The organism is Streptomyces sp. NPDC127177, assembly GCF_042672475.1.
Classification (GTDB): domain Bacteria; phylum Actinomycetota; class Actinomycetes; order Streptomycetales; family Streptomycetaceae; genus Streptomyces.
Map to the genome: position 1 here is coordinate 1 of NZ_JBHXUW010000026.1, position 103,716 is coordinate 103,716.

Sequence of the window (103,716 nt, forward strand, 5' to 3'; positions counted from 1 at the left end):
GCGCACAACACCGTGCGGGCCCCACGCCGTCGGCTCGCGGAGTGGCCCCTCAGGCCTGGGTCAGGGCCCAGATCCCCACGGCGAAGCAGACGAGCGCCAGCAGCAGCACCGGGACCGCCACCTTCGGGGACGGTCCCGGCCGCCTGCCCGGAGCGTGTGCCGCGGCGTGCGGGGGCGGCGTGACCCGGGCCGCGGGCGGCTGGTCGAAGTGCGGCGCGACCCCGGTGCCGGAGGCTCCCGGTCCCGCCCCCGGAACCTGCGGCTGCTGAGCCGTGTAAGCACGCGTAAGAGCCTGTTCGTGCTGCACCGCGGCCGTCGGGGCCTGTGAGAGGTCCGGGGCGGCGGCAGGCGGGGGTGACGCCGTATACGTGGGAGTTTGAGGAGCGGGAGTGCCCGGCTGCGCCGCCTGGGGCGTGGCTGCGGGCTGCTGCGGGGGCGGCTGGAGATGGAAGCTGCCCGTCTCCGACATCGAGGCCGGGGGCTGCGCGTGGGGCTGCTGTACGTCCTGCCGGCCCGTCTGCTGGGAGGCAGGCAGCGGCCCTGCCGGTCCGAAGCCCGCGGGCAGGGGGCCGATCTGGTCGAACACCTCCACCGGCTCGTCCTCGGTGCCGGGCTCGGGCAGCATCTCGGCCGCTGCCGTCAGCGCCTTGCGCGCGCCCGTGGCGGAACGGAAACGGGCCTCGGGATCCGGCTGAAGCAGCCCTGCGAGTACCTGCCAGAGCGGCTCGGGAACGCCCTGCGGGGCACTGGGCGTGCCGTACGAGGTGAAGTGCTCGACGAGCGCCTTCGAGTCGGGCTTCTGCCCCTGGAGCAGATACAGGGCGACGAGACCGACCGCGAAGAGGTCCGCGGGGAAGTCCGGTTCCGCACCCATCATCTGCTCGGGCGCGAAGTAACCCGGCGTTCCCACCACGTAGTTCGTCTCGGTGAGGCGCGGCTCGCCCTTGCGCATGGAGATGCCGAAGTCGGAGAGCCGCAGATGCGGCCGGCCCGTTCCGGTGGCCTCCATAAGGATGTTGGCGGGCTTGATGTCCCGGTGCACCACGCCCTCGGCATGCACCGTCGACAGCCCCGACAGCAGCTGGTCGAGCAGGGTGCAGACGAAGCGAGGGGGCAACGGGCCGTAGTCACCGATGACATGGGCCAGCGAACCGCCACTGATGAGGTCCATCGTGAACAGGACCTTGTCGTCGTCCGCGGCCCAGCTGGCCGGGGCGAGGACGTGCGGATGCTCGATCCGCAGCGCCTGCTCGCGGACGAAGCGCAGCAACGTGTGTGCGTCGCTCTGCTGGAGAACCTTGGCTGCCACATAGCGGCGGCGCCGGTGGTCCCAGGCACGCCAGACAGCACCGACCCCACCACGTCCGATCGGATCGATCAGTTCGTACCGACCGGCGAAGACCTCACCCATTGCGCTGCGCTCGCTCCCCGCTCCTGCTCTCGGCCCGTGCGTCTGCCCGGGCCCGGATACCTGCGGCTGCCGCCCGGGACGTGCCCGGTCTAGCTCTGGTGTCCCTCGTAGTGCGCCACCGCGTCCGCGGTGCGTCCTGCCCCGTACACCTTGAGGAACTCTGCCAGTTCCGGGTGCGTCGGGGCGAGGGAGTCCGCGGCATCGATGATGTCACCGGCGGCGGCGACGGACCGCAGCAGCGACTGGATCTCGCGGACCACACGGCGCACGGTGGGCGCCCCGCCGGTCGTCGAGGTCTGGCCGGTTCCGGTGAGCACGGAGCCGCCCTGGGACTTCTTGATCTCTTCCATGCGGTCGGTGGCCTCTCCCGCGCTGACGCTTCCGTCCGCCACCTGGCTGGCGAGTTCCTGGAGGGCCTGGACGCGCTGCACGACCGCCGGGTTGCCGATCTTCGCCCGCTGACCGCTCATGAGCTGGGAGAGCATGGGGGCGGACAGCCCGAGCACTGCGGCGAGCCGGGCCTGGTTCAGGCCGAGATCATCGATCAGCCGACGGAACAGCGCCCCCAAAGGCTCGCCGTACCAACTGCGCTGAAGATCCCTGGCTCTGGCCGTTGCCTCTTGCTGCGCTGCATCCATTGCGTCTCCCCTTCGCTGCGGCTTCGCTGCTGCGAACCTCGACGAGCATCTTACGGAGCGTGGTCGTCGACCGGGAGCCCCCATCTTTTGGAGGATTCGGGGGATCACCCGGTACTCTGGTCTGCGGCGGTGGACAGGAAGCCGGTACGTCCGGTGCTGCCCGCTTTCGGGGCCTTAGCTCAGTTGGTAGAGCGCTGCCTTTGCAAGGCAGATGTCAGGAGTTCGAATCTCCTAGGCTCCACATCACCAGGGGTCCCTTGGTCCGCGGAAACGCGGGGCAGGGGACTTTTCTGCGTCTATGAGGCGCGCTCTCGGAGTTCGGAGAGGTAGTCGGCGATCGCGTCCCGGTTGCGGGTCAGGACGTCGATGTGGCCGGTCAGCCTGTCACGCTCGTGTTCGAGCGCTGCCACCGTCTCGGCCGTGACGCCCTCGAAGACGATCGGATCGCGGGGCGATTCCAGGCAGGGCAGGATTCCGCGGATCGCCCGCGTCGACAGGCCGGCCTCCAGCAGTTCGCGGATCTGCTGGACGCGGCCCAGGGCCGTTTCGCCGTAGTCGCGGTAGTTGTTGGGCCCACGGGTCGAGGTGATCAGACCCTTCGCCTCGTAGAACCGCACCTGCCGCGCGGACGCACCCGCCCGCGCGGCCAGCTCACCAATACGCACATTCGGTACGCTACCGCTTGACCCTGACGCATGTGTCAAGGTTCGACGATGTCCACATGACCGAACTGAACGGAACTGTCGGATCGACGTTCGAGCCCGTCCACGACGTCGTGGCGGCACAGCTGCGCAGTGGCGCCGAGGTGGGTCTGTCGCTGGTCGTCGATGTCGACGGCCAACGGGTGGTGGACCTGTGGGGCGGCCATCGCGACGCGGCACGTACACAGCCCTGGCGGCGCGACACGGTCACCAACGTGTGGTCGATCACGAAGACCGTGACCAGCCTGGCCGCCCTGCTGCTCGTCGACGCCGGCGAACTGGACGTCTACTCACCGGTCGCCCGCTACTGGCCGGAGTTCGCCGCGAACGGCAAGGAGCACCTGGAGGTACGGCATCTGCTGTCACACACCTCGGGTGTGTCCGGTCTGGATCGACCCGCGCGGCTCGAGGACCTCTACGACGTACGCGCGGCGGCCGCCCGAATGGCCGCGCAGAGGCCCTGGTGGGAGCCCGGCACCGCTTCCGGCTATCACGTCCTCAACTACGGCCATCTGGTCGGCGAGCTGGTGCACCGCCTGACCGGCCTGTCGCTGCGCGACTTCGTGGACCAGAACATCGCCCAGCCGCTGGGCGCCGACTTCCGGATCGGGCTGCGTGACGCCGACGTCGGGCGGGTGGCCGACATCATCCCGCCGGCGCCGGACTTCGATCCCACCGCGCTCGGTCACGACTCAGCCGCGTACAAGACCTTCACGGGCCCCTCGTTCAGCGCCGACGCGGCCAACACGGCGGCCTGGCGCGCAGCCGATCTGGGCGCGGCCAACGGGCACGGGAACGCCCTCTCGGTTGCGAAGATCCTCGCCCCGCTAGCCCGCGCGGGGGCCTCGGACCGCGGGCAGCTCCTCAGCCCCGGCACCATCGGACTCGTCTTCGCCGAGCAGTCCAACGGCACGGACCTCGTCAACGGACTGCACCTGCGATGGGGCATCGGATACGCACTGCCCGACCCGCGCACCCTGCCCTGGATCCCTGACGGCCGCATCGCGTTCTGGGGCGGCTGGGGCGGCTCGATGGCGATCATGGATCTCGACCGTCGGATGACGATCAGCTACGTCATGAACCGGATGGGGGCGGACATCCTCGGCTCACAGCGGGCGGCGGCCTACACCACCGCGGTCTACCGGGCCCTCGGCACCGGCAACCTCTCCTGACCGGCGCACCCTTTTCGCAGGCCGCAGGCCGGTCGGCAGCCCGGTGAACGGCCCGGTGGACGGCGAACGGGCGCCGGAAGTACCCGAAGGTCTTCCGGCGCCCGTGCGCCGCACTGGTGCCGCCGGTCAGGGGCGGTTGTCCGGGTCGGTGCCGTCCACGGCGTCCGGTCCGTCCGTCTCCGCCTCCGCCTCGGCCTGCTTGGCCTGGACGTCCGGGTCGAGGACCGCGGAGCCGGTGCCGTCGACCGAGGTCAGCGGTGCGCGGTCGTCGACCTCGGTGGGGGCGGGCGGCTCGACCAGCCAGTCGGGGTTGGCCTGCTTGTCCCACCAGCGCCAGACGGCGTAGGCGCCGCCCGCGAGGATGCCGGCGACGGCCAGCCCCTTGAACGCCCGGCCGGCCTTGGCCCGCCGCTCGTGCTTGCGGGTCAGCTTCCTGATCTCCTTGGCCGTCACCTGCCCGCGCAGAGCGGCCAGGGCCGCGGTGCTGCGTGCGGTGGCCTGCTCGGCGACCGGCTGGGCGGCGGCCAGCGCCTGCTCGACGCGGGGGACGGTGTAGTCCGCCGCGCTTCGGGCGGCCTGACGGGTGCGCTGCGCGGCGCGCTGCGCGGTCTCGTCGACCTTCGGGGGCACATGGGTACGGGCAACTTCGATACGTGGCGCGAGATGCGTGCCGTACTGGACGCGAGCCTGCTTGGCTGCCTTCGACACCTTCGGTGCGAGCAGCGTACGGGCCTCCTGCGCGTAGTGAGCGGCCTGTTCCTTGGCCGTGTCGGCGTAGGGCGCCACCACTACCGCGGCGTGCTGCACGCTGTCCCTCGCCGAGTCGGTTGCGGCACGCACGCTGTCGATGCGGGTCACGGGATCCTCCTCCTTGGTGGCGGGTTGGTACTCCGCCTTTCCACCCAATTCGAGATCATGCCTACACGGGGCGTGTGTGGCACGTGGGGCGGGCATCCGGGTCATTCAGGTCATGAAGGACACCCTTGGGCAATGAGGTGCAAGGGGAGCCTGTCGTCGACAATGCCACGGTTCGGTCCGGCACGCGCCGGTTCGTCACGCACTTGGCCGCATTTTGGTCCGCCGGAAGCGGCGGCGGCCCCGCGGGCGGGGCGGGGGAGGCGGACCGCGAGTCATAAGCGGTCCGTGCGGCGCGGGCGGGCCGGACGACTCGGGGGGTGGACCGTGGGAGGATCGGTGAACGTCAGAGAAGACTTTCAGGAAGGCAGACCGTGGCCGAGCAGCTTTACGCCACCTTGAAGACCAACCAGGGCGACATCGAGATCCGGCTTCTGCCGAACCACGCGCCCAAGACGGTCAAGAACTTCGTCGAGCTCGCCACCGGCGAGCGCGAGTGGACCCACCCCGCGACGGGGGACAAGTCCAAGGACCGGCTGTACGACGGCACCGTCTTCCACCGCGTCATCAGCGGCTTCATGATCCAGGGCGGCGACCCGCTGGGCAACGGCACGGGCGGCCCGGGGTACGAGTTCGGTGACGAGTTCCACCCCGACCTCGCCTTCACCAAGCCGTACCTGCTGGCCATGGCCAACGCCGGGCCGGGCACCAACGGTTCGCAGTTCTTCGTCACGGTGTCGCCGACGGCCTGGCTGACCGGGAAGCACACCATCTTCGGCGAGGTGGTGGGCCCGGCGAGCCAGAAGGTCGTGGACACCATCGCGGCCGCCCAGACCAACGCGCGCACCGACCGTCCGCTGCAGGACGTGGTCATCGAATCGGTCGTCGTCGAGACGCGCTGATCGCCGAACGTCGCCGGCCGCTCACTCTCTGACCGTCCCGTCCGGGAACCAACTGCCCTGCCCGTCCGTACTTGATGAAAGAACGGGCGTGCGGGGCGGCGTCGTGTGCCCCGCCGCGACGACGAGGACCGAGGGGACCGGGAAGTGATGGGACCGATGGACCAGCAGCCGCCGGGCGGGCAGAACCCGTCCGCACCCGTGGACGGTCCGGTCACCTGCTACCGCCACCCGGACCGCGAGGCGTCGATCCGCTGCACCCGCTGCGACCGCCCGATCTGCCCCGACTGCATGGTCAGCGCCTCGGTCGGCTTCCAGTGCCCGGAGTGCGTCCGCCGGGGATCCGGTACGGGGCACAGCCCGGCGGCCGCCCGGCCGCGCACGCTCGCGGGCGGCACCATCGCTTCGGACCCCCGGCTGATCACCAAGATCCTGCTCGGGATCAACCTCGCGGTGTTCGTCGCGGTGCTGGCCGACAGCGCGCTGGTGGACGATCTGGTGCTGCTGGGACGGGCCAATTTCTACTACGGCGGTCCGCCGGAGGGCATCGCGGAAGGCCAGTGGTACCGGCTGGTGACGTCGATGTTCCTGCACCAGGAGGTGTGGCACATCGCCTTCAACATGCTGGGGCTGTGGTGGCTGGGCGGCCCGCTGGAAGCGGCGCTCGGCCGCGCCCGCTACATCGCGCTCTACATGCTCTCCGGGCTGGCGGGCAGCGCCCTGACCTACTGGCTCGCCGCCCCGAACCAGCCGTCGCTGGGCGCCTCGGGCGCCATCTTCGGACTGCTGGGTGCCACCGCGGTCCTGATGCGCCGGCTCAACTACGACATGCGCCCGGTCTTCGCGCTCCTCGCGATCAACCTGGTCATCACGTTCAACCCCTGGGGCGGGATCGCCTGGCAGGCACACGTCGGCGGACTGGTCGCCGGCACGCTGATCGCGATCGGCATGGTGCACGCCCCGCGTGAGCGGCGGAACCTGGTGCAGTACGGCACCTGCGCCGTGACCCTGGTCGTGGTGGTCCTGATCGTGGCCCTCAGAACAGCCTCGCTGACCTGAGAGCTGTCCCCGTCAGGCAGATGTGGACCGTTTGTGATCGAAGTTGTCCACAGCATGCAGCCGATCTTGTGTATTCAATGGGTACAACTGTGCCCCTTGTCGCTGAGCTGGGTTTTTCCAGCGGGGACAAGGGGCGTGCCGCCCCGGCGAGGGGCGGCTGCAGTCACACCGGCGTCAACGGCCAAGGAGTTATCCACAGATCGTCTGACCTTTTCCCCCGCCTGTGGATAACGCTGTGGGTAACTCAGGGCAAGGGTTGCGGGACGGGGGCCCGCTGTGGTCCTACTGGCTCCGCGGAGCTACTTCCACTGGGTGGAGACGCCGAAGCCGCCGGCGATGAAGCCGAAGCCGACGACGATGTTCCAGTTCCCCAGTGCCTTGACCGGCAGATCGCCGTCGGTCACATAGAAAACGACGATCCAGGCCAGACCGATCAGGAAGAGCGCCAGCATGACCGGCGCCACCCAGCTGCGGTTGGTCAGCTTTATGGCCGTTGCCTGCTTCGCCGGAGGGGGCGTGAAATCGGCCTTCTTGCGGATACGTGACTTCGGCACGAGGAACTCTCCTGTCGATGCGCTGCGTTACCGCGCAGGGAACTGTTGGCTGACGCCGGGGCGTGGCGCGAGGGGGAAACGCTGCCTCCCCCGGGCGTCCGTTAGCGTAGTGCTTCCGTGGCGCCGAAGGAGATAAGGGTACGTTGAGCAATTCTGCCGACTCTCCCCCAGGCCCGGTCCGGCGCACCCTCCGGTACCCGGTCAGAGTGCTCACGGCTGCCGTTTTCGCCCTGGCCGGCCTGATTTTCGTCACCAGCGCGAACACGGCCAAGGGCACCAACATCCGTTCCGACTCCTCCCTGCTGAAGCTTTCCGACCTCATCCAGCAGCGCAGCGAGAAGAACGCCGGCCTGGAGGAGTCCGCCGCATCCGTACGCCGGCAGATCGACGCCCTCGCCCAGCGTGACGACGGCAGCACCACGGCGGAGGATGCCCGGCTCAAGGCGCTGGAGCGGGCCGCCGGCACCGCGAAGCTCTCCGGCCGGGCCGTGTCCGTCACCCTCGACGACGCCCCGCAGGACGCCACGGCGAACCCCGGCTACCCCGATCCGCAACCCAATGACCTGGTCATTCACCAGCAGGACCTGCAGGCAGTCGTCAACGCCCTGTGGCAGGGCGGAGCCGGTGGCATCAAGGTCATGGACCAGCGGCTGATCTCCACCAGCGCGGTGCGCTGCGTGGGCAACACCCTGATCCTGCAGGGCCGGGTCTACTCACCGCCCTACCGGATCACCGCGGTCGGCGACCCCGACAAGCTCAAGCGGGCGCTCAACGCCTCCCCGGCGATCCAGAACTACCTGCTGTACGTGAAGGCGTACGGGCTCGGCTGGAAAGTCGACGAGCACCGGGCGGTGACTCTTCCCGGGTACTCGGGCACAGTGGATCTCCACTATGCGGAGCCGGTGAAGTAGCGAGCAGCTGCGGGGAGGCCGACCGGTGTCGGTGCGACTGATCGTCAGGACGTTCAGCGAACTGTGCATCACGATCGGTGCCCTGATCATTCTGTTTGTGGTGTACGTGCTGTTCTGGACCGGAATAAAGGCCGCCGGTGCGACCGACGGACAGATAGACGCACTGCAGCGACAGTGGGCGCGCGGGACGGTGTCGGCACCGGCACCCGAGCCGTCGGCTTCCGCCTCGTCCGGGTCGCCCGGATCCGGCGCGAAGGCCCCGGCCACGCCGGCGTACCGCGACGGCAAGCCGTTCGCGATGCTCTACATCCCCCGCTTCGGGAAGAGCTGGGAGTGGCCCGTCCTGGAGGACACCGAGGTCAAGACCTTGCAGAAGGGCCTGGGGCACTACCGCGGCACCGCCCGCGCCGGAGCCACCGGAAACTTCGCGGTGGCCGGCCACCGCCGCACGTACGGCGATCCCTTCAAGGACTTCCCCGAGCTGCGCCCCGGTGACGCGGTGCTGCTGACCGATGGGACGACGTGGTTCACGTACCGCATCGACAAGAAGCCCTACCGCACCGTGCCGAGCGATATCGGCGTCATCGACCCCGTCCCGCGCAAGTCGGGTTTCGACGGGCCCGGCCGCTATCTGACGCTGACCACCTGCGACCCGGAGTGGGGCAGCAGCCACCGGCTGATCGCCTGGGCGCACCTGGACGCGACCCAGCCCGTGACCGACGGAAGGCCGGCGGCTTTCCACAGCTGACCCACGGCCCCGTCCCGGCCCCCGGAGCCCGTGCGGCGCCTCGCGATGCACCGCACCCGGCACCGCGCCCTTTCCGGCCCTGATCCGCCGGACAGGCTCTAGTCTGGTCCCGTACCGAATGAAGGGGTCAGCATGTACGGCTGGATCTGGCGGCATCTGCCGGGCAACGCGTGGGTGCGCGGGTTCATCTCGCTCGTGCTCGCCCTGGCGATTGTCTATGTGCTGTTCCAGTACGTCTTCCCGTGGGCGGAGCCGCTGCTTCCGTTCGGCGATGTGACGGTCGACGGCGCCGCCGCGACGGGGGCCGGCCGATGAGCGCCCGCATCCTGGTCGTCGACAACTACGACAGCTTCGTCTTCAACCTCGTGCAGTACCTCTACCAACTGGGCGCCGAGTGCGAGGTGCTGCGCAACGACGAGGTGACCACGGCCCACGCCCAGGACGGCTTCGACGGGGTGCTGCTCTCGCCAGGTCCCGGTACCCCCGAGCACGCGGGTGTCTGCGTCGACATGGTGCGGCACTGCGCCGCGACCGGCGTCCCGGTCTTCGGGGTCTGCCTCGGCATGCAGTCGATGGCGGTGGCGTACGGCGGGGTCGTGGACCGCGCACCCGAGTTGCTGCACGGCAAGACGTCTCCGGTGACCCACGGGGGCAAGGGCGTGTTCGCGGGTCTGCCCTCCCCCTTCACCGCGACCCGCTACCACTCGCTCGCCGCCGAACCGGACACGGTCCCCGAGGAGCTCGAGGTCACCGCGCGCACGGCCGACGGCATCATCATGGGGCTGCGGCACCGGGAGCTGGCGGTCGAAGGGGTCCAGTTCCATCCGGAGTCGGTGCTCACCGAGCACGGGCACCTGATGCTGGCCAACTGGCTTGCGCAGTGCGGTGACACCGGCGCCGTCGAGAGGTCGGCGGGACTCGCGCCGGTGGTGGGCAAGGCCGTCGCGTGACCGCACCCCGCCACGAACCCGACGCCGGGCAGGACGGCCCGTACGACCGGGGAACGTACGAGGCCGCGGGCGCGTTCGAGGCGGCGGTCGGCCAGTTGGTGGACCCGCTCAACGATCCGTTGCCGGGGGAGCACGCCGCGTCCTGGTCCCGCGCGGAGAACGCCCCTCAGGGGCCGGTGGACTCCGACAGCGGCGCGGCCGGTCCGGCCGGAGCCGGTACGGTCCCGACGCAGGCGCCACACGGGCCTCAGGCGGCTCAGGGCACTCCGCGCGAGTGGTACGACCCCGAGGGGTACGAACGGGACTGGTACGGCCACCAGGAGCCGGTAAGGGCGGCCCCGGCCGAAGTGCCCCCGCCCCAGGACGAGACGGTCGCACTGCGGACGCCGGACACCACGCGAATAGTCCCCCACGCGCGGACGGCGCACGAGCCGCAACCGGACCCCGCCCGAGCGGCCGCCGCGGACGCGGTGGAAGCCGAAGGGGCCGGTGCGGGCCCGGAGACGGCCGCCGCCGACGCCCCGCCGAGCACCGGAGGCCGGGCCGAGCGCCGTCGTGCCGCCAAGGGCCGCGGCCGCAGGCGTACGGACCCGCAGACGGGCACGGCGGCGGATTCGGCCACCGGCGCGGGCGCTCCCGCGAAGCCGATGTCGCGCGTCGAGGCGAGACGGGCGGCGCGGGCGGCCAAGGACAGCCCGGCCGTGGTGGTCAGCCGGGTGGTCGGTGAGCTGTTCATCTCGCTCGGCGTCCTGATGCTGCTGTTCGTCACGTACCAGCTCTGGTGGACCAACGTGCGCGCCGAGCAGATCGCCGGCAACGAGACACACAAGATCCAGGACGGCTGGGCCAGCGGCAAACACGCCCCGGGCGCCTTCGAGGCCGGTGAGGGTTTCGCCATCATCCACATCCCGAAACTGGACGTGGTCACGCCCATCGCCGAGGGCACCAGCAAGGACAAGGTCCTCGACCAGGGCATGGTCGGCCACTACGGCAAGGAGCCGCTGCGCACGGCGATGCCGGCGGACAAGCAGGGCAACTTCGCGCTGGCCGGCCACCGCAACACCCATGGCGAGCCGTTCCGCTACATCAACCGGCTGGAACCCGGCGACCAGATCGTGGTCGAGACACAGGACGCGTACTACACGTACGAGATGACGAGCGCGCTCGCGCAGACCTCTCCGTCCAACGTGTCGGTGATCAGTCCGGTGCCGCCGCAGTCGGGCTTCACCAAGCCCGGTCGTTACATCACACTGACGACGTGTACGCCCGAATTCACGAGTACGTACCGATTGATCGTCTGGGGCAAGATGGTCGACGAACGGCCGCGCAGCAAGGGGAAGCCGGACGCGCTCGTGGGCTGAACGGGCTGGACATCATCACGAGAGGGACGGTGCGGTGGCAGCGAGGACCGAGGACCAAGAGCAGACCGACGAGTCCGCGCCCCCGGTGCGGACCCGGACCCGTCATCCCGTCGCGACCGCCGTCAGCGTCTTCGGCGAACTCCTGATCACCGCGGGCCTGGTGCTCGGGCTGTTCGTCGTCTACTCCCTGTGGTGGACGAACGTGCTCGCCGACCGCGAGGCCAGCAAGCAGGGCCACACCGTCCGCGACCGCTGGGCCGGCGGCCCCGGTGCGCTGGACACCAAGGACGGCATCGGCTTCCTGCACGTCCCGTCGATGAAGAACGGCGAGGTGCTCGTCAAGAAGGGCACCGACACGGAGAACCTCAACGACGGCATCGCCGGCTACTACACCGACCCGGTGAAGTCGGCGCTCCCCTCGGCCGATGAAGGCAACTTCACCCTGGCCGCGCACCGGGACGGGCACGGGGCGAAGTTCCACAACATCGACAAGGTGCGGACCGGGGACGCGGTCGTCTTCGAGACCAAGGACACCTGGTACGTCTACAAGGTCTTCAAGGAGCTGCCCGAGACGTCGAAGTACAACGTCGACGTGCTCCAGGCGATCCCGAAGGGCTCGGGCAAGAAGAAGGCCGGCCGCTACATCACGCTGACGACGTGCACACCCGTCTTCACCTCGAAGTACCGCTACGTCGTGTGGGGCGAGCTGGTCCGGACGGAGAAGGTCGACCGCGACCGTACGAAGCCGGCGGAGCTTCGCTGACGAACGGTTTCTGACGGACGGCGGAGGGCCCCGGTCACCTTGCGGTGCCGGGGCCCTCTGCTGCCGTGTGCCGTCTCCGGCGGGCGGGTCCGTCAGTGGTCGCCGAAGATCCCGCCGCCACCGTTCTCGATGGTGTTCAGGGTGACCGTGCTGCCCTTGTCCACCTCGGTGTTGGGCGTCGGGTTGCTCATGATCACCTTGGCGTCCGGCTTGTCGGCCGAACCCGGGCCGAGCGTGACCGCCAGCCCCATGCCCTCCAGCTGCGCCTTCGCGTCCTGGTAGGACTTGTTGAGGAGATCACCCGGGATGGTGACCTTCTCCGGCTCCGGCGGGCCCTTGGACACCTTCAGGATGATCGCGGTGTCCTTGCCGACCTTCTTGTTGGCCTCCGGTGCCTGGCTGACCACCTCGTTGGCCGGTTTGTCCGAGTTGTCGACATCGGTCCTGGCGATGTTGCTGAACCCGAGTGCTGTCAGCTGGGCCATCGCATCGTCGTACGAGCGGCCCTCCAACGGAGGCAGCGTGATCAGCTTCTCCGTCGCGACCGAGAGCTTGACCTCGGAGTTCTCCTCGGCCTTGGAGTTGCCCTTCGGGGACTGCTCCAGGACGGTGCCCGGTGTCGCGTCGGCGGACTCGACCGAGTTGACCGAGACCGTGAAGCCCTTGTCCTCAAGGATCTTGCGCGCGTTGTCCTCGGACTTCTCCGTGACGTCCGGGACATCGATCTTCGGCGCACCGGTGGAGACGAAGACCGTGACGGTCTCGCCCGCCTTCATCTCCTCCTTCGGCGTCGGGGTCTGGCGGCAGATCTTGTTCTTGGGCTGCTCCTTGCACTCTTCCTTGGGACCGGCCTTGAGGAGGATGTCGGTGTTGTCGGCGAGTCTCTGTGCGTCCTCGAAGGTGGAGCCGACCATGTTGGGCACCTGGAACGCGCTGTTGTCGTCGTTGCCGCCGCCGAAGACCGACTTGCCGATCAGTACGGCCCCGATCAGCACCAGGATGCCTGCCACGACCAGCAGGATCGTCGAGGTGTTGCTCTTCTTCTGACGGCGCCGGTCGGGCCGGTCGTCGTAGCCGTAGCCGCCGTCGTCCGGGTTGACCGGGGGCAGCATCGACGTCTGGGCGCCGTTCTGGTCGGCTGCCCGCAGGGCGGCGGTGGGCTGGTCGTTTCCGTAGCCGTCGTATCCGCCGTAGCCGGCCGCGCCCATCGCCGCGGTGGCGGCGACCGGCTGGCCGTCGAGGCAGGCCTCGATGTCGGCGCGCATCTCGTCGGCCGACTGGTAGCGGTAGTCGGGGTCCTTGGTGAGGGCCTTCAGCACGATCGCGTCCATCTCGGGCGTGATCTCGGGGTCGAAGTTGCTGGGCGGCTGGGGCTCTTCCCGTACGTGCTGGTAGGCCACCGCGACGGGTGAGTCACCGATGAACGGGGGCCGGACCGTCAGCAGCTCGTAGAGCAGGCAACCGGTCGAATACAGGTCCGATCTCGCGTCGACCTGCTCGCCCTTGGCCTGCTCCGGGGAGAGGTACTGGGCGGTGCCGATGACGGCCGCGGTCTGGGTCATCGTCATGCCGGAGTCGCCCATGGCGCGGGCGATGCCGAAGTCCATGACCTTGACCTGGCCGGTGCGCGTCAGCATGACGTTCGCCGGCTTGATGTCGCGGTGGACGATCTGGGCGCGGTGCGAGTACTCCAGCGCCTGGAGGATCCCGACGGTCATTTCGAGGGTGCGCTCGGGCAGCAGTCTGCGACCGGAGTGGAGCAGTTCCCTGAGCGTCGACCCGTCGACGTACTCCATGACGATGTACGGGATGGAGACCCCGTCGACGTAGTCCTCGCCGGTGTCGTACACCGCGACGATCGCCGGATGGTTGAGCGAGGCGGCGGACTGGGCCTCACGGCGGAACCGGGCCTGGAAGGACGGGTCGCGGGCGAGGTCCGCCCGGAGCGTCTTCACAGCTACGGTGCGGCCGAGCCGGGTGTCGTGGGCGAGGTATACCTCGGCCATGCCACCACGGCCGAGCACCGAGCCCAGCTCGTACCGGCCGCCGAGGCGACGCGGCTCTTCCATAACTGTTCCAGCCCTCTCCGTCAGTCCTGACCGCACCGGTGTGCGGTCCGGCGGTGTGCTGTTCGCGCATACGCTACCGGCCGCGCACTACCTGATCAGCCTGCAGGCAATACCTGATATCCGACCGGTATCCCAACGTGCGGATATGGTGCCCGGCGTGATGGGCGTCACTTCTTGCCGTCGATGACGGCCTGCATGACCTTCTTCGCGATGGGGGCCGCCAGGCCGCCACCGGAGATGTCGTCGCGGTTGGCGTTGCTGTCCTCGACGACCACGGCGACGGCGACCGGGGAGCCGCCGTCGGTCTTCGCGTACGAGATGAACCAGGCGTACGGATTCTCGCTGTTGCCGAGACCGTGCTGGGCCGTACCCGTCTTGCCGCCGACGGTGACGTTGGGGATCTTGGCCGACTTACCCGTGCCGCTCTCGACGACGGTTTCCATCATCTTCTGCAGCTTCTGGGCGTTCTCACCCGAGAGGGGCTGACTGAGCTGCTCCTTCTCATGGGTGTAGATGTCGTCCAGGCCGGGCGACTGGCGCTTGGCGACCATGTACGGCTGCATCAGCTTGCCGTCGTTGGCGACGGCCGAAGCCACCATGGCCATCTGGAGCGGCGTGGCGCGGTTGGACGCCTGGCCGATGCCCGCCATGACGTTCTGCGGCCGGTTGTCCTTGGGGTAGACGCTCGCGCTGGCGCGCACCGGGGTGAAGACTTCCTTGTTGAAGCCGAACTTATCGGCCTCGTCGATCATCTTCTGGTTGCCCAGGTCGTCGCTGATCTTGCCGAAGACCGTGTTGCAGGACATCCGCAGGGCTTCCCTGAGCGAGACGTTCTCACACGGGATGTTGTTCTCGTTGGGGAGAGGCTGGGTGCTCTGGGGAAGCTGGTACGGCAGCGGTGAATCCGTCTTCCCGTCGATATCGTCGTAGAGGCCGTTCTCGAGGGCGGCCGCCGCGGTGACGACCTTGAAGGTCGAGCCGGGCGGGTAGGTCTCGCGCAGCGCCCGGTTGAGCATCGGCTTGTCCTTGTCCTTACCGAGCTTCTGCCAGGCCTTGGTGTCGGCGTTGGAGTTGCCCGCGAAGGTCGAGGGATCGTACGAGGGGGTGCTGGCGAGCGCCAGGATGGCGCCGGTCTCCGGGTCGAGCGCGGCGACGGCGCCCTTCTTGTCGCCGAGCCCCTCGAAGGCGGCCTTCTGCGCGTCCGAGTTGAGCGTGGTGACGATGTTGCCGCCCTGCTTCTTCTCACCGGTGAACATCGACATCGTCCGGTCGAAGAAGAGCTGGTCGTCGTTGCCGGTGAGGATGCCGTCCTCGATGCTCTCCAGCTGGGTGGCGCCGAAGGCCTGCGAGGAGTAGCCGGTGACGGGCGCCCACAGGGGCCCGTCCTCCCAGACCCGCTTGTACTTGAAGTCGCTGTCCTTGGTCTCCTTGGACCCGGTGACGGCCTTGCCGCCGTCGACGATGATGTTGCCGCGTTCGTGCGCGTACCGCTCGATACGGACGCGGCGGTTCTCGTCGCGGGTGTTGAGCTCGTCTGCCCTTACGTACTGCAGGTAGTTGGTGCGGACGAGCAGGGCCAGGATGAGGATTCCGCAGAAGATCGCGATCCGGCGCAGGGGCTTGTTCACGGGCGGACCACCTGGGTCATCTCGGCGTCGGAAGTGGGCGCGGGGGCCGGCGCCGGACGCCGGGCGGTGTCGCTGATCCGGATCAGAATGGCGATCAGTGCCCAGTTGGCCAGAACGGACGAGCCACCGTAGGCGAGGAACGGCATGGTCATACCGCTCAGCGGGATGAGCCCCATGACGCCGCCGGCTACGACGAAGACCTGGATCGCGAAGGCGCCGGAGAGGCCGATCGCCAGGAGCTTGCCGAACGGGTCGCGGGCGGCGAGGGCGGTGCGGACACCCCGCTCGATGATCAGACCGTAGATCAGCAGGACGGCCATCATCCCGGCCAGTCCGAGTTCCTCACCGACAGTCGAGAGGATGAAGTCGGCGTTGGCGGCGAAGCCGATCAGGTCGGAGTGGCCCTGCCCCCAGCCCGTGCCCAGGGTGCCGCCGGAACCGAAGGACATGATGGCGTTGGAGATCTGCTCGCAGGCGCCGCTCGGGTCGGTCGTGTAGCAGGCGAACGGGTCCTGCCAGGCGGTCACACGCGACTGCACGTGGCGTTCGAAGGACGCCACGCCCACCGCACCGGCTGCCGACATCGCGAGACCGAAGACGATCCAGCTGGTCCGCTCCGTGGCGACGTACAGCATGATCACGAAGAGGCCGAAGAACAGCAGGGACGTACCGAGGTCGGTCTCGAAGACGAGGATCAGGATCGACAGCGCCCAGATGGTGATGATCGGGCCCAGGTCGCGTCCGCGCGGCAGGTACAGACCCATGAAGCGGCGACTGGCCAGCGCCAGCGCATCCCGTTTCACCATGAGGTAGCCGGAGAAGAACACCGCGATGAGGATCTTGGCGAACTCACCCGGCTGGATGGAGAAGGGGCCGAGACTGATCCAGATCTTGGCGCCGTTCACCGAAGGGAAGAAAATCGGCAGGATCAGCAGGACGAGCGCGGCGGCCATGGAGATGTAGGTGTAGCGCTGCAGGATGCGGTGGTCCTTGAGGCACACCAGCACGGCGACGAAGAGAGCGACACCGATTGCCGAATACAGGAGCTGCTTCGGTGCATCCGGGCTGAACGAGCCGTACAGGTATTCGGCACGGTCGATCAGTCGTTGCGACTGGTCCAGCCGCCAGATCAGTACCAGCCCCAGCCCGTTGAGCAGGGTGGCCAGCGGCAGCAGCAGCGGGTCGGCGTAGGGCGCGAACTTTCGCACCACCAGGTGGGCGACGCCGCCGAGCAGGATGAGTCCCGCCCCGTATCCGAACATGCCGGAAGGGATCTTGCCGTCCATGGCAAGCCCCACGTTGGCGTAGGCGAACACCGAGATGCCGATGGCGAAGGCCATCATCATCAGTTCGGTGTTGCGCCGGCTCGGTGCGTCGATCGCGCCGATCGTGGTCGTGTTGGTGACAACGCTCATGGTGCTGAAGGCCCCCTACGGCTTTACTGCTTACCGCACTGCGGGACCAGCTTCTTCTCTTCCTCCGAGAGGCTGGGACCAGGAGTGGGAGTCGCGGAAGTCTGCTCGGTATTGGTGACGCCGGACTTTGCGGACGTCTTGGTGGTGCCCTTGTCCGTACCGCCGGCCTGGCCCTCGTCGCTGGGGGCGTTCTTCTCGGCCGCGCGGCGTTGTGCGTCCTTCTTGCAGGCGCTGGCCTGGTCGGAGAGTTCGGTGATCTTCTCGCGGGCGTCGGCCAGGTTGCCCTCGGCGATGGTCGCCTCGACCTGCTTGCGCTGGTAGGGCGGGAGGTACTTGAGTTCGATCTCGGGGTGATCGCTCTCCACCTTCGAGAGCGAGACCCACGCGAGGTCCTGGCTGATGCCGCGGTACAGCGCGACGTTGTCGTTCTTCGCGCCGACGTAGAACTGGGTCTGGGTCCAGCGGTACCCGCCGTACAGACCTCCGCCGATGACCGCCAGCGCGAGCACGACGTACAGCGACCTCTTGAGCCACTTGCGGCCGCCGGGCTTGACGAAGTCCTCGTCGGAGTAGGAACCGAAGGAGCCGTCCGGCATCCCGCCGTAGTCGGCGTCGTCACCGCTGCCGGGGGGGCCGAAGCCGCCCGCGGGCGGCGGGACGGGGCGGCCGAGCCCGGCCGCACGTCCGGCGGGGGTCTCCATCGCGCCGCCGTCGTTCAGCTGGGCGGCCTGGTTCTCCGCGACGGCGCCGACGATGACCGGGGTGTCGTTGAGCTGACCGGCCAGGGTGTCGTTGCTGTCGGCGTCCAGGACGTCGGCGACGATGCAGGTGATGTTGTCCGGGCCGCCGCCGCGCAGAGCGAGCTGGATGAGGTCCTGGATGGTCTCCTGCGGGCCCTGGTAGCTGGCGAGCGTCTCCTCCATCGTCTGGTGGGAGACGACGCCGGAGAGGCCGTCGGAGCAGATCAGATAGCGGTCGCCGGCCCGGACCTCACGGATGGAGAGGTCGGGTTCGACACGGTCGCCACTGCCCAGCGCGCGCATCAGCAGGGAGCGCTGCGGGTGGGTGGTGGCCTCCTCCTCGGTGATCCGGCCCTCGTCGACCAGACGCTGGACCCAGGTGTGGTCCTGCGTGATCTGGGTCAGGACGCCGTCACGCAGCAGGTACGCGCGTGAGTCACCGACGTGCACGAGGCCGAGCCGCTGGCCCGTCCACAGGAGGGCGGTGAGCGTGGTGCCCATGCCCTCCAGTTGCGGGTCCTCCTCGACCATCATGCGCAGCTGGTCGTTGGCCCGCTGGACCGCCGTACCGAGCGAGGTGAGGATGTCGGAGCCCGGGACGTCGTCGTCCAGCTGGACGAGGGTGGAGATCACCTCGGAGCTGGCGACCTCTCCGGCCGCCTGGCCGCCCATTCCGTCGGCGATGGCGAGAAGGCGGGGACCGGCGTAGCCGGAGTCCTCGTTTCCTTCCCGGATCATGCCCTTGTGCGATCCGGCGGCGAAGCGCAGGGAAAGACTCATGCGCACCTCGCCCGTCGGTTCGGGGTACAGCCGGTCTCGAGCCACACTGCCCACCCTCCGGTCGGGAGCCCGGCCGGGTCCGATGCCCGGGCCGCCGCGGCTCGCTCGCTCCGCTCGCTCATTGTCGTACTACTTCCGCAGCTCGATGACGGTCTTGCCGATCCGGATCGGCGCGCCCAGCGGAACAGGCGTCGGGGTGGTGAGACGGGTCCGGTCCAGATACGTGCCGTTGGTGGACCCGAGATCCTCGACGATCCACTGGCCGTCACGGTCGGGGTAGATCCTGGCATGCCTGCTGGACGCGTAGTCGTCGTCCAGCACGATCGTTGAGTCGTGGGCCCGGCCCAGCGTGATGGTCTGCCCCTGGAGCGCCACCGTTGTGCCGGTGAGAGTGCCCTCGGATACGACCAGCTTTGACGGTGCCCCCCGGCGCTGGCGGCCTGGTTGCTGGCGTTGCTGCGGCGGTGCCGCGGCGGTTTGGCGTGCCTGCGGCGGGCGCGCGTCGGTCGCAGTGCGGCGTGAGCCGCGCTGCGTCACGCGCGTTCCGAACAGGTCGCTGCGAATGACCTGGACGGCCACGATCACGAACAGCCACAGAACAGCCAGAAAACCTAGCCGCATGACCGTAAGGGTCAGCTCTGACATTGCCCCCGCTTCACCCTTCGGCTTGCCGGTAAACGATGGTGGTGTTGCCCACGACGATCCGCGAGCCGTCGCGGAGCGTAGCGCGGGTTGTGTGCTGCCCGTCCACCACGATGCCGTTGGTGGACCCAAGATCCTGGATCGTCGAGGGCGTTCCGGTCCGGATCTCACAGTGCCGGCGGGAAACGCCGGGGTCGTCGATCCGCACGTCGGCGTCGGTGCTGCGTCCCATCACCAACGTCGGGCGGGAGATCTGATGGCGGGTGCCGTTGATCTCGATCCAGCGTCGCACCTGCGTGTTCGGCAGGGGGCTGGGAGTGGCCGGCGGGCGCCGGTCGGGTGCGGGTGTCGCGGGCCGCCCGGCGCCCGGCGGCGGGGCCGCGGGCATGGGCGGGGCGGAGCTGGGCGGGTAGCCGTAGCCACCGGGGGCCTGAGGGGCTGCGGGGCGCCCCTGGCCGGGACGGGCGGGCTGGGCCTGCTGTCCGGGCTGGTTCTGGAACCCCTGCGGGTCGGGCTGTCCGTGCTGTGACGAACTCGACGCCAGCGTGCGGCTGCGGACCCGGTAGAGCCCCGTGTCGAGGTCGTCGGCCTTCTCCAGGTGGACCTTGATGGGGCCCATGAACGTGTACCGCTGCTGCTTGGCGTAGTCCCGCACCAGGCCGGAGAGCTCGTCGCCGAGCTGACCGGAGTACGGGCTGAGCCGCTCGTAGTCGGGGGCGCTGAGTTCGACGATGAAGTCGTTGGGGACGACGGTCCGCTCGCGGTTCCAGATGGTGGCGTTGTTGTCGCACTCCCGCTGGAGGGCTCCCGCGATCTCGACCGGCTGCACCTCGGACTTGAAGACCTTGGCGAAAGTGCCATTGACGAGACCTTCGAGACGTTGCTCGAAACGCTTCATGACTCCCATGCGGCACCTCCTCCGGTGTCGTCGTCCCTGTACTGCTTACTGATCGTATCCACGCGTCGGGAAATCGGCTGGTTCCCCTTGTCTGCACTGCGGATGAGTGTCCCGCCTCACACGGATCGTAGAGGCGCTCTCCTGACAGTGTCCCGCACCTTGGGTGCACTCAGGAGGAGTGGGGGGCAGCCGGTCCGGGTTCCCGGTTCCCGTCAGGCGTTCGTCGAAACAAACGGATGTGAATCCACCCTGTCCAGCGTGCTAATCTTCCGGATGTCGCCAGGGGCTCGCACCGAAAAGTGAGAACTTCTGGAAACACCACTCATGCGCGAGTGGCGGAACGGCAGACGCGCTGGCTTCAGGTGCCAGTGTCCTTAGGGACGTGGGGGTTCAAATCCCCCCTCGCGCACAAGAGAGAAGCCCCGCAGACCTTGGTCTGCGGGGCTTCTTCGGTTTGGTCTCCAGGGTTCCCAGGGTCTCCGGGCCCTCAGGGGCGTCTGGCCTGTTTGGTCCGTGTCGCCTGCCTGTATCGCCTGTCTGTGCTGTCGGGTTGCTGTCGGGTTGCTGTGGATTGGTGCTGGGTTTGGTTTCACGTGAAACGCCCCAGTTGTGATCCGTGCGACTGACGCCTGACTTGTGACCTGTGACCCATGGCCTGCGATGCGGATGCGGGACGCGAGAAGGCCGGGGCCCGCGGGGGCCCCGGCCTTCCTTCTGCCCTTCTGCACGGCTCAGGCGACGAGCCGGGATGCGAGGGCCTTGGCCTTCTCTGCGGCGTCGGTGAACGCCTTGGCGCGGGAGGTATCGGCGAGCGGGATGAGCTCGGCCATCTGCGGCGTGGTGTGGGCCAGGGTGAGCTCCGGGACGATGAAGTCGACTTCGGCGGCGAACATCGATGTCAGTAGCGTCGCCAGGTAGTTCTGGACGAACTCGGCGTTCTCGCGCGGCGTGCCGGCGGCGTAGGAGCCGCCCCGGCTGGCGACGACCGTGATCGGAGTGCCGGCCACCGGGCCGTCGGGGCCGACGTTGTGGCCGACGATGATCACGTGATCGAGCCACGCCTTCAAGGTCGACGGAATCGTGAAGTTGTACATCGGTGCGCCGATCAGGACCGCGTCCGCCGCAGCCAGCTCGGCCGCGAGCTCTCCGCGCAGCGGGTGCTCGGCGCCGGCGGCGATCGCCTCGGCGTTCAGGTGCGGAAGCGGCTCGGCTGCCAGGTCGCGGTAGACGACCTGACCGTCGGGGTGCTGTTCGCGCCAGGCCTGCACGAATGCGGCCGTGACCTCGCGGGAGACGGACCCCTCGGGGGATACGGCGGAGTCGATGTGCAGGAGTGTGGCCATGGGGGTCTCCCCGGTTTCGGTAGGGCGGCGGGCCATGAGGCGGGCCGAGTTTTCGTATGCACCTAGTAATAACATAGTGGCTTACTAATCGTAAGCCCAGTATTCCAGCGCAGTACCCTGTGCGTATGGCGGATGACAGCGAGCAGGGGTGCCGGCAGGTCGACGTGAGCATCAGTCGCGTCTTCGAGCTGTTCGGCAAGCGCTGGACCGGGCCGATCGTCTCCGTGCTGCTTCAGCAGCCCGTGCACTTCGCCGTCCTGCGGCGGGCGATTCCGGGCATCAGTGAGCGCATGCTCTCGGATCGGTTGTCCGAACTCGGAACGGCCGGCCTGGTGGTCCGCGAGGTCGACGAGGGGCCACCGCTGCGGGTTTCGTACCGCCTGACGCAGGCCGGCGCCGCGATGGAGCCCGCGCTCAAGGAGTTGGGGCACTGGGCGGAGACGTACCTGAAGGGCGGTGGCGGCGGCGCCTGCTGAGCCGGGAGGCCGGGTCAGGAGCCGGGGGGCTGCGGGCCGGCCGGGTCGCTCGTCGAGTTGTAGCGCAGCAGGTACGTGGCGAACCGGTCCAGGTCTTCCGCGGACCAGTCGGCCAGGCGTTCCTGATAGGCGGCGCGACGGCTTGCCTGTGTCGAGGCGAGTGCCCGCGTTCCGGCCTCGGTGGGGTGCAGTACCTGGATGCGGTGATCGGCCGGATCCGGATGGCGCTCGACCAGGCCGAGCTTCTCCAGTGTGCTGACCTGCCGGCTGACCGTGGACTTGTCCAGCATGTAGTGCGAGGCGAGATCCGTGGCGCGGCAGCCCTGCCGGTCGTCGATGTGGGCCAGCAGTGTGTACGAGACCAGCGGCAGCTCCGGGTGGAGGCGGGCCGCGGCGGCGCGCGCACGGCGCGCGAAGGCGGTCAGTTCGCGCTGGATGACGTCCAGCGACTCTTCGCGTTCTCCGGGGGTGCCTGGCACGGGTTCGCCTTCCTCGAAAGTTCAGTTGTATAGTACAACGAAATGGGAGTTGTAAAAGCCAACTACCTCTCGAAGTGTCTGGAGTTCCCCGATGTCCACAGGCCCGAGTGCCGCTGCCGGCTCCACTGCCGCCGCACTGCGTCATGTGCTGAGCCACCTCGTCACGCCACTGCTGATGTGCGTCGGTATGGGGCTCGCCTACCTCGGGGCATTCCACGCCCCGGAGCCGCACGATCTGCGGGTGGACGTGGTCGGCTCGGGGCCGAGCGCGCAGGTGCTCGCCCAGACGCTGCAGGACAAGGGGGACGGGGCGCTGAGCGTCAGTACCGTCCCCGACCGCGCGACGGCGGCCGGCCATCTGAGGACGCAGACGAGCTACGGCGCCTATCTGCCGGGGAAGAGCCCCGAACTGCTGGTGGCCACCGCGTCCTCCGACACCAGCGCCACGGTGGTGCAGAAGGTCTTCACCGAGGTGGCGGCCGGGCAGGGCGCTCCGCTGAAGGTGACGGACACGGCCCCGACCGCGGACGGCGACCCGACCGGGCAGGGGATCTTCTTCCTGCTGGTCGCGGTGAGCATCGGTTCGTACGCGTCCGTCGCGGTGATCGGCGGGGCCGGTGCGGTCCTTGCGCTCCGGATCAGGGCGGGGCTGGCGGTTGCCGCGTCGTTCGTGGTGAGTGTGATCGGGGCGGTGTTCGCGGGGCCGTTGTTCGGGCTCGTGGACCACGGGCTCGGCGGTCTCTGGGCAATGGCGTGGCTCTACTCGGCGGGCATCCTGCTGATCGGTGTGGGGCTGCACACCTTCCTCAAGCGGTGGACCACGCTCGGCGTCATGGTGCTGTTCGTGATGCTCAACTTCACCAGCTCCGGCGGCATCTTCCGCCCCGAACTGCAGCCCGGCTTCTTCGGTGCGCTGCACTCCTTCTGGAACGGAGCCGGCTTCGTCGAGGGAGTCCGCAGCCATGTGTACTTCGGCGGCCACGCGCTCGGCGGGAACGTGCTGGTCCTGGCGCTCTGGTTCGTGGCGGGCCTGGTTGTGACAGCTGTGGCCGGCCTGGCCGAGCGGAGGCGTCGGGAAGCCGTGAACGATGCCGTGGACGAGGCCGTGAACGGGACCGCGCGCGAGGCCATGAGCGCGGCCCCGGGGGCAGCGACTGTGGCAGCCCCGGTGGAGGCTGTGGTGGCGGCTCCGGTGGCGGAGGGGATGGAGGAGGAGATGGAAGAGGCGGTCGGGGTCTGAGAGGGGTCTGAACGGGTTCTGAGCGGGGCTGGGAGTAGGCCGGTGAGAGGGCCTGAGCGGGAGTCCGGCCAGCATGCGGCCGCAGGCACGGGAGTTATCCACAGGTGGTCGGACCGGTCATCCACAGGGGCAGACGGCCGCCGGTGAACGGCGGTACCGTCATCGGTAGTTGATGTTGGACCGGGGCGGCGCCGGACGGCGGGTTCCGGCCGGGTCGGGGGAGGCTGTGCGTCATGAGCGAGACCGAAGCGGCTGTGCCGGTGCAGAGGGCTGCGGAGGAGGCTACGGAGGGCGGCCCGCGCATTCCGGTTGTGCCGGGGTTCGCCCGCCGGGCTCACCCGGGCAAGCGGGGCGGTCGGCAGTCGCCGAGAGAGGCGGGCAAGGCGCTGCGTGAGCGTGTGCCCCGCTCCTCGCACGAGTCGCTGGCCCTGCCGGCGGGCAGGCCCGGTGCGGTGCGGGCGGTCGAGGAGTCGAACCGGGGCCGGGTGCCCGCGCTCACGCCGATACGGGTGGGGCGGATGGCCGCCACCCCGTTCGCCTTTCTCCGGGGCTCGGCCGGGCTGATGGCCCATGACCTCGTGGGCACCCCCGTCACCGGGGTGGGCGCCCAGCTCTGCGGTGACGCGCATGCGGCCAACTTCGGGCTGTACGGCGATGCGCGCGGCAACCTGGTCATCGATCTGAACGACTTCGACGAGACCGTGTCCGGGCCGTGGGAGTGGGACCTCAAGCGCCTCGCCACCTCGCTGGTGCTCGCAGGCCGCGAGGCGGGCGCGGACGAGGAGACGTGCCGCAGAGGCGCGTACGACACGGTGGGTGCCTACCGGCGGACGATGAGGCTGCTCGCGAAGCTGCCCACACTCGACGCGTGGAATGCCATCGCCGACGAGGAACTCGTCTCGCACACGGACGCGCGGGATCTGCTCGGCACCCTGGAGCGGGTCTCGGAGAAGGCCCGTAACAACACCAGTGCGCGCTTCGCCGCGAAGTCCACGGAGGACTCCGGGGACGGCGGGCGCCGCTTCGTCGACTCGCCTCCGGTGCTGCGCCGTGTGCCGGACGCGGAGGCCGCCGCCGTGGCGGCGGGGCTCGGCGACTATCTGGGCACCGTCTCGCAGGACCGGGTCCCCCTGCTCGCGCGCTACGCGATCCACGACGTGGCGTTCCGGGTGGTCGGCACGGGGAGCGTGGGCACCCGGTCGTACGTGGTGCTGCTGCTGGACCACCGGGGGGAGCCGCTGGTGCTCCAGGTGAAGGAGGCCAGGCCTTCGGTGCTGGCGCCCTATCTGCCGGCCGTGGGATTCGATGTTCCGGAGGTGGAGCACGAAGGGCGCCGGGTGGTGCTCGGGCAGAAGACGATGCAGGTCGTCAGCGACATCCTGCTGGGCTGGGCGACCGTGGACGGGCGCCCGTTCCAGGTGAGGCAGTTCAGGAACCGCAAGGGCAGCGTCGACCCGGCGGCCCTGGCGGCCGACCAGGTCGACGACTACGGCCGGATGACAGGCGCGCTGCTGGCCCGCGCTCATGCGCACAGCGCCGATCCGAGGCTGATCGCGGGCTACTGCGGCAAGAACGACGAGTTGGACGAGGCGGTGGCGGCGTTCGCGGTGACCTACGCGGACCGCACGGAGGCGGACCATGCCGAGCTCGTGCAGGCGATCGGCTCGGGCCGGATAGCCGCCGAGCCCGGGGTGTGACGCCCGTTGCGGCGACCGCGCGTCTTCGGGGCGTCGGCTGTGGCCATACGCTGGACGGGTGACCCACGAAGCCGCCGGGGTGCCGACCACCCGGAACGACGATGACCGGCCGGACCACGACCAGCAGCACGGGCAGTCCGGCCGCCCGGCCGACGCGCCTGCGGAGACCGCCGCCGCCGAGGCCCCGGTGGCGGGCGAAGGTGCCGCTGACGCCGGTTCCGCGAGCGCCGGTTCCGGGAGTTCCGGCTCCGGCGACGCGGGTTCCGCTGACGGCGGTGCCGGTGGAGATATCGCCGGAGATACAGCCGGAGCTGCCGACGGGAGCGCTGAGCAGGCGCGGCCCGAGGCGCGGCTCGCGCATGCTGTGCGGGTGGCCGAGCAGGCCCTGATCGAGTTCGAGATCGCGGTGGAGACCTTCCGGGTCGAGGTGGAGAACTTCTCCCGGCTCCACCACCAGCGGCTGGGCCCGATGTACGCCCGCCTGGACGAGCTCGACGCGCAGATCGCGGAGGCCCGGGCCGCCAGGACCGGCGACCCCGAGGATCTGCGCAAGGCGCAGGAGGCGCGGTCCATGGTGATGCCCATGCCGGGCGTCGACGAGCTGTTCCACGACTGGATGGACTCCGACGGCCTCTCCCCCGAGGCGAGCGCGATGCTGACCGAGCAGCCCGTCCGGCCGCCGAAGCGGGTCAGGCCGACCGAGGAGGCCCGCAAGCTCTACCGCGAGCTGGCCCGCAAGGCCCATCCGGATCTGGCCCAGGACGAGACGGAGCGGGCCCGCCGGGACGAGTTCATCACCCGGGTCAACGCCGCCTACGGCCGTGGGGACGAGACACTGCTCAAGGAGCTGGCCCAGGAGTGGGCGGCCGGGCCCGCAGCTCCGGAACCTGAGCTCGGTGAGGCCGATGAGCTCTATGCCCGGCTGAACTGGCTGACCCAGCGCAAGGAACTGCTGACGGTGCTCGCCCAGGAGCTCGAGCAGAGCGCGATCGGCGCCATGCTGCGGATGGCCCCGGACGATCCGGACCACCTGCTCGAAGAGATCGCCGATCAGCTGCTGGGTGAGGTTTCCCAGCGTGAGGCGGAGCTGGCGGGACTGGTGCAGTAGCGTTTCCGGTGACTCCGGAGCGTCTTGACGAGAGAAGGCATGACCCATGAATTTCGGCCCGCTTCCCACGGTCGATGTCGCGGCGGTTCCGGCGGACGGCTTCGTGCTGGACGTCCGGGAGAACGACGAATGGGCGGCCGGGCACGTCGATGGTGCCCTGCACATCCCGATGAGTGACTTCGTGGGCCGCTTCGGTGAGCTGACCGAAGCGGCGGAGGACGGCCGGCGCGTGCACGTGATGTGCCGGGTCGGTGGCCGGTCCGCCCAGGTCACCCAGTACCTGGTGCAGCAGGGCATCGACGCCGTGAACATCGACGGCGGAATGCTCGCCTGGGACGGTGCGGGGCGCCCGATGGTCAGCGACAGCGGCAACGAGGCCTTCGTCGTCTGAGCCTGGGCGAGCCGGGCCGAGGCGAGGCGAGCTGAGCCCGGGAGAGCTGAGCCGGGCTGAGCCGGGAGAGCGGAGCTGAGCCGGGAGGGCCGGGTTCCGGTTGTCCGGTTCCCTGGTGTGTCTCGGTCTGGCTCGGTGTGGCGCGGTGCGGTGTGTTCAGTCGAGGGAGTGCGCGGCCAGCAGGTCGCCCAGTGCCTCCTCATGGGCCGCGGCCGGGCCGAGGGAGAGTTCGATCTGCTTCGCCCAGGCGTGGAAGCGGTGCAGCGGGTAGTCCGTGTCCGCGCCGAAGCCGCCGTGCAGGTGCTGTGCCGTCTGTACGACCCGGCGGACGCCGTCCGACGCCCAGATCTTCGCCACGGCCACGTCGCCCGCCGGGGGCAGCGTGCCGCTCCCGCCGGTGGCGATCCGCCAGGCCGCCTGCCAGAGGGTCACCTCCATGGCCCGCAGATCGATGTAGCGGTCCGCGGCCTGCACGGCGACGGACTGGAAGGTCGCCACGGGGAAGCCGAACTGTTCGCGCTTTCCGGTGTACTGGCTCGTCATCGCCAGTACCGCCTCACCCAATCCCAGCGCGAGCGCGCACGTTCCGGTGGTGAGGAGCGCGTGCAGCCACTCCCAGGCACCGGCGGCGTCGATCAGCTCGCGTCGCTCGATCCGTACCGCGTCCAGCCGTACCTCGCCGAACAGTTCGCCGCTGGTGGAGACCTGTTCGGCGATCGTGACGCCCTCGTGGCCACGACGGACCAGGGCCAGGACCGCCCGGCCCGCACCGGTGTGGGCGGGCACCGCGATCCAGTCCGCGGTCTGCGCCCACGGCACGGCCGTCTGCACACCGTCGAGCACCCAGCGGGTGTCCGAGCCGTCCGGGCTTGCGGTGACGGCGAGTTCGGCCGGGTCGTGGCCCGAGCGCCCGTTGGCCCCGACAGTGAGGACCAGCTCACCCCGGCCGACGGCCGGCAGCAGCTCGGTGGCCAACTCCCGGTCGCCGAAGCGCTGGAGCACCATCGCGACCGCGCACGTTTCCAGCAGCGGGACCCGCGCAAGGACCTTCGCGGACTCGCGCAGCACCAGGCAGAGCGCGATCAGGTCGAGGCCCGCCCCGCCGTGCTCGGACGACAGCGTCAGGCTCAGCAGGTCGCCTGCGGCGAGACCGGCCCACAGCGGGCGGTCGATGTCCTCGGCCACCGCGCCCGGTACGAGCGCGGGGCTGGGGACCGCGTCGGGCGCGACGCCCGAGAAGACCGCCCGTGCCGCCTCGACGGCTGCCTGCTGTTCCTCGGTGAAGGTGAAGTCCACTGTCCTGGCCTCCCACGAACCGCTGTGCCCCTACCCGGACCTGACGGAGCGTCAAGATAGAACAGGTTCTACAAGAAGGGAACAGTCGCGGTGTGGGGTGCGGTGTGCGGTGTGCGCGGGCGGTGGCAGGGGCGGCTGCGGATGGGCGGAACGGGCGGACGGGCCGACCGACGGGCGGACGGGCCGCGGAAGGCTTCGGTCAGCGGTCGAAGTCGAGCTCCACCTCCCCGGTCACCGGATGGGACTGGCAGGCGAGCACGTAGCCCGCGCCCGTCTCCTCCGGCTCCAGCGCGAAGTTGCGGTCCATCCGCACCTCGCCCGAGACCAGGAAGGCCCGGCAGGTGCCGCACACGCCCCCCTTGCAGGCGTACGGCGCGTCGGAACGGCTGCGCAACACCGTCTCCAGCAGCGATTCGCCCTCCTGCACCGGCCACTTGCCCGAGCGGCCGTCCAAGGTCGCCGTCAGCATGCTGTCGGAGGGGGCCTCGATCCGGGGCAGGGCTGATGCGCCAGGCCCGTCGTCGACGTGGAAGATCTCCTGGTGGACACGGGTCCGGTCGACGCCCAGATCCTGCAGTGCGCTCTCGGCGGACCGGACAAGGCCGAGGGGGCCGCACAGATACCAGCCGTCCACCTCGGCCACCGGAAGCAGCGCGGGCAGCAGACCGGTGAGCCGCTCGCGGTCCAGCCGGCCCGAGGGGAGCCCGGCCTGCTGTTCCTCCCGGGAGAGCGCGGTGACCAGCTGGAAACGGTCCGGGTAGCGGTCCTTGAGGTCGGCGACCTCGTCCAGGAACATCGTCGACGCAGCGGTCCGGTCGCTGCGGATCAGGCAGAACGAGGCTTCCGGCTCGCGTGCCAGCAGCGTCGCCGCGATGGACAGCACCGGGGTGATCCCGCTGCCGCCGACGACCGCCGCGAACTGCCCGGCGCGCGGGGTGAGCACGAAACGCCCCATCGGGGGCATCGCCTCGACCTGATCGCCGACGGCCAGTTCCTTGAGCGCGTACGTGGAGAACACACCGCCGTCGACCAGCCTGATGCCCACCCGTAGTGCCGGGTCGGCCGGCTGCTCGGTGGCCGGTGCGCAGATCGAGTACGAGCGGCGGACCTCCTCGCCGTCGACGGTGTAGCGGACATTGAGGTGCTGGCCGGGCTTGTGGCGGAAGGTCTCGCGCAGTTCCGGCGGTACGGCGAAGTCGACGGCGACCGAATCGTCCGTGAGCCGTTCGATCGCGCTGACCCGGAGCGGATGGAACATCTACAACTCCTTGAAGTGGTCGAACGGTTCGCGGCATGCCACACACCGGCGCAGCGCCTTGCACGCCGTGGAGGAGAACCGGCTCAGCAGTTCCGTGTCGGTGGAGCCGCAGTGCGGGCAGCGCACCGACAGGGTGAGCGGCACAGGTCCGGCGGAGGGGGAGGCGGCGTCGTGCGGCCGAGGGGGCGCTATGCCGAACTCTGTTAGCTTGCGGCGGCCCTCCGCGCTGATGTCGTCCGTTGACCAGGCGGGCGCGAGGACGGTGACCACGGAGACCTCGGTCATGCCGTGGTCGTGCAGTACGCGCTCGATGTCGCTGGACATGGTCTCTATCGCCGGGCAGCCGGTGTAGGTGGGGGTGAGCCGGACCGTGACGCGGCCCGGCGCGAGCACCTCCACGCCCCGGAGCACACCCAGCTCCTCCAGGGTCAGCACCGGCAGCTCCGGGTCGGGGACGGAGCCCGCCAGGCCGCGGAGCTCCTCCTCGAGCGATGTCCACGTCACCATGACGCCCCCGGGTGGCTGCGGTGCAGATGCTGCATCTCGGCGATCATCCGGCCGAAGGACTCCGTGTGGATGCCCTGCCTGCCCGCTCCGGCCGTCCAGGCACCGGACTGGGGCCCGGCCGGTACCGTCAGCGTGGCCTGCTCCAGGAGGACGGTGACGGAAGCCAGCCAGTCGCCCTGCAGGGCCGCCCAGTCCACATCGAGGCCTTCGACGGGCTGGAACAGCTCACCGGTGAACCGCCACAGCCCGTCCACCGCCCGCTGCATCCGGTCGTGGCTCTCCGCCGTCCCGTCGCCGAGGCGCAGCGTCCACTGCTCGGCGTGGTCACGGTGGTAGGCGACCTCCTTGACGGCCTTGGCCGCGATCCCGGCGAACTCGCCGTCACCGGCGGCCAGCTGTTCGTAGAGCCCGTGCTGGTGGACGGAGAAGTAGAGCTGGCGGGCGATGGTGTGGGCGAAATCGCCATTGGGCTGCTCGACCAGCTGGACGTTGCGGAAGGCGCGCTCCTCGCGCAGATACGCCAACTCGTCCTCGTCACCGACGAGCGAGAGCAGCAGGCGGGCCTGGCCCAGCAGGTCCAGCGCGATGTTGGTGAGGGCGACTTCCTCCTCCAGTACGGGGGCGTGGCCCGCCCACTCCCCCAGCCGGTGGGAGAGCACCAGTGCGTCGTCGCCGAGGGCGAGGGCCGCGCTCACAGGTGCTTCACCCCGTCCGGGATCTTGTAGAAGGTGGGGTGGCGGTAGGGCTTGTCGCCCGCCGGCTCGAAGAACGTGTCCTTCTCGTCCGGCGAGGATGCCGTGATCTGGGTGGACGGCACCACCCAGACGGAGACACCTTCGGACCGGCGGGTGTACAGATCGCGTGCGTTGCGCAGGGCCATCTCGGCATCCGGGGCGTGCAGGCTGCCGGCGTGGGTGTGGGACAGCCCGCGCCGCGAGCGCACGAACACCTCCCACAGCGGCCAGTCGGTCGAGCTGCTCATGCTGTCGCCTCCCCGTTCGGTACAACGTTCGGTACAACGTCTGCTACAACGTCTGCTGCCACTGTCTGCTGGGCGCGGTTCTGCTTCTCTGCGTAGGCGGCCGCCGCGTCACGGACCCAGGCGCCTTCCTCGTGCGCACGGCGGCGCTGGGTGAGGCGTTGCTCGTTGCACGGCCCGTTGCCCTTGAGGACCTCCTGGAACTCCGTCCAGTCGATCGCTCCGAAGTCGTGCTGGCCGCGCTCCTCGTTCCACCGGAGGTCCGGGTCGGGGAGGGTGAGGCCCAGTACCTCCGCCTGCGGGACGCAGATGTCGACGAAGCGCTGCCGCAGCTCGTCGTTGGAATGCCGCTTGATCTTCCAGGTCATCGACTGGGCGGAGTGCGACGAGGCGTCGTCCGGCGGGCCGAACATCATCAGCGACGGCCACCACCAGCGGTTCACCGCGTCCTGTGCCATCTCGTGCTGCGCGGCCGTCCCGTTGCTGAGGGCCAGCAGGAGCTCGTAGCCCTGGCGCTGGTGGAAGGACTCCTCCTTGCAGATGCGGACCATCGCGCGGGCGTACGGACCGTAGGAGCATCGGCACAGCGGCACCTGGTTGGTGATCGCGGCGCCGTCCACGAGCCAGCCGATCGCGCCGACGTCCGCCCAGGTCAGAGTCGGATAATTGAAGATCGACGAATACCTCTGACGGCCCGCGTGCAGCTTGTCGAGCAGCTCCTCGCGGCCGGTGCCGAGCGTTTCGGCCGCGCTGTACAGGTACAGGCCGTGCCCCGCCTCGTCCTGCACCTTGGCGATCAGGATGGCCTTGCGGCGCAGCGAGGGGGCGCGGGTGATCCAGTTGGCCTCGGGCTGCATGCCGATGATTTCGGAGTGCGCGTGCTGGGCCATCTGCCTGACCAGCGAGGCGCGGTAGGCGTCGGGCATCCAGTCCCGTGGCTCGATGCGCTCGTCGGCCGCCACGGCCGCGTCGAAGACCGCCGTCAGGGCCTCGTGCGCCCCATCGGTACTGCCCGCTGTCGCCTGCGCTGTCTGGCCCGCAGTCACTGCCGCCATCCCGGACTCCCTACCGACCGATCGTTCGGTTCAATGTCTTCAATGGTGAGTCTGCGGCCCGTAGGGTGTCAACCCTGTGGATAACTGACCGGGATCGACGGGGATCGGGGCGGGATGGATTCGTACGACGACAGGGGCGTCGGCGACGGCGACGGACGTGTTGCCGGTCTTGAACCAGGGGTGGTTCCCGAGCCGCGCACGGAGCCTGTTCCGGGGCAGGCCAGGGGGCCGGTTCCCGGACCGCTCCCAGACCCCGTTCCGGAGCCGGTTCCCGGGTCGGACGCGGAGTCGATTCCCGGGTCGGATGCGGAGCCGATTCCCGGGTCGGATGCGGAGCCGATTCCCGGGTCGGATGCGGACCCTACTGCCGAGCGGCGAACCGGTCCGACCGCCGAGCGGCGACCCGATCCGGCCGCCGAACAGACCGCCGAGCCGGCCCCCGAACGGGAGCCTCGCGCCGGGATGGCGGGGCTGTCGTTTCCGTACCAGGTCGTCGCCGCCGTGGCGCTCTCGGTGATCGGGCTGCTCACCTGCGTTCAGCTGGCGATGGTGTTTCTGCACGTCGCGCCGTCCAACACGCTGACCAAGCAGCACGGCAAGGCGGTCGACCAATGGATCTATCCCGAGTTCGAGCAGAACTGGAAGCTCTTCGCCCCCAATCCGCTGCAGCAGAACATCGCCGTGCACGTACGGGCTGAGATAGCCGGTACCGACGGCCGCCGCACCACCCCCTGGATGAACCTCTCGACCGAGGACGGCAACGCGATACGTGGCAACCTGCTGCCCAGCCACGTCCAGCAGAACGAACTCCGCCGGGGCTGGGACTTCTACCTCGGCTCCCACGACGACCGGAACCGTGCCAACGGGCTGCGCGGCACCCTCTCCGAGCAGTACATCCGCCGGATCGTGATGCTGCGCCTCGGCGGACACGACTACGGCGGTACCGTCGAACGCATCCAGATCCGCTCCGAGGTGCGGTCCGTCGCGGCGCCGGCGTGGAGCGACGAGAAGACCAGTACGAAACCGTCCTACCGGGTACTGCCCTGGTGGACCGTCACCGCGGCCGACCTCCCCGAGGGCTCGGCGGACCAGAAGGAGACGGACCAGTGAGCACGCCCGGCCCCGACCGCAGGCTCGCCCGCGGTGTCCAGCGCATCACCGCCTCGTCCCTCGGCCCGTACCAGAGCGCCGTCATCCGGATCGGCTTCTCCGCCACCTACCTGCTGTTCCTGCTGCGCGAGCTGCCGCACCGGCGCGAGATGTACGGGCCCGACGCGCCCTGGCGCTGGGACATGGCGGATCAGCTGATCTCGAACAACCAGGCCTTCACCACCCTCATGTGGTCGAGCAGCGCGGTCTGGTTCGAGATCGTTTACGCGCTGGCGCTGATCTCCGCCGCGCTGCTGTTGGTGGGCTGGCACACCCGCGCCATGTCCGTCCTGTTCATGGTCGGTGTGCTCTCGCTGCAGAACCGCAGCATCTTCATGGGCGACGGCGGTGACAACGTCATCCACCTGATGGCGATCTACATGGTGCTGACCCGGTGCGGGCAGGTCTGGTCGCTGGATGCCCGCCGGGCGGCGCGCGGAGCCCGTGCGACGGAGGTCGCGGGGGCCGACGGGGGGCCTTCCGCGCGATCGCTGCGCGGCGATGTGGTCGGTCCCTTGTTGTGGGTGGCGTTCGGTGCCGTCCTCCTCGGCGCCACGGTGACGGACAGCCTGGGTGGAACGGCCTGGCTGCCGGTGCTGTTCTGGGTCCTGTGGACCGGCCACGGCGCCTGGTGGGCCGTTAACCGGTACGCACCGCACAGCGAGCCACGCACGCTGCTCGACGTCATCGCCAACCTCGCCCACAACGCCACCCTCGTGGTGATCATGGCCGAGGTCTGCCTGATCTACTCCACCGCTGGCTGGTACAAGATCCAGGGTTCGAGGTGGCAGGACGGCACGGCGCTGTACTACCCGCTCAAGCTCCACTACTTCACACCGTGGCCCGCCCTCTCGGACATCCTCGCGGCAAGCGGTGTGATGGTGATGGTGCTGACGTACGCCACGGTCATCGTGCAGGTCGCGTTCCCCTTCACCCTGTTCAACCGGCGGGTCAAGAACGTCCTGCTCGTCGTGATGATCTGCGAGCACGCCGGTATCGCCCTGCTGCTGGGGCTGCCCTTCTTCTCGATGGCCATGATCGCCGCGGATGCCGTCTTCCTGCCGACCGTCTTCCTGGTGTGGCTGGGAGGGCGGGCCGCGCTCGGCCGGGATCTGCTGTTCCGGGCGCGTGGCTCGGTGCCGGAGCCCAGGGGCGGTGCCGACGACAGGGAGGCACCGCAGCACGGAGGCGGCGGTGGCCATACGCTCGTCGGGTGAGCAGCGAGAACGGCAGCACAGCCGGCAGCGGTAGCACCGGCAGCGATAGCGGCAGCGCCGGCAGTAGCAGTGGTAATCCGTCGGCGGACGAGCCGGCCCAGTACGACGACGGGTTCGGAGCGGAGATCGGCGTCGGGCCGCACCCGCTTCCCTGGCCCGAGGGCGAGCGATACGACCCCGAGCTGCTCGCGCACGGCGACCGGCGCAATGTCGGCGACGCGTACCGGTACTGGACCCGGGAGGCGATCGTCGCCGATCTTGATCTGCGGCGGCACGACTTCCATGTGGCGGTGGAGAACTGGGGCCACGACTTCAATATCGGCTCAGTGGTACGGACCGCGAACGCCTTCCTCGCCAAGGAGATCCACATCGTGGGGCGGCGGCGCTGGAACCGGCGCGGGGCGATGGTCACCGACCGCTACCAGCATGTGCGCCACCACCCCGACACTGCGGACCTGACCGCCTGGGCCGCGGCGGAGGGGCTGCCGATCATCGGGATCGACAATCTGCCGGGGGCGGTGCCGCTGGAGCGGACCGCGTTGCCGCGGCGGTGTGTGCTGCTGTTCGGGCAGGAGGGGCCGGGGCTGACGGAGGAGGCCCGGAAGCACGCGTCGATGGTGTGTTCCATCGCGCAGTTCGGGTCCACCCGGTCGATCAACGCGGGGGCGGCGGCGGCGATCGCGATGCACGCGTGGGTGCAGCGGTATGCGGAGATTCCTGGGGAGACGGCCGGGGCCGGGGCGTAGGGGGCGCCGGGCGCGGGCGGGTGCCTGCGGCGCTGTCCCCCCTACCGGCCCCTTCCCGTAACCGGGGGGCTCGGGCCCCGGCCCCCCGGTCTCCAAACGCCGGGCGGGCGGGGGCGTGCCAAGCCGGAGTCAGCGTTGGCGGCGGACTTCCAGGGTGCGGAAACGGTTGGAGACGAAAGCTCCGTCGCACAGGGCCGCGTTGGCCGCCGGGTTTCCGCCCGAACCGTGGAAGTCGGAGAACGCCGCCGTCTGGTTCACGTACACCCCGCCCGTCAGGTTCAGCGAGAGCTGGGCCGACTCGTCCAGGCAGACGTCCACCACCGTGCTCTCCACCTCCGGTGACGTGGTGTACGCGCCCACCGTCATCGCACCCTTTTCACGGATCGTGCGGCGCAAGAGATCCACCGCGTCCGCCGTCGAATCGACCGCGACCGCGAACGCGACCGGGCCGAAGCACTCCGACAGGTAGGGGGAGTCGTCATCCGGCTTGGCGCCGTCAAGCTTGACGATCAGCGGCGTACGCACGACCGCCGCCGGGAACTCGGGGTTGGCCACTTCCCTTGAGGGCAGGGCGACTTCGCCGAGCTGCGCGGCCGCCTCCAGACGGGCCCGCACCTCCGGATTGACGAGGGCGCCGAGCAGCCCGTTGGCCCGTGCGTCGTCACCGAGGAGTCCGGTGACCGCCGCTGCGATGTCGTCGACCACGTCCTCGTACGTCTTGTCGCCCACGTCCGTCGTGATCCCGGCCCGGGGGATCAGCAGGTTCTGCGGGGTGGTGCACATCTGGCCGCTGTAGAGGGAGAGCGAGAACGCCAGGTTGGCCAGCATGCCGCGGTAGTCGTCGGTGGAGTCGACGACGATCGTGTTGACCCCGGCCTTCTCCGTGTAGACCTGCGCCTGGCGGGCGTTGGCCTCCAGCCAGTCGCCGAACGCCGTGGAGCCCGTGTAGTCGATGATCTTGATCTCGGGGCGTACCGCCAGGGACTTGGCGATGGCCTCGCCCGGGCGCTCGACGGCCAGCGCGACGAGGTTCGGGTCGAAGCCCGCCTCCGTCAGCACCTCGCGTGCCAGCTGGACGGTGAGGGCCAGCGGGAGCACCGCGCGGGGATGCGGTTTGACCAGGACGGGGTTGCCGGTGGCGAGGGAGGCGAAGAGGCCCGGATAGCCGTTCCACGTGGGGAAGGTGTTGCAGCCGATCAACAGGGAGATTCCGCGGCCCGCCGCGGTGAACGTCTTGTGCAGCTCGATCGGGTCACGCTTGCCCTGCGGCTTGGACCAGTCCGCCGTGCGAGGGACGCGGATCTGCTCCTCGTACGCGTACGCCACCGCCTCCAGACCGCGGTCCTGCGCGTGCGGGCCACCGGCCTGGAACGCCATCATGAAGGCCTGGCCGCTGGTGTGCATGACCGCGTGGCCGAACTCGTGGGTACGGGAGCTGATCCGGGAAAGGATCTCCAGACAGACCAGAGCCCGCGTCTCGGGGCCCGCGTCGCGCCAGGCCGGCATCCCCGCGCGCATGGCCGGGATCAGGACGTCCATGTCGGCGTGCGGATACTCGACGCCGAGCTCCGGCCCGTACGGGGACGTCTCCCCGCCCGTCCATCCGTCGGTGCCCGGCTGGCCGAGGTCGATACGGGTGTTCAGCACGGCGTCGAACGCGGCCTTGCCCTCGGCGGCGCCCAGGCTGCCGGGGGAGCCGCCCTCGCCGTACGCCTTGGGGTGCTCGGGGTGCGGGGACCAGTAGGCACGCGAGCGGATCGCGTCGAGGGCCCGGTCGAGCGTGGGGCGGTGCTTCTCGGTCAGCAGGTGCGGGGAGAGCTCGGCGGCCATGACGGACCAACTCCTCATCGAGCTGGGCAGGGACGGGCGGACAGAGTTAGAGTAACCGAACGATCGGTCGGGACAAGGGGGCCCACGAAACCTGTGGACAACTCGTAGGGGAGGATCGCGGGCATGACCACGGCCAAGCGGGACACGTACACCCCGGAGACTCTGCTCACCGTCGCTGTCCGTGTCTTCAACGAGCGCGGTTACGACGGCACGTCCATGGAGCACCTGTCGAAGGCGGCGGGGATTTCCAAGTCGTCCATCTACCACCATGTGGCCGGCAAGGAAGAGCTGCTGAAACGAGCGGTCAGCCGTGCGCTGGACGGGCTCTTCGGGATTCTCGGTGAAGCGGGTGCGACGCGGGGCCGCGCGGTCGCGCGGGTCGAGTACGTCACCCGTCGTACCGTCGAGGTCCTGATAGCCGAACTGCCCTATGTCACGCTGCTGCTGCGGGTGCGGGGAAACACGAAGACCGAGCGCTGGGCGCTGGAGCGGCGGCGTGAGTTCGACCAGCGGGTGGGGGATCTGCTCAAGGCCGCGGTCGCGGACGGCGATCTCCGCTCCGACGTGGACATACGCCTTGCGACGCGGCTGCTCTTCGGGATGGTCAACTCCCTGGTGGAGTGGTACCGGCCGTTGCCGGACGGTGGTGCGGAGCACGACCAGCTCGCGGACACCGTCGTGCGGCTCGCCTTCGACGGTATGAAGTCCAGCCGGTGAGCCGGTGAGCCGGTGAGCCCGGTGAGCCCGGTGAGCGGGTCAGTCGCTGTGCCGGTGAGCCGTTGGGCCGGGGCCCGGGGTGGGTCAGGTGAGTTCCGTGGGGCGGTCGGGGCCCGGGGCCAGGTCCGTCTCCTCGAACACCAGCAGAGTGCGGGTGGAGAGCACCTCGGGTATGGACTGGATCCTGGTCAGGACCAGCTCGCGCAGTGACCGGTTGTCCTGCGTGTGCACCAGCAGCAGCACGTCGAAATCACCGCTGACCAGTGCGATGTGTGTGGCTCCCGGCAGCGCCTGGAGCTGCTCCCGGACGGTGCGCCAGGAGTTCTGGACGATCTTGAGCGTGATGTAGGCGGACGCCCCCTGCCCCGCCCGTTCGTGGTTCACCCGCGCGCTGAAACCGCGGATCACCCCGTCGTCGATGAGCCGGTTGATGCGGGCGTAGGCGTTGGCGCGCGACACATGGACGCGATCGGCGACCGATCGTATCGAGGCGCGGCCGTCCGTCTGGAGCAACCGGACGATGGCGCGGTCGACGGCGTCGAGCGGGCGTGCCGGAGGAATCCGGTCGGGGTCCTCCACGCCGTCGGCCATTTGTTCAGCTGCCATGTTCCCGCGCCTCCCTGTCCTGGACGAGCTGTCTCCATCCCAGGCTGTGGAGAACCGTTTGTCCACAGGCTGACGGTGCCTGTAGCCAAAATGCGCTCGCGACCGAACAATCGGTAGGTGAGGCGCACCACACTCGCACCTCGCGCAGTCCTTGATATTTGGACATATTTCGTCACCCCTCGACATCGGGGCACTACTCGATGCCGACAGCTGTCGCTCGATACCCCTCGATGCCAGGAGGTGCTTGTCATGACGGTCCAAGAGCTGCCCGGCGCGGCCGCCCACCGGCCCACGCCGCCCCCGGCCTGGAAGCCGCTCACCGACCCCGCGCCGCTGCTCCCGGACCCCGAGCCGTACCGCGTGCTCGGTACGGACGGCGCGGCCGACGCAGACCCCGAGCTGTTGCTGCGGCTCTACGCCGAGCTGGTGCGCGGCCGGCGGTACAACACCCAGGCGACCGCCCTCACCAAGCAGGGCAGGCTCGCCGTGTACCCGTCGAGCACGGGACAGGAGGCCTGCGAGATCGCGGCCGCCCTGGTGCTCGAGGAGCGGGACTGGCTCTTCCCCAGCTACCGCGACACGCTCGCGGCCGTGGCGCGGGGGCTGGATCCGGTCGAGGCGCTGACGCTGCTGCGTGGCGACCGGCACACCGGCTACGACCCGCGCGAGCACCGCATCGCCCCGCTCTGCACCCCGCTCGCCACCCAGCTGCCGCACGCGGTGGGCCTGGCGCACGCCGCGCGGCTCAAGGGGGACGACGTCGTCGCGCTCGCCATGGTCGGCGACGGCGGCACCAGTGAGGGCGATTTCCACGAGGCACTGAATTTCGCGGCGGTCTGGCGGGCCCCGGTCGTCTTCCTCGTACAGAACAACGGCTTCGCCATCTCCGTGCCGCTGGCCAAGCAGACCGCCGCGCCCTCCCTGGCGCACAAGGCCGTGGGCTACGGGATGCCGGGCAGGCTGGTCGACGGTAACGACGCGGCGGCCATGCACCAGGTGCTCTCCGAAGCGGTCGAGCGGGCCAGGAGCGGCGCAGGCCCGACCCTGGTGGAGGCCATCACCTACCGCATGGACGCGCATACGAACGCCGACGACGCGACCCGCTACCGGGGCGACAGCGAGGTCGAGGCCTGGCGGGCGCACGATCCGGTCCAGCTCATGGAGCGGGAGCTGACGGGACGTGGTCTGCTCGGTGACGACGGCATCGAGGAGGCGCGGGCGGCCGCCGAGCGGATGGCGGCCGGGCTGCGCGAGCGGATGAACGCCGACCCGGTGCTCGACCCGATGGACCTCTTCGCCCACGTGTACGCGGAGCAGACCACCCAGCTGCGCGAGCAGGCGGCCCGCCTGCGCGTCGAGCTGGACGCGCAGGACGAGCAGCACGGCACGGACGACGGGGGAGCAGGGCGATGACCACGGCAGCTGCCACGGCCACGGAGCGGACGGCGAAGGCCAAACCCGCCACCATGGCGCAGGCCCTCGGGCGCGCGCTGCGCGACTCGATGGCGGAGGACCCCTCGGTGCACGTCCTCGGGGAGGACGTCGGCACGCTCGGTGGCGTCTTCCGGATCACGGACGGTCTGGCCAAGGAGTTCGGCGACGAACGGTGTACGGACACGCCGCTGGCCGAGGCGGGCATCCTGGGCGCGGCCGTCGGCATGGCGATGTACGGGCTGCGGCCCGTCGTGGAGATGCAGTTCGACGCCTTCGCCTATCCGGCCTTCGAGCAGCTCATCAGCCACGTCGCCAAGATGCGGAACCGGACCGGGGGCGCCATGCCGCTGCCGATCACGGTCCGGGTGCCGTACGGCGGCGGAATCGGCGGCGTCGAGCACCACAGCGACTCCTCGGAGGCGTACTACATGGCGACCCCGGGTCTCCATGTCGTCACGCCCGCCACCGTCGATGACGCGTACGGGCTGCTGAGGGCCTCGATCGCCTCCGACGACCCCGTGGTCTTCCTGGAGCCCAAGCGGCTCTACTGGTCGAAGGCGGACTGGTCGCCGCAGGCGCCCGCCGCCGTGGAGCCGATCGGGCGGGCCGTCGTGCGCCGTGCGGGACGCAGCGCGACGCTGATCACGTACGGGCCGTCCCTGCCCGTCTGCATGGAGGCGGCCCAGGCCGCGGTCGATGAGGGCTGGGACCTCGAGGTCGTCGATCTTCGCTCGCTCGTGCCGTTCGACGACGAGACGGTGGCGGCCTCCGTGCGGCGCACCGGCCGCGCCGTCGTCGTCCACGAGTCCACCGGCTTCGGCGGGCCGGGCGGCGAGATCGCGGCCCGGATCACCGAGCGCTGCTTCCACCATCTGGAGGCGCCGGTCCTGCGCGTCGCCGGCTTCGACACCCCGTACCCGCCGCCGATGCAGGAGCGGCACCACCTGCCGGGTGTGGACCGGGTGCTCGACGCGGTCGCACGGCTGCAGTGGGAGGCGGAGCACTGATGGCCCAGGTACTCGAATTCAGGCTTCCGGATCTCGGTGAGGGGCTGACCGAGGCCGAGATCGTGCGCTGGCTGGTGGCGGTCGGCGATGTCGTCGCCATCGATCAGCCGGTCGTCGAGGTGGAAACGGCCAAGGCGATGGTCGAGGTGCCGTGCCCGTACGGGGGCGTGGTGACCGCTCGGTTCGGCGAGGAGGGTGCGGAACTCCCCGTCGGGGCACCGCTGCTGACCGTCGCGGTCGGTTCCGTGGAGCCGTCCGGGGAAACGGTGGAGTCCGGGTCGGGTCCGGGTACCGACGAGGCGGAGTCCTCGGGGTCCGGCAATGTGCTGGTGGGGTACGGGACGGGCGCACCGCCGGTCCGTCGCAGGCGGGTCCGCCCGGAGGGGTTCGGGGCGCCCGCCGCTGCTCCCGCTACCGGTGCTGCATCCGCGCCAGCCGCTACTCGTGCTGCACCCGCGCCCGCAGCTGTCCGTGCTGCGTCCGCGCCGACTGTCGCATCCGCGTCCGCGTTCGGTGCAGGTGCCGGTGCCGGTGCCGACGGGGTACGGGGGCCGGTCGCCGTCATCTCTCCGCTGGTGCGCAAGCTCGCGCGGCAGCACGACCTCGATCTGCGGCAGCTCGCGGGCTCGGGCCCCGACGGGCTGATCCTGCGGGCCGACGTGGATGCCGCCATCCGGTCCGGAACCACGGTCCCGCAGGAGGCCGAGCTGAGCGGTCGGACGCCGTCGGCCCAGACGCCGGTGCGTGCCGCCGACGCGCAGGCGGGTGCCGCCGGTGAACGGGTTCCGCTGCGTGGTGTGCGGGGTGCGGTCGCCGACAAGCTGTCACGCAGCCGGCGCGAGATCCCCGACGCCACCTGCTGGGTGGACGCGGACGCCACCGAGCTGATGGCGGCCAGAGCCGCGATGAACAGCGCCGGGCCCAAGGTCTCGGTCCTCGCGCTGCTCGCCCGTATCTGCACCGCCGCGCTGGCCCGGTATCCCGAACTCAACTCCACGGTGGACCAGGAAGCACGGGAGATCGTGCGGCTGCCCGGCGTCCACCTGGGCTTCGCGGCCCAGACCGACCGGGGGCTCGTCGTACCGGTCGTCCGGGACGCGCACACACGCAACGCGGAGTCGATCGGCGCGGAGATCACCCGTCTCACCGAGGCCGCCAGGACGGGGACGCTGAAGCCGGCGGAGCTGACCGGCGGCACGTTCACCCTGAACAACTACGGGGTGTTCGGGGTGGACGGGTCCACACCGATCATCAACCACCCCGAGGCGGCGATGCTCGGCGTCGGACGGATCGTCCCCAAGCCGTGGGTGCACGAGGGCGAGCTGGCCGTGCGCCGGGTCGTCCAGCTGTCGCTGACCTTCGACCACCGGGTCTGCGACGGCGGCACAGCGGGAGGCTTCCTGCGTTACGTGGCCGACTGCGTGGAACAGCCTGCGGTGCTCCTGCGGACGCTGTAGGCGCCACCCGCCGGTGCGGCGGGAGCGGGACCGGCTGACCCGCCGGTCCTGGCGGCACGCATACTCGGGGCATGACCGCGTATGACGCCATCGTTCTCGCAGGCGGTGCCGCGAAGCGACTCGGCGGTGCCGACAAGCCCGGGGTGCGGGTCGGTGGCCGTGCGCTGCTCGACCGGGTGCTCGCCGCCTGCTCCGGCGCGGGGACCACTGTGGTCGTCGGGAGCAGGCGGCCCACCGTCCGCGCGGTGACCTGGGCGCGCGAAGAGCCCCAGGGCGGCGGCCCGTTGGCCGCGCTCGGCGCAGGGGTGCGGCAGACGTCGGCGGAGCACCTCCTCGTGCTCTCCGCCGATCTGCCCTTCCTGGGCGCGGACACGATCGGATCGCTGCTGGCGGCTGTCGACCGCAGTGACCTGGAGGGTGCCGTCTGCACCGATCAGGACGGGCGGGACCAGCCACTGGTGGCCGTCTACCGGGCGGAGCCGCTGCGCCGCGAACTGGCACTGCTCGCTGCGGAGCACGGCGGTCTCGCCGGGCTCCCCCTGCGGTTGCTGACGCACGAGCTGCGGCTCTTCCGGGTGGCGGCGGACCCGCTCGCCTCGTTCGACTGCGACACCTGGGAGGACATCGCTTCGGCGCGGGCCCGGATCAGAGAACATGGGACCGTGCTGGACGAATGGATCACCTCAGTCAAGAACGAACTGGGCATCGAACTCGACGTCGACACCGCCGTCCTGCTCGACCTCGCCCGTGACGCCGCCCACGGTGTCGCCAGGCCCGCCGCCCCGCTGACGACCTTCCTGGTCGGCTACGCGGCGGCGCAGGCGGGCAGTGGCGGGGGCGGACCCGAGGCAGTGGCCGAGGCGGCCCGCAAGGCCGCCGCGCTCGCGCTCCGGTGGGCGGACGAGACCGGGACGCCATGACAGGCCGCGGCGGCAGTGCTGGGCGGCCCCCGGCCCCCGGCCGGGGGCATCGCGCCGGTCGGACGGGTCAGGCGGGTCAGGTCGGTCAGGTCGGTCAGGTGGGTCGGTCGGCTGACCGGTCCGCTGGGCAGAACCCGGCCGATGCCGAGAGCCCGGCTGAGCGAAGGACCGCTGCCGCGGACACGAACCGCGCTGCTCCGGCGGCCCGTGCCGCGGACGTGAACCGGGCCGCGGACGCGAACCGGTCCGCGGAGGCGGTCCGGACCGCCGAGGTGAACCGCGCCACGGAAGCGGCCCGTGCCGCTGAGGCCGAGGCCGATGAGGAGCGGGCCGTGGCGCAGGCCCTCGCGCTGGTCGGCCGACAGCCGTACCGCGATCCGGGCCCTGGGCGAGGCCCCGGGGCCCCCGGCCCGTCACCCGACCCGACATCGTGGCCGTCCCCACCCCACCCGGCACCGCAGTCGTCGTCACCGGGCTCGGGCCCGACACCGAGGCAGTCGCCACCGGACCCGGACCCGGACCCGACCGCCTCCGCGGACCCCCCGTCGGGCAGGCCCGACCCGTCCGGCAGGCCCGGCCCGTCCGGCCGCCCCTCCCCCGCCGAACGTGACGCAGCCCCCGGAGCCACCCCCACCCCCGGAGCCACCCCCACCCCCGGAGCCACCCCCACCCCCGGGGCTCCCCGCGTCTCCGACCTCGACCTCGACCCCGACCCCGGCGGCCTCACCGGCCCCGGCCACCCCGCGCCGCCGCCGCCCGGCCACCCCGCACCGCCGCCGCCCGGCCGGCGGCGGCCTCGGGCGATTCCGTGGGGTGAGGCCCGTGCCGTCGCGGCCCGTGCCGGGCGCAGCGTCTCTCCGCGGACCGTGCGTCTCCCGCTCGACCGCGCGCTGGGACTCGTGCTCGCCGAGCCGCTCGCCGCGCTCACCGATCTTCCGTCCTTCGACACCTCCGCCATGGACGGCTGGGCCGTCGCGGGACCGGGCCCGTGGCAGATCCGGGAGAACGAGGGCGTGCTCGCCGGCCGCGCCGCCCCCGCACCGCTGCCCGACGGCGACGCCGTACGCATCGCCACCGGTGCCCGTATCCCGGCCGACGCCACCGCCGTCATCCGCAGCGAGCACGCCCACGCCGATGAGGCCAAGGGGGTGCTGCACCCGCAGCGGCAGGTGAGCCCCGGGCAGGACATCAGGCCGCGCGGACAGGAGTGCCGCTCGGGCGAACAACTCCTCCCCGCCGGAACGCTGGTGACGCCCGCTGTTCTGGGACTGGCTGCTGCCGCCGGATACGACGAGCTGCTCGCCCGGCCACGCCCGCGCGTCGAGGTCCTGGTCCTGGGCGACGAACTGCTCTCGGCCGGGCTGCCGCGCGACGGGCTGATCCGGGACGCGCTCGGCCCGATGATCGGCCCCTGGTTGCGGGCACTCGGTGCCGAGGTCGCCGCGCCCCGCCGTATCGGTGACGATGCCGAGACGCTCCGGCAGGCGCTCAGTGCCTCCGATGCGGATCTGGTCATCACCACCGGCGGCACCGCCGCGGGACCGGTCGACCATGTCCACCCCGTCCTCGCAGGGATCGGGGCCGAGCTGCTCGTCGACGGTGTCGCGGTTCGCCCCGGTCACCCCATGCTGCTGGCCCGGCTCGGCGCTCGGGGGCCGTATCTCGTGGGGCTGCCCGGTAATCCCCTGGCCGCCGTGTCCGGGCTGCTCACGCTCGCCGAGCCACTGCTCAGCGGACTGGCGGGACGGACTTCGCAGGAGCTCTACCGGGTCGCGGTCCGTGACGATGTGCACGGCCACCCGCACGACACCCGGCTGGTCCCCGTGGTCCACCGCGCCGCCGCCGGTCCTCGCGAGTTCAATGGCCGTGGTGGCTTCGCAACCGATGGTGACACCGATCACGTCGTAACGCTGCACTACAACGGCCCCGCCATGCTGCGTGGGATCGCCGCCGCGGACGGGTTGGCCGTCGTGGAGCCGGGCGGGGTACGGTCCGGCACCGAGGTGGAGATCCTCGATCTACCGTGGGCCCCGGCGACGCCGTGGGCTGAAGGGTGTTTCACGTGAAACTTCCCGGCCAGGACGCGATGGCCAGGCGCGCCGATGAGCAGGTCGTACCCACCCGGGTGATGCTTCCGCGCCGGGTCGTCGCCGGACCGGCACGACAGGTCGCCAAGCGGCTGATGATGGCTCTGGTGGTGCTTGCCGTCACCGTGCTGATCGTCTGGGTCGACCGCGGCGGCTACCACGACGCGGCCGACGGCAGGGTCGACCTCCTGGACGCCGTCTACTACGCGACGGTCACCCTCTCGACCACCGGGTACGGCGACATCACCCCGTACGGCGACGGTGCCCGGCTCACCAATGTGGTGCTCGTGACACCGCTGCGCGTGCTCTTCCTCATCATCCTGGTCGGCACCACCCTGGAGGTCCTCACGGAGCGGACCCGGGAGGACTTCCGGCTGAAGCGTTGGAGAACCAACTTGCGTGACCACACCGTTGTCGTCGGCTTCGGGACGAAGGGCCGTTCGGCCATTCAGACCCTGTGTGCCACCGGCCTGAAGAAGGACCAGATCGTCATCGTCGACCCGGCGTCCAAGGTGATAGAGATCGCCAACGCCGAAGGGTTCACCGGGGTGCTCGGTGACGCGACGCGCAGCGATGTGCTGCTGCGCGCCGAGCTGCAGAGGGCACGGCAGGTCATCATCGCCACCCAGCGCGACGACACGGCGGTCCTGGTCGCGCTGACCGCGCGCCAGCTCAACCGCGGTGCCAAGATCGTCGCCGCGGTGCGCGAGGAGGAGAACGCCCCGCTGCTGCGACAGTCCGGTGCCGACGCCGTGATCACCAGTGCCAGTGCGGCCGGCCGGCTGCTCGGGCTCTCCGTGCTCAGCCCCAGCGCCGGCACGGTGATGGAGGATCTGATCCAGCAGGGCAGCGGGCTCGATCTGGTCGAACGACCGGTGATAAAGGCCGAGGTGGGCAAGAACGTCCGGGAGACCGACGACCTCGTGGTCAGCGTTCTTCGCGGTCACCGGCTGCTCGGTTACGACGATCCGGTGGCCAGCCCTCTTCAGCTGACGGACCGCCTGATCACCATCGTGCGGGCCACGAACGAACCGCCCACGAGCCACACCCCGCCGACAGCCGTGCGCCCCTGACCCGAGCGGCCCCCGGACTCCCCGCCCGGCCCCCGCCGAGCCGCACGCCGCACCGCCGCGCGACCGGGTACGGAGTAGCCTCGCGGCCATGCATGCGATCACGATCTCCGAACCCGGTGGCCCCGAGGCGCTCGTGTGGGCCGAGGTGCCCGATCCCGTACCCGGCGAGGGCGAGGTCCTCGTCGATGTCGTCTCCAGCGCGGTCAACCGTGCGGATGTGCTCCAGCGGCAGGGTTTCTACAACCCGCCACCGGGCGCCTCCCCGTACCCGGGCCTGGAGTGCGCGGGCCGGATCTCCGCTCTCGGCCCCGGTGTCACGGGCTGGTCGGTCGGCGACGAGGTGTGCGCGCTCCTGTCGGGCGGCGGTTACGCGGAGAAGGTCGCCGTTCCCGCCGGGCAGCTGCTTCACGTACCCGCCGGGCTGGACCTCGTCCTCGCGGCGGCGCTGCCCGAAGTGACGGCCACGGTCTGGTCCAACGTGTTCATGGTGGCCCATCTGCGCCCCACCGAGACACTGCTGGTGCACGGCGGATCCAGTGGCATCGGCACCATGGCCATCCAGCTCGCGAAGGCGGTCGGTGCCCAGGTGGCGGTGACCGCGGGCGGGCCGGGGAAGCTGGAGCGGTGTGCGGAGCTCGGTGCCGACATCCTGATCGACTACCGGGAGCAGGACTTCGTCGAGGAGATCGGCAAGGCGACGGACGGGGCGGGTGCCGACGTCATCCTCGACATCGTCGGCGCGAAGTACCTGGAGCGGAACGTGCAGGCGCTCGCGGTCAACGGCCGGCTCGCGATCATCGGTCTCCAGGGCGGCGCCAAGGGCGAACTCAACCTCGGCGCCCTGCTGAACAAGCGGGCCGCCGTCACCGCGACCTCGCTGCGCGGGCGCCCGCTCGCCGAGAAGGCGGCGATCGTCGCGGCCGTACGCGAACACGTCTGGCCGCTCATCGCCGACGGCATCGTGCGACCGGTGGTGGACCGTACGCTGCCGATGCAGGAGGCGGCCGAGGCGCACCGGGTGATGGAGTCCAGCACGCACATCGGCAAGGTGCTCCTGCGGTCGCCCGCAGCGGCCTGAGCCACGCGAGGGGCCCGGCACACGGAGATCGTGTGCCGGGCCCTTCGCGTTCGCGTCGTCGGTGGGATCCGGGTGGGGTTACAGGTACGGGCCGGAGCGGATGGCCCCGTTCGGGTCCGCGCCGCCTTCCTCCTCCTCATGACCGCTGCCGGGCGGAAGGGCGCGGCGCATCTGCTCCAGCTGCGCACGGGCCGCCATCTGCTGGGCGAACAGCGCGGTCTGGATGCCGTGGAAGAGGCCTTCCAGCCAGCCCACCAACTGTGCCTGCGCGATCCGGAGTTCCGCCTCGGAGGGGACGGACTCCTCGGTGAACGGCAGCGAGAGCCGTTCCAGCTCCTCCACCAGCTCCGGTGCGAGGCCGTCCTCCAGCTCCTTGACCGAGCTGGCGTGGATCTCCTTGAGCCGCACCCGGCTCGCCTCGTCGAGAGGAGCCGCCCTGACCTCCTCCAGGAGCTGCTTGATCATGCTGCCGATGCGCATGACCTTCGCGGGCTGTTCGACCATCTCCGTCACCGGGACCTCGCGCGACTCGTCGTCAGTGCCACCGCCGCCGATCGCCATGCCGTCCTGCCCCACTACGAGGACCTGGGGGTGCTCCTGCGACCGTTCATTCCTCGGCATCTCCATGCCGTCCATTGTCTCGCACACCTGCCGTTCAACACGTTGGTGCCCCCGGAAACGAGTGATCCACCGTTTCCGAGGGCACCGAATCCGTGCCGAAACAGCCGGTCAGCCCGTTGCCGGGGCCTTCCGCCCGGTCATCCGGCGCGCCGCGAGAGCGTCAGCCGGGAGCGGGTGAACACCGCTGCCAGCACCCCGGCCAGCAACGGGACGACCACGGCCAGCAGCGCGATCGTCGTCCAGGGCATCACGATCGGGGTGTACGCCGATTCCATCGGGTCCAGCCGCATCTGCCGCAGGGCCTTGCGCAGATCGATCAGGCGCAGCGCCACCGCCGGTACCAGCCCGGCCCCCGTGCCCAGCAGCACACCGGTGAGTGCCACGACAACACACTGGAACCCGGACAGGCTCCTGCGCACCCGCGGGGGCGCGCCCACCGCGCTGAGCGTGGTCAGGTCGGCCTCCGCGTCGGCCTTGGCCAGCCCGGTCGTGATCGCGGCCGCTCCCAGCGTCACCACCCCGGCGAACAGCGTCAGCACCAGCAGCATGATGTCCTCGCGTTCGGCGGATCCCGTGCCGGACTGCGTGTAGACGCCCCCGCCCGCCTGGGCGATCGCGGCCTCGGTCCGCTGTTCCTCGGCGTCCGTCGGACGGTGGGAGACGGCGTAGAGACTGCCGTAGACCGCGGTGTGCAGGCCGAGCCGCTGCGCGGTCCGCTCCGGCATGATCATGCGGATTCCGGGGGTCGCGGCGTACTTCGCGTCCGCGACGTACACCTTCGTCCGGTCCTTCGTCGTCTTCGCGGGTCCCGGGTGCTCGGCGAGGTTCTTCTTGTCCTCGGGGCTGTAGCGGTGGACCGCCTTGAGCGTGACCTGTCCGTCCTTGGCGTACGCCTCGTTGAGCAGTACGGGGACGCCCGCGTCCAGGGCCTTCGCCGCGGCCGGGTCGTCGAGCTTCACGTACGTCTTCAGCAGCGCCGCGTCACCCACCACGATGTTGCTTGCGCCGCCACTGAACGTGTCTATCGTGTAGCGCTCGTCCAGGCAGGCGGGGGAGTGCATCATGCTGCGGTGTTCCTCGGCGCTCAGCCGCTCGGCGAGCTCCTTGGCTCCCTTGGAGTTGAGGGGGCAGTCGTGGCCCTTGCCGGTGGGCTTGACCAGTTCGAGCGATCCGCAGCTGTTCTCGTCCTCGTAGTAGGTGTTGCAGTCGCTGCCCGCCCACACCCGGGAGATCCCGGCGGGCCGGCCGCTGGTCGCCATGTTCCGTTCCACCGCCGACCGTGCCAGCGGGAGCCGCTCCACACTCTTGGCGTCCATGGCGTAGAGCACGACCGACTTGTCGCTGAGCATCGGCGTGTAGTCGTAGTCCCCCTCGGCCGCGGTGCTGGACATGTACGTGGCGATGGCCACCGATCCCGCGACCGCGGCCATGACCGCCGCGACCGCCGGGGCGGTCCTGCCGCGGTTGCGGGCCGCGTCGCGCAGCGCCATCCGGGGCGAGAGCGGGAGCCTGCGGCCGAGCCGGCCGAGCATGCCGACGATGACCGGGATACAGCCCAGGAGCCCGAGTTCCGCGATCACCGACCCGGCGGCGACCTTGCCCGAGCTGTCGGTGGTGCCGCCGAGGATGGCGATCCCGATGCCGAGCGCCAGGGCGCTGACGCCCACGATCGGCAGGACCCGGGAGCTGCGGCGGACTCCGCGGTGGCCGGTGAGCGACTCCAGTACGGACTGCCGGCTCGCCACGATCGCCGGGACGAAGGCTGCGAGCAGCCCGGTGACCAGGCCGATCACGGCGACGATCAGCAGATCCTTGGGATTGACGGAGAGCGAACCGAACCGGTGTCCGGCCTGCTCCTCGATCAGTGGGCGGAACACCATGGTCAGCGTCAGGCCGGCCACCACCCCCACCACGGCTCCGGCGCCACCGAGCACCACACCGCCGGAGAGGACCACGGCCCGGACATGGCGCCGGTCCCCGCCGCAGGTGCCGAGGAGTCCGAGCTGGCGGCGGGAGCGGCGCGCGCCGACAGCGAACGCCGGTCCGGCGAGCAGCACGATCTCCAGGACCGCCATGGCGACGATCGTGACGAGGGCCGCGCTCAGTTCACCGGAGTCGGTGTACTCGGGGCTGCTGCCCTGCTTCCGGATGAGCGGGACCTCGGAGTCCTGCGGCGGGTCGGAGACGACCTGACGGGAGACGACGAGGGCGCCCTTCTTGTTGGCCGCCATCACATCGGTCCAGCTGACGCCCTTTCCGCCGGCGGCGTTCACCAGCCAGGTCAGCTCGCCGGCGTTCGGCGGCAGCACCTTCTTGTCGTGGGCGGCGGTGGCCTTCCACGGGGCGATGACCGCGCCCGGGTCGGCGTAGAGCGCCTTGGCCTTCAGGTCGTCGGGGTGTTCGACCGTGCCGGTGATGGTGTACTTCTGCTCCGGTCCGCGCACGGTGATCCGCGAACCGATGTGCAGACCGGCCGACTTCAGGAACGTCTCGGTGGCGACCATGTCGCCGGTGCCCTTCGGGAACGAGCCGTCGACGAGGTCGAGCTTGCCGCGCGCCATCTCGTCCGAGGTCCGGAACTCGAAGATGTCGGTGTCCGTGATTCCGTACCCGGTGGTGACGCTGGCGGGCACGGACTGGATGCTGATGCCCCGCGCACCCTGCGGGAACGTGGTCCGCAGATCGAGCGGGGGCGCGTCCTCGGGCAGCGGGGTGTCGCTGAGGGGGGCGTAGTTGTCCCCGCTGACCGACTGGTCCATCGGACCCGACTCGGGGTCCCGGAACAGCGCGTCGGCCGAGCCGATCTGGACCGTCAGTTTCTCGGCAGCGGTGGGTTCCACGCTGCGGTACGTCACGTCGAGTGCGGTCACGCCGAGCACGGGCACGGCGATCATCGCGACCACCAGGGCGCTGCGGCCCTTGGACCGAAGGGCGTCGCGCCGGGCTATCCGCAGGGCTGCGCGCCAGCCCGTGAAGACGCTCACTCGGCGCCGCCGGCGGCCAGCAGCGAGTCGGCGCCCGCGGACAGTGTCTGGTCGACGATCGAGCCGTCCCGCAGGAAGACCACCCGGTCCGCCCAGGCCGCGTAACGCGGTTCGTGCGTCACCATCACCCCGGCCGCGCCCTGGTCGCAGCGGTTGCGCAGCAGGGCGAGGACGGTCTCGCCGGTCTCGGAGTCGAGCGCTCCGGTCGGCTCGTCGGCGAGCACCAGGCGCCGGTCCCCCACCAGCGCGCGGGCGATCGCGACGCGCTGCTGCTGGCCGCCGGACATCTCGTCCGGGAAGCGGTCGGCGATCTCCTGGAGGTTCATCTCCTCCAGCGCGGCACGCGCTTCCTTGCGCGCCTTGCGCACCGAGACACCGTCGAGTTCGCGCGGCAGGGCGACGTTCTCGGCGGCGGTCAGGGCGGGGATCAGGTTGTAGTCCTGGAAGACGTATCCGACGCTGCGGCGGCGCAGCGCGGCCACGCCCTTGCGGCCGAGCGTCGAGATGTCCTGGCCCTCGATGACGACCTGGCCCGAAGTCGCGGTGTCGAGACCGCCGGCGATCGTCAGCAGGGTGGACTTGCCTGAGCCGGAGGGGCCCATCACGGCGACGAGTTCACCGGCGTGCACCGACAGGTTGATACCGCGCAGGGCGTGCACCTCGGCTATGCCGGTGCCGTGGGTGCGGGTGAGTGCGCGGAGTTCGAGCACCGGCGCATCCACCGGCAGGGGTGGAGCGGCTGGGGACGGGACGTGCAGGGACATGGCGGTTGTTCCCCCTCGGAACGTTCTGTGGTCGGTGCGCGGTGCCGGGTGTGCGGCGTCAGGTGCGTGGGCCCGGCGGGGCGGGCCGGCCGGGCTGTGGCTGAGCGGCGCGGGGCGCCGGTTCAGCGACGGGCGCCGGGCCGCGCCGTGCGGGCGGGGCCGCGTGCGGGTGTGCTCGTCTCCGGTTCCGTAGCGGCGGCCTCGGCGAGACGGACCAGCCGGGCCTCGCAGTGGTCCAGCCAGCGGGCCTCGGCCTCGGCCTGGAAGATCAGCTGCTCCAGCACGAGCAGCCAGGCGACCTCGTCGCGGTTGGCGGGCACATCGGTGAGGGCCTGCGCCTTGAGGCGCGTGTAGTCCTGCATCGCCTTGACCGTGTGGTGGCGCTGGGACTGGATGACGGCCCGGATGTCGACGCCCGGGGCGCCGACGGCCATGGCGAGCTTGATGGCCAGCTCGTCGCGGGGCGGACTGCTGCGGTCGACGGGGGTCTCGAACCAGTTGCGCAGCTCGTCGCGTCCCTCGTCGCTGATCGAGTAGAGGGCGTGGCCCTGGTCGTCCTCGCCGTCCTGGGCGACCAGGCCGTCACGCTCCAGCCTGCTCAGCGTCGTGTACACCTGCCCGACGTTGAGCGGCCAGGTGGAGCCCGTTCGGGACTCGAATTCGGTGCGGAGCTGGGAGCCGTAGCGCGGCCCCCGTTCCAGTAGGGCCAGCAGCCCGTGGCGGATCGACATACTGAGTATGTATACCCAGTATGCCGTTGGGCGCAACTCCCGTGACCTGCTGTGTAAGGGTCGGAGCGGCCGGTGGGCGGCGGTCAGTCGGTGCGGCGCATGCGCAGTCCGAGGAAGCCGAGACCCAGCCCCACCAGGGCGATTCCCACCCCGAGCGACATCTGCCGGACCTGCTCCACGGTGCGTCCGTCGAGGGCCTGCGAGGTCGGCCGGCCGCTTTCGGGCGAGGTGCTCGCGTCAGGGGTGGCGGCCGGTGCGACGTCGGGGTCCGTGGCGGCGGCCTCGTCCTCCTCCTCGTCCGCGTCGGCGGCCTCGTCCTCCTGGGCGATCTCCTGGGGTGTCAGCTGTCGCCCGGGACGCTGCCGTCCCTCTCCGGCGGACAGCCCCGCGAGCGGCGACTGCTTGTCCTGCGGCCGGGGCGATCCGGCGCTCGGCGACGGTGACCCGGCGGCATCCGGATCGTCCGAGGCGTCAGAGGCGTCCGAGGCGCCCGGAGGAACGGCCGATGGGGCGGCCGGGGGTGTGAGTGGCGGGGGTGCGGGGGGTGCGGGCGCGGCCGAGGGTCCGGCGGAAGCGTCCGTTCCGTCCGCGGGGGGAGGGGCGGGCGACGGCGGGGTGGCGGACGGCGTCACGGCGGGCGGGCCGGGCACGGTGGCGGAGGGCTGCGCGGCGGCCGTCGTGCGCGCCGCCACGGAGGCGCTGACCTGCACCGGGCCTCCGGCTGCAACGCGGCGGGCCGCGTGCGCCTCGCCACCCGTCACGACCCCCAGTGCCGCGGCTGCCGTGATCGCCAGGCAGACCGCGCACCGTGAGGGCCGTGAGGGCAGATGTCCTGAAGCCATGCCGTCAGCGTCACATGTGACGAAATGTCCGGCATCTCAGGTGGTGCGGACGGATGGCCCACCGGCGGGAGCACACGGAACGGGAGCACACGGAGGAGGGGCCCCGCCGGCCGCTGACCGGACGGCCGGACTAGGCCGGGTCGCCCGTCGCGATACGGAGCTCGAAGTGGGCACCCGTCTCCGGCACCGCGGTACCGGGGGTGGGGAACTGGTCGACGACCTGGTCCTCCGCGTACGCGTTCCCCGGCACCTTTATCTTCTTGATCGTCCAGCCGGCCGCGTCCGCGCAGGCCCGCGCGGAGAGGATGTCCTTGTAGAGGAAGCTCGGGGCGTCGACCTTGTTCGGGTCGTCGTTGTCCTCCGTCGCGTCCGTGCAGTCCTCGGTCTTCATCGTCCGGTTCCGCTCCGGATCCTTGTGGTCCACCGCCGGGGACTCGCTCGACGTGGCGTTGCTGCCGCCGTTGTCGTCGTCGCCCTGCATCGAGAGCACCGTGACCAGTCCGCCGATCGCGATCAGCGCCACCACGATCGAGCCCACGATCACCGGAACGTTTCGCTTGGAGCCGCCGCCACCGGAAGAGGTGGACATCGTCTGCGGCGACATCGTGTACGGCGGCGGGGTCTGCTGCTGCATCGGCGACATCGCCGCCGGGGTCTGGTACGCCGGTGCCGACTGGGGATAGCCGTACGACGGGGCCGGCGTCGGCGGGCCGTACGGGCCGGGCTGCTGCTGCGACTGGTACGGGCCGGGCTGGTACGGCGTCTGGACGCTCTGCGGCGCCGGGGTGGACTGGTCGACCGGCGGGAAGACCGCCGAACCGACGCCCGAGCCGCTGTTCGCGGGTGCGCCCGCGCCACCGACGATCACCGGGGCGCCGGCCTGGCCTGCCGCGCTCAGCACGCGGGAGATCTCGTCCTGCATGGCGGCGGCGCTCGGGAACCGCTCGTTCGGGTTCTTCTTCAGCGCGCGGGCGACGAGCGCGTCCATCGCCGGGGTGAGCGAGCGGTTGATGGTGGAGGGCGCGACCGGCTCCTCCTGTACATGCGCGTACGCGATGGCCAGCGGCGAGTCCGCGTCGAACGGGATGCGGCCGGTGAGCAGCTGGAACAGCATGATGCCGACCGAGTACAGGTCGGAGCGCGCGTCCACCCCGCGGCCCAGGGCCTGTTCGGGGGAGAGGTACTGCGGGGTGCCGACGACCATGCCGGTCTGCGTCATCGACGTGACGCCCGACTGCATGGCGCGGGCGATGCCGAAGTCCATGACCTTCACGACGCCGCGCTTGGTCACCATCACGTTGCCGGGCTTGATGTCGCGGTGGACCAGGCCCATTTCGTGGCTGGTGTCCAGGGCGGCCAGCACATCGGCCGTCACCTTGAGCGCCTTGTCGGCGGGCATCGCACCGTGGTTGGTGATGTCGGCCTGGAGCACGGAGCCGAGCGGCTGCCCCTCGACGTACTCCATGACGATGTACGGCATCAGCGCGCCGCCGAGCTCGTCCTCGCCGGTGTCGAAGACGGAGACGATGTTGGTGTGCTGGAGCTTGGCGACGGCCTGCGCCTCGCGCCGGAACCGCTCGCGGAAGGACTGCTCGCGTCCGAGTTCCGTGTGGAGCGTCTTGATGGCGACCTGCCGGTCGAGCGCGGAGTCGTACGCCAGATATACGGACGCCATCCCGCCTTCGCCGAGCAGGTCGCGCAGCTGGTAGCGGCCGCCGGCGACCGAACCGCCCGCGTAGCGACCCTGGGCCCCTTGTGCGCCGTCCTGGCTCATGACTTGACTTCCCCCTCGGGCGCGCGACTCACGCGAAGATCCGTATTACGCGCCAAGTCTGCCCGAGGGGTACGACACGTCAAGCCGGGTGCCCGTTCCGTGACCCTACGCACAAGAAGCGTCTCGGAAGCGTTACAGGAACCGCATGTAATTTGCGCGGGCGGCGCGCGAGCCGGTTGGATGGCCGGTCCCTCTCGAAATCGGTGTGTCCGACGAAGGCTGTAGCGTGACGTGGCAATGCAGCAAGGCACCGTGAGAACCCGCGGACGCGCGGACAGATACGACGGCGAGGACTGATGGCACCCGAACCCGAAGCAAACGGCGGCGGAGTTCCGGATGGCACCGATTCCTGGGGCATCGGCGGTGTTGTCGGCGACGGACGGTACCGGCTGACCCACAGGCTCGGCCGGGGCGGAATGGCCGAGGTCTTCGCGGCCGAGGACGTACGGCTCGGGCGGACGGTCGCGGTGAAGCTGCTGCGCTCCGATCTCGCCGAGGACCCGGTGTCCAAGGCCCGGTTCACGCGTGAGGCCCAGTCGGTCGCGGGGCTCAACCACCACGCGGTCGTGGCGGTGTACGACTCCGGCGAGGACACCGTCGCCGGTCAGACCGTCCCTTACATCGTGATGGAGCTGGTCGAGGGCCGCACCATTCGCGACCTGCTGCTCAACGCCGAGGCGCCGCCTCCGGAGCAGGCGCTGATCATCGTCTCCGGGGTGCTGGAGGCGCTCGCCTACTCGCACCAGCACGGGATCGTGCACCGGGACATCAAGCCGGCCAACGTGATCATCACGCACTCCGGCGCGGTCAAGGTGATGGACTTCGGCATCGCCCGCGCGCTGCACGGTGCGCAGTCGACGATGACCCAGACCGGCATGGTCATGGGGACGCCGCAGTACCTCTCCCCCGAGCAGGCGCTGGGCAAGGCCGTCGACCACCGCTCCGACCTGTACGCCACCGGCTGCCTGCTGTACGAACTCCTCGCACTGCGGCCCCCGTTCACGGGCGAGACGCCACTTTCCGTTGTATATCAGCACGTTCAGGACATTCCGGTCCCGCCGTCCGAGGTCTCGGACGTGGTGCCCGCCGAGCTCGACGGCCTTGTCATGCGCTCGCTCGCGAAGGACCCGGACGACCGGTTCCAGAGCGCCGAGGAGATGCGCGGGCTCGTCCAGTACAGCCTGCAGATGCTTCAGGTGCAGGGCGGTCACACCGGTACGTGGAACACCGGCCCGGTCGTGCTGAACGAGGGCGGTGTCACCCCGCCCCGGGGCGTGACCGGCGCCACCCGCGCGATGGGGTACCCCCAGCACGGGGACACCTCGCAGGACCCGATCCTGCCGCCGATGAACCCGGACGACGGCGGTTACGACGGCGGCAGCACCCGGCAGGGCGGCGGCGGTCGCGGCAAGCTGTGGCTGTTCGTCCTGCTGGCCCTCATCGCGATCGGTGCGGGCGTCGCCATCGCGCTCAACGCGGCCAAGGGCAGCGGCGACAACCACGAGAAGTCGCCGGCGTCGACGTCCAGCTCCCCCTCGCCGACGGAGAGTTCGCCCTCGCCGACCGAGACGCAGAGCGAGGACACCGAGCAGCCGGGCAGTACGACGGGCGATCAGCAGGAGACCCCGCCGGAGCCCTCGTACAGCCCGTCGGTGACACCGAGCGAAACGGACGAGACCCCCTCGACCACCCCGTCCGCGACCTCGACCGGCACCACGGCGGACGGTGGTACGGGCAGCGACGCGGGCGGAGCGGCGGCGGACGGCGGCGCGGGCGGTGACGACGACGGCGGCGCGACGGACGACGGCGGCACCGGGAACGACGCGGGCGGTACGACCCCGGCGGGCGGCGCGGGCGGCGGCCAGCCGGGCGGCGCCGCCGAGGGTGCCAGCACCGGAACGACAGCGGGCACGGCGGCGGGCACCACCCCGTAACCACCCGCGTCCTCGCCCCTCCTCACCCCGTGAAGGCCTCGCACACCGCGTCGTACTCACGGGTCCACCAGACCGCCAGGGCCGACACCGCGGGGAACTGCGGGTCGGCCCGCCGGTCGTTCAGGCAGTAGCGCCAGCGCAGTATCCAGAAGTCGTTGAGCCGCTCCCACCACACCCGGTGCACCGCCGCGGCCAGTTCGGCGGCCCCGGCCCCCGCGGCCCGCCGGTAGGCGCGCGCGTAGGCCCGTACCTTCGCCAGGTCCAGCTCACCGGCCGGCCGGACGAAGAAGATCGCCGCCGCCCGTACCGCCTCCTCCGCCCTGGGCTGCACGTCCAGCCGGTCCCAGTCGAGGATCGCCACCGGGTCGGCGCCCCGGTAGAGCACGTTCAGCGGATGGAAGTCGCCGTGCACCCAGCCGGTCGCGGGGACCCCGGGCGGCGGGGGCCGGTCGTCCGCGTGGCGGTCCAGCAGGGCGCGGCGTTCCAGGAGCCGGTGCTCGGCCAGTTCGTCGAAGGAGTCCCGGGGCCGCCGGCCGCGCGCCGCGGCCAGCAGCTCGTCGATCAGCGCGAAGGTGTCGGCGGGGTCCCGGCTGGCGTGGCCCGGTCCGTCCGCGGCCCCCTCTCCCGTCTCCATCACCTGTTCCAGGCCCGTGTGCACGGCCCCGAGCAGCGCGCCGAGCCGCACCGACTGGGCGACGGTCAGCTCGGCACCGCCCCGGTGCAGCCCGTCGACCCAGGGGTGCAGGGCGTAGCAGCGGCCGCCGATCTCGGTGACGGTGCCGCCCTCGTTGTCCTGGACGGGCGGGGCGACGGGCACGCCGAGTGACTGGAGCCGCTGGGTGGCCCGGTGCTGGCGCACGATGGTGGCGCGGTCGCCCGTGGAGTCGTCCAGATGGTGCTTGAGGAAGTAGGAGCCGCGGGTGGTGGAGACCCGGTAACCATGGTTGAGCAGGCCCTGGGCCAGCGGCTTGCAGGCGAGCGGCTCACCCGTGTCCGGGTAGCGGCGAAGCACCTCGCCGACCGGGGGAACAGGCGGGAGGGTTACAGATGAGCGCGGCACCCGCCAGATGTTAGATCACGCTGTGTTGCGGGCCGTACGAGTTTGCGTGGAAGCCCAGAGTGTGCACGCTGACGAAATGCGGGTCCAGCCGGAGGTAGGCCGGGGTGAAGGGCTCCCCGTTCACCTCGACGGGGAGGGGGCCGAAGAGCTCGCGCTGGGCGCAGGTCGGCTCCACGGTCTCCGCGGGGCCGGTGAACTGCACGGACCACAGATCACGGCTGCCCGCCGAGGTGGCCTCGTTGAAGTTGTCCGCCCCGTACGCCACGACCGTGCCGTTGCAGACGTCGTGGTAGCCGAGACCGCTGTGCATCCGCAGCACGACCCGGCCGTCGATCACGACGTGCCGGGCCACGGTCAGGAACGGAAGGGCTCGCATGCTCGTCGCCAGCCGGCCGTACGGGACCCGGCCGAGCAGGTCGATTGCGTGGAGTTCTTCCTCGGTGGACATGACCTCCACTGTCCGTCACCGGGGACGGTGGAAGAAGAGGCCCCCGCCCCGGGCCGTACGGGACCAAAGTCCCGAAAAATCCCGGGACCGTGCCGTTCGGTACCGTTCGGCGCGGGACGGTCAGCGCTTTTCGGCCTGCAGTCGCGCCACATAGGCGGCGGCCTGCGAGCGGCGTTCCATTCCGAGTTTCGAGAGCAGGCTGGAGACGTAATTCTTGATCGTCTTCTCGGCGAGATGAAGCCGCTCCCCGATCACCCGGTTCGTCAGCCCCTCCCCGATCAGATCCAGGATCTTGCGTTCCTGCTCCGTGAGGCCCGCGAGTCTGTCGTCGCCGCCCTTCTTTCCGTCGCGCAGCCGTTCCAGGACCCGCGCGGTGGCCACCGGGTCGAGCAGCGACTTGCCGGCCGCCACGTCCCGTACGGCGTTCAGCAGCTCGTTCCCCCGGATCGCCTTGAGCACGTATCCGGAGGCGCCCGCCATGATCGCGTCGAACAGTGCCTCGTCATCGGCGTACGAGGTCAGCATCAGGCAGTTGACCGACTCGTCGCGGGAGCGGATCTCCCGGCAGACCTCCACCCCGCTGCCGTCCGGCAGCCGTACGTCCAGGACGGCGACATCGGGCCGGGTCGCGGGGATGCGGACCAGCGCGTCCTCGGCCGTACCGGCCTCTCCGACCACCTCGATGTCCTCCTCGACGGAGAGCAGCTCATGGACTCCGCGGCGGACGACTTCATGGTCATCCAGCAGAAAAACGGTGATTTTTCCTTCTTTGCGCACAAACGCAGTCTCACACACTCACCCCTTCCCTGCCGCTGTCGGGCGGGATAACGTGCCGTTGTTCCGGCGGCCTGCAAGGCTGTTACCAGTGCTGTGACCAGCGAGAGTTCCCGAATTCTTCGATTTACTTGGATATCCAAGCAAAATCGCAGGTCAGATAGGGTTTCGCAGTTACGCGAGGCACTGGGTAACGTGCCTTATACAGGGCGCTCGCCGGGGCACCTGTCACGCCTGTTCCCGGACCGAGCGGCACACACCCCGTGCACGGGTACGGACACAGGCGAGCCGCACTGGTCTCCCGGCAGACCCCGGGGGCCGGACCGACGGAGGAGCACGCACGTGACCGTGGAGAGCACTGCTGCCGCGCGTAAACCGCGACGCAGCAGCAAGCGGACCAGCGCCGCGAAGACGCCCGCGAAGACACCAGAGGGTTCCGGCCCCGAACTCGTACAGCTGCTGACGCCCGAGGGCGAGCGCGTCGAGCACCCGGACTACTCGATCGACCTGACCGCGGACGAGCTGCGCGGTCTGTACCGGGACATGGTCCTCACCCGCCGTTTCGACGCCGAGGCGACCGCGCTCCAGCGCCAGGGCGAGCTGGGCCTGTGGGCCTCGCTGCTCGGCCAGGAGGCGGCCCAGATCGGCTCCGGCCGGGCCCTGCACGACGACGACTACGTCTTCCCGACCTACCGCGAGCACGGCGTCGCCTGGTGCCGCGGGGTCGACCCGACCAATCTGCTCGGGATGTTCCGCGGTGTGAACCACGGCGGCTGGGACCCGAACACCAACAACTTCCACCTGTACACGATCGTCATCGGCTCGCAGACCCTGCACGCCACCGGTTACGCCATGGGCGTGGCCAAGGACGGCGCGGACTCCGCGGTGATCGCCTACTTCGGTGACGGCGCGTCCAGCCAGGGCGATGTGGCCGAGGCCTTCACCTTCTCCGCGGTCTACAACGCCCCGGTCGTCTTCTTCTGCCAGAACAACCAGTGGGCGATCTCCGAGCCGACCGAGAAGCAGACCCGGGTGCCGCTCTACCAGCGCGCCCAGGGCTTCGGTTTCCCCGGCGTCCGGGTCGACGGGAACGACGTCCTGGCCTGCCTCGCCGTCACCCGGTCCGCCCTGGAGCGGGCCCGTCGCGGCGAGGGCCCCACCCTCGTGGAGGCCTTCACCTACCGGATGGGCGCGCACACCACATCCGACGACCCGACGAAGTACCGGGCCGACGAGGAGCGCGCGTCCTGGGAGGCCAAGGACCCGATCATGCGCCTGCGGACGTACCTGGAGAAGCAGGGCGCGGCCGACGAGGCGTTCTTCACCGGCCTCGACGAGGAGAGCGAAGTCCTCGGCAAGCGGGTACGCGAAGCGGTACGGGCGATGCCCGACCCGGACCGGCTGGCGATCTTCGACCACGCCTACGCCGACGGGAGCGCCCTCGTCGACGAGGAGCGCGCCCAGTTCGCCGCCTACCAGGCATCGTTCGCCGAGGAGGGCAAGTAGCCATGGCCGTGGAAAAGATGTCCATCGCGAAGGCGCTCAACGAGTCGTTGCGCAAGGCCCTCGACACCGACCCCAAGGTCCTCATCATGGGCGAGGACGTCGGCAAGCTCGGCGGGGTCTTCCGGATCACCGACGGCCTCCAGAAGGACTTCGGTGACGGCCGGGTGATCGACACCCCGCTCGCCGAGTCCGGCATCGTCGGTACGGCGATCGGCCTGGCGCTGCGCGGCTACCGGCCGATCGTGGAGATCCAGTTCGACGGCTTCGTCTTCCCGGCGTACGACCAGATCGTCACGCAGCTCGCGAAGATGCACGCCCGCTCGCTCGGCAAGATCAAGCTGCCGGTCGTCGTGCGGATTCCGTACGGCGGCGGCATCGGTGCGGTCGAGCACCACAGCGAGTCGCCCGAGGCGCTGTTCGCGCACGTCGCGGGCCTGAAGGTGGTCTCTCCGTCCAACGCGTCGGACGCCTACTGGATGATGCAGCAGGCCGTGCAGAGCGATGACCCGGTCGTCTTCTTCGAGCCGAAGCGCCGCTACTGGGACAAGGGCGAGGTCGACACCGAGTCCATCCCCGGCGGGCTGCACCGGGCCTCCGTCGCCCGTACCGGCACCGACCTCACGCTGGCCGCGTACGGCCCGATGGTGAAGGTGTGCCTGGAGGCCGCGGCGGCCGCCCAGGAGGAGGGCAAGTCGATCGAGGTCGTGGACCTGCGGTCGATGTCCCCGATCGACTTCGACGCGGTCCAGGCCTCGGTCGAGAAGACCCGCCGGCTGGTCGTGGTGCACGAGGCGCCGGTGTTCTACGGCTCGGGCGCGGAGATCGCCGCTCGCATCACGGAGCGCTGCTTCTACCACCTGGAGGCACCGGTGCTCAGGGTGGGCGGCTACCACGTCCCGTACCCGCCGGCCCGGCTCGAGGACGAGTACCTGCCGGGTCTCGACCGTGTGCTCGACGCCGTCGACCGCTCGCTGGCGTACTGAGGACTGGGGCGTGACAACGATGACCGACACTTCCAACGCTGTTCGCTTCCGTGAGTTCAAGATGCCCGACGTGGGCGAGGGGCTGACCGAGGCCGAGATCCTCAAGTGGTTCGTCCAGCCGGGCGACACCGTCACCGACGGCCAGGTCGTCTGTGAGGTCGAGACGGCGAAGGCGGCCGTCGAGCTGCCGATCCCGTTCGACGGAGTGGTGCACGAGCTGCGCTTCCCCGAGGGCACGACCGTCGACGTCGGCGAGGTGATCATCGCGGTGGACGTCGCGCCGGGCTCCGGTGATGTGGAGCCGGCCGCGGAGCCCGAGGCCGCGCCCGCCGCCGAGCCGGAGGCCGAGGCGCCCAAGGGGCGTCAGCCCGTCCTGGTCGGCTACGGCGTAGCCGAGTCCTCCACCAAGCGGCGCGCCCGCAAGGGAACCGAGACCGCTCCTCCCGCCGCCGCGCCCGCCGCGGTCCAGGGAGAGCTGAACGGCCACGGTCCGGCGGCCGTTCCCGAGGCCCGCCCGCTGGCGAAGCCGCCGGTGCGCAAGCTGGCCAAGGACCTGGGTATCGACCTGGCGACGGTCACCCCGACCGGCGACGGCGGCGTCATCACCCGCGACGACGTGCACGCGGCTGCGACCCCGGCGCCCGCGCCGGAGCAGGCCGAAGCCCCGGCTGCGGCCCCGGCCGTCGCGCCCTCCGGGGCCGCGCGCGAGACCCGTATCCCCGTCAAGGGAGTACGGAAGGCGATCGCGCAGGCGATGGTGGGCAGCGCGTTCACCGCGCCGCACGTCACCGAGTTCGTGACCGTCGACGTCACGCGCACGATGAAGCTCGTGGCGGAGCTCAAGGAGGACAAGGAGATGGCGGGGGTGCGGGTCAACCCGCTCCTGATCATCGCGAAGGCCCTCCTCGTCGCGATCAAGCGGCACCCCGAGGTCAACGCCGCCTGGGACGAGGCGAACCAGGAGATCGTGCAGAAGCACTACGTCAACCTGGGCATCGCCGCCGCCACCCCGCGCGGACTGATCGTGCCGAACATCAAGGACGCGCACGAGCAGACGCTGCCGCAGCTGGCCGCGTCGCTGGGCGAGCTGGTCTCGACGGCCCGAGACGGCCGGACGTCCCCCGCCGCGATGGCGGGCGGCACGGTGACCATCACCAACGTCGGCGTCTTCGGCGTCGACACGGGCACCCCGATCCTGAACCCGGGCGAGTCCGCGATCCTCGCGGTCGGCGCGATCAAGCTCCAGCCCTGGGTGCACAAGGGGAAGGTGAAGGCGCGTCAGGTCACCACGCTGGCGCTCTCGTTCGACCACCGCCTGGTCGACGGCGAGCTCGGCTCCAAGGTCCTCGCGGACGTCGCCGCGATCCTGGAGCAGCCGAAGCGCCTGATCACCTGGGCGTAGCCGTGTGCGATGGGCCCGCGTGAAACCCGCGCGGGCCCATCGCCATGTCCGGGGAGGTGAAAAAGAGTTGATGAGCCACGAGCCGTCCCGCCGGCCGTCTACTCTGCGGGACACCCGCGCTGCCCGTCGCGGTCACCCGAGGAGGCACCGTGTCATCCAGCTGCGACCCCCAGCACGCACCCGCCGGTGATGTCGGCGCGGCGCTCATGATGATCGACTCCCGGCTCAAGAGCGTGTACGACGGTGGCACCGAGCCCGACCCCGAACAGCAGGCGCTGCTCCAGCAGTTCATCGCCTCGCTGGGCCCCGGGGGAGCCGATGACGTGGTGGACGGCACATGCACGCTCATCTACATGTTCATGACGTGGCTGCGGCAGGCGCACGAGGCCCACGACAAGGACGTCATCGAGTACGTGGTCCCGACCCTCGTCGCGTCGATGCGCATGATGCCGAAGAGCATCCCCGTCGAGGTCATCCCCACGATGTCCGGCCTGGTCATCGCGGCGGGTACGGGCCTCAGCCCCAATCTCTGGCGCATGCAGTACGGAGACTGGACCGAGGCGGAGCTGACGCCGCTCGAAGCCACCGCGTTCCTGCTCGCGGAGCAGATCAACCGCATCGCCGACGACCGCGGCTTCGCCATGCGCATGATTGCCGAAGCGCTGACCAGTGCGGACGGGAACTGACGGAGCGGGTCAGCCGGTGCTGCGCCTCGGCCGAAGGATGAGTTCGGCGAAGACGGTCTTGCCGACGGTGCGCGGCTCGATGCCCCAGCGGTCGGCGAGTTGGGCGACGATGAGAAGCCCCCGCCCGTAGCAGTCGTCGGAGTCGGCCTCGCGCGGTGCGGGTAGCCGCTCGCCGCGCGGATCGCTGACCTCGATACGGAGGATGGCCGCGGTGAGGATGAGGTGGACCCGGAAGAGCCGGCCCCGCATGCAGCCGTGCAGTAACGCGTTGGTCGCCAACTCGCTGACCAGGAGCGCGACCTCGCCCACGTGGTTGGGATACCCCCACTCGGACACCAGCCGCACGGTCCGGCGACGGCAGAGGCTGACGCTGCGGGCGGTGGGGGTGTAGTCGAGGCGGTCCTCCTGGAGTGGGGGGTCGGGCTCGGGGACCTCTTGGGCTGCGGTCATGGTCGCGTGCCTCCGTGGATTTCGTGTGGGCGGTGGCGATGCCGCGCCTGCTGGGCAGGGCGGTGCACTTCCGCCGGCCGATTCCTTTGGGTGATCGGCTCGGTACCGAAAGTAGCGGAAGCCGTAAGCGGGCAGCAAGTGGTTCTTGCAGAGAATTCTCTGCCCTAGTTGGTGTTCGATGGGCCGGAGCTCCAGACTGAGGCGACCGCGTGGGAGGGAGTTGACCGTGGCGGGTAACAGCCCGGATCGGGGGCGGACGGTTTCCACTGTGCTCGGACGCCGTCTCGGCGGAGAACTGCTTCGTCTGCGGGAGGCGCGTTCGCTGCGCCAGGCGCATGCCGCGGAGGCGTTGACGGCCTCGGTTGCCAAGGTGGCCAAGATCGAGCGAGGCCTCGTGCCGATACGTGACCCGGACGTCCGGGCCCTGTGCCACCTGTACGGCGAGACGGACGACGCGGTGGTCGGCAGGCTGTTGGTCCTGGCCAAGGCCGACCGTGAACGCCGCAAGGCGAGCGGGTGGTGGAACCAGTACCCGGGACTTCAAGCCATGGCCGAGTACGTGGCATTGGAGGACATCGCCACAGGGGTCCGCACCTGGCAACTCGCCATTGTGCCCGGCCTGCTCCAGACACCCGACTACGCTCGGGCGCTAGCCGTGGGAAACGGCTCCTGGGAGGACCCTGACGAGATCGAGCCCTTCGTGGAGTCACGGATGGCCCGGCAGGCCCGGCTGGCCGGGGACCGGCCGCTGGAGCTCTGGGCTCTTGTGCACGAGAGCGCCCTCCGCCAACTGGTGGGAGGGCGTGAGGTGATGAGGGAGCAGCTCGGGCACCTGTTGGACATCGCCCGGCGCCCGAACGTGAAGCTCCAGGTGATGCCGTACCTGGTGGGCGCGCACCCTGGCATGACCAGTGCCTTCACCATCGTCTCGTTTGCCGAACCAGGTGCGCTCGACGTGGTCCACATGGATACGACCTCGACCACACTCTGGCTGGAGAGCGATACTGATGCCGGGCGTCACGACAGGATTTTCGATCGTATGACGCGCCTTGCGCTCGCACAGCGCAACTCGGCCGCACTTATCGATGGAATCCTCAAGGAGATGTAGTCCGCGTGCCCGCGTACAGGTTCGTCAAGTCCAGCTACAGCGGAGGCAATGCCGGGCAGGAGTGCGTCGAGGTCGCCCGCAACATCCCCGGCACCGTCGCCGTCCGCGACTCGAAGAACCCCGACGGCCCCCTGATCCTCCTCGGCCCCGCAGCGTGGAACGCCTTCCGGGCCGGGCTGCGCCGGGCATAAGGGCAGGTCAGACGGTGTGGTCCTGACTGCCCGTCGGGTCGTCCCGGCTCGGCGCTTGTGTAACAGCCGTGTCTTAGCCCGGGGTCGAGCGGAACGTCCATGTGCTCCGGACCGCTCCTGTTGATCAGAAGCGCTCGCTGGTACCGACACGTACCGAGTGGGCCGGTACTGACCAACCGATCCTGAGGACGAATCCATGCGCGCTCGTAAGCTCACCTTCGCAGCCCTGGCCCTTGCCGCGGGTCTCTCGCTCACGGCCTGCCAGAACGACGACGAGGCGGTGGGGCAGACCGACCCGGCGGCCAATTCCTCCGCGCCCGCCGCATCCTCCTCCGACGGGGGCTCGAACTCCAGCGGTTCGGACCAGGTCGGTGCCAAGGACTCCGCCCGTTCGAAGACCGGTGGGTCGAGCTCGGTCGGGTCGGCCTCGGGCGGCAGCGGTCCGGCTGCGAAGACCGGCAAGTGCACCACCGACGGACTGAAGATCACGGCGAAGAACACCTTCATCGACGGCGACCCCGACGGCAACATCGCGGTGGAGCTGACGAACACCAGCGGCAGCGACTGTGTGATCTCCGGGTTCGCGGGTGTCGACCTGAAGACCAGCGCGGGGACCATCTCCGCCACGCGCAAGGGCAAGGCCGACGCCCCGTACACCCTCAAGAACGGTAAGGAGATCGACTTCTACGTCAGCTACCCGCTCAACAAGACGGGCGGTTCCGGCGTCAGCATCACGGGTCTTGTGGTGACTCCGCCGAACGAGACGAAGTCGGTCACCCTCGCCTGGCCGGGCGAGAGCTCGCTCCCTGCGGGCGACAGCGACAACGGTGGCCAGGTGCTGGTCGGCCCGGTCGGCAGCGCGGGTCAGGGCGGCTGACACCTGGAGCGATCCGGGCTCGGCCCAGGGTCTGTGCGAACGAAGGAGGGCCCCGCATCGTGCGGGGCCCTCCTTCGTCACGTCGGACCCGGTTACTTCTTGAAGCCGTAGTCCATGAGCTTCTTCGCGTCAGCGGTGCGGTTCGCCTCCGAGGTGGAGGTCAGGACCGTGCCGATGACCGTCTTGCCGCTGCGGGTCGCCGCGAAGACCAGGCAGTACTTGGCCGCCGGGCCGGAGCCCGTCTTCACGCCGATCGCGCCGCTGTAGGAGCTCAGCAGCTTGTTGGTGTTCGTCCACGACATGTAGCGGTAGCCACCGCTCTTCGTGGTGGTCTTCTGCTTCGTCGACTTCGTCTTCACGACCGTGCGGAACGTGGAGTACTTCATCGCGCTGCTCGCGAGCTTCGTCAGGTCGCGCGGGGTCGAGTAGTTGGACCCGTTCCCTATGCCGTCGAACGAGTCGAAGTGGGTGTTCTTCAGCCCGAGCGTCTTCGCGGTGGAGTTCATCTTGCCGATGAAGGACTTCACCCGGGCGGCGCGCGTGGAGCCGGAGCCGAACTTGTCGGCCAGCGCGTACGCGGCGTCGCAACCGGACGGCAGCATCAGGCCGTACAGCAGCTGGCGGACCGTGACCTTGTCGCCCACGATGAGGCGGGCCGAGGACGCGCCCTTGGCGACGATGTAGTCGCTGTACGCCTTCTGGACCGTGACCTTGGAATCGAGGTTGAGGCCCTTCTGCGCCAGGACCACCCGGGCCGTCATGATCTTCGTGGTGGAGCCGGTGGAGCGACGGGTGTCCGCGGCCTTGGTGAAGAGGGACTTCCCGGTGCCGTTGTTCATCACGAAGCCGCCCTTGGCGACGATCGTGGGCGTCTTCGGTGCGGCGGCGGCCTGTGCCGTGGACGCGAAAGCGCCGCCCGCGACGACGGCACCTGCGGTGAGGGCTACCGTGGCGGATACGGATACGCGCCTTATGCCCTTAATGCCGAGTTTCAAGTTCAACGCTCCAAATGCCCCTGGATTGCGGCCTCATGAGGGTGCCGCGCACTCGTGAGACGTCTGGGGGCGATGGATGGTTGTGGCGCAGGAGCGGGTGATTTTTCACGACATCCGGGAGAGGTCAGCGGTCGGCCGCGGCCCGGAAGGTGTGGCGGTAGGCGCGCGGCGACACACCGATCGCGGCGTGCAGATGCTGGCGCAGGGACGCGGGCGTCGCGAATCCGACCCGGGTGGCGATCTGCTCGACGGGCACGTCACTCGACTCCAGCAACTCCCGGGCCCGGGTGATCCGCTGCTGGATCAGCCACCGCCCCGGGCTCATCCCCACCTCGTCCCGGAACCTGCGGGCGAACGTGCGCAGACTCATCCGGGCGTGCCCGGCGAGGTCGGTCAGTGTCAGCGGCTCGTCCAGCCTTCCGAGCGCCCACTCGCGGGTCGCCGCCGTCCCGGCCGTCGACGGCGCGGGCACCGGCTGTTCGATGTACTGCGCCTGCCCGCCGTCCCGCCACGCGGGCGCCACGCACCGGCGTGCGACGTGATTCGCCACCTCGCTGCCGTGGTCCTTGCGTACCAGGTGCAGGCAGACGTCCACGCCGGACGCGGCTCCGGCCGAGGTGAGGATGGAGCCGTCGTCGACGAACAGCACGTCCGCGTTCAGGGCCACCTCCGGGAAGAGCTCCCGGAACCGGTCCGCCAGCGTCCAGTGCGTGGTGGCCGGACGGCCGTCGAGCAGTCCGGCCGCGGCGAGCGTGAAGGCGCCGGTGCAGATCGACACGATGCGCGCGCCGGCCGGGATCCGGGCGAGTGCGTCCGCCACCGGAGGCGGGAGCCGGGTCGACTCCGGGGCCGACTCGTAGGGCGGGATGACGACCGTGTCCGCCTCGGCCAGCGCCTCCGGGCCCAGGTCGGGGGCGATCGTGAAGTCCGCGGAGGTGCGCACCGGGCGACCGTCGGCGGTGCAGGTGACCACTGTGTAGAGGGTGTCCGCGGTGCCGAAGACGCGCTGCGGGATGCCGAGCTCGAACGGATAGACGCCGTCGAGCGCCAGGACTACGACACGATGCATGACAGGATCTTATCGATGAATGGCATTCGTGCCACTCCCGTCGGCTGCCAGGGAGCCGCAGGCTGGGGGGCATGAACGACATCAGCACGACGATGCGCGCGATCAGCCAGGACGGCCTCGGCGGCCCGGAGGTACTCAAGGAGGTACGGATCGAGCGGCCGGTGCCCGGACCCGGCGAGGTCCTCGTCCGGGTGCGTGCCGCCGGGGTCAACCCCACGGACTGGAAGCACCGCGCCGTCCCCGGGCTCTTCCTCGGTGAGCCGCCGTTCGTCCTGGGCTGGGACGTCTCCGGTGTGATCGAGACGACCGGCCTCGGCGTCACCCTCTTCAAGCCGGGCGACGAGGTCTTCGGCATGCTGCCCTACCCGTACGGCGTGGGCTCGCACGCCGAATACGTCAAGGGGCCCGCCCGCGCCTTCGCGATCAAGCCGGCCGCCATCGACCATGTGCAGGCCGGCGCCCTGCCGCTCGCCGCCCTCACGGCCTGGCAGGCCCTCGTCGACACCGCCCGCCTCGAAGCCGGACAGCGAGTGCTGATCCACGCGGCGGCCGGTGGCGTCGGCCACCTCGCCGTTCAGATCGCCAAGTTCCGCGGAGCGCACGTGACCGGCACGGCGAGTGCGCCCAAGCACGACTTCGTACGCGCACTGGGCGCCGACGAGGTCCTCGACTACCGCACCACGGACGTCGCCGAGGCCGTCCGCGATGCCGACGTGGTCCTCGACTCCCAGGGCAGCGACCACGCGATCCGCTCCCTGCGCAGTCTGCGGCGGGGCGGAATCCTGGTCTCCCTCCTGCCCGACGGCGGCACCACGGCGCTTGCCGATGAGGCGGCCCGGCTCGGTGTGCGGGCGGAGGTCATGCTGGTGGAGGACGACCATGCCGGGATCTCGGCGATCGCCCGGCTCGCGGCCGAGGGCCGGCTGCGCGCGGAGATCGCCGGCACGTTCGAGCTGGCGGACGCGGCGAAGGCGCACGCGCTCGGTGACACGGGGCGCACCGCGGGAAAGCTGGTGCTGACCGTGCGATGAGCCGGCCGGACGCCGCTCGCCGAGGAGGCCCCGGCCCGTCCCTCCTCGGCCGGCGGCGTCCGAATCGTGGAACGGGTCATCCTTGCGTGCGTGTTGTATCTATGCTGTGTGCATGCCTGCCCCAGCCTCGTCCCCCGTCCGCCCGCCCGTGAAGCAGCCTCCGGCCGCCGAGCGTGTCTACACACACATCAAGGACGCGGTCCTGGACCGCCGCTACGAGGGCGGGACGCTCCTGACCGAGGGCGATCTCGCGGACGCCGTCGGGGTCTCCCGCACGCCCGTGCGGGAGGCGCTGCTGAGGCTGGAGGTCGAGGGGCTGATCAAGCTCTACCCGAAGAAGGGCGCCCTGGTGCTCGCCGTCTCCGCGCAGGAGATCTCGGACGTGGTGGAGACCCGGCTGCTCGTCGAGGAGTTCGCCGTGCGCCGGGCCGTGCCCGCGTCGGCCAAGCTGATCGCCCGGCTGGAGGAGCTGCTGGAGGAACAGCGGCAGATGTCGGAGGCCGGGGATCTGGCCGCCGTCTCGGTGAAGGACCGGTGTTTCCACGCCGAGATCGTCCGCCACGCGGGCAACGAGATCCTGTCCCGGCTCTACGACCAGCTGCGCGACCGTCAGTTGCGGATGGGCGTCGCCGTCATGGAGGCCCACCCCGGCAGGATCGCAGCCAACATCGCGGAGCACAGCGAGCTGTTGGAGGCCATCAGAGCCGGTGACGCGGACGGTGCCGCGCAGGTCGTGCGCCGTCATGTGAGCCGGGTCAAGGTGCTGGTCAGGGGTGAGGACCGGTGAGTTCCGCCGCCGCGCCCACCCTGTCCCTGCCCGGTGATCCGCCCGGCGGCCGGCGTGCCGCCTGGGTCTGGGGAATCGGCGTCGCTGTCTACTTCGTCGCCATCATCTTCCGGACCAGCCTGGGTGTCGCCGGGCTCGACGCCGCCGACCGCTTCCACGTCAACGCCTCGGCGCTCTCCACCTTCTCCATCCTTCAGCTGCTCGTCTACGCGGGCATGCAGATACCCGTCGGCCTGATGGTGGACCGGCTGGGCACCAAGAGGGTCCTCACCATCGGCGCCGTCCTGTTCACCCTCGGGCAGCTCGGCTTCGCGCTCTCCCCCTCGTACGGTGCCGCGCTGGCCTCGCGCGCCCTGCTGGGCTGCGGTGACGCCATGACGTTCATCAGCGTGCTGCGCCTGGGCGCGCGCTGGTTCCCGGCCCGGCGCGGCCCGATGATCGGGCAGGTCGCCGCGCTCTTCGGGATGGCGGGCAACCTCGTCTCGACGCTCGTGATCGCCCGCGCGCTGCACGGCTTCGGCTGGACCGCCACCTTCGTCGGCAGCTCACTGGCCGGGGTCGTGGTCCTCGTCCTGCTGCTGCTCTTCCTGAAGGACCACCCCGAGGGCCACGCGCCGCCGCCCGCCGAACATGCCGGCGGTGCCTACGTGCGCAAGCAGATCGCCGCCGCCTGGCGGGAGCCGGGCACCCGGCTCGGGATGTGGGTGCACTTCACCACGCAGTTCCCGGCCATGGTGTTCCTGCTGCTGTGGGGCATGCCCTTCCTGGTGGAGGCGCAGGGGCTGAGCCGGGGAACCGCGGGGGAGCTGCTCACCCTGGTGGTGCTCTCCAACATGGCTGTCGGGCTCGTCTACGGGCAGGTCATCGCCCGCCACCACGCGGCGCGTATCCCGCTCGCGCTGGGTACCGTCGCGATGACGGCCCTGCTGTGGGCTTCGGTCATCCTGCACCCCGGGGACCACGCGCCGATGTGGCTGCTGATCACGCTGTGCACGGTGCTCGGGGCCTGCGGGCCCGCCTCGATGATCGGCTTCGACTTCGCCCGCCCGGCCAATCCGCCGGAGCGCCAGGGCACCGCATCGGGCATCGTCAACATGGGCGGCTTCGTGGCGTCGATGACCACGCTGTTCGCCGTCGGTGTGCTGCTGGACGCGACCGGCGACAACTACCGCATCGCCTTCGCCTCCGTCTTCGTCCTGGAGGCCCTCGGGCTCGTTCAGATCCTCCGGCTGCGGGTCAGGGCCGCGCACCGGGAGCGCGAGCACCATGTGATCAGCCGTGTGGAGGCCGTGCACGTACCGGCCTGACCGCGAAAACGGCGGCGGCGCGCCCGTCCCCCTGCGGGGTGGGCGCGCCGGTGCCGTGACTACGGGGTGACGGCGAACTTCTGCAGGATCGAGGTGGCCAGGTCCTGGTCGCCCTCGACCTTGATGCTGTCGGCGACCGCGCTCGCCCGGACCCGGCCGCAGGCCAGCCGGACGTAGGTCTCCCAGTCCATCGCGAGCGTCGCCGCGGGGCCGAGCGACGGTGCGCCGTCGACCGAACCACGGCCCTCCGCGTCGACCCGCACGGTGCGCAGGAACTCCACCGGCCCGTGCACATCCAGCACGATCGCCGAGTTGGGCGGCGCGCCCGCGTCCTTGGCCACCACCTTCGGCAGCGCGGCCAGCAAGGTGTCCCGGACGATCGCGGAGCCGGGGGAGTCCAGGTTGCCGGGCTTCCCGAGCGTGGTCCGCAGATCCTGCTCGTGCACCCAGACGTCGAAGGCGCGCATCCGAAGCGCCAGTTCGAGGGTCTGCTCGGCGCCGAGGGGCGCCCGTGTCATGGTCTCCGGGTCACGCGTCTCGTTGCGCAGCTGCCGGGACCGCCGGATGATCGTGTACTCCAGCTCGGAGGTCATCTCCGGTGCGGTGTGGTGGCGCCGCACGTCGACCTGCATCTCCATGTAGCGGGCGAAGTCGCTCTGCACATGGTAGAGATCGCGCGGCAGTGTGTGGATGGGGCGGGGGTCGCCGAGCTGTTCGCACTCCATGCCGATGATGTGCGACACGATGTCGCGCACCGACCAGTTGGGACATGGAGTACGGCCGTTCCACTCCCCCTCGGTGAGCGGGCTCACCAGCTCGGCTATCGACTCGATGGATTGGGTCCAGGCGTCGGCGTAGGTCTGGAGGCTGGGATGGACGGTCACGGGACCCCTCGTGCGGTTCTGCGGTGCATGGGCTGGAGAGCTGGGCGCGGACGGCGGGCTGCGAGCTGCAATGAGGTTCGGTCGCTCCAAGTTACGCTGCGAGCAGGCACCCCGGCAGTGCTTTCGTGTGACGATCGTAGGCCCGTGTTGACGGCTCATATGCCAGGACGGTGGTAGTGTGCGCGCCTCTCTCATCCAGATCGCAGTAGACCCGGACGAATCCGTCAATTCCCGCAGGGAGCGCGCGGCTTCGCTGGTCGCGTCCCAGCGGGGCGCGGATCTCGTCGTCCTGCCCGAGCTCTGGCCGGTCGGAGCCTTCGCCTATACGGAGTTCGAGAACGAGGCCGAACCGCTGCTCGGTGCCACGCACGAGGTGATGGCCAAGGCCGCCGCCGGTGCCGGGGTCTGGCTGCACGCCGGTTCCTTCGTCGAGCGGGCCGACGACGGCACGCTCTACAACACCACGCTCGTCTTCACTCCCGAGGGCGAGCGTGCCGCCGCGTACCGCAAGATCCACCGCTTCGGTTTCGACAAGGGCGAGGCGGTCATGATGGGTGCCGGCGACGAGCTGGTCACGGTCCCCCTGCCGGGGACCACGCTCGGCCTCGCCACCTGCTACGACCTGCGCTTCCCGGAGATGTTCCGCGGACTGGTCGACGCGGGCGCCGAGACCCTGGTCGTCGCGGCGGGCTGGCCCGAACGCCGCCGCGCCCACTGGACGTTGCTCGCGCAGGCGCGGGCCGTGGAGAACCAAGCCTATGTACTGGCCGTCGGCTCCGCGGGCACCCATGCCGGAATCCCGCAGGCCGGGCACAGCATCGTCGTCGACCCGTGGGGCGAGGTGCTCGCCGAGGCGGGTGCGGACGAAGAGGTGCTGAGCGTGGAGTTCGACCCGACGCGGGTCGCCACCACCAGGGAGCAGTTCCCCGCGCTCAAGGACCGCCGTCTCGGACTCGCCCCGCCGACGGTCCTCGGATAGCCGGACGCCCCCTTTTCGGGCCGGTGCCTGTTTCACGTGAAACAGGCACCGGTGCGGCTCAGTCCTCGTGTTCCTTCTCCGCGAGCACGATGACGCACACCGCCACCGCGATCAGCAGCGAGGTGTCGGCGTCCTCCCGCACGACGTCGATCCCGTACGTGTCCCGGATGGTGAGCCAGCGCCGCGAGATCTGGGCCAGCAGCTCCCCGTCGTACTCCACCGCGAACTCGCGGTCCAGGATCTTTCCGCTGACGTCCAGCTCGGTGCCGTCCACCAGCGTCACCCGGTAGTGGTTGCGCAGCAGCGACAGCCGCTTCCGCTTGACCTTGGCCAGCTGCTCACCGTCCCGCTCGATGAGCATGGTGTCGCGCAGACTGATCAGTTTCTGCTTGATCTCCACGAGGATCCGGCCCTGCGCGTCCTTCAGCTCGAAGGTGTCGCGCACCCGCATGGCCTTGCCGTCGACGAGGAAGACCTTGCGCCCGTCCGCATCCTCGATCCAGTAGTCGTCGCCGATGCCGAACACTCGCTCACGCACAAGAAGTCTCATGGCTCACAGGTTCCCCGAGGTGCTTGTGGAATGCGTGGAGGCCACGGTGATGTTGACTGTTGTCATGGCAACACGTGCGCGCGTCAGGGCCCCCGAACTGATCGGCAAGGGCGGCTGGCTCAATACAGGCGACCAGCAGTACACCCTCGCTGACCTGCGAGGGCGCATTGTGATCTTGGATTTCTGGACGTTCTGCTGTGTGAACTGCCTGCATGTCCTCGACGAGCTGCGCGAGCTGGAGGAGAAGCACCGCGACACCGTGGTGATCATCGGCGTGCACTCGCCGAAGTTCGTCCACGAGGCCGAGCACCAGGCCGTGGTCGACGCCGTCGAGCGGTACGAGGTGCACCACCCGGTGCTCGACGACCCCGAGCTCGCCACCTGGAAGCAGTACGCCGTACGCGCCTGGCCCACCCTCGTCGTCATCGACCCCGAGGGCTATGTCGTCGCCCAGCACGCGGGCGAGGGCCACGCCCACGCCATCGAGAAGCTGGTCGAGGAGCTGGAGGCCGAACACGCGGAGAAGGGCACGCTGCGCCGCGGTGACGGGCCCTATGTGGCGCCGGAGCCGGTGGCCACACATCTGCGCTTCCCCGGCAAGGCGCTGCTGCTGGCCGACGGCGGCTTCCTGGTCTCCGACACCACGCGTCACCGGCTGGTCGAGCTGGAGGCGGACGGTGAGACCGTCCGCCGGCACTTCGGCACCGGCGACCGCGGATTCACGGACGGCGGGCCCGAGGAGGTCCGGTTCAGTGAGCCGCAGGGGCTTGCGGTGCTGCCCGACGGGCGGATCGCCGTCGCCGACACGGTGAACCACGCGATCCGCGCGCTCGACCTCACGACCGGTGTGACGAGCACGCTCGCGGGCAGCGGCCGCCAGTGGTGGCAGGGGGCGCCCACCAGCGGCGCGGGCCGCGAGGTCGACCTCTCGTCGCCGTGGGACGTCGCCTGGTTCGACGGCAGGCTCTGGATCGCCATGGCCGGTGTGCACCAGCTGTGGACGTACGACCCCGAGGACGGCTCCGTGCGGGTCGCGGCCGGCACGACGAACGAGGGGCTGGTCGACGGTCCGGGCGAGGAGGCATGGTTCGCCCAGCCGTCCGGGCTCGCGGCCACCGATGACCGGCTCTGGGTCGCCGACTCGGAGACGTCAGCGCTGCGCTACGTCGACCGGGAGGGCGCGGTCCACACCGCGGTCGGCACCGGACTCTTCGACTTCGGCCACCGCGACGGGGATGCCGGCCAGGCACTGCTCCAGCACCCGCTGGGCGTGACCGCACTGCCCGACGGGTCCGTCGCCGTCTGCGACACGTACAACCACGCCCTGCGCCGCTTCGACCCGGCGAGCGGTGAGGTCACCACACTCGCCACGGATCTGCGTGAGCCCAGCGATGCCGTACTGGTGGACGGCGATCTCGTGGTCGTCGAGTCCGCCGGGCACCGGCTGACCCGGCTGCGGCTGCCCGAGGAGGCGGTGCGCGTCGCAGACCAGGCGCACCGCACCCAGCGCGTCGCCACCGAGATCGCCCCGGGCACGCTCCGGCTCGACGTCGTCTTCCAGGCGCCCGCCGGACAGAAGCTGGACACCCGGTACGGGCCCTCGACCCGGCTGCTGGTCTCCTCGACCCCGCCGGAGCTGCTGGCCGGGGGCGACGGCGCGGGTACCGACCTCTTCCGCGATCTCGTCCTCGCGGACGGGGTGACCGAGGGCGTCCTGCATGTCTCGGCGATGGCCGCGTCCTGCGACGACGACCCCGCCAACGAGTACCCGGCCTGCCATGTCCACCAGCAGGACTGGGGCGTACCCGTCCGGGTCGCCGAAGAGGGCGCGTCCCGGCTGCCGTTGGTCCTCGCCGGGATGGACGAACAGGGCTGAACGACCGGGGGGACGGGCGGCGTACGGGCCCGGGGATGGGGTGCGCCCGCGTTGCGGGGCGCCCCCGTCCTGGTCACAGGTGGCGTTCGTCCTCGGAAACCACCGTGGTGGCGGGGGGCACGACCATGCGACGGCGCCGCATGACGCTCGCGTAGACGAAGACGCCGATGATGCCGACGACCATCATGATCCAGCCGACCATGTCGACGTTGACGCTGTCCAGTTCCCAGTCGGTCGCGAAGGCGAGTATCGCCCCTGCACCGATCAGGATGATGCATCCTCCGAGTCCCATGAGTTCCGCCTCCTCGACGGTCCGGAAGCTCCGGTCCGTGTACGGAGCGGGTACCCGGCGGGATAACGACCATGCGTCCGGGGCCGGTTCGGCGGCAGCGGACAACCGCACGCACCCCCCGGCTGCCGGGGCCGGGGGGGCGGGGTGATCACACCGCGGCGGTGCGCCCGGTGATCGGGCAGGCGCCGGCCGCCGCTCCGACGGAGGCGGCGGTGCGGGCGCGGGGGGCGGTTCCGCCGATCTGCTTGAGGATCTCGTCCGAGAGCAGGTCCTCCTCGCCCTTGAGAGCGTCGGCGACCTTCAGATCGGTGTTGAAGACCATCTCGGCGGCGACGTTGTCCTGGACGATCCGGGCCAGGTTGTCCAGCGCGACGAAGATCGGGTCCGACGGGGTCTCCACCGTCGGCAGGTCGATCAGGTGGGTGTCCACCTTCACCTGGTTCATGGTGCGGCGGATGATGATCGAGGCCTGGTTCAGATCCGACGTGGTCCAGATCGACAGTACGGTGACGTACAGGTCGCTCCACGCCTCCTCGCCGAGCAACGTGCGCCACCGCTTCATCAGGGCTTCGAGGCCGTTGATCTGGGCGGTGGCCGCGAAGGTCATGTTGACGCGGATGGCCGGGTAGACGGTGGCGGCGAATTCGTTGAACGACACCATGTCGAAGGTCCGTGCCGCGACGGAGGCGTCGATGAACGACATGGCCTCCCGCAGGATCGTGTCGCAGGAGGCCTCCAGGTCCGGCGGGAGATTGGCCGTGCCCAGCTTGGTGAGCGCCGTGTTCAGCGTGGCCCGGTAGGCGTTCAGCGGGGTGATCCAGCCCGTGTCCCCGGGGGCCTTGAAGACGATCATGTCCAGGTCGTGCGGGTCGATGCGTTCCGAGTTGGCGATGTTGGGGACCTGGTCGCTGAGGTAGGGCGCGAGCACCGAGTACATGCCCAGGGGTATGTGGGCGATGGACTTGGCCAGTTCGAAGTACTCGGGGACCGGGTCGACCGTCTCGATCTGCCGTCCCTCGTTGATCAGGGTGAAGCGCCCGCCGACGGCGTTGTTCTGGACGACGACGACCGGGCTGAGCTGCTTGATCAGTTCCGATTTCAGGGACGCGTAGTTCGTGCGCATCGCCGCGTTGACGTTTCGTATCGCGTCCCGGGCCGCCTTCTCGTCGGTCGCGGTGATGGCCGCTGCCGGTGCGGCCGACGCGCTGGTGGCCGACTGTGTGCTGGTGAGTAGCGTGGCCGCCCCTACGGCCGACGCGGTACCCAGGAAACCTCTACGTGTGGTCATGCCCCGTCTTCCTGCTGAGTTACGTGCTTCCTTTGCGGTGTGGGGGGAGGTTCAGGGGTGGGGGGAATCTGGGGGGAGGGAGTGCCTGGGGGAGGGAGCGCCCGGCGGTGCGCCGGGCGGGAGAGGCTCTAGGCCAGGGACTTCTGCGTCGGTACGACGACTCCGTAGAGGTCCTGGACCGTGGCGAGGGCGGCCTCGTGGAGCTGTTTCGCCGGAATGCCGTTCGGCTTGCCGTTCAGCGGCAGCGGCCGGGTCGCGGAGGCGTCGGCGACCACGGTCGGCTTGTTGCCGTTGAGGAACGCGCCCTGGGTGGTGAACAGGGTGCACATGTTCGTCATGAACCCGGCGATGATGACGTTCTCGTGGCCGGCCTTCTTGACCTGTGCGGCGAGGTCGGTGCCGTGGAAACCGTCGGGGACGCTCTTCTCGACGACGGGTTCACCCTTGGCCGGCTTCAGCGCCGGGATGATCCGGCCGGCCTCCGACTTGAGGTCGTAGCCCTTGTCGACGACATGGATGACCGGGGTACCCGCCGCGCGGGCTCGCTTCAGCAGGGCTTCGGCGTTGTTCACCGCCGGCTTCCAGCCGTCGAGCTCCATCACGCCCTTGGTGTAGGTGTTCTGGTAGTCGACGAGGATGAGTGTCGAATCGGCGAGCGTGGCCGGGGTCTCGCCGAGCTTGTTCAGCTCCCGCAGCGTGGTCGTGTCCCTCGCGACGTTTTCCTCCGCGGCCTTCTTCCCCGCCGTGGCCGCGGACGGCTTGTCCTCGCGTGAGGCGGCCTCGGAGCTGCCGCACGCGGTGGCGGTGGCGGTGAGGACGATGACGGCGCCCAGGGCGACGGCGGTACGCGCCGGCTTCATCAGAAGATCTCCTTCTGCGTCGGAACGACGACCCCGTACAGGTCGGCGATGGTGGCCAGCGCGCTGTAGTGCACCTGGCGGGCGTCCAGTTCGGTGCCGGCGACGGGCAGGGCACGGGTGGCGCTGGCATCGGCCACGACGGTGGGGCGGTTACCGCGCAGGAAGGCGCCCTGGGCGGTGAACGCGACGCACATGTGGGTCATGAATCCGGCGATGACGACGTCGTTCCTGCCGGCCGCTTCGACGTGGTCGGCGAGGTCGGTGCCGTGGAAGGCGTTCGGCGCCTGCTTGACGACGACGGGCTCGCCCTCGACCGGTGCGACGCGCGGATGGATCTGTCCGATCTCGGCCCGGATGTCGTACGGGGTGCCTTCGCCGCCGTCGTTGATGACGTGGATGACCTTGGTGCCCGCCCGGCGGGCCCGTGCCAGGAGCTCGGCGGCGGCGTCGAGCGCGGCCTGCCAGCCGTCCAGTTCCATCACGCCGGTCGTGTAGGTGTTCTGGTAGTCGACGAGGATCAGGGTCGAGTCGGCGAGCTTCGCGGGGGTCTCGTCGAAGCCGTTGAGCTGTCGCAGCGTCGTCCGGGGCATGGCTGTGTCACCTGCGCGTTTCATGTCGGGGAGGCCGGGTCCACACGTCCGGTGGGCCGCACTCAAAACGGTATGGCCCACACCGGCACGTCGGCAATGTCGTCTAACATGCAGAAACCGACACGCCGGGTGGTGTGCTGTGAGGGAGGCACACGTGAGTACCGTCGAACGACTGATCGTCATCGTCCTCTTCGAAGGCGTCGACCTGCTCGACGTCACCGGACCGCCCGAGGTGTTCTCCCTCGCACGCCGCGAGACGGAGGAGGCGGCGGGTTACGACGTGGTCCTCGCCGCCGAGACGACAGGGCCGGTCACCACCGCCGCCGGGGTCCGGATCTTGCCCGACCTCACCTTCGGCGACCTGGCGGCGAGGAGCATCGACACCCTGCTCGTGCCCGGAGCGGTGGAGGTCGACGGCCAAGGGCGCGTCCACCCGCTCACCGACCCGGCCGTGGTGCGGCGGGTGGAAGAGCTCGCCGCGCGCACGCGCCGGGTCACGTCCGTCTGCGTCGGCGCGCACATCCTCGCCGCCGCCGGGCTTCTCGATGGCAAGCGGGCCACCACCCACTGGTCGACGGCACAGCAACTCGCCGCGGATCACCCGCTGGTGGAGGTCGACGCCGATCCGATCTTCATCCGCGAGGGAGACGTGTGGACGGGGGCGGGGATCAGTGCCTGCCTCGATCTGTCGCTCGCCCTCATCGCCGACGATCTGGGCGAGGCCATCGCGCTGCGGGTCGCCAGACAGCTCGTGATGTACCTGAAGCGGCCGAGCGGACAGAGCCAGTTCAGCGTTCCGCTGGAACAGGTCTCCACGACCCGGCGCATCGAGGATCTGCGGCACTACATCATGCGCAACATCGGCGAACCGCTCACCGTCGCGGACCTCGCCGGGCACGGTCACGTCGGCGACCGCCAGCTGACCCGGATCTTCAAGAACGAACTCGGTACGACACCGCACGCCTACATCGAGTCGGTCCGTGTCGAGCGGGCGCGCAACCAGCTCGAATCCACCGACGCCACTCTCGAACGGATCGCGTCCACCTGCGGGTTCGGCACCGTCGACACCCTGGTCAGGGCATTCCGCCGCAGGCTCGACACGACACCGACCGAGTACCGGCGCCGGTTCCGGACCGGCCCGGAATGACAGCGGCCCCCCTGCCGGAGCCCGGCAGGGGGGACCATCGGCGCGTCGTCAGCCCGCCAGGAACGCCGCCAGCGCCGTCGCCAGCAGATGCGGGTCGTCCGCTCCGCACAGCTCACGGGCGCTGTGCATCGACAGGATGGCCACACCGATGTCGACGGTCTGGATGCCGTGCCGGGCGGCGGTGATCGGGCCGATCGTGGTGCCGCACGGCATCGAGTTGTTGGAGACGAACGTCTGCCACGGCACGCCCGCCTTCTCGCACGCCGCCGAGAACACGGCCCGGCCGCTGCCGTCGGTCGCGTACCGCATGTTGACGTTGACCTTGAGGATCGGCCCGCCGTTGACGACCGGGTGGTGCGTCGGGTCGTGCCGCTCCCCGTAGTTGGGGTGGATCGCGTGGCCCGTGTCGGAGGAGAGACAGACGGTGCCGGCGAACGCGCGCGCACGGTCCTCGTACGTACCGCCGCGGGCGAACACCGAGCGCTCCAGGACCGTGCCGAGCAGCGGTCCGTCCGCTCCGGTGTCGGACTGCGAGCCGTTCTCCTCGTGGTCGAAGGCGGCCATCACCGGGATGTACGGGAGGTCCGCGTCGGGCTGACCGGCGACCGCGGCCAGCGCGGCGGTCGCCGCGTGCACCGAGAGGAGGTTGTCCATGCGCGGCCCGGCCACCAGCTCGCGGTCGCGGCCCAGGTAGGACGGTGCCTCGACGGGGTGCGGCATCAGGTCCCAGCCGGTGACGTCCTCGGCGTCGACACCCGCCTCCTCGGCGACGAACCGGATGAGGTCGCCCTCCTCCACGTCCCCGAGGCCCCAGATCGGCTGCATGTGCTTCTGGCGGTCGAGCTTGAGGCCGTCGGGGTTGGCCGTCCGGTCCAGGTGCACCGCCAGCTGCGGCACACGCAGCAGCGGCCGGTCGATGTCGACCAGCCGGTGCGTGCCGTCACGCAGCGAGATCCGCCCGGCGAGGCCGAGGTCCCGGTCCAGCCAGGTGTTGAGGAGCGTGCCGCCGTAGACCTCCACGGCGATCTGCCGCCAGCCGTACGCACCCGTGTCGGGCAGCGGCTTCACGCGCAGGTTCGGCGAGTCGGTGTGCGCCCCGACGATCCGGAACGGGGTGTGCGCCTCGGCGCCCTCGGGCACGTACCAGGCCACGATCGCGCCGCCGCGCAGGACGTACTTCCCGCCGCTGGACCCGTCCCAGGCCGCCGTCTCCTCGACCTGCCGGAAACCGGCCTTCTCCAGCCTCGACGCGGCAGCCGCCACGGCGTGGTACGGGGAGGGGCCGGCCATCAGGAAGGCCATCAGATCGTCGGTGTGCCCGCGGTCGAAGCGGAGGGATGAACTCATGTTCTTCACTGTAACGAGGCTCCGGTATCCGGTATCCGGTGACCGGGGGAACCGGGCCCGGCGGGCACGTACGGCCCTGTCCGACCAGCGTATCCAGCCCCTACGACAGCACCGCCCCCCGGAAGCGTGCCCGGGCGGCGGTGCTGTCGTGAGGCGGTCCTGAGCGGGTGGGCCCCAGGGATTGTTGCGAGAGCCCCGCCCGCCCGCGGGCGGACGGCGCTCTCAGGACACGGCCTAGAACGAGGCCTCGTCCAGCTCCATCAGCGAGTTGTCGACGGACTCGGCGAGCGCGCGCTCGGCGCCGACGCCCGGCAGGACGTTGGCGGCGAAGAACTTCGCGGCGGCGATCTTGCCCCGGTAGAAGGCGACGTCCTTGGCGGCGGCGGTCGGCAGCTTCTCGGCGGCCACGGCCGCGCCCCTGAGCAGCAGGTAGCCGACGACGACATCGCCGGATGCCAGCAGCAGGCGGGTGGTGTTCAGACCCACCTTGTAGATGTTCTTCACGTCCTCGCCGGTCGCGGTGAGGTCGGTGATCATCGTGCCGACGATCGCCTCCAGGTCCACGGCCGCCTTGGCGAGCGAGTCCAGCGCGCCGGACAGCTCCTCGTTGCCCTGGGCGCCCGCGAGGAACTTCTTGATCTCCTCGGAGAGCGCGTTGAGCGAGGCGCCCTGGTCCCGGACGATCTTCCGGAAGAAGAAGTCCTGGCCCTGGATGGCCGTCGTGCCCTCGTACAGCGTGTCGATCTTGGCGTCACGGATGTACTGCTCGATCGGGTACTCCTGGAGGTACCCGGAGCCGCCGAACGTCTGGAGCGACTGCGCCAGCTGCTCGTACGACTTCTCCGAGCCGTAGCCCTTCACGATCGGGAGCAGCAGGTCGTTGAGGCCGTGCAGCGCCTTCGCGTCCTCGCCCGCGGCCTCCTTCTCCTGGATCGCGTCCTGGACGGAGGCGGTGTACAGCACGAGGGAGCGCATGCCCTCGGCGTACGCCTTCTGCGTCATGAGGGAGCGGCGCACGTCGGGGTGGTGCGTGATGGTGACCTTGGGGGCCGCCTTGTCCATGAACTGCGACAGGTCGGTGCCCTGGACGCGCTCCTTGGCGTACTCCAGCGCGTTCAGGTAGCCCGTGGAGAGGGCCGCGATGGCCTTCGTGCCGACCATCATGCGGGCGAACTCGATGATGCGGAACATCTGGCGGATGCCCTCGTGCTTGTCACCGATCAGCCAGCCCTTGGCGGGGTGCTGGTCGCCGAAGGTCATCTCGCAGGTGTTGGACGCCTTGAGGCCCATCTTGTGCTCGACGTTCGTGGCGTACACGCCGTTGCGCTCGCCCAGTTCGCCGGTGGTCCAGTCGAAGTGGAACTTCGGGACCATGAAGAGCGAGAGGCCCTTGGTGCCCGGTCCTGCGCCCTCGGGGCGGGCCAGCACGTAGTGGATGATGTTCTCGGACATGTCGTGCTCGCCCGAGGTGATGAAGCGCTTCACACCCTCGATGTGCCAGGAGCCGTCCGCCTGCTCGACGGCCTTCGTGCGGCCCGCGCCGACGTCGGAACCGGCGTCCGGCTCGGTCAGCACCATCGTCGAGCCCCACTGCTTCTCGACGGCGATCTCGGCGATCTTCTTCTGCGCGTCGTTGCCCTCGTCGAAGAGGATGCCGGCGAAGGCCGGGCCGGAGGAGTACATCCACACGGCCGGGTTGGCGCCGAGCAGCAGCTCCGCGTAGCCCCAGATCAGGGAGCGCGGCGAGGTGGTGCCGCCGATCTCCTCGGGGAGGCCCAGGCGCCAGTACTCGGAGTCCATGAAGGCCTGGTACGACTTCTTGAAGGTGTCCGGGACCGGTGCGGTGTTGGTCTCCGGGTCGAAGACCGGGGGGTTGCGGTCGGCGTCGGCGTAGGAGTCGGCGAGCTCGTTCTCCGCGAGGCGGGTCACCTCGTCGAGGATGCTCTTCGCGGTCTCGACGTCCATCTCCGCGAACGGTCCGGTGCCGTACAGCTTGTCGCGCCCGAGGACCTCGAAGAGGTTGAACTCGATGTCGCGGAGATTCGACTTGTAGTGCCCCATGGGAAGGCTCCGTAATCAATAGCAGTGGCGCGCAGCGCCCCGTGGAGGGGTGGCCCGGACGTATCAGCTGACCCCTACGATGATGCTACCCGTCAGTAATAAGACGCAACCCCTCAAGGCATAGATGTGTCCGATTACTCTTTGCCTCATGTACGGCTACGACCAGAATCAGGGCGCACAGCAGCCGATGGGTGGCGGCTACGGCGAGCAGCCGCTGTATCCCGAACCCTCGCCGCCCTCGCTGGGCGACGCGGTACGGGCCTTCACGACCGGCTCGCTGGCTGCCGAGGACTTCCAGCAGATCTTCGCGACGTCGAAGGTCTACTGCCCGCGCGGTGACAACCCGGGCTTCCTCGCGCTGCACAACACCCAGCAGCCGGTGATCCCGATGTTCACCACGCTCAAGGAACTGCGTCTCTACGCGGGCAAGGAGTCCAAGTACTTCGTGATCACCGGGGCCGAGGTGATCGACCTGCTGCCCACCGGCTACGGCTTCGTCCTCGACATGGAGGGTGAGCACCGCATGGTCTTCGACGCGAAGGCCGTGGAGCAGATGGTCGACTTCGCGATGCGCCGCATGTACGGCTGAGCGCAGACCCGCACCCCTCGTGAAGGGGCCCGTACCGCCCGGCGGTACGGGCCCCTTCGCGCTGTCGGGGCCGGCGCGGGAATGGGGGCCACCTTGCAGGATGTTCACCATTCAACTAAATTGGTTCCAGGATGATCCCCCGGAGGTGGCTCCCATGCCCGCAGTGACTGTCGAAAACCCGCTGACCCTGCCCAAGGTCGCCGCCTCGGGCGATGCCGCGGCCCGTCCGGTGCTCGCCGTGACCACGGCACCCACCGGGTTCGAGGGCGAGGGGTTCCCCGTGCGCCGCGCCTTCGCGGGGATCAACTACAAGCACCTCGACCCGTTCATCATGATGGACCAGATGGGTGAGGTGGAGTACGCCGCCGGCGAGCCGAAGGGCACCCCCTGGCACCCGCACCGCGGCTTCGAGACCGTGACCTACCTGATCGACGGCACCTTCGTGCACCAGGACTCCAACGGTGGCGGCGGCACGATCCGCAACGGCGACACCCAGTGGATGACGGCCGGGTCCGGGCTGCTCCACATCGAGGCCCCGCCGGAGTCGCTCGTCATGTCCGGCGGCCTCTTCCACGGCCTCCAGCTCTGGGTGAACCTGCCCAAGGCCGACAAGATGATGGCCCCGCGCTACCAGGACATCCGCGGCGGCCAGGTCCAGCTGCTCGCCTCCCCGGACGGCGGCGCGCTGCTCCGGGTGATCGCGGGCGAGCTCGACGGCCACGAGGGGCCGGGCGTCACCCACACCCCCATCACGATGATCCACGCCACCGTGCGCCCCGGCGCCGAGGTGACCCTTCCGTGGCGCGAGGACTTCAACGGCCTCGCGTACGTGCTCGCGGGCCGCGGCACCGTGGGCGAGGAGCGCCGGCCCGTCCACATGGGCCAGACCGCCGTCTTCGGCGCCGGCTCCTCGCTGACCGTCCGCGCGGACGAGCAGCAGGACGGAAACACCCCCGACCTGGAGGTCGTCCTCCTCGGCGGCCGTCCCATCCGCGAGCCGATGGCGCACTACGGGCCGTTCGTGATGAACAGCCAGGCCGAACTCAAGCAGGCGTTCGATGACTTCCAGGCCGGCCGCCTCGGCACCGTGCCCGCCGTCCACGGGATGTGAGCCGTACGCCGATGTGTGACGGTTCGTCACCCGTACGGCGGCGCAGGCGGGACACCGTCCCCGCGGCGTGATCGGGTGGGAGGGTGCAGACCCAGAAGCCCCTCCTGCCCATCGCTGCACGACGGCTGGCCGCCTGGTGCGGTGTCGTCCTGCTGGTCGCCGGCGTCGCCGCCGTGGTCGTCTGGCTGTGCGTGGCCCTCAAGACCGCCGTCACCCCCGTGCTGCTCGCGCTGCTCGGTACGGCGCTGCTCGGCCCGGTCCACCGCAGGATGACCGCGCACGGGGTGAACCGCTCGGTCGCGGCCGTGTTCACCTGCGCCCTCCTCATCGCTGTGGTCGGCGGCGCCGGGTACATCGTCGTCACCGCGCTCATCGACACCGGCGACCAGATCGTCAGGTCGCTGAAGGACGCCGGCCAGTGGGTCGCCGACCACCTCGGGGTCGCGGGCAGCACGAACGTGGACGATCTTGCCGCCAATGCCAAGAAGCTCGTCGAGAAGTTCGGTGCGAGCGCCGCCGGCGGGCTTCTGACCGGCATCAGCCTGGTCGGTTCGCTCATCGCCACGAGCGTGCTCGCGCTCCTGCTGACCTTCTTCTTCCTGCGCGACTCGGACCGGGCCGCGCACCTCGCGCACGCCGTCGCGCCGCGCGGCGCCGGTGACCTGGTCGAGGCGATGGGCCGGCGGGCCTTCGAGGCCGTCGAGGGCTTCATGCGCGGTACGACGTTCATCGCGCTCATCGACGCGGTCTGCATCACGGTCGGCCTGCTGATCCTCCGGGTGCCGGGCGCGGTGGGGCTGGGCGCGCTGGTCCTGGTCGGCGCCTACATCCCGTATCTGGGGGCCTTCATCTCCGGCGCCGTGGCGGTGCTGGTGGCGCTCGCGGACCGGGGCTTCGTGATCGCCCTCTGGGCGCTCGGCGTCGTGCTCGCCGTGCAGGTGCTGGAGGGCCACATCCTCCAGCCGATGATCCAGAGCCGGACGGTCCAGATGCACCCCGCCATGATCCTGATCGCGCTGACAGCGGGCGCGAGCGTGGCGGGCCTGCTGGGGATGCTGCTCGCGGTCCCCCTCTGCGCGGCGGCCTTCGGGATCATCGGTGAACTCCGCGACGGCCGGCTGCCCCCGGCGGACACCCAGGACGCCTCACCGGACCCGCCGGGCCAACCACCCGGCCCGTCCGGCGTCTGAGGACGGAAGCCTCCTAGCCGGGGGACCCGGGCGCGGTGCCACCGGGCACGCCGGGGCCCCGGAGCACGCGGGGGCCCGCTACAGCTCCGCCTCCGGCGCCGGTTCCACCCGCTCCGCGGACTCGTACAGCTCGAACCAGATCGACTTCCCCTCCCCGCGCGGATCCACCCCCCACGTATCCGCGAGCATCTGCATCAGCACCAGCCCCCGCCCGCTGGACGCCATCTCGCCGGGCCGCCGCTTGTGCGGCAGCTCGTCGCTGCCGTCGGCCACCTCCACCCGCAGCCGCCGCTCCCCGGGCTCCCCGTCGGCCTGCGCGACCAGCAGCGCGTCGCCGTCCGTGTGGACCAGCACGTTCGTGGCCATCTCGGAGATCATCAGCACCGCCGAGTCCACCTGCTCCGGGTCCGCCCAGTCGTGCAGCATCTCGCGCACCTGCTGCCGGGCCGCCGAGATCCGCTCGGGTTCGGCCTGGGCGATGGTCAGCGCGGTCCGCCGCGGCGCGGTGCGCTGGGTCGTGGTGGCCTCGCGGCGCAGCAGCAGCACCGCGATGTCGTCCTCGCGCCGGTCCGCGAGCGGGCCCGTCGTGTAGTGCGAGGTCGGCCCGTGCACCGCCTGCACCAGCGCGTCCGCGAGCTTCTCCAGATCGCTGGTGTGCCGCTCCAGGATCGGCCGGAGCCGGGCCCAGCCGGTGGCCAGGTCGTGGCCGCCGGTCTCGATCAGCCCGTCCGTACAGAGCATGATCGTTTCTCCGGGCTCCAGTACGACCCGGGTCGTCGGGTAGTCCGTGTCCGACTCGATGCCCAGCGGGAGCCCGCCCGCGGTCTGCCGGATGACGGCGGTCCCGTCCGGGGTCATCACCACGGGATCGGGGTGACCGGCCCGTGCGATGTCGAGGATCCCGGTGCCCGGGTCCGTCTCCGCGTACAGGCAGGTCGCGAAGCGCGGCCCCGGGTACTCGGCGCCCCCCTCGGCCAGGCCGGAGAGGAAGCGCGAGGCCCGGGAGAGCACCGCGTCGGGGCGGTGTCCCTCGGAGGCGTACGCGCGCAGGGCGATCCGCAACTGGCCCATCAGCCCCGCGGCCCGCACGTCGTGCCCCTGGACGTCGCCGATGACGAGGGCGATCCGGCCGCTGGGCAGCGGGATCATGTCGTACCAGTCGCCGCCGACCTGGAGCCCGCCCCCGGTCGGCACATAGCGCGCGGCCACCGTCATGCCCGGGATCCTGGGCCCCAGGGACGGCATCATCGTGCGCTGGAGCCCCTCGGACAGCTCCCGTTCAGTCTCGGCGGCACTCGCCCTGGCCAGCGCCTGCGCGAGCATCCTGGCCACGGTCGTCAGCACGGACCGCTCGTCCGGCGAGAAGGCCACCGGATGCCGGAAGGCGGCCATCCAGGCGCCCATCGTCCGCCCGGCCACGATCAGCGGCAGGAAGGCCCAGGAGCGACGCCCGAACCGCCGGGCCAGCGGCCACGTGGCCGGGTAGCGCTGGTGGTAGTCCTCGGGGCTGGACAGGTAGATCGCCCGCCCGGTCCGTACGGCCTCCGCGGCCGGGTAGTCGGTCTCCAGCGGCATGTCGTCGAACGGGTCCTCGTCCCCAGCGCGCTGACCGTGGTGCCCGACGATCGTCAGCCGTTCGCCCTCGACGCCGAAGACCCCGAGTCCTTCCGGTGAGAACCCCGGCATGGACAGTGAGTACGTGACCCGCAGCACCTCCTCCGTCGAGCGCGCCTCGGCCAGTGCCCGCCCCGCGTCCAGCAGGAAGGCCTCCCGGGAGCGGCGCCAGTCGCCGGTGATGGAGGTGTTGGCCCCGGTGGCACCGGGCTGCGGCTCCGCGACCTCCTGGAGCGTGCCGACCAGGCTGTAGTCCCCGTCGCTGCCTTCGGTCGGCGGGAGTGGCTTGGAGCGGCTCCGTACGGTACGCAGCACCCGCCCGTGCTCGTCCACGATCCGCAGCCGGGCCTCGGCGAGCGTGCCCTCGGCGACCGCCAGGTTGACCACGCCGTAGATCTCGTTCCAGTCGACGGGGTGGAAGCGGGAGCGCACCTCCGACTCACGGAAGACACCCGAGGCGAAGGGCAGCTCCAGCAGCCGGGCCGCCTCCGCGTCGAGCGTGACCGTTCCGGCTGCGTTGTCCCAGCGCCAAAGACCGGTCGCGGTCGCGGCCAGTACTTCCTCTGTGCGCATTGCCCCACTTTAGGAAGGTGTGCGCCTTGAACGCCACCGAGAGTCCACCGCCCCCGAGCCCTCTGACGATCTTGCAGGGGACAATGACAATGAAACGGTCCGGTCGCGGGCGGTAGCCTGGGGTCGCTGTAACCGCCCCCAACCGCGAAGACTGGATGAACGACGATGCATCGGTACAGGTCCCACACCTGCGGCGAGCTCCGCGCCTCTGACGTCGGCACCGACGTCCGGCTGAGCGGCTGGCTGCACAATCGCCGAGACCTGGGTGGCATCCTCTTCATCGATCTGCGCGACCACTACGGTCTGGTGCAGCTCGTCGCCCGCCCCGGCACCCCCGGAAACGACGCCCTGGCGAAGCTCACCAAGGAGACCGTCGTACGGATCGACGGCAAGGTCTCCGCCCGCGGCGCCGACAACGTCAACCCGGAGCTCCCGACCGGTGAGATCGAGATCGAGGTCACCGAGGTCGAGGTGCTGGGCGAGGCCGCCCCGCTGCCCTTCACGATCAACGCCGAGGACGGGGTCAACGAGGAGCGGCGTCTGGAGTACCGCTTCCTCGACCTGCGTCGCGAGCGCATGCACCGCAACATCATGCTGCGCTCCTCCGTGATCGCCTCGATCCGCTCCAAGATGGTCGCCCTCGGCTTCAACGAGATGGCGACGCCGATCCTCACCGCGACCTCTCCCGAGGGCGCCCGTGACTTCGTCGTCCCGTCCCGGCTGAACCCGGGCAAGTTCTACGCGCTGCCGCAGGCGCCTCAGCAGTTCAAGCAGCTGCTGATGATCTCCGGCTTCGACCGCTACTTCCAGATCGCGCCCTGTTTCCGTGACGAGGACGCCCGCGCCGACCGGTCGCCGGGCGAGTTCTACCAGCTCGACGTCGAGATGTCCTTCGTCGAGCAGGAGGACGTCTTCCGCCCGATCGAGAAGCTGATGACCGAGCTCTTCGAGGAGTTCGGCAACGGCCGCCACGTCACCTCGCCGTTCCCGCGCATCCCGTTCCGCGAGTCGATGCTGAAGTACGGCAACGACAAGCCGGACCTGCGGGCCAAGCTGGAGCTGGTGGACATCTCCGACGTCTTCGCGGACTCGGAGTTCAAGGCCTTCGCCGGCAAGCATGTCCGTGCCCTCCCGGTGCCGGACACCGCGGGCCAGTCCCGGAAGTTCTTCGACGGCCTCGGTGACTACGCCGTCGAGCACGGCGCCAAGGGCCTGGCCTGGGTCCGGGTCGGCGAGGACGGCAAGCTGGCCGGCCCGATCGCCAAGTTCCTCACCGAGACGGACGTCAAGACCCTCACCGAGCGGCTCTCCCTCGTACCCGGCCACGCCGTGTTCTTCGGCGCGGGCGAGTTCGACGAGGTCTCCAAGATCATGTCCGTCGTGCGCGTCGAGGCCGCCAAGCGCGCGGGCCACTTCGAGGACGGCGTCTTCCGGTTCTGCTGGATCGTCGACTTCCCGATGTACGAGAAGGACGAGGACACCGGCAAGATCGACTTCTCGCACAACCCCTTCTCGATGCCCCAGGGCGGCCTGAAGGACCTGGAGGAGAAGGACCCGCTGGACATCCTCGCCTGGCAGTACGACATCGTCTGCAACGGCATCGAGCTGTCCTCCGGCGCCATCCGTAACCACGAGCCCGAGCTGATGCTCAAGGCCTTCGAGATCGCCGGTTACGACCGCGAGACCGTCGAGCACGAGTTCGCCGGCATGCTCCGCGCCTTCCGCCTCGGCGCCCCGCCGCACGGTGGCATCGCCCCGGGCGTCGACCGCATCGTGATGCTGCTGGCCGACGAGCCCAACATCCGCGAGACGATCGCCTTCCCGCTGAACGGCAACGCCCAGGACCTCATGATGGGCGCGCCCACGGTGCTGGACGAGACCCGCCTGCGTGAGCTGAACATCCAGCTGCGCAAGCCGGCCGCTCCCGCGAAGGAGAAGGCCGAGGCCACGGACTCGGTGGCACGGGACACCGGCGCGAAGTAGGCGTCAGCGGTTCGATCCGGTTCCACGTGAAACAGCCCCCGGCCACCCGGCCGGGGGCTGTTCCGCGTCCCGGCCGGCCCTGCCCAGGACGGGGCTGCGGGCATACAAGTACACGAATCACCTGAACGGTTACAGCCGGATGGCCCCGGCGCCGGATTGGCCGGTCCCGGCTGCGGCAAAGACTGCCTGGGCCGACATCGGCACAGCGGACCCCAGGCCGTGTCCGCGTCCGCAAAGCCCCCCGCGGCTTCGCCACCGACTGCTGAGGAGCCCCTCTGTGTCCGTGTCCCGTTCGTGCGTGCCCCTGCCCCTGCGGCTGCCGTACGTCGTCTGTGCCGTCCTCGTCCTGCTGCTGACCGGGTGTGGATCGGGAGGCGCTGTCGGTACGAGCGACAGCGCCGCCCTCAAGGAGGCCCCGGGAGCCTCCGGTGTCCCCGGACCGCCGGGCGCCGCCGCACCGACCGAGCCGTCCTCCGCCGCTCCGGCCGCCGCACCGCCCAGACCGGCGCCGGCCCCGCCGCTGGAGATCCCCGGGCTCGGCCCGCGGACCAGGGCGGCCATCCCGGCCGGCACCCGGCAGGCGTTCGTCGTCACCGGTGAGTCCCTGGACTCCAACCGGTCCACCGCCGTGCTCTACACCAGGGAGGGGCCGGCCGCGGACTGGCGGGCCGCCGTGGCCCCCTGGCCCGCCCACAACGCCCTGAACGGCTGGACGGCCGAGCACTGGCAGGGCGATCTCCGCTCACCCGTGGGCGTCTTCACGCTGACCGCGGCCGGCGGCCGGCTCGACCCCCCGGTCACGGCGTTCCCGTACGACCTGAACCCCGACTTCAAGGTGGCGGGCCTCGGCTTCCAGGGGGAGCCGCTCGAGGGTTCCTTCGACTACGTCATCGCCATCGACTACAACCGCGTCCCCGGCACCTCCCCCCTGGACCACACCCGCCCGCTCGGCGAGGAACGCGGCGGCGGCATCTGGATCCACGTCGATCACGGCGGCCCCACCCAGGGCTGCGTGTCGATCACCGAGGACCGGATGAAGGAGCTGCTCGGTCTGCTCGACCCGGCCCGGGAGCCCGTCGTCGTGATGGGCGACACCGCGTCCCTGAGCGTCTGAGAGCGACCGGGGCCGGGCCCGGGGGCCGCAAGCCCGGAGGCTGCCCGGCCGGTGTCGAGGCGGCGGGTCGGACCGGTTCAAAGGCGGCGGGCCCGACCGGTGTCGAGGCGGCGGGCCGGACCGGTTCAAAGGCGGCGGGCCCGGCCGGTTTCGAGGTGGCGGGCCGGACCGCGAAGGGGTGGGCCCACGCAGCTGCGTGGACCCACCCCTTCGACGTACGCGAGACCCGTTACGCGGGCTTCTCCTCCAGGCGCGGGAACAGCACCGCGCCCTTCGTCACCGTCGCGCCCGGCCGCAGCCGGCCCCAGTCGGCGGCCTCCCGCACGCGCTGGTCGGACAGCGCGCCCAGGGACTCCTCGGCACCCAGGGACTCCCACAGCTTCTGCGAGGTGTCCGGCATGACGGGGTTCAGCAGGACCGCGACCCCGCGCAGCGCCTCGGCCGCCGTGTAGAGGATCGTCGCGAGACGGGCCCGGCCCTCCGGGGACTCGTCCTTGGCGACCTTCCACGGCTCCTGCTCCGTGATGTAGCCGTTGACCTGCTTCACGAAGTCGAAGATCGCCAGGATGCCGGACTGGAAGTCCAGCTCCTCACCGATCTTCAGGTCGGCCGCGGCGACGGCCTTCGCCAGCCCGTCCCGTACCGCCTGCTCGGCCTCGCCCGCGGCCGTGGCCTCGGGGAGCGCACCGCCGTAGTACTTGCCGACCATGGCCGCGAGGCGCGAGGCCAGGTTGCCGTAGTCGTTGGCGAGCTCGGAGGTGTAGCGGGCGGTGAAGTCCTCCCAGGAGAACGAGCCGTCGCTGCCGAAGGCGATGGCCCGCAGGAAGTACCAGCGGTAGGCGTCCACACCGAAGTGCGACGTCAGGTCCTGCGGCTTGATGCCCGTCAGGTTCGACTTCGACATCTTCTCGCCGCCGACCATCAGCCAGCCGTTGGCGACGACCTTGCCCGGCAGCGGCAGACCCTGGGCCATCAGCATCGCGGGCCAGATCACCGCGTGGAAGCGCAGGATGTCCTTGCCGACCAGGTGCACGTTGGCCGGGAACGTGGAGTCGAACTTCTCCTGGTTGGCGCCGTAGCCGACCGCCGTCGCGTAGTTGAGCAGCGCGTCGACCCACACGTAGATGACGTGCTTCTCGTCCCACGGCACCGGGACGCCCCAGTCGAAGGTCGAGCGCGAGATCGACAGGTCCTGGAGGCCCTGCTTCACGAAGTTCACGACCTCGTTGCGGGCCGACTCGGGCTGGATGAAGCCCGGGTTGGCCGCGTAGAACTCGAGCAGCTTCGGGCCGTACTCGCTGAGCTTGAAGAAGTAGTTCTCCTCCTTGAGGAGCTCCACCGGCTTCTTGTGGATCGGGCACAGCTTCGTGCCGTCCTCGGCCTCGATGAGGTCGCCGGGGAGCTTGTACTCCTCGCAGCCCACGCAGTACGGGCCCTCGTATCCGCCCTTGTAGATCTCGCCCTTGTCGTACAGGTCCTGCACGAACTCCTGCACACGGTCGGTGTGCCGCTTCTCCGTCGTACGGATGAAGTCGTCGTTCGCGATGTCGAGGTGCTCCCAGAGGGGCTTCCAGGACTCCTCGACGAGCTTGTCGCACCACGCCTGGGGCGTGACGTTGTTCGCCTCGGCCGTGCGCATGATCTTCTGACCGTGCTCGTCCGTGCCGGTGAGGTACCACACCTTCTCGCCGCGCTGGCGGTGCCAGCGCGTGAGCACGTCGCCTGCGACGGTCGTGTAGGCGTGGCCCAGGTGAGGAGCGTCGTTGACGTAGTAAATGGGGGTCGAGACGTAGAAGCTCGTCACGTCCTCGCCCCCCTGCTTCTCTGATCCAGTGGCCGCCATGGTCGAAATCCTAACGGCCCGTGGGAGATCCACTCACACCGATAAACACGGGAGCGCACGCGGAGAGCTTTGCGAAACATGCGTTCCGGTAGCAAAGACGCATCCTGGGAGGGAGTGGGCAGGCGTGCACGAGGCAGGGGACATCACGATGCGGGTACTGGTCGCCGAGGACGAGGAGATTCTGGCGGAGCTGGTCGCCACCGGGCTGCGACGGGCCGGCTTCGCCGTCGACACGGTGTACAGCGGTGATGCCGCCCAGGCCTACCTGGGGCTGCACGACTACGACGTCGTCGTCCTGGACCGCGACCTGCCCCGGGTGCACGGCGACGACGTGGCCCGCGGGCTCGTGGCCTCCGGCTCGCGGACCAGGATTCTGATGCTCACCGCCGCCGGGTCCATGGAGGACCGGGTGTCCGGCCTCGACCTCGGCGCCGACGACTACCTGGGCAAGCCGTTCGAGTTCCCCGAACTCGTCTCCCGGGTGCGCGCGCTGCGGCGGCGCAGCGCCCGGCCCGTGCCGCCGCAGCTGGAGCGGTACGGCATCCGGCTCGACACCGTGCGGCGGACCGCGTCCCGGGAGGGGCGGGAGCTGGATCTCTCGCCGAAGGAGTTCACCGTGCTGCAGTTGCTGCTGGAGGCCGACGGCGGGACGGTCAGCGCGGAGGAGCTGCTGGAGCGGGCCTGGGACGCCAACGCCGACCCCTTCACGGGGGCCGTCCGCGTCTGTATGAGCAAGCTGCGCGGCAAACTCGGCGAACCGGCCGTGATCCGGACCGTGCAGGGCGTGGGGTACACCCTGTGAAGCATCCGGCCCGGGTGCCGCACGCCACGATCAGGACCCGGATCGCGCTGGTGTACGGCGGGGTGTTCCTGGTGCTGGGCACGGCCCTCCTCGTCACCGTCAACCTGGCCTCCCGCGCCGGTACGGACTCGCAGGCCCGCTCCATCGCCCGCACGGCGGCGCTCGTCCAGCCCGGTTACGCGGTGAACGGCCCGCTCGTCGCCAGCCGTCGGCTCGGCCCGCCGACCGTCTACGACCTCACCGACCAGGTCGGGGACGCGGCCGGCCATCAGCTCCTCATCTGGTCGGCGGCGGCTCTGCTCGTGATGACGGCCTGCGCGGTGGGCGTCGGGTGGTGGACCGCGGGGCGGGTCCTGCGGCCCGTCCACGCCATGACCGCCAAGGCGCGCCGGCTCTCCGAGCACACACTGCACGAGCGGATCGCCTCCAGCGGCCCCGACGACGAGCTCAAGGAACTCGGCGACACGCTCGACGCGCTGCTCGCCCGGCTGGAGAGGGCCTTCGACAGTCAGCGGCGGTTCATCGCCAACGCCTCGCACGAGCTGAGGACCCCGCTGGCCACCCAGCGGGCGGCGATCCAGGTCGGTCTCGACGACCCGACGCCGGACGATCTCGTGCGGACCCGGCAGACGCTCCTGGACAACAACCGGCGCAGCGAGCGGCTCATCGAGGGGCTGCTGGTGCTGGCGCGCAGCGAGCGAGGGCTCGCGGAGGGCGAGCGGGAGGCCGTGGACCTGGCCCAGGTGGTCGCGGAGGAGGCGGGCCGGCACCCGGGAGTGACGGTCGGGGCCGCTCCGTGCGCGGTGCGGGGGAACCGCATGCTGCTGGCCCAGCTGGTGGGCAATCTGCTGGCCAACGCGGTGACGTACAACGTGCCCGGCGGGACGGTGGAGGTGTCGCTGACCACCGGTGGCGGGGGCGGGACGCTCCGGGTGTGCAACACCGGTCCCGTGGTGGACGGTGCGGACATCCCCGGACTGTTCGAGCCGTTCCGGCGGGGCGAGGGCAAGGACCGGATGGGGCCCGGCTCCGGACTCGGCCTTTCGATCGTACGTTCTATAGCGGTGGCGCACGGCGGTACGGTCACGGCGGTGCCGGGCCCGGAGGGCGGGCTCGCCGTGACCGTACGCCTGCCGGTGGATCAGGCGCGGGCGGCGACCCAGGCGGGCAGCGCGGCCAGCACCTCGCGGTAGAAGGCCGCGTCGGCGACCTCGCGCGGGGCGGGGCCGGCGTGGAAGAAGCCGGCGTTCGGGGCGTCCAGCTTCCGAAGGAAGTCGAAGCCCTTCGAGTCGTGATCGCCGAAGGCGACGAACTGGAAGAACAGCGGCAGCCGTGCCGCCTCGGTCAGCGCCTGGCGGGCGGCCTGCTTGGCGTCCGGCGGGCCGTCCGTCTGGAAGACCACCAGCGCCGGGCCGGTGGCCCCGGACTTCTCGTGCAGCGCGACGACCTCTTCGACGGCCCGGTGGTAGTTCGTCCGGCCGAGCCGGCCGAGGCCCGCGTTCAGCGCGTCGATACGGCCCTCGTGGCCGTCCAGCTCCACGGTGCCGGTGCCGTCGATGTCCGTCGAGAAGAAGACGACCTGGACGCCTCCGCTCTCGTCGAGGTGCGCGGCGAGCGCGAGGGCGCGGTCACCCAGGTGCTGGGCGCTGCCGTCCTTGTAGAACGGCCGCATGGAGCCGGAGCGGTCCAGGACCAGGTAGACGGTGGCCCGCAGCCCGGTCAGCCCGTGCGCCTTCAGCGCGGCCTGGGCGGCCTTGTACGGGGCGACGAGCTCCGGTGCGCGGGACTTGACCCGGGCGAGGGAGAGCGCGGGCCCGCCGTCGGCGGCGGCGGTTGCGGCGGGGCCCGCCGGGGTGGCTTCGGGAGCGGGCTCCGCGGACTCCGCTGCGGTGGGGGCGGGTTCGGGTTCCGGGGTGGGCTCCGGAGCCGCTGCGGCGGCCGGTTCGGGCTCCGGTTCGGGCTCCGCCTCCGGTTCCGGCTCCGGCTCCGGGTTCATGTCGATGGTGATCGGCTCGACGGCGGTCTCGGCGACGACCGGCTCGACGGGGGTCTCCGTGGTGACCGGCTCGGCGGGGGTCTCCGTGGTGACCGGCTCGGCGGGTGCGGGTTCGGCGGCGGAGGTCTCGACCTCGACCTCGACCTCGGCCGTCTCCGGCTTCGTCTCCGCGGCCTTCGTCTCCGCCGGCCTCGTCTCCGCGGTCTTCGCCTTGGGGCCGGAGCCCTGCGACGGAACCGTGGGAGCGGCCTTGGGGGCGGGGGCGGCGGCCTTGTCGAAGGCGGCCGCCACCAGGTCCGTCGCCCGGTCGCCCTCGTCCTTGGCGGACGGGGACGCGGCGGTACGGGACGAGGTGGAGGAGGCCGGGGCGGGTACCGATGCCTTGGCGACCGGGGCGGGTTCGCTCTCCGGCTCGGGCCGGGCAGCCGGTTCGTCCACCGCCACCGACTCCGAGGACCGGGTGCGCTCGGCCTGGGGCGGGACCGTGGCCGTCGTCGGGCCGTCCTGCTCCGTGACGTCACGGCCGAACACCTTGCGCAGCAAGCTCCGAATGCCCATGGGCGAGGCCTTTCGCATGAGTTGGGGGCGATGAATGTCCGTACTGCGGGAATTGATCCCTGGCCAGGGCGGATACGTAAGGTTAGCGGCCGGATCCGGCCGTTCGTTGGCGCGGCCCGCCTGTGGGACAACTGAGCCGAAACCGATCCCCGACCGAGTCCTGTCACCGCACGGTGGTGGTCAGTTGTACGTCATTCACATGTACTTCCGCAGTGCGGTGTTGCCGGGTTGACAGGTTGACGCGGGCGGTCCGGGCGTCGTGCGCGGTCGGCGCAGTAGGGTCGGAAGCATGGTTTCCGGTGAGGCGCCGCAGGCGGCGGGCAGCGTTCGGGTCGACGTCTGGATCTGGTCGGTCCGGCTGACGAAAACACGTGCGCAGGCGGCCGCGGCCTGCCGTGCGGGCCATGTGAAGGTCGCCGGTGAGCGCGCCAAGCCGGCCCAGGCGTTGCGTGTCGGCGACGAGGTGCGCCTGCGGCACGCGGGCCGGGACCGGGTCGTGGTCGTGTCGAAGATCGTGAAGAAGCGGGTCGGTCCCCCGGTCGCGGCGGAGTGCTTCGTCGACAACAGCCCGCCTCCGCCGCCGCGGGAGGCCGCGATTCAGGTGCCGGTGCGGGATCGGGGGGCGGGGCGGCCGACGAAGCGGGACCGGCGGGAGATGGAGCGGTTGCGGGGGGAACCGCCGGTCGAGTGAGAGGCGGTGGCCGGGGCCGAGCGGTCAGGGCTGGGGTGAGGCGATTGCTCTGGCTGCCGCTACCTCCTGGCGCAGTGGGGCCAGTACGCCCTCCTCGTCGCCCGGGAGTTCGGCGCGTACCTCCACCAGGATCTCGCTCGCCCTGATGCCCGCCGCCAGCTCGCGGAGCTGACCCTGCACCTCGGCCACTTCCGCCGGTTCCGGTTCCGCGGCACCGTGGTTGACGCGTACCCGGGCCGCGGTCGTGGCGTCCACGATGCGTTCCACCGCGACGACCAGGGGCCACCAGGCCGCGGCCCGGCGGCCGGTCGGGGGCGGTTCCGTCAGGGCGCGCTGGAACTCGGAGCGCACGGAGGACAGATCGCGGTAGATGCGCCGCCGGGCCCGGACCCGTTCCGCCCGGTCGCCCGGTGCCTCCGGTTCGAAGGCGTACGCCACGTAGTCCGCGATCTCCGACACCGCGTCCGCCAGCCGGTGGCCGATGCGGGTGTGCCAGCTCTCCGGCCACAGCAGGTATCCGGCCACCAGCACGATGCCGCAGCCGATCAGGCTGTCCAGGAAACGTGGCTGGACCAGGTCCACGCCCTGGTGGTTCAGCAGGTCGGACAGGAGCAGGATGACCGGGGTGACGGCCGCCGTCTGGAACGCGTACCCCTTCGCCGTGAACGCCGGGATCAGCGCGGCGAGCAGCATCATCACCGGCACGTCCCACCAGCCGATCGGCACCTCGGTCAGTACCGGCGCCGCGATGACCAGGCCCGCCGCCGTGCCCACCGAACGCAGCACGGCACGGGAGAACACCGAGCCGAAGTCGGGCTTGAGCACGAACGTGACGGTCAGGGCCACCCAGTAGGAGCGCGGCACGTCTATGAGCGAGGTCAGCGACTGGGCCAGTCCGATGCAGAGCGCGAGGCGCAGCCCGTACCGCCACGAGGGCCCGGAGAACAGGACGTTGCGGGTTGCGCGCCGGACCCGCACGCCGAGCGCGGCGGGCCGGCCGAGCCGGTCGTCGACGTTGTACGGGTCGGGTTCGGCCTTGTGGACGACGGCGGCGGCGTGCCGCAGGGCGCTGTCCACCGCCCGGGTGGCGGGTGAGTCCGGTGCGGGCAGCTCGGGTGCGGCGCCACCGGTGCGGCTCTCCTCGATGTCCTCGGCCAGGGCCCGCACCGCGGCCGGGATCTCGTCGGGCAGCCGGAGCCGTCGCACATGCACCGCGGGCGCCGCCTCGACCAGCGGGATCACCACGTTGAGCTGGGAGAGCAACCGCACCATGGTCCCGCTGCGGCCGTGGTAGCGGGCCCGGCGGGCGAGGACCAGGTCGTAGGAGGTGTTGAGCGATTCGGTGACGGCCTGTCGCCGCTCCTCGTACGTCCGGGTGCCGGCGGCGGCGAGCAGATCGGCGACCGCGCAGTACGTCCCCGCGACCGAGACCCGTTCCGGCAGCTTCCGCCGCAACGGCCAGGCGAGCAGGGTCAGGACGAGGACGAACAGCCCGCCGAGCGTCAGCAGCAGCGGCGCCACCCACCAGGGGTTCGGCATCGGAAGTCCGGCGCCCACCACCGAGTTGAGCAGGAACAGCAGCCCCGAAACGGAGGCCACGGCCCCGATCGTCGACATCATTCCGGAGACCAGTCCGACGGCCGTGAGCACGGCGACGGCGCCCCAGCCCGTCCCGTACACCAGCGTGCCGATCATGACGCCGAGGGCGCCGAAGAGCTGCGGTACCGCGATGTTGAGGATGCGCATCCGGTACGCGTCGGCGGTGTCCCCGATCACGCCGGAGAGCGCGCCCATGGAGACGAGCGCCCCGTACACCGGCCGGTCGACGGCGAATCCGACGGCGAGCGGCGCGGCCAGCGCGACGGACGCGCGGACGACGGCGGCCCAGGGGACGGGGGTGGGCTGCGGGCGCAGTCCGTAGCGGAGCCAGACGGGCGGCGTCCCCCGCCGCGGCGCCGCCCGGGGCCCGGTGCCGGCCAATGCGTCCCCCTGTGGTGTTCGGCGGTCAGTTGCGGTAGTCCTCGACCTCGTCGGCCGGGCGCACCCGGGCCTGCTCCGGGTCCTGTCCGAACTCGCTCAGTGCGCGACGCTGCCGCAGCAGGTCCCAGCACTGGTCGAGCCGGACCTCCACCGTACGCAGTCGCGCCTGTTCGTCGGCCGTGAGGCCCGGATCGCGCCCGCTGCGGTCGCGCAGGCTCCGCTCCTCCGCGACGAGTCCGTCGATGCCGCCGATGATGTCCCGCTCCTGGTCGTTCATGGTGTCCTCTCCATCTCTCTGTCGTCGGGTTCTGAGCCGTCCGGTCCGCGGCGCCTGCCGGGTCAGCGGCGGCCGAGGTTGCGCAGCACGATGACGGTCTTGCCACGGGCGCCGCCGGTGCGGTTGCGGTCCAGGGCCTGCGGCGCCTTCTCCAGCGGGAGTTCGGCGTCGATGGGCATGCGCAGCACGCCTTCGGCGGCTCCCGCCGCCAGCACGTCGAGCAGGACGGGGTTCGGGTCGAGCCGGAAGTCGATGCCGCGCACGCCCTCGGGGAGCGTCGCCCCGGCCGCCACCCCGCGGGTGCTGAGCGCCAGGCCGGCCGGTCGTACCGTCGCGGCGTGGGCGGCGAACGCCTCCTGGGTGTCGGAGACCAGGTCGGCCAGTGCGTCGATGCCGTCCGGGCAGACCGCGCGTACCGATTCGGCGGTCGGCCCGAGGGTGGTGTCGATGGTGGCCGCCGCGCCCAACGACCCCATCCTGGAGCGCTCGTCACCGCGCACCGCCGCGACCACCCGGACGTCCCTGGCCTTGGCGAGCTGGGTCAGACAGCTGCCGACACCGCCCGCCGCACCGATGATCAGCAGGCTCTCGTGACCGCGGAGGACGGCCGTCTCCAGGATCTGCGCGGCCGCCATCCCGGCGGACGGCAGCGCGGCCGCGGTCCGGGCGTCGAGTCCGGGCGGGACGAGCGTGATGGCGGCCTCCTGCGGTACGCAGACGAAGTCGCAGTACGTGCCGGCGCCGACCGGGGGCCCGGCCCGGCCGAAGACCCGGTCGCCGACCCGGAAGCGGTTGTCGCCGCTTCCGATCATGTCCACCCGGCCCGCGAAGTCCACGCCGACGACCAGCGGGAAGACGTGCGGGACCTGTCCGTCCAGGGAGCCGTCGGCCGTCTGCCAGTCGTACGGGTTGAGGGCGGCGTACTCGACCCGCACCCGCACCTCGCCGGCCGCCGGTTCCGGCTTGGGGACCTCGACGAGCGCGGGGCCGGTCCGGAATGCGCCGACGGCGATGGCTCGCATACGGAAGACCTCCCAGTCGCCCCCGGCAGTGCCCGCGATCCACTCTTCCCCCGCCCGGCCGTACCCGCACGTCGGCTGCGCGTCACGCGGCGGACGGCGGCGGCAGCACGCGCTGGGCCCAGATCCGGGCCGCCACCGCGCAGACCGCCAGGGCAAGACCCGTACCGAAGACGATCCACACCGTCGTGCGCAGGGATGCCGTCAGCGCGTCGTAGACGGCGGCGGCCCCGTCCCTCTCGGTGCCGGGCACCTCGGCCAGCACCCGGTTGCGGGCGAGGGCGAGCGCCCCGCGCAGCAGCAGCGCGCCGAGCGCGAAGCCGGCCCCGGCGACGGCGGTGGCGGACAGCGCCGCCAGCGCCGAACCCCGGCGTCCCGGCCCGCCCCGCACCCAGGCCAGCACGACGGCCAGCAGGGCGAGGACCAGCGTGCCGACCGCCGGCCAGATGCTCGCGGCCCGCAGCCGGCGGAAGCTCTGCCGCATCTGGTCGGCCCGGTCGGCGGAGATGATCCGGATGTCGGTGTGCTCGACGGGGACGCGGTCGGCGAACGGCACCCCGTTGTCCAGCAGGTTCTGTCTCACCTGCTCCGTCACGGGTGCCAGGTCGATGGTGACGCTCTCGCCGCTGCGGCCGTCCAGGGCGGCGGTGACCGTCTCGTGGGCGGTGCGGTTGGCGGCGTTCCAGGCGGCCCGGAAGGCGTCGGTGGTGGTGAAGGACTCCACGGCCTGGTGCAGGAAGTCGCGCACGGTGTCCTTGAGCGGACCGACGTCGATCTGCTTCATCGCCTCGTCGGTGATCAGATCGGCCACGGTGTTCTGCACGTGGGGATCGGAGGCGAGCGGCGCCACCGCGGCTACGTAGCGGTCCGTGTCGTCGATCTCCAGATCCACCCAGGCGGAGAGCGCGCTCAGCGGCACCAGGACGGCGAGCAGCACCAGCAGTGCCGCCGAGAGCGCCGTCGAGAAGTAGGTCCGCACCACACCAGGGAATCCCGGATGGGCCGCGGGCGCCCGGGCCATGAGCCATTCGAGTTGCCGGGCGGCGCGACCAGGTGTGCTCTGGAGGGAAAGAGGGGGCGACGGAAGGAGCTTCCCGCCATGGCCGCACACGCTTCGGTGCAGGCACGTGGCACGCGCGCGCGTGCCCGGCACCACTCCACCCTCAGCTGGGCCCTGCCCGTCACGCTCGGTGTGATCCTCGGCTGGTACGCGACGTCCATCGTCCGGGGCGGCGGTGTGCTCACCGGCACGCAGCTCGCGCTCGGACTGATCTCCGGCGCGGTTCTCGCCGTCCTCTGCTTCGGCCTGGGCCGGATACAGAAGCGGCTGCCGGCCGAGCTCGCGGCGGCGGCCTACGGAGCCGTGTTCGGCGGATCGATCGGCTTCCTCTACAGCCTCTCCGGCAAGAGCGTGCTCGCGGCCTCGGTGCTGGGCCTGCTGACCGGGGCCGGCATGCTGCTGGCCGCGTACTACGCCTTCCACACCCACGAGGACTGAGGGCGCCGCCCCGTCCCTCCGTGAGCCATCCTTGACCTTCTCCGCGGGGGAAGGCCAACGATCGGCGTACCGGGCGAGCACCGCCCGGTATGAGGAGGCACGAGGTGAAGGACCAGGAGCGGGGGCGGCGGCCCGGAGCGGCGCTGGTGACGATCGGGGCGTTCGCCCGGCTGTCCCGGCTGTCCGCGAAGGCGCTGCGCCGTTACGACGAGCTCGGTCTGCTGGAACCCGTTCTGGTCGACCCGGTGAACGGTTACCGGTACTACGACCCGGCACAGGCACCGACCGCCAGGCTGGTGGCCTGGCTGCGCCGGATCGGCATGCCCCTCGCCCGGATCACGGAGGTGATCGCGCTGGACCCCGGCGCGGCCGCCGCCTCGGTCCGGGCGTACTGGGCGCAGGTCGAGGCCGAGACGGCGGCCCGGCGGGACCTCGCGGCCTTCCTCATCGACCAGCTGTCGACGGAGGAAGCCATGGCTCAGGTGGGAACGCTCGGAATCAGGTACGCGGCGAGCACCGAAACGGGTGCGGTGCGGGAGACCAACCAGGACGCGGTGTACGCCGGTGCCCGGCTGCTCGCGGTCGCCGACGGGTTCGGTGAGCGCGGGGCGGGGGCGAGCGCGGCGGCGATCGAGGCCCTGAAACCGGTGGCGCGGGGCGCGGTACCGGCCGCGGAGCTGCTGAACCTGCTGCACGACGCGGCGGAGCAGGCCGCGCGTGCGGTGCGGGACGCGGTGCTGGGGGAAGCCGGAAGCGGGGCGCCGGAGGAGTCGGGGACCACGCTGACCGCGATGGTGTGGACGGGCTCGCAGCTGGGCCTCGTGCACATCGGGGACTCGCGGGCGTACCTGCTGCGCGGGGGCGAGCTGTTCCGGATCACGCACGACCACAGCCTGGTCCAGTCGATGATCGACGACGGTTCGCTGACCGAGGAGGAGGCGGTCTCGCACCCGCAGCGGGCCATGCTGCTCAAGGTACTGGCCGGCGGTGGTCCGTACGGTTCGGGACCCGATCTGGACGTGCGGGACGCCCGCGAGGGCGACCGCTACCTGCTCTGCTCGGACGGGCTCTCGGCGGTCGTCGAGGGTGCGGAGCTGGGCCGGGCGCTCGCCGCGGCGGACGGCCCCGGCACGGCGGTCGGCGAGCTGCTCGCGCTGGCCGGGGCGGCGGGCGCCCCCGACAACGTGGCCTGCGCGGTGGCGGACGTCGTGGCGCTGTGACGGCACCGGGGCGGGCCCGCACGTTCTCCGCGCGGGCCCGGCCCGGTGGCTGTGACGGGGGCGCGTCCGCTCCGGTGGCTGTGACGGGGTCGCGTCCGCTCCGGTGGCTGTGACGG

97 protein-coding genes and 2 tRNA genes are annotated in these 103,716 nt (G+C 70.5%); 51 read left to right on the forward strand and 48 right to left on the reverse strand.

The annotated features are described in order from the left end of the window. Positions 1-49 precede the first annotated feature (49 nt). A complete protein-coding gene (locus tag ACFVJX_RS17710; protein WP_384122626.1) occupies positions 50-1,411 on the reverse strand; it encodes a protein kinase in 1,362 nt (453 codons plus the stop codon). 89 nt (positions 1,412-1,500) lie between these two features. Further along, the gene (locus ACFVJX_RS17715) at positions 1,501-2,049 is read right to left on the reverse strand and encodes a helix-turn-helix domain-containing protein (RefSeq protein ID WP_384122628.1); all 549 of its coding nucleotides are present in this window, start codon (positions 2,047-2,049) and stop codon (positions 1,501-1,503) included. Positions 2,050-2,217: 168 nt separating this feature from the next. Here ACFVJX_RS17715 and ACFVJX_RS17720 point away from each other — a divergent pair. After that, a tRNA-Ala gene (locus ACFVJX_RS17720) sits at positions 2,218-2,290 on the forward strand. Between the two features lie 55 nt (positions 2,291-2,345). On the opposite strand, the gene ACFVJX_RS17725 is transcribed toward ACFVJX_RS17720, so the two are convergent. Beyond that, the gene (locus ACFVJX_RS17725) at positions 2,346-2,714 is read right to left on the reverse strand and encodes a MerR family transcriptional regulator (RefSeq protein ID WP_384122630.1); all 369 of its coding nucleotides are present in this window, start codon (positions 2,712-2,714) and stop codon (positions 2,346-2,348) included. A 56-nt stretch (positions 2,715-2,770) separates the two neighbouring features. Between ACFVJX_RS17725 and ACFVJX_RS17730 the strand changes: the two genes are divergently transcribed. Then, positions 2,771-3,922: a serine hydrolase domain-containing protein gene (locus ACFVJX_RS17730; protein ID WP_384122632.1), complete on the forward strand. Its 1,152-nt coding sequence runs from the start codon at positions 2,771-2,773 to the stop codon at positions 3,920-3,922. A 126-nt stretch (positions 3,923-4,048) separates the two neighbouring features. Here the strand turns inward: ACFVJX_RS17730 and ACFVJX_RS17735 are convergent, their stop codons facing one another. Beyond that, positions 4,049-4,780: a DUF5324 family protein gene (locus tag ACFVJX_RS17735; protein ID WP_384122634.1), complete on the reverse strand. Its 732-nt coding sequence runs from the start codon at positions 4,778-4,780 to the stop codon at positions 4,049-4,051. A 371-nt stretch (positions 4,781-5,151) separates the two neighbouring features. Between ACFVJX_RS17735 and ACFVJX_RS17740 the strand changes: the two genes are divergently transcribed. Together ACFVJX_RS17740 and ACFVJX_RS17745 are read left to right on the forward strand one after the other, a co-directional pair. After that, positions 5,152-5,679, forward strand: coding sequence for a peptidylprolyl isomerase (locus tag ACFVJX_RS17740; protein ID WP_384122636.1), 528 nt, complete (start codon positions 5,152-5,154; stop codon positions 5,677-5,679). 156 nt (positions 5,680-5,835) lie between these two features. After that, positions 5,836-6,735, forward strand: coding sequence for a rhomboid family intramembrane serine protease (locus tag ACFVJX_RS17745; RefSeq protein ID WP_384122638.1), 900 nt, complete (start codon positions 5,836-5,838; stop codon positions 6,733-6,735). A gap of 299 nt (positions 6,736-7,034) precedes the next feature. Here the strand turns inward: ACFVJX_RS17745 and crgA are convergent, their stop codons facing one another. Next, a complete protein-coding gene (gene crgA / locus ACFVJX_RS17750; RefSeq protein ID WP_384122640.1) occupies positions 7,035-7,289 on the reverse strand; it encodes a cell division protein CrgA in 255 nt (84 codons plus the stop codon). Between the two features lie 143 nt (positions 7,290-7,432). On the opposite strand from crgA, the gene ACFVJX_RS17755 reads away from it, so the two are divergent. The 6 genes from ACFVJX_RS17755 to ACFVJX_RS17780 all read left to right on the forward strand — a co-directional run bounded on the left by ACFVJX_RS17755 (position 7,433) and on the right by ACFVJX_RS17780 (position 12,022). After that, positions 7,433-8,200, forward strand: coding sequence for a DUF881 domain-containing protein (locus tag ACFVJX_RS17755; RefSeq protein ID WP_384122642.1), 768 nt, complete (start codon positions 7,433-7,435; stop codon positions 8,198-8,200). A gap of 25 nt (positions 8,201-8,225) precedes the next feature. After that, positions 8,226-8,948, forward strand: a complete 723-nt coding sequence (locus ACFVJX_RS17760; protein ID WP_384122644.1) for a class E sortase — start codon at positions 8,226-8,228, stop codon at positions 8,946-8,948. A 132-nt stretch (positions 8,949-9,080) separates the two neighbouring features. Then, positions 9,081-9,263: a hypothetical protein gene (locus ACFVJX_RS17765; protein ID WP_384122646.1), complete on the forward strand. Its 183-nt coding sequence runs from the start codon at positions 9,081-9,083 to the stop codon at positions 9,261-9,263. Continuing rightward, the gene (locus tag ACFVJX_RS17770) at positions 9,260-9,898 is read left to right on the forward strand and encodes an aminodeoxychorismate/anthranilate synthase component II (RefSeq protein WP_384122648.1); all 639 of its coding nucleotides are present in this window, start codon (positions 9,260-9,262) and stop codon (positions 9,896-9,898) included. Before ACFVJX_RS17765 ends, ACFVJX_RS17770 begins: the two co-directional genes overlap by 4 nt. Beyond that, positions 9,895-11,259: a class E sortase gene (locus ACFVJX_RS17775; protein ID WP_384122649.1), complete on the forward strand. Its 1,365-nt coding sequence runs from the start codon at positions 9,895-9,897 to the stop codon at positions 11,257-11,259. The genes ACFVJX_RS17770 and ACFVJX_RS17775 overlap by 4 nt, the downstream gene beginning before the upstream one ends. A 34-nt stretch (positions 11,260-11,293) precedes the next feature. Continuing rightward, entirely contained in the window at positions 11,294-12,022 is a 729-nt protein-coding gene (locus ACFVJX_RS17780; protein WP_384122651.1) for a class E sortase, read from the forward strand. A 92-nt stretch (positions 12,023-12,114) separates the two neighbouring features. Here the strand turns inward: ACFVJX_RS17780 and pknB are convergent, their stop codons facing one another. From pknB to ACFVJX_RS17810, 6 genes are all read right to left on the reverse strand, one after another. Further along, the gene (gene pknB, locus ACFVJX_RS17785; protein WP_384122653.1) at positions 12,115-14,091 is read right to left on the reverse strand and encodes a Stk1 family PASTA domain-containing Ser/Thr kinase; all 1,977 of its coding nucleotides are present in this window, start codon (positions 14,089-14,091) and stop codon (positions 12,115-12,117) included. A gap of 167 nt (positions 14,092-14,258) precedes the next feature. Then, positions 14,259-15,719 carry a peptidoglycan D,D-transpeptidase FtsI family protein gene (locus tag ACFVJX_RS17790; protein WP_384122655.1) on the reverse strand — a complete coding sequence of 487 codons (1,461 nt, stop codon included), beginning with the start codon at positions 15,717-15,719 and terminating at the stop codon, positions 14,259-14,261. Then, positions 15,716-17,134, reverse strand: coding sequence for an FtsW/RodA/SpoVE family cell cycle protein (locus tag ACFVJX_RS17795; RefSeq protein ID WP_384122657.1), 1,419 nt, complete (start codon positions 17,132-17,134; stop codon positions 15,716-15,718). The genes ACFVJX_RS17790 and ACFVJX_RS17795 overlap by 4 nt, the downstream gene beginning before the upstream one ends. 23 nt (positions 17,135-17,157) lie before the next feature. Next, positions 17,158-18,654: a Stp1/IreP family PP2C-type Ser/Thr phosphatase gene (locus tag ACFVJX_RS17800; RefSeq protein ID WP_384122659.1), complete on the reverse strand. Its 1,497-nt coding sequence runs from the start codon at positions 18,652-18,654 to the stop codon at positions 17,158-17,160. A gap of 129 nt (positions 18,655-18,783) precedes the next feature. Continuing rightward, positions 18,784-19,299 carry an FHA domain-containing protein gene (locus ACFVJX_RS17805; protein ID WP_384122661.1) on the reverse strand — a complete coding sequence of 172 codons (516 nt, stop codon included), beginning with the start codon at positions 19,297-19,299 and terminating at the stop codon, positions 18,784-18,786. A gap of 10 nt (positions 19,300-19,309) precedes the next feature. Then, a complete protein-coding gene (locus ACFVJX_RS17810; protein WP_384122663.1) occupies positions 19,310-20,203 on the reverse strand; it encodes an FhaA domain-containing protein in 894 nt (297 codons plus the stop codon). Between the two features lie 317 nt (positions 20,204-20,520). Here ACFVJX_RS17810 and ACFVJX_RS17815 point away from each other — a divergent pair. Beyond that, positions 20,521-20,603, forward strand: a tRNA-Leu gene (locus ACFVJX_RS17815). Positions 20,604-20,925: 322 nt separating this feature from the next. On the opposite strand, the gene ACFVJX_RS17820 is transcribed toward ACFVJX_RS17815, so the two are convergent. After that, positions 20,926-21,537 (reverse strand): FMN-dependent NADH-azoreductase, encoded by a 612-nt coding sequence (locus ACFVJX_RS17820; protein ID WP_384122665.1) that lies wholly within the window; start codon positions 21,535-21,537, stop codon positions 20,926-20,928. A 125-nt stretch (positions 21,538-21,662) separates the two neighbouring features. On the opposite strand from ACFVJX_RS17820, the gene ACFVJX_RS17825 reads away from it, so the two are divergent. Beyond that, on the forward strand, positions 21,663-22,013 hold the full coding sequence (locus ACFVJX_RS17825) for a winged helix-turn-helix transcriptional regulator (RefSeq protein WP_384122667.1): 351 nt from the start codon (positions 21,663-21,665) through the stop codon (positions 22,011-22,013). Between the two features lie 14 nt (positions 22,014-22,027). Here ACFVJX_RS17825 and ACFVJX_RS17830 read toward each other — a convergent pair whose 3' ends face one another. After that, positions 22,028-22,492 (reverse strand): MarR family winged helix-turn-helix transcriptional regulator, encoded by a 465-nt coding sequence (locus ACFVJX_RS17830; protein WP_384122669.1) that lies wholly within the window; start codon positions 22,490-22,492, stop codon positions 22,028-22,030. Between the two features lie 91 nt (positions 22,493-22,583). Between ACFVJX_RS17830 and ACFVJX_RS17835 the strand changes: the two genes are divergently transcribed. From ACFVJX_RS17835 to ACFVJX_RS17850, 4 genes are all read left to right on the forward strand, one after another. After that, positions 22,584-23,732, forward strand: coding sequence for a hypothetical protein (locus ACFVJX_RS17835; protein ID WP_384122671.1), 1,149 nt, complete (start codon positions 22,584-22,586; stop codon positions 23,730-23,732). Between the two features lie 233 nt (positions 23,733-23,965). After that, complete coding sequence (locus ACFVJX_RS17840) at positions 23,966-25,429, forward strand: DUF2252 domain-containing protein (RefSeq protein WP_384122673.1); 1,464 nt, start codon at positions 23,966-23,968, stop codon at positions 25,427-25,429. 58 nt (positions 25,430-25,487) lie between these two features. Then, positions 25,488-26,537: a hypothetical protein gene (locus tag ACFVJX_RS17845; RefSeq protein WP_384122675.1), complete on the forward strand. Its 1,050-nt coding sequence runs from the start codon at positions 25,488-25,490 to the stop codon at positions 26,535-26,537. 46 nt (positions 26,538-26,583) lie between these two features. After that, positions 26,584-26,928, forward strand: a complete 345-nt coding sequence (locus ACFVJX_RS17850; RefSeq protein ID WP_384122677.1) for a rhodanese-like domain-containing protein — start codon at positions 26,584-26,586, stop codon at positions 26,926-26,928. A 156-nt stretch (positions 26,929-27,084) separates the two neighbouring features. Here the strand turns inward: ACFVJX_RS17850 and ACFVJX_RS17855 are convergent, their stop codons facing one another. The 6 genes from ACFVJX_RS17855 to paaA form a co-directional block, all read right to left on the reverse strand. Beyond that, a complete protein-coding gene (locus ACFVJX_RS17855) occupies positions 27,085-28,224 on the reverse strand; it encodes an acyl-CoA dehydrogenase family protein (RefSeq protein WP_384122679.1) in 1,140 nt (379 codons plus the stop codon). Positions 28,225-28,423: 199 nt separating this feature from the next. Continuing rightward, positions 28,424-29,482 (reverse strand): 2Fe-2S iron-sulfur cluster-binding protein, encoded by a 1,059-nt coding sequence (locus ACFVJX_RS17860; RefSeq protein WP_384122681.1) that lies wholly within the window; start codon positions 29,480-29,482, stop codon positions 28,424-28,426. Then, on the reverse strand, positions 29,483-29,989 hold the full coding sequence (gene paaD / locus ACFVJX_RS17865) for a 1,2-phenylacetyl-CoA epoxidase subunit PaaD (RefSeq protein ID WP_384122682.1): 507 nt from the start codon (positions 29,987-29,989) through the stop codon (positions 29,483-29,485). Then, positions 29,983-30,684, reverse strand: a complete 702-nt coding sequence (gene paaC / locus ACFVJX_RS17870; RefSeq protein WP_384122684.1) for a 1,2-phenylacetyl-CoA epoxidase subunit PaaC — start codon at positions 30,682-30,684, stop codon at positions 29,983-29,985. The genes paaD and paaC overlap by 7 nt, the downstream gene beginning before the upstream one ends. Then, positions 30,681-30,971: a 1,2-phenylacetyl-CoA epoxidase subunit PaaB gene (gene paaB / locus ACFVJX_RS17875; RefSeq protein ID WP_384122686.1), complete on the reverse strand. Its 291-nt coding sequence runs from the start codon at positions 30,969-30,971 to the stop codon at positions 30,681-30,683. The genes paaC and paaB overlap by 4 nt, the downstream gene beginning before the upstream one ends. Further along, positions 30,968-32,023: a 1,2-phenylacetyl-CoA epoxidase subunit PaaA gene (paaA, locus tag ACFVJX_RS17880; protein ID WP_384122688.1), complete on the reverse strand. Its 1,056-nt coding sequence runs from the start codon at positions 32,021-32,023 to the stop codon at positions 30,968-30,970. The genes paaB and paaA overlap by 4 nt, the downstream gene beginning before the upstream one ends. Positions 32,024-32,137: 114 nt before the next feature. Between paaA and ACFVJX_RS17885 the strand changes: the two genes are divergently transcribed. The 3 genes from ACFVJX_RS17885 to ACFVJX_RS17895 are packed head-to-tail and all read left to right on the forward strand — an operon-like array spanning position 32,138 to position 35,135. Further along, positions 32,138-33,133 carry a DUF5819 family protein gene (locus tag ACFVJX_RS17885; RefSeq protein WP_384122690.1) on the forward strand — a complete coding sequence of 332 codons (996 nt, stop codon included), beginning with the start codon at positions 32,138-32,140 and terminating at the stop codon, positions 33,131-33,133. Continuing rightward, a complete protein-coding gene (locus ACFVJX_RS17890) occupies positions 33,130-34,389 on the forward strand; it encodes an HTTM domain-containing protein (protein ID WP_384122692.1) in 1,260 nt (419 codons plus the stop codon). Before ACFVJX_RS17885 ends, ACFVJX_RS17890 begins: the two co-directional genes overlap by 4 nt. After that, positions 34,386-35,135: a TrmH family RNA methyltransferase gene (locus ACFVJX_RS17895; RefSeq protein WP_384122694.1), complete on the forward strand. Its 750-nt coding sequence runs from the start codon at positions 34,386-34,388 to the stop codon at positions 35,133-35,135. Before ACFVJX_RS17890 ends, ACFVJX_RS17895 begins: the two co-directional genes overlap by 4 nt. Before the next feature lie 129 nt (positions 35,136-35,264). Here the strand turns inward: ACFVJX_RS17895 and paaN are convergent, their stop codons facing one another. Continuing rightward, positions 35,265-36,965: a phenylacetic acid degradation protein PaaN gene (paaN, locus tag ACFVJX_RS17900; RefSeq protein WP_384122696.1), complete on the reverse strand. Its 1,701-nt coding sequence runs from the start codon at positions 36,963-36,965 to the stop codon at positions 35,265-35,267. 123 nt (positions 36,966-37,088) lie between these two features. Here paaN and ACFVJX_RS17905 point away from each other — a divergent pair, with 123 nt between their 5' ends. Then, a complete protein-coding gene (locus ACFVJX_RS17905; RefSeq protein ID WP_384122697.1) occupies positions 37,089-37,682 on the forward strand; it encodes a TetR/AcrR family transcriptional regulator in 594 nt (197 codons plus the stop codon). An 84-nt stretch (positions 37,683-37,766) separates the two neighbouring features. Here the strand turns inward: ACFVJX_RS17905 and ACFVJX_RS17910 are convergent, their stop codons facing one another. Further along, positions 37,767-38,273 (reverse strand): Lrp/AsnC family transcriptional regulator, encoded by a 507-nt coding sequence (locus tag ACFVJX_RS17910; RefSeq protein WP_384123037.1) that lies wholly within the window; start codon positions 38,271-38,273, stop codon positions 37,767-37,769. A 264-nt stretch (positions 38,274-38,537) separates the two neighbouring features. On the opposite strand from ACFVJX_RS17910, the gene pdhA (ACFVJX_RS17915) reads away from it, so the two are divergent. The 7 genes from pdhA (ACFVJX_RS17915) (at position 38,538) to ACFVJX_RS17945 (ending at position 47,344) form a co-directional block, all read left to right on the forward strand. After that, a complete protein-coding gene (gene pdhA / locus ACFVJX_RS17915) occupies positions 38,538-39,701 on the forward strand; it encodes a pyruvate dehydrogenase (acetyl-transferring) E1 component subunit alpha (RefSeq protein ID WP_384122699.1) in 1,164 nt (387 codons plus the stop codon). Then, positions 39,698-40,729 (forward strand): alpha-ketoacid dehydrogenase subunit beta, encoded by a 1,032-nt coding sequence (locus ACFVJX_RS17920; protein WP_384122700.1) that lies wholly within the window; start codon positions 39,698-39,700, stop codon positions 40,727-40,729. Before pdhA (ACFVJX_RS17915) ends, ACFVJX_RS17920 begins: the two co-directional genes overlap by 4 nt. Beyond that, complete coding sequence (locus ACFVJX_RS17925; protein WP_384122702.1) at positions 40,729-42,186, forward strand: dihydrolipoamide acetyltransferase family protein; 1,458 nt, start codon at positions 40,729-40,731, stop codon at positions 42,184-42,186. The genes ACFVJX_RS17920 and ACFVJX_RS17925 overlap by 1 nt, the downstream gene beginning before the upstream one ends. 71 nt (positions 42,187-42,257) lie before the next feature. Beyond that, positions 42,258-43,106, forward strand: coding sequence for an NTP transferase domain-containing protein (locus tag ACFVJX_RS17930; RefSeq protein ID WP_384122704.1), 849 nt, complete (start codon positions 42,258-42,260; stop codon positions 43,104-43,106). A 350-nt stretch (positions 43,107-43,456) separates the two neighbouring features. Further along, the gene (locus ACFVJX_RS17935) at positions 43,457-45,172 is read left to right on the forward strand and encodes a molybdopterin molybdotransferase MoeA (protein WP_384123039.1); all 1,716 of its coding nucleotides are present in this window, start codon (positions 43,457-43,459) and stop codon (positions 45,170-45,172) included. A gap of 20 nt (positions 45,173-45,192) precedes the next feature. After that, positions 45,193-46,266, forward strand: coding sequence for a potassium channel family protein (locus ACFVJX_RS17940; RefSeq protein WP_384123041.1), 1,074 nt, complete (start codon positions 45,193-45,195; stop codon positions 46,264-46,266). An 88-nt stretch (positions 46,267-46,354) separates the two neighbouring features. Next, a complete protein-coding gene (locus ACFVJX_RS17945) occupies positions 46,355-47,344 on the forward strand; it encodes an NAD(P)H-quinone oxidoreductase (RefSeq protein WP_384122706.1) in 990 nt (329 codons plus the stop codon). A 78-nt stretch (positions 47,345-47,422) separates the two neighbouring features. Here ACFVJX_RS17945 and ACFVJX_RS17950 read toward each other — a convergent pair whose 3' ends face one another. The 6 genes from ACFVJX_RS17950 to ACFVJX_RS17975 all read right to left on the reverse strand — a co-directional run bounded on the left by ACFVJX_RS17950 (position 47,423) and on the right by ACFVJX_RS17975 (position 55,060). After that, the gene (locus tag ACFVJX_RS17950) at positions 47,423-47,971 is read right to left on the reverse strand and encodes a bacterial proteasome activator family protein (protein ID WP_384122708.1); all 549 of its coding nucleotides are present in this window, start codon (positions 47,969-47,971) and stop codon (positions 47,423-47,425) included. A gap of 131 nt (positions 47,972-48,102) precedes the next feature. After that, positions 48,103-50,949 (reverse strand): FtsX-like permease family protein, encoded by a 2,847-nt coding sequence (locus ACFVJX_RS17955; RefSeq protein ID WP_384122710.1) that lies wholly within the window; start codon positions 50,947-50,949, stop codon positions 48,103-48,105. Next, positions 50,946-51,713, reverse strand: coding sequence for an ABC transporter ATP-binding protein (locus tag ACFVJX_RS17960; protein ID WP_384122712.1), 768 nt, complete (start codon positions 51,711-51,713; stop codon positions 50,946-50,948). Before ACFVJX_RS17960 ends, ACFVJX_RS17955 begins: the two co-directional genes overlap by 4 nt. A gap of 122 nt (positions 51,714-51,835) precedes the next feature. Further along, positions 51,836-52,444, reverse strand: a complete 609-nt coding sequence (locus ACFVJX_RS17965) for a PadR family transcriptional regulator (RefSeq protein ID WP_384122714.1) — start codon at positions 52,442-52,444, stop codon at positions 51,836-51,838. Positions 52,445-52,527: 83 nt separating this feature from the next. Then, a complete protein-coding gene (locus tag ACFVJX_RS17970; RefSeq protein WP_384195278.1) occupies positions 52,528-53,286 on the reverse strand; it encodes a hypothetical protein in 759 nt (252 codons plus the stop codon). A gap of 130 nt (positions 53,287-53,416) precedes the next feature. After that, positions 53,417-55,060 carry a protein kinase gene (locus ACFVJX_RS17975; protein WP_384122717.1) on the reverse strand — a complete coding sequence of 548 codons (1,644 nt, stop codon included), beginning with the start codon at positions 55,058-55,060 and terminating at the stop codon, positions 53,417-53,419. Between the two features lie 296 nt (positions 55,061-55,356). On the opposite strand from ACFVJX_RS17975, the gene ACFVJX_RS17980 reads away from it, so the two are divergent. After that, entirely contained in the window at positions 55,357-56,994 is a 1,638-nt protein-coding gene (locus tag ACFVJX_RS17980) for a protein kinase (protein ID WP_384122719.1), read from the forward strand. Positions 56,995-57,016: 22 nt separating this feature from the next. On the opposite strand, the gene ACFVJX_RS17985 is transcribed toward ACFVJX_RS17980, so the two are convergent. The 3 genes from ACFVJX_RS17985 to ACFVJX_RS17995 form a co-directional block, all read right to left on the reverse strand. Beyond that, the gene (locus ACFVJX_RS17985; protein ID WP_384123043.1) at positions 57,017-58,006 is read right to left on the reverse strand and encodes a phosphotransferase; all 990 of its coding nucleotides are present in this window, start codon (positions 58,004-58,006) and stop codon (positions 57,017-57,019) included. Between the two features lie 58 nt (positions 58,007-58,064). Beyond that, a complete protein-coding gene (locus tag ACFVJX_RS17990) occupies positions 58,065-58,502 on the reverse strand; it encodes a pyridoxamine 5'-phosphate oxidase family protein (protein WP_384122721.1) in 438 nt (145 codons plus the stop codon). A 120-nt stretch (positions 58,503-58,622) separates the two neighbouring features. After that, the gene (locus ACFVJX_RS17995; RefSeq protein WP_384122723.1) at positions 58,623-59,279 is read right to left on the reverse strand and encodes a response regulator; all 657 of its coding nucleotides are present in this window, start codon (positions 59,277-59,279) and stop codon (positions 58,623-58,625) included. A 339-nt stretch (positions 59,280-59,618) separates the two neighbouring features. Here ACFVJX_RS17995 and pdhA (ACFVJX_RS18000) point away from each other — a divergent pair, with 339 nt between their 5' ends. From pdhA (ACFVJX_RS18000) to ACFVJX_RS18015, 4 genes are all read left to right on the forward strand, one after another. After that, complete coding sequence (pdhA, locus tag ACFVJX_RS18000) at positions 59,619-60,782, forward strand: pyruvate dehydrogenase (acetyl-transferring) E1 component subunit alpha (RefSeq protein WP_384122725.1); 1,164 nt, start codon at positions 59,619-59,621, stop codon at positions 60,780-60,782. Between the two features lie 2 nt (positions 60,783-60,784). Further along, positions 60,785-61,765: an alpha-ketoacid dehydrogenase subunit beta gene (locus ACFVJX_RS18005; protein WP_384122727.1), complete on the forward strand. Its 981-nt coding sequence runs from the start codon at positions 60,785-60,787 to the stop codon at positions 61,763-61,765. A gap of 10 nt (positions 61,766-61,775) precedes the next feature. Beyond that, the gene (locus tag ACFVJX_RS18010) at positions 61,776-63,167 is read left to right on the forward strand and encodes a dihydrolipoamide acetyltransferase family protein (RefSeq protein WP_384122728.1); all 1,392 of its coding nucleotides are present in this window, start codon (positions 61,776-61,778) and stop codon (positions 63,165-63,167) included. 149 nt (positions 63,168-63,316) lie between these two features. Then, positions 63,317-63,853, forward strand: a complete 537-nt coding sequence (locus tag ACFVJX_RS18015) for a hypothetical protein (RefSeq protein WP_384122730.1) — start codon at positions 63,317-63,319, stop codon at positions 63,851-63,853. A gap of 9 nt (positions 63,854-63,862) precedes the next feature. Here ACFVJX_RS18015 and ACFVJX_RS18020 read toward each other — a convergent pair whose 3' ends face one another. After that, complete coding sequence (locus ACFVJX_RS18020) at positions 63,863-64,303, reverse strand: ATP-binding protein (protein ID WP_384122731.1); 441 nt, start codon at positions 64,301-64,303, stop codon at positions 63,863-63,865. 226 nt (positions 64,304-64,529) lie between these two features. Between ACFVJX_RS18020 and ACFVJX_RS18025 the strand changes: the two genes are divergently transcribed. The 3 genes from ACFVJX_RS18025 (at position 64,530) to ACFVJX_RS18035 (ending at position 66,479) form a co-directional block, all read left to right on the forward strand. Further along, entirely contained in the window at positions 64,530-65,411 is an 882-nt protein-coding gene (locus ACFVJX_RS18025) for a helix-turn-helix domain-containing protein (RefSeq protein WP_384122733.1), read from the forward strand. Between the two features lie 5 nt (positions 65,412-65,416). After that, positions 65,417-65,602 (forward strand): DUF397 domain-containing protein, encoded by a 186-nt coding sequence (locus tag ACFVJX_RS18030; protein ID WP_384122735.1) that lies wholly within the window; start codon positions 65,417-65,419, stop codon positions 65,600-65,602. Positions 65,603-65,798: 196 nt separating this feature from the next. Further along, positions 65,799-66,479 carry a DUF4232 domain-containing protein gene (locus ACFVJX_RS18035; protein WP_384122737.1) on the forward strand — a complete coding sequence of 227 codons (681 nt, stop codon included), beginning with the start codon at positions 65,799-65,801 and terminating at the stop codon, positions 66,477-66,479. A 92-nt stretch (positions 66,480-66,571) separates the two neighbouring features. Here the strand turns inward: ACFVJX_RS18035 and ACFVJX_RS18040 are convergent, their stop codons facing one another. Together ACFVJX_RS18040 and ACFVJX_RS18045 are read right to left on the reverse strand one after the other, a co-directional pair. Beyond that, entirely contained in the window at positions 66,572-67,474 is a 903-nt protein-coding gene (locus ACFVJX_RS18040; protein ID WP_384122739.1) for a D-alanyl-D-alanine carboxypeptidase family protein, read from the reverse strand. Between the two features lie 124 nt (positions 67,475-67,598). Next, on the reverse strand, positions 67,599-68,543 hold the full coding sequence (locus ACFVJX_RS18045) for a GlxA family transcriptional regulator (protein WP_384122741.1): 945 nt from the start codon (positions 68,541-68,543) through the stop codon (positions 67,599-67,601). 71 nt (positions 68,544-68,614) lie between these two features. Here ACFVJX_RS18045 and ACFVJX_RS18050 point away from each other — a divergent pair, with 71 nt between their 5' ends. The 3 genes from ACFVJX_RS18050 to ACFVJX_RS18060 all read left to right on the forward strand — a co-directional run bounded on the left by ACFVJX_RS18050 (position 68,615) and on the right by ACFVJX_RS18060 (position 71,668). Then, on the forward strand, positions 68,615-69,574 hold the full coding sequence (locus ACFVJX_RS18050; protein WP_384122743.1) for an NADP-dependent oxidoreductase: 960 nt from the start codon (positions 68,615-68,617) through the stop codon (positions 69,572-69,574). A 112-nt stretch (positions 69,575-69,686) separates the two neighbouring features. Further along, complete coding sequence (locus tag ACFVJX_RS18055) at positions 69,687-70,361, forward strand: GntR family transcriptional regulator (RefSeq protein ID WP_384122745.1); 675 nt, start codon at positions 69,687-69,689, stop codon at positions 70,359-70,361. Next, complete coding sequence (locus ACFVJX_RS18060) at positions 70,358-71,668, forward strand: nitrate/nitrite transporter (RefSeq protein ID WP_384122747.1); 1,311 nt, start codon at positions 70,358-70,360, stop codon at positions 71,666-71,668. The genes ACFVJX_RS18055 and ACFVJX_RS18060 overlap by 4 nt, the downstream gene beginning before the upstream one ends. 59 nt (positions 71,669-71,727) lie before the next feature. Here ACFVJX_RS18060 and ACFVJX_RS18065 read toward each other — a convergent pair whose 3' ends face one another. Further along, positions 71,728-72,552: a maleylpyruvate isomerase family mycothiol-dependent enzyme gene (locus tag ACFVJX_RS18065; protein ID WP_384122749.1), complete on the reverse strand. Its 825-nt coding sequence runs from the start codon at positions 72,550-72,552 to the stop codon at positions 71,728-71,730. 178 nt (positions 72,553-72,730) lie between these two features. On the opposite strand from ACFVJX_RS18065, the gene ACFVJX_RS18070 reads away from it, so the two are divergent. Further along, a complete protein-coding gene (locus ACFVJX_RS18070) occupies positions 72,731-73,531 on the forward strand; it encodes a carbon-nitrogen family hydrolase (RefSeq protein WP_384122750.1) in 801 nt (266 codons plus the stop codon). Positions 73,532-73,589: 58 nt separating this feature from the next. On the opposite strand, the gene ACFVJX_RS18075 is transcribed toward ACFVJX_RS18070, so the two are convergent. Further along, positions 73,590-74,081 carry an LURP-one-related/scramblase family protein gene (locus tag ACFVJX_RS18075; RefSeq protein ID WP_384122752.1) on the reverse strand — a complete coding sequence of 164 codons (492 nt, stop codon included), beginning with the start codon at positions 74,079-74,081 and terminating at the stop codon, positions 73,590-73,592. 64 nt (positions 74,082-74,145) lie between these two features. Between ACFVJX_RS18075 and ACFVJX_RS18080 the strand changes: the two genes are divergently transcribed. Then, entirely contained in the window at positions 74,146-75,957 is a 1,812-nt protein-coding gene (locus ACFVJX_RS18080; RefSeq protein WP_384122755.1) for an NHL domain-containing thioredoxin family protein, read from the forward strand. 73 nt (positions 75,958-76,030) lie between these two features. Here ACFVJX_RS18080 and ACFVJX_RS18085 read toward each other — a convergent pair whose 3' ends face one another. The 4 genes from ACFVJX_RS18085 to ACFVJX_RS18100 all read right to left on the reverse strand — a co-directional run bounded on the left by ACFVJX_RS18085 (position 76,031) and on the right by ACFVJX_RS18100 (position 78,987). Continuing rightward, the gene (locus ACFVJX_RS18085; RefSeq protein ID WP_384122757.1) at positions 76,031-76,249 is read right to left on the reverse strand and encodes a DUF6458 family protein; all 219 of its coding nucleotides are present in this window, start codon (positions 76,247-76,249) and stop codon (positions 76,031-76,033) included. A 148-nt stretch (positions 76,250-76,397) separates the two neighbouring features. Further along, positions 76,398-77,537: a hypothetical protein gene (locus ACFVJX_RS18090; protein ID WP_384122759.1), complete on the reverse strand. Its 1,140-nt coding sequence runs from the start codon at positions 77,535-77,537 to the stop codon at positions 76,398-76,400. A 128-nt stretch (positions 77,538-77,665) separates the two neighbouring features. Continuing rightward, complete coding sequence (locus ACFVJX_RS18095) at positions 77,666-78,397, reverse strand: cysteine hydrolase family protein (protein WP_384122761.1); 732 nt, start codon at positions 78,395-78,397, stop codon at positions 77,666-77,668. Next, entirely contained in the window at positions 78,397-78,987 is a 591-nt protein-coding gene (locus tag ACFVJX_RS18100; RefSeq protein ID WP_384122762.1) for a cysteine hydrolase family protein, read from the reverse strand. The genes ACFVJX_RS18095 and ACFVJX_RS18100 overlap by 1 nt, the downstream gene beginning before the upstream one ends. Positions 78,988-79,141: 154 nt before the next feature. On the opposite strand from ACFVJX_RS18100, the gene ACFVJX_RS18105 reads away from it, so the two are divergent. Then, positions 79,142-80,134: a GlxA family transcriptional regulator gene (locus tag ACFVJX_RS18105; RefSeq protein WP_384122764.1), complete on the forward strand. Its 993-nt coding sequence runs from the start codon at positions 79,142-79,144 to the stop codon at positions 80,132-80,134. 48 nt (positions 80,135-80,182) lie between these two features. Here the strand turns inward: ACFVJX_RS18105 and ACFVJX_RS18110 are convergent, their stop codons facing one another. Together ACFVJX_RS18110 and ACFVJX_RS18115 are read right to left on the reverse strand one after the other, a co-directional pair. Next, positions 80,183-81,481: a M18 family aminopeptidase gene (locus ACFVJX_RS18110; protein WP_384122766.1), complete on the reverse strand. Its 1,299-nt coding sequence runs from the start codon at positions 81,479-81,481 to the stop codon at positions 80,183-80,185. A 234-nt stretch (positions 81,482-81,715) separates the two neighbouring features. After that, positions 81,716-83,542, reverse strand: coding sequence for an acyl-CoA dehydrogenase (locus ACFVJX_RS18115; RefSeq protein WP_384122768.1), 1,827 nt, complete (start codon positions 83,540-83,542; stop codon positions 81,716-81,718). A 148-nt stretch (positions 83,543-83,690) separates the two neighbouring features. Here ACFVJX_RS18115 and ACFVJX_RS18120 point away from each other — a divergent pair, with 148 nt between their 5' ends. The 3 genes from ACFVJX_RS18120 (at position 83,691) to ACFVJX_RS18130 (ending at position 86,432) form a co-directional block, all read left to right on the forward strand. Next, positions 83,691-84,131, forward strand: coding sequence for an SseB family protein (locus ACFVJX_RS18120; protein WP_018522179.1), 441 nt, complete (start codon positions 83,691-83,693; stop codon positions 84,129-84,131). Between the two features lie 154 nt (positions 84,132-84,285). Continuing rightward, positions 84,286-85,242, forward strand: a complete 957-nt coding sequence (locus ACFVJX_RS18125; protein WP_384122771.1) for a pirin family protein — start codon at positions 84,286-84,288, stop codon at positions 85,240-85,242. 83 nt (positions 85,243-85,325) lie between these two features. Next, the gene (locus tag ACFVJX_RS18130) at positions 85,326-86,432 is read left to right on the forward strand and encodes an AI-2E family transporter (RefSeq protein WP_384122772.1); all 1,107 of its coding nucleotides are present in this window, start codon (positions 85,326-85,328) and stop codon (positions 86,430-86,432) included. Positions 86,433-86,510: 78 nt separating this feature from the next. Here ACFVJX_RS18130 and ACFVJX_RS18135 read toward each other — a convergent pair whose 3' ends face one another. Continuing rightward, a complete protein-coding gene (locus tag ACFVJX_RS18135; RefSeq protein WP_384122774.1) occupies positions 86,511-88,619 on the reverse strand; it encodes a SpoIIE family protein phosphatase in 2,109 nt (702 codons plus the stop codon). 165 nt (positions 88,620-88,784) lie between these two features. Between ACFVJX_RS18135 and aspS the strand changes: the two genes are divergently transcribed. Further along, positions 88,785-90,602: an aspartate--tRNA ligase gene (gene aspS, locus ACFVJX_RS18140; RefSeq protein WP_384122776.1), complete on the forward strand. Its 1,818-nt coding sequence runs from the start codon at positions 88,785-88,787 to the stop codon at positions 90,600-90,602. A gap of 298 nt (positions 90,603-90,900) precedes the next feature. After that, positions 90,901-91,716, forward strand: a complete 816-nt coding sequence (locus ACFVJX_RS18145; RefSeq protein ID WP_384122778.1) for a L,D-transpeptidase family protein — start codon at positions 90,901-90,903, stop codon at positions 91,714-91,716. A 229-nt stretch (positions 91,717-91,945) separates the two neighbouring features. Here the strand turns inward: ACFVJX_RS18145 and metG are convergent, their stop codons facing one another. Further along, a complete protein-coding gene (gene metG, locus ACFVJX_RS18150) occupies positions 91,946-93,559 on the reverse strand; it encodes a methionine--tRNA ligase (protein WP_384122780.1) in 1,614 nt (537 codons plus the stop codon). A 148-nt stretch (positions 93,560-93,707) separates the two neighbouring features. Between metG and ACFVJX_RS18155 the strand changes: the two genes are divergently transcribed. Together ACFVJX_RS18155 and ACFVJX_RS18160 are read left to right on the forward strand one after the other, a co-directional pair. After that, positions 93,708-94,361, forward strand: coding sequence for a response regulator transcription factor (locus ACFVJX_RS18155; RefSeq protein WP_384123045.1), 654 nt, complete (start codon positions 93,708-93,710; stop codon positions 94,359-94,361). Continuing rightward, positions 94,358-95,554: a sensor histidine kinase gene (locus tag ACFVJX_RS18160; protein WP_384122782.1), complete on the forward strand. Its 1,197-nt coding sequence runs from the start codon at positions 94,358-94,360 to the stop codon at positions 95,552-95,554. Before ACFVJX_RS18155 ends, ACFVJX_RS18160 begins: the two co-directional genes overlap by 4 nt. Here ACFVJX_RS18160 and ACFVJX_RS18165 read toward each other — a convergent pair. Beyond that, the gene (locus tag ACFVJX_RS18165; protein WP_384122784.1) at positions 95,503-96,915 is read right to left on the reverse strand and encodes a VWA domain-containing protein; all 1,413 of its coding nucleotides are present in this window, start codon (positions 96,913-96,915) and stop codon (positions 95,503-95,505) included. The genes ACFVJX_RS18160 and ACFVJX_RS18165 overlap by 52 nt on opposite strands. 289 nt (positions 96,916-97,204) lie before the next feature. On the opposite strand from ACFVJX_RS18165, the gene ACFVJX_RS18170 reads away from it, so the two are divergent. Then, positions 97,205-97,606 carry an RNA-binding S4 domain-containing protein gene (locus ACFVJX_RS18170; protein ID WP_384122786.1) on the forward strand — a complete coding sequence of 134 codons (402 nt, stop codon included), beginning with the start codon at positions 97,205-97,207 and terminating at the stop codon, positions 97,604-97,606. Between the two features lie 24 nt (positions 97,607-97,630). Here the strand turns inward: ACFVJX_RS18170 and ACFVJX_RS18175 are convergent, their stop codons facing one another. From ACFVJX_RS18175 to ACFVJX_RS18190, 4 genes are all read right to left on the reverse strand, one after another. Beyond that, positions 97,631-99,586, reverse strand: coding sequence for an FUSC family protein (locus tag ACFVJX_RS18175; RefSeq protein WP_384122788.1), 1,956 nt, complete (start codon positions 99,584-99,586; stop codon positions 97,631-97,633). A 25-nt stretch (positions 99,587-99,611) separates the two neighbouring features. Beyond that, positions 99,612-99,863 carry a DUF2630 family protein gene (locus ACFVJX_RS18180; protein ID WP_384122789.1) on the reverse strand — a complete coding sequence of 84 codons (252 nt, stop codon included), beginning with the start codon at positions 99,861-99,863 and terminating at the stop codon, positions 99,612-99,614. Positions 99,864-99,925: 62 nt separating this feature from the next. Next, the gene (locus tag ACFVJX_RS18185; protein WP_384122791.1) at positions 99,926-100,885 is read right to left on the reverse strand and encodes an NADP-dependent oxidoreductase; all 960 of its coding nucleotides are present in this window, start codon (positions 100,883-100,885) and stop codon (positions 99,926-99,928) included. Positions 100,886-100,967: 82 nt separating this feature from the next. Continuing rightward, entirely contained in the window at positions 100,968-101,861 is an 894-nt protein-coding gene (locus ACFVJX_RS18190) for a hypothetical protein (RefSeq protein WP_384122793.1), read from the reverse strand. Between the two features lie 120 nt (positions 101,862-101,981). Between ACFVJX_RS18190 and ACFVJX_RS18195 the strand changes: the two genes are divergently transcribed. After that, the gene (locus ACFVJX_RS18195) at positions 101,982-102,380 is read left to right on the forward strand and encodes a hypothetical protein (RefSeq protein WP_384122795.1); all 399 of its coding nucleotides are present in this window, start codon (positions 101,982-101,984) and stop codon (positions 102,378-102,380) included. An 89-nt stretch (positions 102,381-102,469) separates the two neighbouring features. Further along, entirely contained in the window at positions 102,470-103,600 is a 1,131-nt protein-coding gene (locus tag ACFVJX_RS18200; RefSeq protein WP_384122797.1) for a protein phosphatase 2C domain-containing protein, read from the forward strand. The last annotated feature ends 116 nt before the right edge of the window (positions 103,601-103,716 follow it).

What these genes read in the sequence shown, in the direction of transcription:
- ACFVJX_RS18095 (WP_384122761.1), bottom strand. Translation starts at nt 78,397, where the DNA reads ATGAAGCCGGCGCGTACCGCCGTCGCCCTGGGCGCCGTCATCGTCCTC.
- ACFVJX_RS18155 (WP_384123045.1), top strand. Translation starts at nt 93,708, where the DNA reads ATGCGGGTACTGGTCGCCGAGGACGAGGAGATTCTGGCGGAGCTGGTC.
- ACFVJX_RS18035 (WP_384122737.1), top strand. Translation starts at nt 65,799, where the DNA reads ATGCGCGCTCGTAAGCTCACCTTCGCAGCCCTGGCCCTTGCCGCGGGT.
- paaA (WP_384122688.1), bottom strand. Translation starts at nt 32,023, where the DNA reads ATGGCGGCAGTGACTGCGGGCCAGACAGCGCAGGCGACAGCGGGCAGT.
- ACFVJX_RS18125 (WP_384122771.1), top strand. Translation starts at nt 84,286, where the DNA reads ATGCCCGCAGTGACTGTCGAAAACCCGCTGACCCTGCCCAAGGTCGCC.
- ACFVJX_RS17770 (WP_384122648.1), top strand. Translation starts at nt 9,260, where the DNA reads ATGAGCGCCCGCATCCTGGTCGTCGACAACTACGACAGCTTCGTCTTC.
- ACFVJX_RS17805 (WP_384122661.1), bottom strand. Translation starts at nt 19,299, where the DNA reads ATGTCAGAGCTGACCCTTACGGTCATGCGGCTAGGTTTTCTGGCTGTT.
- paaB (WP_384122686.1), bottom strand. Translation starts at nt 30,971, where the DNA reads ATGAGCAGCTCGACCGACTGGCCGCTGTGGGAGGTGTTCGTGCGCTCG.
- ACFVJX_RS18170 (WP_384122786.1), top strand. Translation starts at nt 97,205, where the DNA reads ATGGTTTCCGGTGAGGCGCCGCAGGCGGCGGGCAGCGTTCGGGTCGAC.
- ACFVJX_RS18075 (WP_384122752.1), bottom strand. Translation starts at nt 74,081, where the DNA reads ATGAGACTTCTTGTGCGTGAGCGAGTGTTCGGCATCGGCGACGACTAC.
- ACFVJX_RS17710 (WP_384122626.1), bottom strand. Translation starts at nt 1,411, where the DNA reads ATGGGTGAGGTCTTCGCCGGTCGGTACGAACTGATCGATCCGATCGGA.
- ACFVJX_RS17820 (WP_384122665.1), bottom strand. Translation starts at nt 21,537, where the DNA reads ATGGCCACACTCCTGCACATCGACTCCGCCGTATCCCCCGAGGGGTCC.
- ACFVJX_RS17730 (WP_384122632.1), top strand. Translation starts at nt 2,771, where the DNA reads ATGACCGAACTGAACGGAACTGTCGGATCGACGTTCGAGCCCGTCCAC.
- ACFVJX_RS17910 (WP_384123037.1), bottom strand. Translation starts at nt 38,273, where the DNA reads ATGGCCGACGGCGTGGAGGACCCCGACCGGATTCCTCCGGCACGCCCG.
- ACFVJX_RS17905 (WP_384122697.1), top strand. Translation starts at nt 37,089, where the DNA reads ATGACCACGGCCAAGCGGGACACGTACACCCCGGAGACTCTGCTCACC.
- ACFVJX_RS17925 (WP_384122702.1), top strand. Translation starts at nt 40,729, where the DNA reads ATGGCCCAGGTACTCGAATTCAGGCTTCCGGATCTCGGTGAGGGGCTG.
- ACFVJX_RS17940 (WP_384123041.1), top strand. Translation starts at nt 45,193, where the DNA reads ATGGCCAGGCGCGCCGATGAGCAGGTCGTACCCACCCGGGTGATGCTT.
- ACFVJX_RS17765 (WP_384122646.1), top strand. Translation starts at nt 9,081, where the DNA reads ATGTACGGCTGGATCTGGCGGCATCTGCCGGGCAACGCGTGGGTGCGC.
- paaD (WP_384122682.1), bottom strand. Translation starts at nt 29,989, where the DNA reads ATGGTGACGTGGACATCGCTCGAGGAGGAGCTCCGCGGCCTGGCGGGC.
- ACFVJX_RS17885 (WP_384122690.1), top strand. Translation starts at nt 32,138, where the DNA reads ATGGATTCGTACGACGACAGGGGCGTCGGCGACGGCGACGGACGTGTT.
- ACFVJX_RS18165 (WP_384122784.1), bottom strand. Translation starts at nt 96,915, where the DNA reads ATGGGCATTCGGAGCTTGCTGCGCAAGGTGTTCGGCCGTGACGTCACG.
- ACFVJX_RS17990 (WP_384122721.1), bottom strand. Translation starts at nt 58,502, where the DNA reads ATGTCCACCGAGGAAGAACTCCACGCAATCGACCTGCTCGGCCGGGTC.
- ACFVJX_RS17800 (WP_384122659.1), bottom strand. Translation starts at nt 18,654, where the DNA reads ATGAGTCTTTCCCTGCGCTTCGCCGCCGGATCGCACAAGGGCATGATC.
- ACFVJX_RS18185 (WP_384122791.1), bottom strand. Translation starts at nt 100,885, where the DNA reads ATGCGAGCCATCGCCGTCGGCGCATTCCGGACCGGCCCCGCGCTCGTC.
- aspS (WP_384122776.1), top strand. Translation starts at nt 88,785, where the DNA reads ATGCATCGGTACAGGTCCCACACCTGCGGCGAGCTCCGCGCCTCTGAC.
- ACFVJX_RS17945 (WP_384122706.1), top strand. Translation starts at nt 46,355, where the DNA reads ATGCATGCGATCACGATCTCCGAACCCGGTGGCCCCGAGGCGCTCGTG.
- ACFVJX_RS17715 (WP_384122628.1), bottom strand. Translation starts at nt 2,049, where the DNA reads ATGGATGCAGCGCAGCAAGAGGCAACGGCCAGAGCCAGGGATCTTCAG.
- ACFVJX_RS18120 (WP_018522179.1), top strand. Translation starts at nt 83,691, where the DNA reads ATGTACGGCTACGACCAGAATCAGGGCGCACAGCAGCCGATGGGTGGC.
- ACFVJX_RS18080 (WP_384122755.1), top strand. Translation starts at nt 74,146, where the DNA reads ATGGCAACACGTGCGCGCGTCAGGGCCCCCGAACTGATCGGCAAGGGC.
- ACFVJX_RS17975 (WP_384122717.1), bottom strand. Translation starts at nt 55,060, where the DNA reads ATGAGCCAGGACGGCGCACAAGGGGCCCAGGGTCGCTACGCGGGCGGT.
- ACFVJX_RS18090 (WP_384122759.1), bottom strand. Translation starts at nt 77,537, where the DNA reads ATGACCACACGTAGAGGTTTCCTGGGTACCGCGTCGGCCGTAGGGGCG.
- ACFVJX_RS17850 (WP_384122677.1), top strand. Translation starts at nt 26,584, where the DNA reads ATGAATTTCGGCCCGCTTCCCACGGTCGATGTCGCGGCGGTTCCGGCG.
- ACFVJX_RS17825 (WP_384122667.1), top strand. Translation starts at nt 21,663, where the DNA reads ATGGCGGATGACAGCGAGCAGGGGTGCCGGCAGGTCGACGTGAGCATC.
- ACFVJX_RS17965 (WP_384122714.1), bottom strand. Translation starts at nt 52,444, where the DNA reads ATGTCGATCCGCCACGGGCTGCTGGCCCTACTGGAACGGGGGCCGCGC.
- ACFVJX_RS17795 (WP_384122657.1), bottom strand. Translation starts at nt 17,134, where the DNA reads ATGAGCGTTGTCACCAACACGACCACGATCGGCGCGATCGACGCACCG.
- ACFVJX_RS18005 (WP_384122727.1), top strand. Translation starts at nt 60,785, where the DNA reads ATGGCCGTGGAAAAGATGTCCATCGCGAAGGCGCTCAACGAGTCGTTG.
- ACFVJX_RS17920 (WP_384122700.1), top strand. Translation starts at nt 39,698, where the DNA reads ATGACCACGGCAGCTGCCACGGCCACGGAGCGGACGGCGAAGGCCAAA.
- ACFVJX_RS17840 (WP_384122673.1), top strand. Translation starts at nt 23,966, where the DNA reads ATGAGCGAGACCGAAGCGGCTGTGCCGGTGCAGAGGGCTGCGGAGGAG.
- ACFVJX_RS18110 (WP_384122766.1), bottom strand. Translation starts at nt 81,481, where the DNA reads ATGAGTTCATCCCTCCGCTTCGACCGCGGGCACACCGACGATCTGATG.
- ACFVJX_RS18050 (WP_384122743.1), top strand. Translation starts at nt 68,615, where the DNA reads ATGAACGACATCAGCACGACGATGCGCGCGATCAGCCAGGACGGCCTC.
- ACFVJX_RS18195 (WP_384122795.1), top strand. Translation starts at nt 101,982, where the DNA reads ATGGCCGCACACGCTTCGGTGCAGGCACGTGGCACGCGCGCGCGTGCC.
- pknB (WP_384122653.1), bottom strand. Translation starts at nt 14,091, where the DNA reads ATGGAAGAGCCGCGTCGCCTCGGCGGCCGGTACGAGCTGGGCTCGGTG.
- ACFVJX_RS17835 (WP_384122671.1), top strand. Translation starts at nt 22,584, where the DNA reads ATGTCCACAGGCCCGAGTGCCGCTGCCGGCTCCACTGCCGCCGCACTG.
- ACFVJX_RS17810 (WP_384122663.1), bottom strand. Translation starts at nt 20,203, where the DNA reads ATGGGAGTCATGAAGCGTTTCGAGCAACGTCTCGAAGGTCTCGTCAAT.
- ACFVJX_RS18180 (WP_384122789.1), bottom strand. Translation starts at nt 99,863, where the DNA reads ATGAACGACCAGGAGCGGGACATCATCGGCGGCATCGACGGACTCGTC.
- ACFVJX_RS18020 (WP_384122731.1), bottom strand. Translation starts at nt 64,303, where the DNA reads ATGACCGCAGCCCAAGAGGTCCCCGAGCCCGACCCCCCACTCCAGGAG.
- pdhA (WP_384122699.1), top strand. Translation starts at nt 38,538, where the DNA reads ATGACGGTCCAAGAGCTGCCCGGCGCGGCCGCCCACCGGCCCACGCCG.
- metG (WP_384122780.1), bottom strand. Translation starts at nt 93,559, where the DNA reads ATGGCGGCCACTGGATCAGAGAAGCAGGGGGGCGAGGACGTGACGAGC.
- ACFVJX_RS17930 (WP_384122704.1), top strand. Translation starts at nt 42,258, where the DNA reads ATGACCGCGTATGACGCCATCGTTCTCGCAGGCGGTGCCGCGAAGCGA.
- ACFVJX_RS17960 (WP_384122712.1), bottom strand. Translation starts at nt 51,713, where the DNA reads ATGTCCCTGCACGTCCCGTCCCCAGCCGCTCCACCCCTGCCGGTGGAT.
- ACFVJX_RS18100 (WP_384122762.1), bottom strand. Translation starts at nt 78,987, where the DNA reads ATGCCCCGGACGACGCTGCGACAGCTCAACGGCTTCGACGAGACCCCC.
- ACFVJX_RS17950 (WP_384122708.1), bottom strand. Translation starts at nt 47,971, where the DNA reads ATGGAGATGCCGAGGAATGAACGGTCGCAGGAGCACCCCCAGGTCCTC.
- ACFVJX_RS18055 (WP_384122745.1), top strand. Translation starts at nt 69,687, where the DNA reads ATGCCTGCCCCAGCCTCGTCCCCCGTCCGCCCGCCCGTGAAGCAGCCT.
- ACFVJX_RS17860 (WP_384122681.1), bottom strand. Translation starts at nt 29,482, where the DNA reads ATGTTCCATCCGCTCCGGGTCAGCGCGATCGAACGGCTCACGGACGAT.
- ACFVJX_RS18115 (WP_384122768.1), bottom strand. Translation starts at nt 83,542, where the DNA reads ATGGGGCACTACAAGTCGAATCTCCGCGACATCGAGTTCAACCTCTTC.
- ACFVJX_RS17980 (WP_384122719.1), top strand. Translation starts at nt 55,357, where the DNA reads ATGGCACCCGAACCCGAAGCAAACGGCGGCGGAGTTCCGGATGGCACC.
- ACFVJX_RS17970 (WP_384195278.1), bottom strand. Translation starts at nt 53,286, where the DNA reads ATGGCTTCAGGACATCTGCCCTCACGGCCCTCACGGTGCGCGGTCTGC.
- ACFVJX_RS18085 (WP_384122757.1), bottom strand. Translation starts at nt 76,249, where the DNA reads ATGGGACTCGGAGGATGCATCATCCTGATCGGTGCAGGGGCGATACTC.
- ACFVJX_RS18135 (WP_384122774.1), bottom strand. Translation starts at nt 88,619, where the DNA reads ATGCGCACAGAGGAAGTACTGGCCGCGACCGCGACCGGTCTTTGGCGC.
- ACFVJX_RS17745 (WP_384122638.1), top strand. Translation starts at nt 5,836, where the DNA reads ATGGACCAGCAGCCGCCGGGCGGGCAGAACCCGTCCGCACCCGTGGAC.
- ACFVJX_RS18045 (WP_384122741.1), bottom strand. Translation starts at nt 68,543, where the DNA reads ATGCATCGTGTCGTAGTCCTGGCGCTCGACGGCGTCTATCCGTTCGAG.
- paaN (WP_384122696.1), bottom strand. Translation starts at nt 36,965, where the DNA reads ATGGCCGCCGAGCTCTCCCCGCACCTGCTGACCGAGAAGCACCGCCCC.
- ACFVJX_RS18200 (WP_384122797.1), top strand. Translation starts at nt 102,470, where the DNA reads ATGAGGAGGCACGAGGTGAAGGACCAGGAGCGGGGGCGGCGGCCCGGA.